This window comes from Psychroserpens luteus (assembly GCF_015319355.1).
Classification (GTDB): domain Bacteria; phylum Bacteroidota; class Bacteroidia; order Flavobacteriales; family Flavobacteriaceae; genus Psychroserpens; species Psychroserpens luteus.
On the sequence record NZ_JADILU010000001.1, the window covers coordinates 1 to 115,343 of the forward strand.

The 115,343-nt window shown below is 31.6% G+C and carries 108 protein-coding genes and 2 tRNA genes (1 of these 110 running past the window's edge); 68 read left to right on the forward strand and 42 right to left on the reverse strand.

Annotation, left to right across the window (positions count from 1 at the left end):
• The first annotated feature begins 237 nt into the window (after positions 1–237).
• The gene (locus tag IM744_RS00005) at positions 238–1,104 is read left to right on the forward strand and encodes a lipase family protein (protein ID WP_194506036.1); all 867 of its coding nucleotides are present in this window, start codon (positions 238–240) and stop codon (positions 1,102–1,104) included.
• A 292-nt stretch (positions 1,105–1,396) separates the two neighbouring features.
• On the opposite strand, the gene IM744_RS00010 is transcribed toward IM744_RS00005, so the two are convergent.
• Positions 1,397–1,470 (reverse strand) — tRNA-Ile (locus IM744_RS00010).
• Positions 1,471–1,555: 85 nt separating this feature from the next.
• Positions 1,556–1,960, reverse strand: a complete 405-nt coding sequence (gene mce, locus IM744_RS00015; RefSeq protein WP_194506037.1) for a methylmalonyl-CoA epimerase — start codon at positions 1,958–1,960, stop codon at positions 1,556–1,558.
• Positions 1,961–2,145: 185 nt separating this feature from the next.
• Here mce and rbfA point away from each other — a divergent pair, with 185 nt between their 5' ends.
• Together rbfA and IM744_RS00025 are read left to right on the forward strand one after the other, a co-directional pair.
• Positions 2,146–2,544, forward strand: coding sequence for a 30S ribosome-binding factor RbfA (gene rbfA / locus IM744_RS00020; RefSeq protein WP_194506038.1), 399 nt, complete (start codon positions 2,146–2,148; stop codon positions 2,542–2,544).
• A gap of 67 nt (positions 2,545–2,611) precedes the next feature.
• A complete protein-coding gene (locus IM744_RS00025; RefSeq protein WP_194506039.1) occupies positions 2,612–3,814 on the forward strand; it encodes an ABC transporter permease in 1,203 nt (400 codons plus the stop codon).
• Positions 3,815–3,822: 8 nt separating this feature from the next.
• On the opposite strand, the gene dusB is transcribed toward IM744_RS00025, so the two are convergent.
• Positions 3,823–4,815, reverse strand: a complete 993-nt coding sequence (dusB, locus tag IM744_RS00030; protein ID WP_194506708.1) for a tRNA dihydrouridine synthase DusB — start codon at positions 4,813–4,815, stop codon at positions 3,823–3,825.
• A 114-nt stretch (positions 4,816–4,929) separates the two neighbouring features.
• Positions 4,930–5,610 (reverse strand): hypothetical protein, encoded by a 681-nt coding sequence (locus IM744_RS00035; protein WP_194506040.1) that lies wholly within the window; start codon positions 5,608–5,610, stop codon positions 4,930–4,932.
• Positions 5,611–5,696: 86 nt separating this feature from the next.
• On the opposite strand from IM744_RS00035, the gene IM744_RS00040 reads away from it, so the two are divergent.
• From IM744_RS00040 to IM744_RS00055, 4 genes are all read left to right on the forward strand, one after another.
• Positions 5,697–6,446 carry a prolipoprotein diacylglyceryl transferase gene (locus IM744_RS00040; RefSeq protein WP_194506041.1) on the forward strand — a complete coding sequence of 250 codons (750 nt, stop codon included), beginning with the start codon at positions 5,697–5,699 and terminating at the stop codon, positions 6,444–6,446.
• Positions 6,447–6,598: 152 nt separating this feature from the next.
• Positions 6,599–7,993, forward strand: coding sequence for a radical SAM protein (locus IM744_RS00045; RefSeq protein ID WP_194506042.1), 1,395 nt, complete (start codon positions 6,599–6,601; stop codon positions 7,991–7,993).
• Entirely contained in the window at positions 7,990–8,199 is a 210-nt protein-coding gene (locus IM744_RS00050) for a hypothetical protein (RefSeq protein WP_194506043.1), read from the forward strand. The genes IM744_RS00045 and IM744_RS00050 overlap by 4 nt, the downstream gene beginning before the upstream one ends.
• A gap of 12 nt (positions 8,200–8,211) precedes the next feature.
• On the forward strand, positions 8,212–8,412 hold the full coding sequence (locus IM744_RS00055; protein ID WP_194506044.1) for a hypothetical protein: 201 nt from the start codon (positions 8,212–8,214) through the stop codon (positions 8,410–8,412).
• Here IM744_RS00055 and IM744_RS00060 read toward each other — a convergent pair.
• On the reverse strand, positions 8,399–8,791 hold the full coding sequence (locus IM744_RS00060) for a DUF4345 domain-containing protein (protein ID WP_194506045.1): 393 nt from the start codon (positions 8,789–8,791) through the stop codon (positions 8,399–8,401). The two genes, IM744_RS00055 and IM744_RS00060, sit on opposite strands and share 14 nt — an antisense overlap.
• A gap of 9 nt (positions 8,792–8,800) precedes the next feature.
• Positions 8,801–10,042: a M28 family peptidase gene (locus IM744_RS00065; RefSeq protein WP_194506046.1), complete on the reverse strand. Its 1,242-nt coding sequence runs from the start codon at positions 10,040–10,042 to the stop codon at positions 8,801–8,803.
• An 83-nt stretch (positions 10,043–10,125) separates the two neighbouring features.
• Between IM744_RS00065 and IM744_RS00070 the strand changes: the two genes are divergently transcribed.
• Positions 10,126–11,241 (forward strand): TolB family protein, encoded by a 1,116-nt coding sequence (locus tag IM744_RS00070; RefSeq protein ID WP_194506047.1) that lies wholly within the window; start codon positions 10,126–10,128, stop codon positions 11,239–11,241.
• An 84-nt stretch (positions 11,242–11,325) separates the two neighbouring features.
• Here IM744_RS00070 and IM744_RS00075 read toward each other — a convergent pair whose 3' ends face one another.
• The gene (locus tag IM744_RS00075) at positions 11,326–13,743 is read right to left on the reverse strand and encodes a TonB-dependent receptor domain-containing protein (protein WP_194506048.1); all 2,418 of its coding nucleotides are present in this window, start codon (positions 13,741–13,743) and stop codon (positions 11,326–11,328) included.
• Positions 13,744–13,897: 154 nt separating this feature from the next.
• Here IM744_RS00075 and lepA point away from each other — a divergent pair, with 154 nt between their 5' ends.
• Positions 13,898–15,694: a translation elongation factor 4 gene (gene lepA / locus IM744_RS00080; RefSeq protein ID WP_194506709.1), complete on the forward strand. Its 1,797-nt coding sequence runs from the start codon at positions 13,898–13,900 to the stop codon at positions 15,692–15,694.
• Positions 15,695–15,811: 117 nt separating this feature from the next.
• Here the strand turns inward: lepA and IM744_RS00085 are convergent, their stop codons facing one another.
• Complete coding sequence (locus tag IM744_RS00085; RefSeq protein WP_194506049.1) at positions 15,812–17,659, reverse strand: cation:proton antiporter; 1,848 nt, start codon at positions 17,657–17,659, stop codon at positions 15,812–15,814.
• A gap of 139 nt (positions 17,660–17,798) precedes the next feature.
• Here IM744_RS00085 and IM744_RS00090 point away from each other — a divergent pair, with 139 nt between their 5' ends.
• Positions 17,799–18,647 (forward strand): universal stress protein, encoded by an 849-nt coding sequence (locus IM744_RS00090; RefSeq protein ID WP_194506050.1) that lies wholly within the window; start codon positions 17,799–17,801, stop codon positions 18,645–18,647.
• Positions 18,644–20,848, forward strand: coding sequence for a SulP family inorganic anion transporter (locus IM744_RS00095; protein ID WP_194506051.1), 2,205 nt, complete (start codon positions 18,644–18,646; stop codon positions 20,846–20,848). The genes IM744_RS00090 and IM744_RS00095 overlap by 4 nt, the downstream gene beginning before the upstream one ends.
• Here the strand turns inward: IM744_RS00095 and IM744_RS00100 are convergent.
• Both IM744_RS00100 and IM744_RS00105 read right to left on the reverse strand, forming a co-directional pair.
• A complete protein-coding gene (locus IM744_RS00100; RefSeq protein WP_194506052.1) occupies positions 20,845–22,623 on the reverse strand; it encodes an SLC13 family permease in 1,779 nt (592 codons plus the stop codon). The genes IM744_RS00095 and IM744_RS00100 overlap by 4 nt on opposite strands.
• Positions 22,624–22,656: 33 nt before the next feature.
• A complete protein-coding gene (locus IM744_RS00105) occupies positions 22,657–22,965 on the reverse strand; it encodes a DUF202 domain-containing protein (RefSeq protein ID WP_194506710.1) in 309 nt (102 codons plus the stop codon).
• Positions 22,966–23,141: 176 nt separating this feature from the next.
• On the opposite strand from IM744_RS00105, the gene IM744_RS00110 reads away from it, so the two are divergent.
• The 3 genes from IM744_RS00110 (at position 23,142) to IM744_RS00120 (ending at position 27,596) form a co-directional block, all read left to right on the forward strand.
• Positions 23,142–24,017, forward strand: coding sequence for an MBL fold metallo-hydrolase (locus tag IM744_RS00110; protein ID WP_194506053.1), 876 nt, complete (start codon positions 23,142–23,144; stop codon positions 24,015–24,017).
• Positions 24,018–24,078: 61 nt separating this feature from the next.
• Positions 24,079–25,698, forward strand: coding sequence for a S8 family peptidase (locus IM744_RS00115; protein ID WP_194506054.1), 1,620 nt, complete (start codon positions 24,079–24,081; stop codon positions 25,696–25,698).
• Positions 25,699–25,718: 20 nt separating this feature from the next.
• Positions 25,719–27,596, forward strand: coding sequence for a M1 family metallopeptidase (locus tag IM744_RS00120; protein ID WP_194506055.1), 1,878 nt, complete (start codon positions 25,719–25,721; stop codon positions 27,594–27,596).
• A gap of 49 nt (positions 27,597–27,645) precedes the next feature.
• Here the strand turns inward: IM744_RS00120 and IM744_RS00125 are convergent, their stop codons facing one another.
• The 20 genes from IM744_RS00125 to IM744_RS00220 form a co-directional block, all read right to left on the reverse strand.
• Complete coding sequence (locus tag IM744_RS00125) at positions 27,646–28,257, reverse strand: hypothetical protein (protein WP_194506056.1); 612 nt, start codon at positions 28,255–28,257, stop codon at positions 27,646–27,648.
• Positions 28,258–28,387: 130 nt separating this feature from the next.
• On the reverse strand, positions 28,388–28,816 hold the full coding sequence (locus tag IM744_RS00130; protein ID WP_194506057.1) for a phage holin family protein: 429 nt from the start codon (positions 28,814–28,816) through the stop codon (positions 28,388–28,390).
• 178 nt (positions 28,817–28,994) lie between these two features.
• Complete coding sequence (locus tag IM744_RS00135) at positions 28,995–29,423, reverse strand: TIGR02594 family protein (protein ID WP_194506058.1); 429 nt, start codon at positions 29,421–29,423, stop codon at positions 28,995–28,997.
• A 263-nt stretch (positions 29,424–29,686) separates the two neighbouring features.
• Positions 29,687–30,190: an endonuclease V gene (locus tag IM744_RS00140; RefSeq protein ID WP_194506059.1), complete on the reverse strand. Its 504-nt coding sequence runs from the start codon at positions 30,188–30,190 to the stop codon at positions 29,687–29,689.
• Positions 30,191–30,279: 89 nt separating this feature from the next.
• Positions 30,280–30,654, reverse strand: a complete 375-nt coding sequence (locus IM744_RS00145; protein WP_194506060.1) for a toxin-antitoxin system YwqK family antitoxin — start codon at positions 30,652–30,654, stop codon at positions 30,280–30,282.
• An 11-nt stretch (positions 30,655–30,665) separates the two neighbouring features.
• On the reverse strand, positions 30,666–30,842 hold the full coding sequence (locus IM744_RS00150) for a hypothetical protein (RefSeq protein ID WP_194506061.1): 177 nt from the start codon (positions 30,840–30,842) through the stop codon (positions 30,666–30,668).
• Between the two features lie 202 nt (positions 30,843–31,044).
• On the reverse strand, positions 31,045–31,455 hold the full coding sequence (locus IM744_RS00155; protein WP_194506062.1) for an SMI1/KNR4 family protein: 411 nt from the start codon (positions 31,453–31,455) through the stop codon (positions 31,045–31,047).
• A gap of 247 nt (positions 31,456–31,702) precedes the next feature.
• Positions 31,703–32,104 (reverse strand): SMI1/KNR4 family protein, encoded by a 402-nt coding sequence (locus IM744_RS00160; protein ID WP_194506063.1) that lies wholly within the window; start codon positions 32,102–32,104, stop codon positions 31,703–31,705.
• Positions 32,105–32,338: 234 nt separating this feature from the next.
• Positions 32,339–32,824 carry an SMI1/KNR4 family protein gene (locus tag IM744_RS00165; RefSeq protein WP_194506064.1) on the reverse strand — a complete coding sequence of 162 codons (486 nt, stop codon included), beginning with the start codon at positions 32,822–32,824 and terminating at the stop codon, positions 32,339–32,341.
• Between the two features lie 340 nt (positions 32,825–33,164).
• Entirely contained in the window at positions 33,165–33,461 is a 297-nt protein-coding gene (locus IM744_RS00170) for an SMI1/KNR4 family protein (protein WP_194506065.1), read from the reverse strand.
• A 49-nt stretch (positions 33,462–33,510) separates the two neighbouring features.
• Positions 33,511–33,753 carry a hypothetical protein gene (locus IM744_RS00175; RefSeq protein ID WP_194506066.1) on the reverse strand — a complete coding sequence of 81 codons (243 nt, stop codon included), beginning with the start codon at positions 33,751–33,753 and terminating at the stop codon, positions 33,511–33,513.
• A gap of 273 nt (positions 33,754–34,026) precedes the next feature.
• Positions 34,027–34,470 (reverse strand): hypothetical protein, encoded by a 444-nt coding sequence (locus IM744_RS00180; RefSeq protein WP_194506067.1) that lies wholly within the window; start codon positions 34,468–34,470, stop codon positions 34,027–34,029.
• Between the two features lie 208 nt (positions 34,471–34,678).
• Positions 34,679–34,987, reverse strand: a complete 309-nt coding sequence (locus IM744_RS00185; RefSeq protein WP_194506068.1) for a hypothetical protein — start codon at positions 34,985–34,987, stop codon at positions 34,679–34,681.
• Positions 34,984–35,163, reverse strand: coding sequence for a hypothetical protein (locus IM744_RS00190; protein ID WP_194506069.1), 180 nt, complete (start codon positions 35,161–35,163; stop codon positions 34,984–34,986). Before IM744_RS00190 ends, IM744_RS00185 begins: the two co-directional genes overlap by 4 nt.
• Before the next feature lie 47 nt (positions 35,164–35,210).
• Positions 35,211–35,621: an SMI1/KNR4 family protein gene (locus IM744_RS00195; RefSeq protein ID WP_194506070.1), complete on the reverse strand. Its 411-nt coding sequence runs from the start codon at positions 35,619–35,621 to the stop codon at positions 35,211–35,213.
• A gap of 303 nt (positions 35,622–35,924) precedes the next feature.
• Positions 35,925–36,278: an SUKH-3 domain-containing protein gene (locus IM744_RS00200; protein WP_194506071.1), complete on the reverse strand. Its 354-nt coding sequence runs from the start codon at positions 36,276–36,278 to the stop codon at positions 35,925–35,927.
• 116 nt (positions 36,279–36,394) lie between these two features.
• Positions 36,395–36,802 carry an SMI1/KNR4 family protein gene (locus tag IM744_RS00205; RefSeq protein ID WP_194506072.1) on the reverse strand — a complete coding sequence of 136 codons (408 nt, stop codon included), beginning with the start codon at positions 36,800–36,802 and terminating at the stop codon, positions 36,395–36,397.
• A 114-nt stretch (positions 36,803–36,916) separates the two neighbouring features.
• The gene (locus tag IM744_RS00210; RefSeq protein ID WP_194506073.1) at positions 36,917–37,294 is read right to left on the reverse strand and encodes a hypothetical protein; all 378 of its coding nucleotides are present in this window, start codon (positions 37,292–37,294) and stop codon (positions 36,917–36,919) included.
• Between the two features lie 3 nt (positions 37,295–37,297).
• On the reverse strand, positions 37,298–39,889 hold the full coding sequence (locus IM744_RS00215; protein WP_194506074.1) for a hypothetical protein: 2,592 nt from the start codon (positions 39,887–39,889) through the stop codon (positions 37,298–37,300).
• 142 nt (positions 39,890–40,031) lie between these two features.
• On the reverse strand, positions 40,032–43,748 hold the full coding sequence (locus tag IM744_RS00220; RefSeq protein ID WP_194506075.1) for a hypothetical protein: 3,717 nt from the start codon (positions 43,746–43,748) through the stop codon (positions 40,032–40,034).
• A gap of 363 nt (positions 43,749–44,111) precedes the next feature.
• Here IM744_RS00220 and IM744_RS00225 point away from each other — a divergent pair, with 363 nt between their 5' ends.
• The 4 genes from IM744_RS00225 to IM744_RS00240 all read left to right on the forward strand — a co-directional run bounded on the left by IM744_RS00225 (position 44,112) and on the right by IM744_RS00240 (position 47,878).
• Positions 44,112–44,921, forward strand: coding sequence for a LexA family transcriptional regulator (locus IM744_RS00225; protein WP_194506076.1), 810 nt, complete (start codon positions 44,112–44,114; stop codon positions 44,919–44,921).
• Positions 44,922–45,299 carry a ribonuclease P protein component gene (rnpA, locus tag IM744_RS00230; protein ID WP_194506077.1) on the forward strand — a complete coding sequence of 126 codons (378 nt, stop codon included), beginning with the start codon at positions 44,922–44,924 and terminating at the stop codon, positions 45,297–45,299. It abuts the gene before it with no gap.
• A gap of 14 nt (positions 45,300–45,313) precedes the next feature.
• Complete coding sequence (locus IM744_RS00235) at positions 45,314–46,948, forward strand: S41 family peptidase (RefSeq protein WP_194506078.1); 1,635 nt, start codon at positions 45,314–45,316, stop codon at positions 46,946–46,948.
• 66 nt (positions 46,949–47,014) lie between these two features.
• The gene (locus IM744_RS00240) at positions 47,015–47,878 is read left to right on the forward strand and encodes an OmpA family protein (protein ID WP_194506079.1); all 864 of its coding nucleotides are present in this window, start codon (positions 47,015–47,017) and stop codon (positions 47,876–47,878) included.
• Here IM744_RS00240 and IM744_RS00245 read toward each other — a convergent pair.
• From IM744_RS00245 to rpiB, 3 genes are all read right to left on the reverse strand, one after another.
• The gene (locus IM744_RS00245) at positions 47,875–48,318 is read right to left on the reverse strand and encodes a GNAT family N-acetyltransferase (protein ID WP_194506080.1); all 444 of its coding nucleotides are present in this window, start codon (positions 48,316–48,318) and stop codon (positions 47,875–47,877) included. The two genes, IM744_RS00240 and IM744_RS00245, sit on opposite strands and share 4 nt — an antisense overlap.
• A 96-nt stretch (positions 48,319–48,414) precedes the next feature.
• Positions 48,415–49,332, reverse strand: coding sequence for a cation diffusion facilitator family transporter (locus IM744_RS00250; RefSeq protein WP_194506081.1), 918 nt, complete (start codon positions 49,330–49,332; stop codon positions 48,415–48,417).
• 3 nt (positions 49,333–49,335) lie between these two features.
• Entirely contained in the window at positions 49,336–49,770 is a 435-nt protein-coding gene (rpiB, locus tag IM744_RS00255; protein ID WP_194506082.1) for a ribose 5-phosphate isomerase B, read from the reverse strand.
• A gap of 619 nt (positions 49,771–50,389) precedes the next feature.
• Between rpiB and IM744_RS00260 the strand changes: the two genes are divergently transcribed.
• The 6 genes from IM744_RS00260 (at position 50,390) to IM744_RS00285 (ending at position 56,812) form a co-directional block, all read left to right on the forward strand.
• A complete protein-coding gene (locus IM744_RS00260) occupies positions 50,390–52,024 on the forward strand; it encodes a T9SS type A sorting domain-containing protein (RefSeq protein WP_194506083.1) in 1,635 nt (544 codons plus the stop codon).
• Between the two features lie 239 nt (positions 52,025–52,263).
• Entirely contained in the window at positions 52,264–54,504 is a 2,241-nt protein-coding gene (locus tag IM744_RS00265) for a ribonuclease R family protein (protein WP_194506084.1), read from the forward strand.
• 144 nt (positions 54,505–54,648) lie between these two features.
• Positions 54,649–54,942 (forward strand): heavy metal-binding domain-containing protein, encoded by a 294-nt coding sequence (locus tag IM744_RS00270; protein WP_194506085.1) that lies wholly within the window; start codon positions 54,649–54,651, stop codon positions 54,940–54,942.
• Positions 54,943–55,033: 91 nt separating this feature from the next.
• Positions 55,034–55,708: a head GIN domain-containing protein gene (locus tag IM744_RS00275; RefSeq protein ID WP_194506086.1), complete on the forward strand. Its 675-nt coding sequence runs from the start codon at positions 55,034–55,036 to the stop codon at positions 55,706–55,708.
• 67 nt (positions 55,709–55,775) lie between these two features.
• Positions 55,776–56,450: a LysE family translocator gene (locus IM744_RS00280; protein WP_194506087.1), complete on the forward strand. Its 675-nt coding sequence runs from the start codon at positions 55,776–55,778 to the stop codon at positions 56,448–56,450.
• Between the two features lie 11 nt (positions 56,451–56,461).
• Positions 56,462–56,812 (forward strand): ribose-5-phosphate isomerase, encoded by a 351-nt coding sequence (locus tag IM744_RS00285; RefSeq protein WP_194506088.1) that lies wholly within the window; start codon positions 56,462–56,464, stop codon positions 56,810–56,812.
• A 287-nt stretch (positions 56,813–57,099) separates the two neighbouring features.
• Here the strand turns inward: IM744_RS00285 and IM744_RS00290 are convergent.
• A tRNA-Cys gene (locus IM744_RS00290) sits at positions 57,100–57,170 on the reverse strand.
• Positions 57,171–57,252: 82 nt separating this feature from the next.
• Positions 57,253–57,615, reverse strand: a complete 363-nt coding sequence (gene folB, locus IM744_RS00295; RefSeq protein WP_194506089.1) for a dihydroneopterin aldolase — start codon at positions 57,613–57,615, stop codon at positions 57,253–57,255.
• Positions 57,616–57,682: 67 nt separating this feature from the next.
• Here folB and IM744_RS00300 point away from each other — a divergent pair, with 67 nt between their 5' ends.
• From IM744_RS00300 to IM744_RS00315, 4 genes are all read left to right on the forward strand, one after another.
• Positions 57,683–59,689 carry a glutamine--tRNA ligase/YqeY domain fusion protein gene (locus IM744_RS00300; RefSeq protein ID WP_194506090.1) on the forward strand — a complete coding sequence of 669 codons (2,007 nt, stop codon included), beginning with the start codon at positions 57,683–57,685 and terminating at the stop codon, positions 59,687–59,689.
• A 54-nt stretch (positions 59,690–59,743) separates the two neighbouring features.
• Positions 59,744–60,223 (forward strand): DUF1761 domain-containing protein, encoded by a 480-nt coding sequence (locus IM744_RS00305; protein WP_194506091.1) that lies wholly within the window; start codon positions 59,744–59,746, stop codon positions 60,221–60,223.
• A 63-nt stretch (positions 60,224–60,286) separates the two neighbouring features.
• Positions 60,287–61,441 (forward strand): GNAT family N-acetyltransferase, encoded by a 1,155-nt coding sequence (locus IM744_RS00310; RefSeq protein WP_194506092.1) that lies wholly within the window; start codon positions 60,287–60,289, stop codon positions 61,439–61,441.
• An 86-nt stretch (positions 61,442–61,527) separates the two neighbouring features.
• Positions 61,528–61,743 (forward strand): hypothetical protein, encoded by a 216-nt coding sequence (locus tag IM744_RS00315; protein ID WP_194506093.1) that lies wholly within the window; start codon positions 61,528–61,530, stop codon positions 61,741–61,743.
• 44 nt (positions 61,744–61,787) lie between these two features.
• On the opposite strand, the gene IM744_RS00320 is transcribed toward IM744_RS00315, so the two are convergent.
• Positions 61,788–62,711, reverse strand: a complete 924-nt coding sequence (locus tag IM744_RS00320; protein ID WP_194506094.1) for an SPFH domain-containing protein — start codon at positions 62,709–62,711, stop codon at positions 61,788–61,790.
• Positions 62,712–62,789: 78 nt separating this feature from the next.
• Here IM744_RS00320 and IM744_RS00325 point away from each other — a divergent pair, with 78 nt between their 5' ends.
• Complete coding sequence (locus IM744_RS00325; RefSeq protein WP_194506095.1) at positions 62,790–63,470, forward strand: outer membrane beta-barrel protein; 681 nt, start codon at positions 62,790–62,792, stop codon at positions 63,468–63,470.
• Positions 63,471–63,581: 111 nt separating this feature from the next.
• Here the strand turns inward: IM744_RS00325 and IM744_RS00330 are convergent, their stop codons facing one another.
• The 3 genes from IM744_RS00330 to gltX form a co-directional block, all read right to left on the reverse strand.
• Positions 63,582–63,872 (reverse strand): DUF4325 domain-containing protein, encoded by a 291-nt coding sequence (locus tag IM744_RS00330; RefSeq protein ID WP_194506096.1) that lies wholly within the window; start codon positions 63,870–63,872, stop codon positions 63,582–63,584.
• 68 nt (positions 63,873–63,940) lie between these two features.
• On the reverse strand, positions 63,941–64,819 hold the full coding sequence (locus tag IM744_RS00335) for an ATP-binding protein (protein WP_194506097.1): 879 nt from the start codon (positions 64,817–64,819) through the stop codon (positions 63,941–63,943).
• A gap of 9 nt (positions 64,820–64,828) precedes the next feature.
• Positions 64,829–66,340 carry a glutamate--tRNA ligase gene (gltX, locus tag IM744_RS00340; protein ID WP_194506098.1) on the reverse strand — a complete coding sequence of 504 codons (1,512 nt, stop codon included), beginning with the start codon at positions 66,338–66,340 and terminating at the stop codon, positions 64,829–64,831.
• A 193-nt stretch (positions 66,341–66,533) separates the two neighbouring features.
• Between gltX and IM744_RS00345 the strand changes: the two genes are divergently transcribed.
• Positions 66,534–67,583: a T9SS type A sorting domain-containing protein gene (locus IM744_RS00345; protein ID WP_194506099.1), complete on the forward strand. Its 1,050-nt coding sequence runs from the start codon at positions 66,534–66,536 to the stop codon at positions 67,581–67,583.
• Positions 67,584–67,662: 79 nt separating this feature from the next.
• On the opposite strand, the gene IM744_RS00350 is transcribed toward IM744_RS00345, so the two are convergent.
• Complete coding sequence (locus tag IM744_RS00350) at positions 67,663–68,706, reverse strand: alkane 1-monooxygenase (RefSeq protein ID WP_194506100.1); 1,044 nt, start codon at positions 68,704–68,706, stop codon at positions 67,663–67,665.
• Positions 68,707–68,986: 280 nt separating this feature from the next.
• Between IM744_RS00350 and IM744_RS00355 the strand changes: the two genes are divergently transcribed.
• The 7 genes from IM744_RS00355 (at position 68,987) to IM744_RS00385 (ending at position 80,126) form a co-directional block, all read left to right on the forward strand.
• Entirely contained in the window at positions 68,987–72,490 is a 3,504-nt protein-coding gene (locus tag IM744_RS00355; RefSeq protein WP_194506101.1) for a DUF4175 family protein, read from the forward strand.
• Complete coding sequence (ybeY, locus tag IM744_RS00360; RefSeq protein ID WP_194506102.1) at positions 72,483–72,893, forward strand: rRNA maturation RNase YbeY; 411 nt, start codon at positions 72,483–72,485, stop codon at positions 72,891–72,893. Before IM744_RS00355 ends, ybeY begins: the two co-directional genes overlap by 8 nt.
• Before the next feature lie 170 nt (positions 72,894–73,063).
• Complete coding sequence (gene mnmG, locus IM744_RS00365) at positions 73,064–74,935, forward strand: tRNA uridine-5-carboxymethylaminomethyl(34) synthesis enzyme MnmG (protein WP_194506103.1); 1,872 nt, start codon at positions 73,064–73,066, stop codon at positions 74,933–74,935.
• A gap of 105 nt (positions 74,936–75,040) precedes the next feature.
• Positions 75,041–75,898 carry a class I SAM-dependent methyltransferase gene (locus tag IM744_RS00370; protein WP_194506711.1) on the forward strand — a complete coding sequence of 286 codons (858 nt, stop codon included), beginning with the start codon at positions 75,041–75,043 and terminating at the stop codon, positions 75,896–75,898.
• 216 nt (positions 75,899–76,114) lie between these two features.
• Positions 76,115–76,636, forward strand: coding sequence for an OmpH family outer membrane protein (locus tag IM744_RS00375; RefSeq protein WP_194506104.1), 522 nt, complete (start codon positions 76,115–76,117; stop codon positions 76,634–76,636).
• Between the two features lie 264 nt (positions 76,637–76,900).
• Complete coding sequence (locus IM744_RS00380) at positions 76,901–79,276, forward strand: TonB-dependent receptor (protein WP_194506105.1); 2,376 nt, start codon at positions 76,901–76,903, stop codon at positions 79,274–79,276.
• Between the two features lie 4 nt (positions 79,277–79,280).
• Positions 79,281–80,126: a DUF4249 domain-containing protein gene (locus IM744_RS00385; RefSeq protein WP_194506106.1), complete on the forward strand. Its 846-nt coding sequence runs from the start codon at positions 79,281–79,283 to the stop codon at positions 80,124–80,126.
• A 35-nt stretch (positions 80,127–80,161) separates the two neighbouring features.
• On the opposite strand, the gene IM744_RS00390 is transcribed toward IM744_RS00385, so the two are convergent.
• Entirely contained in the window at positions 80,162–81,313 is a 1,152-nt protein-coding gene (locus IM744_RS00390; RefSeq protein ID WP_194506107.1) for a DNA polymerase III subunit, read from the reverse strand.
• A 130-nt stretch (positions 81,314–81,443) separates the two neighbouring features.
• Here IM744_RS00390 and IM744_RS00395 point away from each other — a divergent pair, with 130 nt between their 5' ends.
• From IM744_RS00395 to IM744_RS00405, 3 genes are all read left to right on the forward strand, one after another.
• Positions 81,444–82,631, forward strand: a complete 1,188-nt coding sequence (locus IM744_RS00395) for a phosphoglycerate kinase (RefSeq protein ID WP_194506108.1) — start codon at positions 81,444–81,446, stop codon at positions 82,629–82,631.
• A 477-nt stretch (positions 82,632–83,108) separates the two neighbouring features.
• The gene (locus tag IM744_RS00400) at positions 83,109–84,710 is read left to right on the forward strand and encodes a LysM peptidoglycan-binding domain-containing protein (RefSeq protein WP_241738263.1); all 1,602 of its coding nucleotides are present in this window, start codon (positions 83,109–83,111) and stop codon (positions 84,708–84,710) included.
• Between the two features lie 23 nt (positions 84,711–84,733).
• Positions 84,734–85,708, forward strand: a complete 975-nt coding sequence (locus IM744_RS00405; RefSeq protein WP_206694451.1) for a DUF4837 family protein — start codon at positions 84,734–84,736, stop codon at positions 85,706–85,708.
• A gap of 77 nt (positions 85,709–85,785) precedes the next feature.
• Here the strand turns inward: IM744_RS00405 and tatA are convergent, their stop codons facing one another.
• Complete coding sequence (gene tatA, locus IM744_RS00410; protein WP_194506110.1) at positions 85,786–85,974, reverse strand: twin-arginine translocase TatA/TatE family subunit; 189 nt, start codon at positions 85,972–85,974, stop codon at positions 85,786–85,788.
• A 115-nt stretch (positions 85,975–86,089) separates the two neighbouring features.
• Here tatA and IM744_RS00415 point away from each other — a divergent pair, with 115 nt between their 5' ends.
• From IM744_RS00415 to IM744_RS00550, 28 genes are all read left to right on the forward strand, one after another.
• A complete protein-coding gene (locus IM744_RS00415) occupies positions 86,090–86,956 on the forward strand; it encodes a M23 family metallopeptidase (RefSeq protein ID WP_194506111.1) in 867 nt (288 codons plus the stop codon).
• Positions 86,956–88,458, forward strand: a complete 1,503-nt coding sequence (locus IM744_RS00420) for a GH3 auxin-responsive promoter family protein (RefSeq protein WP_194506112.1) — start codon at positions 86,956–86,958, stop codon at positions 88,456–88,458. Before IM744_RS00415 ends, IM744_RS00420 begins: the two co-directional genes overlap by 1 nt.
• Positions 88,459–88,488: 30 nt before the next feature.
• Positions 88,489–90,180, forward strand: a complete 1,692-nt coding sequence (locus tag IM744_RS00425; RefSeq protein ID WP_194506113.1) for a DUF6909 family protein — start codon at positions 88,489–88,491, stop codon at positions 90,178–90,180.
• A 9-nt stretch (positions 90,181–90,189) separates the two neighbouring features.
• On the forward strand, positions 90,190–91,245 hold the full coding sequence (locus tag IM744_RS00430) for a hypothetical protein (protein WP_194506114.1): 1,056 nt from the start codon (positions 90,190–90,192) through the stop codon (positions 91,243–91,245).
• Positions 91,235–92,251, forward strand: a complete 1,017-nt coding sequence (gene rfbB / locus IM744_RS00435) for a dTDP-glucose 4,6-dehydratase (RefSeq protein WP_194506115.1) — start codon at positions 91,235–91,237, stop codon at positions 92,249–92,251. The genes IM744_RS00430 and rfbB overlap by 11 nt, the downstream gene beginning before the upstream one ends.
• A 123-nt stretch (positions 92,252–92,374) precedes the next feature.
• Positions 92,375–93,235, forward strand: coding sequence for a dTDP-4-dehydrorhamnose reductase (gene rfbD / locus IM744_RS00440; protein WP_194506116.1), 861 nt, complete (start codon positions 92,375–92,377; stop codon positions 93,233–93,235).
• Between the two features lie 98 nt (positions 93,236–93,333).
• A complete protein-coding gene (gene gmd, locus IM744_RS00445) occupies positions 93,334–94,452 on the forward strand; it encodes a GDP-mannose 4,6-dehydratase (protein ID WP_194506117.1) in 1,119 nt (372 codons plus the stop codon).
• Positions 94,453–94,458: 6 nt separating this feature from the next.
• Positions 94,459–95,505: a GDP-L-fucose synthase family protein gene (locus IM744_RS00450; RefSeq protein ID WP_194506118.1), complete on the forward strand. Its 1,047-nt coding sequence runs from the start codon at positions 94,459–94,461 to the stop codon at positions 95,503–95,505.
• Positions 95,483–96,292 carry a 3'(2'),5'-bisphosphate nucleotidase CysQ gene (gene cysQ / locus IM744_RS00455; RefSeq protein WP_194506119.1) on the forward strand — a complete coding sequence of 270 codons (810 nt, stop codon included), beginning with the start codon at positions 95,483–95,485 and terminating at the stop codon, positions 96,290–96,292. Before IM744_RS00450 ends, cysQ begins: the two co-directional genes overlap by 23 nt.
• Positions 96,292–96,726 carry a DUF2061 domain-containing protein gene (locus tag IM744_RS00460; protein ID WP_194506120.1) on the forward strand — a complete coding sequence of 145 codons (435 nt, stop codon included), beginning with the start codon at positions 96,292–96,294 and terminating at the stop codon, positions 96,724–96,726. Before cysQ ends, IM744_RS00460 begins: the two co-directional genes overlap by 1 nt.
• 10 nt (positions 96,727–96,736) lie before the next feature.
• A complete protein-coding gene (gene cysC / locus IM744_RS00465; protein ID WP_194506121.1) occupies positions 96,737–97,339 on the forward strand; it encodes an adenylyl-sulfate kinase in 603 nt (200 codons plus the stop codon).
• Positions 97,332–98,237 (forward strand): sulfate adenylyltransferase subunit CysD, encoded by a 906-nt coding sequence (gene cysD / locus IM744_RS00470; RefSeq protein WP_194506122.1) that lies wholly within the window; start codon positions 97,332–97,334, stop codon positions 98,235–98,237. The genes cysC and cysD overlap by 8 nt, the downstream gene beginning before the upstream one ends.
• Positions 98,238–98,252: 15 nt before the next feature.
• On the forward strand, positions 98,253–99,725 hold the full coding sequence (locus tag IM744_RS00475; protein WP_194506123.1) for an MBOAT family O-acyltransferase: 1,473 nt from the start codon (positions 98,253–98,255) through the stop codon (positions 99,723–99,725).
• 80 nt (positions 99,726–99,805) lie between these two features.
• On the forward strand, positions 99,806–101,185 hold the full coding sequence (locus IM744_RS00480) for a hypothetical protein (RefSeq protein ID WP_194506124.1): 1,380 nt from the start codon (positions 99,806–99,808) through the stop codon (positions 101,183–101,185).
• 38 nt (positions 101,186–101,223) lie between these two features.
• Complete coding sequence (locus tag IM744_RS00485; RefSeq protein ID WP_194506125.1) at positions 101,224–102,396, forward strand: hypothetical protein; 1,173 nt, start codon at positions 101,224–101,226, stop codon at positions 102,394–102,396.
• Between the two features lie 12 nt (positions 102,397–102,408).
• On the forward strand, positions 102,409–102,606 hold the full coding sequence (locus IM744_RS00490; protein WP_194506126.1) for a hypothetical protein: 198 nt from the start codon (positions 102,409–102,411) through the stop codon (positions 102,604–102,606).
• A 93-nt stretch (positions 102,607–102,699) separates the two neighbouring features.
• A complete protein-coding gene (gene cysN, locus IM744_RS00495; RefSeq protein ID WP_194506127.1) occupies positions 102,700–103,956 on the forward strand; it encodes a sulfate adenylyltransferase subunit CysN in 1,257 nt (418 codons plus the stop codon).
• Positions 103,957–103,969: 13 nt separating this feature from the next.
• Complete coding sequence (locus IM744_RS00500) at positions 103,970–104,485, forward strand: hypothetical protein (RefSeq protein ID WP_194506128.1); 516 nt, start codon at positions 103,970–103,972, stop codon at positions 104,483–104,485.
• Positions 104,486–104,785: 300 nt separating this feature from the next.
• Positions 104,786–105,832, forward strand: coding sequence for an MATE family efflux transporter (locus IM744_RS00505; protein ID WP_394354969.1), 1,047 nt, complete (start codon positions 104,786–104,788; stop codon positions 105,830–105,832).
• A 15-nt stretch (positions 105,833–105,847) separates the two neighbouring features.
• Positions 105,848–106,756 (forward strand): sulfotransferase family protein, encoded by a 909-nt coding sequence (locus IM744_RS00510; RefSeq protein WP_194506130.1) that lies wholly within the window; start codon positions 105,848–105,850, stop codon positions 106,754–106,756.
• 6 nt (positions 106,757–106,762) lie between these two features.
• Positions 106,763–108,151: an O-antigen ligase family protein gene (locus IM744_RS00515; RefSeq protein ID WP_194506131.1), complete on the forward strand. Its 1,389-nt coding sequence runs from the start codon at positions 106,763–106,765 to the stop codon at positions 108,149–108,151.
• Entirely contained in the window at positions 108,138–108,941 is an 804-nt protein-coding gene (locus IM744_RS00520) for a glycosyltransferase (protein ID WP_194506132.1), read from the forward strand. Before IM744_RS00515 ends, IM744_RS00520 begins: the two co-directional genes overlap by 14 nt.
• Positions 108,938–110,140: an O-antigen ligase family protein gene (locus IM744_RS00525; RefSeq protein ID WP_194506133.1), complete on the forward strand. Its 1,203-nt coding sequence runs from the start codon at positions 108,938–108,940 to the stop codon at positions 110,138–110,140. Before IM744_RS00520 ends, IM744_RS00525 begins: the two co-directional genes overlap by 4 nt.
• Positions 110,133–111,263, forward strand: coding sequence for a glycosyltransferase (locus IM744_RS00530; protein WP_194506134.1), 1,131 nt, complete (start codon positions 110,133–110,135; stop codon positions 111,261–111,263). The genes IM744_RS00525 and IM744_RS00530 overlap by 8 nt, the downstream gene beginning before the upstream one ends.
• A gap of 157 nt (positions 111,264–111,420) precedes the next feature.
• A complete protein-coding gene (locus IM744_RS00535; protein ID WP_241738264.1) occupies positions 111,421–112,716 on the forward strand; it encodes an undecaprenyl-phosphate glucose phosphotransferase in 1,296 nt (431 codons plus the stop codon).
• A 16-nt stretch (positions 112,717–112,732) separates the two neighbouring features.
• Positions 112,733–114,031: a UDP-glucose dehydrogenase family protein gene (locus IM744_RS00540; protein WP_194506136.1), complete on the forward strand. Its 1,299-nt coding sequence runs from the start codon at positions 112,733–112,735 to the stop codon at positions 114,029–114,031.
• 4 nt (positions 114,032–114,035) lie between these two features.
• The gene (locus IM744_RS00545; RefSeq protein ID WP_194506137.1) at positions 114,036–115,019 is read left to right on the forward strand and encodes a UDP-glucuronic acid decarboxylase family protein; all 984 of its coding nucleotides are present in this window, start codon (positions 114,036–114,038) and stop codon (positions 115,017–115,019) included.
• Positions 115,020–115,023: 4 nt separating this feature from the next.
• Positions 115,024–115,343: the 5' portion of an exopolysaccharide biosynthesis polyprenyl glycosylphosphotransferase gene (locus tag IM744_RS00550; RefSeq protein WP_194506138.1), read on the forward strand. 1,087 nt of this gene lie beyond the right edge of the window; the window shows 320 of its 1,407 coding nt (coding positions 1–320); its start codon is at positions 115,024–115,026; its stop codon lies off the right edge, out of view.

Genomic DNA, 115,343 nt, shown 5'->3' on the forward strand with positions numbered 1-115,343 from the left:
TACGGTTTGGTGATGATTTAAGACCTCTTTTACACAACGAAGTTTAAATTCATAATTATACTTGACTTTTCTTTCCATAAAAATACCCTCAAATAGTGTCTAACTTTTTGGGGGCAGTCTATTTTCTATTCGGTTTTTATTTGCTAAATTACGTGCTAAACCACGCAACGTATCATATACAAAACCGTTGTGCGTAATTAGAGCAACCCAACCTTAATTCCAGTAAATTAGAAAATATTGAAAGAAAATCTATATAAATATATAAATAAAGCCGATTGGAAAAACACGGGTTTTTGTGAAAACAAGGCATATGTTTGTAGCCAATTTTCGAAACTAATTTATAATTACAAGCCTACTGACAAAAAAGACCGAACGAATTTTTTTGAAATTAACGAAGAAACTTTAAGCAAGAATCCAAACATCAGTGCTTTCAACACTTTTATTAATAATTTCGATTTTAGGGTTATTTTTATTTTTGAAAATAAAGATTCAGTAACTATAGGATTGTCAATAAATAGAGCAATTATTATTGCTTCAAGAGGAACAAGTTATTGGAAAGATTGGGGAATAAATTTAAACTTCTTTAAGGCTACAGTTTGTAATATCGAGAAGTTAAAATTTCATAGAGGTTTTAATAAAATAGCAACGAAAACAGTAGATAAAATTTATAAAAAAATATCAGCTGAAACTGCGCCTATTTATTTTACTGGTCACTCTTTAGGAGGAGCATTATCTGGAATATTCTACTATAATTTTACTACTAACTGTAATTGTATTAAAGATGTAAGATTAAAAAACAATAACAAAATATCTGGGTACACTTTTGGAATGCCAAGATTCAGCAATAAAACAGTAAATAAAACCGATAGTTTATTTAATTTATATAATCCTTTGGATATTGTTCCAATGACACCACCAAAGGCATTTGGTTACAAAAATCAAAAATCTGAATATGAGTTATCGGAACTTGGATTAGAATTACGTCAAGAACGCAAACGAATTAAAACACTTAAAAAATTGAGTGTTATTTTTAAAGGGAAAGCCACTAAAGAACATAATATTGACCGATATATATCTTTTTTACATCCATTAGTAAACAATTAACTACGCACAACACCGTGTATAATTAATGGCTGGTTCTCGCCTACTTACGAAAATCCTTGCGGATTTTCTATTCGGTATTTATTTGCTAAATTAGGTGCTTAAACACGCCACTAATCATACACAAACACGTTGCCAGTAATTTTGACTAGTCCTAAAATAAGGCTACATAATTCAAAACAGTGATCTATAAAAACCAAAATTTTATAAACAGTTATTTCGCTGAACTGAATTTCCTCTTCCGAAAAAATCAAAAAAAAGCCTTTCAATTTCTTGAAAGGCTTCTGTTTACTAGTGGTCCCACTTGGGCTCGAACCAAGGACCACCTGATTATGAGTCAGGTGCTCTAACCAACTGAGCTATGGGACCTATTGTTATGAATAACAATATTCTCTTTAAAAGAGTGTGCAATATTACTACATATTTTAAAACTCTACAAGAAATTTATGTCAATTTACTTTATAATGTCTTGACACAACTCAATCAAAACGCCATTTGTTGCTTTTGGGTGCAAAAAAGCAATGAGCTTATTATCTGCACCTTTCTTGGGTTTATCATGAATCATTTTAAAACCTTCACCTTTTAATCGTTCAATTTCTTTCTCTATATCTGCCACTGCAAAAGCAATGTGATGAATGCCTTCTCCCTTTTTTTCTATGAATTTTGCAATAGGACTATCTTCTGTTGTTGCTTGTAATAACTCTATTTTATTAGGTCCATTCTTAAAAAAAGACGTGATTACACCTTCGCTTTCTACAGCTTCAGTTTTGTAATGTTTTTTTCCGAAGAGAGATGCAAACAATTCATTTGATGCTTCAATATCTTTTACTGCAATACCTATATGTTCTATTTTTTTCATCAAAACTTATTTTAGTTACCACAAAAGTGGGAATCTATTTTATCATTTCCTCTTTCAAAAATAACATAATCCTTAATTATCGCCTATTTTTGCAGTTGGAAACCAAAACTTGGTTTCATTTTTGATAAAAGTCGTTATATTAGTAAGAACTGATGATGAAGTAACTACGACTTAAATTTAATACAATGGAAGAATTTACCCAAAGACAGAAAAAAATTGGCGGACTTTTACAAAAAGATCTCGCAGACATATTACAAAAAGCAGCTACAGATGGCGGAATGCGTGGAGTCATCATATCGGTAAGTAAAGTAAATGTAACCACAGATTTATCTGTAGCTAAAGTATACCTTAGTGTTTTCCCTAATGGAAAAGGAAAAGAATTGATTGAAGGCATTCGATCAAACACACCTTTAATTCGTCACGAAATGGCACAACGTACTAGAAACCAATTACGTCGTATGCCAAATTTAGAATTTTTTATAGACGACTCTTTAGAATATATTGACGGAATAGAAAGGTCTCTCAAAAGAGAAGATGACCCAATTAAAGAAGCAGATCTTTTATCTAAGCGTAAAAAGAAATAACCGGTTTTTTAAAACCTCCAGAAAATAGTTTTACCTTAAACTTGTTATTCCTTTTACAAATAAGAGCATGAACTTCTCGTTATATATAGCAAAGCGCTACCTGTTTTCTAAAAGCAGTAATAATTCTATTAATATAATGACCATTATTGCAGCTTCAGGTACTATAATTGCTGCAGCTGCTTTATTTATTGTGCTCTCTGGTTTTGCTGGATTAAAAAGCTTTAGCCTCGAATTCTCCTCCTTTGTTGATCCAGATTTAAAGGTCTTCCCCTTAGAAGGGAAGTCGTTTGTCATATCAAAAGAAGATGCTCTTAAAATTAATACTATTAACGGAATTCAAAGCTATTCTAAAACCATTGAAGAGCGTGTTATTTTAGAATTTGATGGTAAAAAGCAAATCGTTACCATGAAAGGTGTTGATGAAAATTTCACTAAGGTTACTGCTATTGACACTATGGTTTACTACGGAAATTGGCTCGAAAGAGGTACTAATCAAATTGTTTCAGGTGGAGGGATTTCTAACAAACTATCTTATGGAGTTCTTGATCTCACCAGGAATCAAAAAATATATGTTCCAAAACCAGGAAAAGGACAAATCACCTCTGTAAAAGGTGGATTTAATTCTGTATTAGCATACAATATTGGCATTTTTGATATAAATCCTGATTTAAACAACGAATACATCTTTTCTAATATAGAAACCACTAGACATCTATTAAACTACGATGAAAATCAAGTATCATCAATAGAATTAAAATTAGATGCAGAAGCTGACGAAGTTAAAGTTTCCGAAGCATTAAAAACCATTTTTGGAAACACTGTAGAAGTCAAAAATAGAGCTCAATTAAATGACGCACTCTACAAAATGCTTAATACCGAAAATATGGCTGTTTACCTCATTTTCACTTTGGTTATTATCATCGCACTTTTCAATGTTATTGGAGCATTAATCATGATGATATTAGATAAAAAGGCTTCCTTAAATACACTCTTTAATTTGGGAGCAACAACAAAAGAGATCAGACGTATTTTCTTTTTACAAGGTAGTTTAATGACTATTCTTGCTGGTACAATTGGTTTAATTTTAGGATTTGTGATTATATTTTTACAAAAGCAGTTTGCGCTAATTATGTTGACACCTTCATTGCCTTATCCTGTAGAAATTAAAGCAATTAACTTTGTCATTGTATTAATAACAATTACTGTTTTTGGAGTACTTGCTTCAAAACTAGCTTCGCAAAGGATTTCTAAGAATTTGGTGAAAAGCTAAATTAAGGATTAAGAAAACTGATAATCACCAAACAACTCCAATACCTCATCAAAAGCAGCAAAAACATCTTTTGAGTCGTCACTTGTGACCATTTTCATTCTGTGCTCTTTGAAATTTGGAATTCCTTTAAAATAGTTGGTGTAATGACGTCTGGTTTCAAAAACGCCTAATTTTTCACCTTTCCAATCAATAGACATTTGAAGATGACGTCTCGCTGCATCCACTCGTTCTGCCATTGAAATTGGATCTAAATGCTCACCTGTTTCAAAAAAGTGTTTCACTTGTTTAAAAAACCAAGGATTTCCAATTGATGCACGACCAATCATACAACCATCTAAACCGTAACTGTCACGCATTTCCATGGCACGTTCTGGTGTGGTGACATCGCCATTTCCAAATACAGGAATGTGCATTCTAGGATTATTTTTTACAGCTGCAATGGGTTTCCAATCTGCATCACCTTTATACATTTGCGCACGTGTTCGTCCGTGAATTGAAATGGCTTTACAACCAACATCTTGCAATCGCTCAGCAACCTCAACAATTTTTATAGAATCGTGATCCCAACCCAGACGCGTTTTTACGGTAATAGGCAAATTGGTGCGTTTTACCATTTCTGCAGTAAGTTGTTCCATCAAACAGATATCTTTTAGGATTCCTGCTCCTGCTCCTTTACTCACCACTTTTTTTACTGGACAACCAAAATTGATATCAATAATATCTGGATTTGAACGCTCTACAATATCAATGGTTTGAAGCATACTTTCCATATTAGCTCCAAAAATCTGAATGCCAACAGGTCGTTCTTTTTCGTAGATATCGAGTTTCATGACGCTTTTTGCTGCATCACGAATAAGGCCTTCGCTAGAGATAAATTCGGTGTATACAACGTCTGCACCTTGTTCCTTGCACAATGCTCGAAACGGTGGATCGCTAACATCTTCCATTGGTGCTAACAACAATGGGAAATCTGAAAGTTCTATATCGCCTATCTTTACCAAACTCAATTTATTTTGCGCAAAATTAGGGTTTTTATTCAGCATAAAAAAAGCCTCTACTTAAAGTAGAGGCTAATTATAAAATTGTTTTATACAATTTAATCACTTTATGATAAATTAATCAAAAGGTATTGGTAGTTTAAATTGACCATCTGTAATTTCAATTACGTCACTTGGATCATCTACGTTATATAATTTCATTGAAAAATTACCTTCTAACAATTGCTCTATCTGTAATGTTTGAGCTCCAATTGTAACATTATTGCTTACAGAACTTGTTATTTGAAAAGTACTTCCTGTTTGGTCTCCACCTAAAGAATTATAATATACGTCTCCTGTAGAATCAAATGTAAAATGTGCACTTACGTCTCCTGTTGAACCAGAAACAACATTATCACTAACTGCATAATCATAAAAACTTACAGGAAAAGCGTCGTTAAAGGTTTGAGAAGCACTCTCATCTGATCCACATAAATAAAAGCGAATGAAATCAAAAGACATATTAGGTCTATTCTCAGTTTCAAAGTCAGGATACACACCAATAGAATAATTTAAACCTCCAGTATCTGGGTAATAAGCGCAAGTTGTTGTAATAGAATTACCAGAAAGGGATAAATAATAATCTGCAGTTGTAGCTGTTTCTAATTGTCCATAAACAAATGGTTCGCCATTAACTTTTCCGGAGATAAAGTATAGATAATCATCTTGATTAACGCTAGGATCAGAAGAATCATCACTGCCACAAGCTGTCAAAAGAATAGCAAAACATAAAGTGCCAAGAAATTTTAATTTTTTCATAAATAGAGTTTTTATATATTAACAACTAGCAAATCTAGAATTTTTCTTACAAAAACCTATTTTCATGACTTTAAAATCATTTTAAATTGCAAATCCCATTTCAACCAGAGGTCTTCGGTATTACTCTAAATATTCACCTCATTTTAGAGTACCTCGCCTTTTTTATTGCCTTTAGATATTATGTGATTTTAAGGCGCAAAAGTGACGACCATATCAATTCTGGAAATCGGTTATCTATCATTCTTGGTGCAGCTTTAGGCGCATTGATTGGCTCTCGCTTCATTGGGATTCTTGAAAACCCTTTAGTTGATTTTTCCGAAGCAAATAGCATTCAACTCCTCAATACAAAAACCATAATGGGTGGATTATTTGGCGGATTGCTTGGTGTGGAGCTTGCTAAAAAAATTATTGGTGAGCAATCGTCTTCAGGAGATTTATTTGTGTTTCCTATTATTTTAGGCATTTTTATTGGTCGCGTTGGTTGCTTTCTTTCTGGTATCAATGAGTTCACCTACGGAAATGTAACCAACTCCATTTTTGGGATGGATTTAGGCGACGGATTGCTTCGTCACCCAACCTCTCTTTACGAGCTCGTTTTTCTGATACTTTTATTTATTGGATTACAATTTCTACGGAAACGTGCCAACCTGAAAAATGGTGAACTTTTTAAAATTTTTATGCTAGCTTACTTTGGATTTAGATTTATTATTGAGTTTTTAAAACCAAATGTTTTTCATGTGTTTGGGTTGAGCACAATTCAGCTTTTATGTGTAATTTGTTGGTTGTATTATAGTAGAACGATTGCCAAACTTTTACTTGGCTGGAAGTTGCGTTAGGGATTGAACGGTTTGTTTGAGCTCTCCAGGCTTTTTAGTCTGGAAGCGAGTAGTGAAAGCTCGACCTTTTGCGATCCTACAATCCCGATAGCCATCGGGATTGTAGGCATGAGTAAAAGGTAACGCCCAAATTAAAATTATAAAATTAAATTATGCCAGTTAGAAACTATACCTATTACGATTTTACATTAAGCTTGTGTCCGGAATGTTTAAGACGTGTAGACGCTAAAATCGTTTTTGAAAACGGAAACGTATATATGCTCAAACGTTGCAAAGAACATGGCAATTCTAAGGTTTTAATTGCAGATGATATTGAGTACTACAAAAACATGCGACACTACAACAAACCAAGCGAAACACCTTATACGTTTAATACAAAGACCGATTATGGTTGTCCGTATGATTGCGGACTATGTCCAGACCACGAGCAACATTCCTGTCTAACGGTTGTAGAGGTAACAGATCGTTGTAATTTAACGTGTCCAACCTGTTATGCTGGCTCTTCACCAACGTATGGTCGTCATCGCACGCTTGACGAAGTTAAAGCGATGCTCGACACGATCGTCAAAAACGAAAAGGAACCTGATGTGGTTCAAATTTCGGGAGGCGAACCAACGATTCATCCTCAGTTTTGGGAGATTATGGATTATGCAAAATCTCTTCCTATTCGACATTTAATGCTCAATACTAACGGAATTAAAATTGCAAAAGATTTCGCTTTCACTGAACGACTAAAAACGTATGCTCCAGATTTTGAAGTCTATCTTCAGTTTGATTCTTTCGAGAATAGCGTATTGCAAGAATTACGAGGTGCAGATTTAACTGATATTAGAAAACAAGCCATTGACAACCTTAACAAACTAAACCTATCAACCACTCTGGTTGTCGTGCTCCAAAAAGGATTAAATGATGGAGAAATAGGAAAAATTATAGAGTATGCTTTAAAGCAGAAATGTATTAGAGGTGTCACATTTCAGCCCACACAAATTGCTGGTCGTTTGGATAATTTTAATCCCGAAACAGATCGCATGACCTTAACAGAAGTACGTCGTAAAATCATGGAACAGACTACTATTTTTAATGGAGATGATTTATTGCCTGTACCTTGTAATCCTGATGCTTTAGTGATGGGTTATGCTTTAAAATTGGGTGATGAGGTCTTCCCATTAACGCGATATATTAACCCGAATGATTTATTAGACAATAGTAAAAACACCATTATTTATGAGCAAGATGAACAACTTCAAGGTAAAATGATTGAGTTGTTTAGTACTGGGAATTCCGTAGAAAAAGCAGAAGAGAATTTAAAGTCTATTATGTGTTGTTTACCAAATATTGATGCACCAGAGTTGGGTTATGACAATTTGTTTAGAGTCATCATTATGCAATTTATTGATGCTTACAATTTTGATGTGAGAGCAATTAAAAAATCGTGCGTTCATATTGTAGATAAAGACAATAAAATCATTCCTTTTGAAACTATGAATTTGTTTTATCGCGATGATAAAAAAGCAAAGTTAGAAGCACTTAGAAATGAAATTTTATGATCTCTTTATTGTTAGATAGAAGTGATGGTTATGCTTTAATTTTAATGATTATCGTTTTTATCTTTATTTTTATTCTGCCCTTTGCTATGTTTATCATTGGATTGGTTCAATATAAAGAGCACAAAAAAAGAAGTAAAATAATTTTAAGCATTGCCATAATCTATGCTATTATAAGTATTGGAATTTGTGGAGGCTATAATATTTAAATACGAGAAGACATGTTTTTATCACCTAATATGAATTTAGATGGACTTGTAGCCATGATTATCGCAATCATGTTTGGTCCTGCAATTCTATTAACTATTATTGGTTTAGCAGTTTATAAAAAAAACAAAAAAGCAGCTAAAGTTTTATTCATAATAGCAGCTGTATATGTCATTATAAGCTTAGGAATTTGTGGTGCACTTATAGCTGGATAATACGTTTATTTAAAATCCAAAGTCCGTAGAAACCTAAAAAGAGCTCTGCAATTGTTCCGAAGATATAACCAGAAGTTGGTGTGCCATCAATTAAAATACTCAAGACTCTACCAAACCCCAGACCTAACATAAAAATGATATTGGTTAGGATTGCAGGTTTTAAAAAATTGGATTTAAAAACACCTAATATCCAAAGCGTAGAAAAGCCCAAATACAATCCCATAATCGCCTTGTAGAAATTATGCTCATCAACAGTTTCTAAAAACATATCAAAGCTTAATTCTGGTTTAAAACCATAAACAAAAGCTACAGGAACAACAATACACACAGAAATAATTAGGTGTATCTTATTGATGATGTCTTGTTTGGTTTTTAGCACAAATAGGATTTAAAATTCAATATTAGCCTCAACCTCATCATCACCACGTTTCACAATAACTTTAGTTTTATCTCCAGTATCAAAAGTAGATAGTGCTAGCATATAACTCATCATATCTGTGACCAAACTATCTCCAAGTTTTATAACGATATCTCCTTTTTGAAGTCCTGCTTTTTGCGCTGGCTTATCTTCACTAATGCCATCAATTCTCATGCCTTTTCCGTCAAAAAGATAATCAGGTATTACACCTAAACCAACTTTAAATCTTGGCACATCTTCACTTTCATTTTTTGTCTTTCTGAAAGGTAACTTTCCGTTGTCATCTAAGTCTGAAATAATATCAAATATGTAAGACGAAATCGTTTCCATACCTTCATAATTCAACTTCTCAGTATCATCTCCTGGTTTGTGATAATCTTCATGCTGACCAGTGAAAAAGTGTAACACAGGAATATCACTATTATAAAAAGATGTGTGATCACTTGGTCCTACTCCAGATTCGTTTTGTATAATTTTAAATTTAGAATTGTTGGCTTTTACCACTTGCTTTAAAATTGGTGATGTTCCAACTCCATAAACCGCTAGTGTACTATCTTGTTTTAATCTACCAACCATATCCATATTAAGCATGTAATTTGCTTTGGTTAAATCTATCGTTGGGTTTTTAGTGAAATAATTAGAGCCTAAAAGTCCCATTTCTTCTCCAGAAAAAGCCATGAATAAATAGTTATTGCCTTTATTCGCAGATTTCAATTTTTTAGCTAAGTTGAGTAAAACTGCTACACCACTTGCATTATCATCTGCTCCATTATGAATTTCTTTTTTGTCGCCTCTAAATAAAGACCCTTCTGCACCATAACCTAAATGATCATAATGTGCACCAATAATAATCGTGTTTTCTGCTTTATTATCTAAAAATCCAATCACATTAGTTCCTGTAATTGTACTATCTCCATCTACAACTTTATAATTAACCTCTTGATGCGGATCTGTTTTTGGTTTGAACGTAAATGTTTGAAAATAACCGTCAGGTCCTCTAGTCTCTAGTCCTAAACTCTCAAAACGCTCTGCAATATAATCTGCAGCTGCAAGTTCACCATCAGTACCTGTTTGACGACCTTCTAGCTTATCATCTGCTAAAAAAGAGACGTCTTCTTTAATGGTAACATCTTTAATTTTTTCTTCGGAATTTGTCTTACAAGCGGTTAAAACCGTCAAAAAAAGAACAATAATTAGGTGATTGAAACGCATATATCTTAATTTTGCACAAAATTAAGTAAATAATTCAATCATACCTACAAGGTTTTAGAAACCTTGCAGGAGAAACAGAGTTTATGAAATACACATTCTTAGCACTAATAGCAATCGCATTTTTAAGTTGTAAAAACGAGCCTAAAACAGCTTCCGAAGAAAAAGAAATTCAACCAACAGAAACTATAGAAGCAGGAAAAGACTCACTAATCTATCCTGAAGAAAAACATTTTAAAGCCATTCGTCAAGTAACCTTTGGTGGTGACAATGCAGAAGCTTACTGGAGTTTTGATGATAAGCAATTAGTGTTTCAATCTAATAGTAAGGCATGGAATGTGAGTTGTGATCAAATGTTTTTGATGAATGCTAATGAGACGTTTACAGATAGTATTGCACCTCCTATGATTTCAACTGGGAAAGGACGAACAACATGTGCTTACTTTTTACCAGATAATAAACATATTATTTATGCATCTACGCATTTAGAGCAAGATGAATGTCCTGATACGCCTTTACGTAAAAACGGAAAATACATTTGGCCAATCTATGACAGCTACGATATTTTTATAGCAGATTTAGAAGGAAACATCGTTAAGCAATTGACTAACGAAATTGGGTACGACGCAGAGCCTACAGTATCTCCAAAAGGTGATAAAATTGTGTTTACCTCAACGAGAAGTGGCGATTTAGAATTATACACCATGAATATTGATGGAAGCGACGTAAAACAAATTACCAATGAATTAGGTTATGATGGAGGTGCTTTCTTTTCTCCTGACGGAACAAAACTCATCTTTAGATCATCTCGTCCTAAAACAGAGAAAGAGATCAAAGAATACAAAGATTTATTAGCTGAAGGCTTGGTTGAGCCAACAGAAATGGAATTGTACATCTGTAATGCAGATGGTAGTGATTTACGTCAATTAACCGATTTAGGAAACGCGAATTGGAGTCCGTTTTTTCATCCATCTGGTGAGAAGATTTTATTCTCTTCTAACTTTGAGGCAGTGCGTGGATTTCCATTTAATTTATATTTAATTGATCTTGACGGTAAAAACCTAGAGCGTGTCACTCATGGAGAAACGTTTGATGCGTTTCCTGTGTTTTCAAATGATGGTAAACATTTAGCGTTTTCTTCAAATAGAAATAATGGTGGTGGACGTGATACGAATTTGTTTATTGCAGAATGGCAGGATTAACTCTTCATGCGAAAGCAGGAGTCTTTAAGTAAAAAAAAGATTCTTCGCTACGCTCTGAATGACAAAACATTTCCGAAGAAAAAATTAATTACCACCTTTGTTTAAGCGATTCCGCTCATCTGTAGTAATTGTTCTTTCATTAGATTCTAGTCTAGTATTTCCAAATTTATAACGGAAACCCAATCTCACATACCGATCATCTACATCAACAAATTGCCTGTTAAACTGGTTTTGATATTGAGTGCCTGAATCAAAATCGTGCATGTTGAATAAGTCACTTACCGATAGAGAAATAATACCTTTTTTCTTTAAAATAGTTTTTGATATTGCTAATTCAGATATTAAACGATCTTCTATTAATTGAAATCCTTGTATGTTTTTACCAGACCAAGTCAATGACAAGCCTATGTTTAAACTTTGATCTTTTAACAAAGAAAGACTCGTATAAAGCTCAGAATAATTAGACCATTGATCTTGTGTAACAAACCCATTCCCAAAATCAGTTTGTTCTTCAATATTATAAAAAGAAGTTACAGCATATATGTACCAGCGATCGGTAGCATCAAAAGAAATACCAAAATCAAAACCAAACTCTACTGTTTTATCAAAATTCACCGATTGAAACTCAATAATATTAGTGACATTATTCTGTCTCGGAATTTCTGAAATAGCGCCATCATAATTTTGATAATAAGCTTCAATAAAAATCAATTCGTCAAATAAAGATGTTCCTACAACATAATGATCTAAAAATGTGGGTACTAAATTAGGATTACCTACAACAGCATAATTCTCATTTAAAAAGAAGCGAAACGGGTTTAAATCAGCATAACCAGGTCGTACAATACTTCGCTTGTAATTAGCGTATACATTATAACTGTCGCTTATATTATATTGCACACTCGCATTAGGAAATAGCTCTAAATAGTCTTGAGTATTAATTTGACTTGTAGATAAAGAGATACCCTCTATATTGGTTTGTTCTGCTCGTAATCCTGCATTGATACTCCACTTTTCGGTATTTAATGCATAATTGGCATAAGCTGCGTAAATGCGCTCATCGTAATCAAAAACATCTGAATTTAAATTGTCAATAGTTTCGATTCCTGTATTTAAATCAACATCAAACTGAAAAATATCACTTTCAGTTTCTATACTTGATGTTTTTACACCAGCCTCAAACTCTGAGCTATCATTGATAGGTAAGTTATAGTCTATTTGCGCTGCAAAAATTTGAGTGTCTTGATTCGCATTTGTATTAAATGCAGACGTATTTTGAAAATCATTATTGCCATCAAAAAAGTTACTCAAAACACCTTGATTTCTTTCGTAATTGTAAGTTGTAAAATGACCGTTAAATACTAAAGCGCCTTTGGTAAGATTATGTCTAAAATTAAGGTCAAAACCAACGTTATACTTGTTGTCACGCGATAAATTATCTGCTGTAAAACGTGATAAGAAATCATTATTAACATCTGTAATTGTTGTATTGTTGTTGATGCTATACTTAAAATAAGGGATATAAACAGTATTTGAAGACAGGCTTACGATATTATTGTCATTAATAAAATAATCAAAATTTGCATTGAAATTATGAGTTTCAGACCAAGTATTTCGATTTGTTACTGATCGCCAAGATTCATCTACTGTATTTGAGTTATTCAAAAAATTAATTGTATCGTCACCACCTCTATTAATTTTGTCCTTTGAATAATTATAATTTACATTGAAGCTAATATCCTTATTCTTAAAAAAATGACTAGTTCCTATATCATATCTTGGGAAGACACCTTGCGTAAAATTCGTATTTACACTGCCTCGGTAACCTGTAATAAGATTTTTACTCATTACAATATTTAAAACCACACCACTCTCTGCATCATATCTTGCAGAAGGATTTGTAATTACCTCAATAGATTTTATTGAATTTGCTGAAGAACCTTCTAAAAGCTGATTTAAATCTTCTGAAGACAAATGTACTTTCCTATCATTAATATAAACCGTTGGATTTGAGTTTTTAACCGTAATCTCGTCACCTAAAACCAAAACTCCTGGTGTGCTTTTTAAAACTTGAAGCATACTGCCTTCTACCAAAGCTGTGTTTTCTATGTTGAAAATAAGTCGGTCTGCTTCTCTAGTTAGTGTTGGTTTTTTAGCAGTAATAGTAACTTGGTCTAAGCTTTCTACATCGTCTTCTAAGGTAATCGTTTTTAAATCTAAGCTTCCGTTGAGTACAATTTTTTGCTCATAGCCTTGATAACCAATAAAGCTTACTTTAAGAACATATGTGTTAGGTTCGAGATTATTAAGAATAAAAAAACCGTTTTCATCTGTAGATGTTCCTTTCAAAACTTCACTTTGGTCGTCATTAAAAATAATAATGCTAGCAAACTCAATAGCACTGTCATTAGCATCTAAAATTTTTCCAGAAACAGAATAGTCCTGTGCATAGCCAAAATATGAGGACAAGAAAAAGAGTGAGATTAAGTGTAGAAATTTCAAATTGTTTTGGGTTTGATATTGCAATATACTATTTGTTTTTGAATCTTATTTACGGTTTTTCCTCAGTAATTCAGCTTTTTGTAAAAATTTATAATATTGTATGCATAATAATTCGATTATATTTGCAAATCTTTACGGAGACGAATTAGAGTATATGAAGAACATTAGGAATTTTTGCATAATTGCACACATTGACCACGGTAAAAGTACACTTGCAGATCGTTTACTCGATTTTACGGGTACTGTGACTGCTCGTGAAAAACAAGATCAACTATTAGATAGTATGGATTTGGAGCGTGAGCGTGGTATTACTATAAAATCACATGCCATCCAAATGGATTATACGTATGAGGGTGAACAATATGTACTCAACCTTATTGATACTCCTGGTCACGTTGATTTCTCTTATGAAGTCTCTCGATCAATTGCTGCATGTGAAGGTGCTCTATTGATTGTTGATGCTGCTCAAAGTATCCAAGCTCAAACCATTTCTAACTTGTATTTAGCTTTAGAAAATGATTTAGAAATTATTCCGGTACTTAATAAAGTGGATTTACCAAGTGCTAATCCAGAGGAAGTTACAGATGATATTGTAGAACTTCTAGGATGTGATCCAGAGGAAGTTATTCATGCAAGTGGAAAAACAGGTTTTGGAGTTGAAAACATTTTAAAAGCAATTATAGAGCGTGTTCCTGCACCTAAAGGAGATGTAGATGCACCATTGCAAGCATTGATTTTTGACTCAGTATACAACACCTTTAGAGGTATTGAAACTTATTTTAGAGTTTTTAATGGCGAAATAAAAAAAGGACAAAAGATTAAATTTGTCGCTACAGATAAAGAATACTTTGCAGACGAAGTTGGTACTTTAAAATTAACTCAAGTCGCAAAGAAAAGTGTAAAAGCTGGTGATGTTGGTTATTTAATTACAGGTATTAAAACAGCAAAAGAAGTCAAAGTTGGAGATACTATCACAGATTTCGCAAACCCAACTACTAATATTGTTGAAGGGTTTGAAGATGTAAAACCAATGGTTTTTGCTGGTATCTATCCTGTAGATACTGAGGATTACGAAGAGCTTCGTAATTCTATGGAAAAATTACAACTTAATGATGCGTCGTTAGTCTTTCAACCAGAAAGTTCTGCAGCTTTAGGATTTGGTTTTCGTTGTGGTTTTTTAGGAATGCTTCACATGGAAATCATTCAAGAACGTCTAGAACGTGAGTTTGATATGACTGTTATTACAACAGTTCCCAATGTATCATATAATGCATACACTAACAAAAATCCAGATGTACCTTTTATTGTAAATAACCCTTCTGACTTACCAGAACCAACAACAGTAAATCGTGTTGAAGAACCTTATATTAAAGCTACTATTATTACAAAATCTGATTTCGTCGGAAATGTGATGTCGCTTTGTATTGAGAAACGTGGTATGGTTTTAAATCAAACCTATTTAACACCTGAACGTGTCGAATTAACTTTTGAAATGCCTCTTGCTGAAATTGTCTTCGATTTTTATGATCGTCTTAAAACAGTTTCTAAAGGTTACGCCTCTTTTGATTATTCTCCTATAGGAATGAAAGTTTCAAAATTGGTTCGTTTAGATATTTTATTAAACGGTCAAACTGTAGATGCACTTTCAGCCTTAATTCATACTGATAATGCACAAAACATTGGTAAGAAAATGTGTGAGAAATTGAAAGAATTAATCCCAAGACAACAGTTTGATATTCCTATTCAAGCTGCAATTGGTGCAAAAATTATTTCTCGTGAAACCATTAAAGCCTTACGTAAAGATGTAACAGCTAAATGTTATGGTGGAGATATTTCACGTAAACGTAAGTTATTAGAAAAGCAGAAAAAAGGTAAGAAACGTATGCGTCAAGTAGGTAATGTAGAAATACCTCAGCAAGCGTTTATGGCTGTTTTGAAGTTGAATGACTAATAAATAAAACAAGAATAACTGAGTAAACAAGGCGTTTTTTACTTCCGAAGAAAAAGTTTATTTCATTTATTTTATCGCACTTTATAAAAATAGATTCCTGCCTTCGCAGGAATTTTTTTATTCCTCTTGTGCAACAACCTCAACATCAAAAGGCTTACCTAAATAAACCAAATGCCAGTTTTCACCTATCTCTTCAATATCCTTATTATAAGAAGATATAATTTTGATTTCTGAGTCTTCATTTTTAATAAATAACGGAATAATCTCCTTATCGTTATCTGACAGTTCAATTAAGCTTTCGTAATGCGACTTATCTTTTAACTCAATTTCTTGGATACTCGGGAATTTTCTAACAACATTACTAAGTGTCGTATAATCATCTGTGTGAGAAAATAAACCTTCTTTAGGATTATTGTCACTATCATGCATTTCATCTATACTAACCAATCTAAATGAGCCATTTTCTCCAAATTGCTCACTAAATTTATTTATAGCATATTTATTTATATCATTACTTCCAGTTAATGCCATTAAATAACCAACATCATTCAATTCTATATTATCCATCAAAGTATCAGAATAAATATTAGTGTTTATTGCTTCTAACCCTAATTCTTGAGCCTTATTAATGTTACTTTGATTACTATCAATTAAAACCACATGTCTTCCGTTAGATTCTAAATAATGACCAATAAGTCTTGATACTTTAGAGGCTCCAACGATTAATATTCCATCAGATTTTTCTAAAAACACACCAACCATCTTAGCAAATAATCGAGCTGTTGTAGCATTTAACAATACGGTTCCTAAAACAATCATAAATACTAAAGGTGTTATATATTCTGCTCCAGGAACACCTTCCTTTGCTAGTTTTAATCCAAATAGTGATGCAATACCAGCTGCTACAATTCCTCGTGGTCCAACCCAACTAATAAAAACTTTTTCTTTTAGCTTTAAAGTAGAGCCATATGTACTCAAAAATACACCTACAGGTCTAATAATAAAAACAACCGCAGCAAATAATACTGCTGTTTTCCATGTGTAAATTAAATATAAATCACTCATATTTATATTTGCAGCAAGAAGAATAAACAAGATAGAAATTAACAAAACACTCAATGATTCCTTAAAGTAAAGTAACTCTTTTAAGTACGGAGAGTTTGAGTTCCCTAAGACCATTCCCATCACAACTACTGCAAGTAATCCAGATTCATGTGCAAACGTGTCAGACAATACAAAAACACCTAAAACTGCTGCTAAAGCAAATACATTTAATAAGTAGTGTGGTACCCATTTTTTATTGATAATAAAATTCATAGCGTGAGCGAATGTGAATCCAAAAGTTGCTCCAAATAATACAATTTTTCCAAATTCTATTAACGCAGTCTTTGTAAATTCTCCGCCTCCATCAACAGTAATAAACTCAAATACTAAAACCGCTACCAATGCTCCAATAGGATCTATTAAAATCCCTTCCCATTTTAAAACTGCCGAGATATCTTTTTTTAATGGAACGTTTCTTAAAATTGGAGTAATCACTGTGGGACCTGTTACAATTATAAGTCCTGAGAATAAAAACGAAATCTCCCAACTTAAGTCAAATGCAAAATGAGCAGCTACTGCTGCGCCAAAAAATGTAACTATAGATCCTAAAGAAATTAACTTTGTTATTACAGGACCTACATTTTTTACTTCACTCATTTTAAGAGTTAATCCACCTTCAAAAAGTATAATACTAATGGCTAGAGACACAAAATAAAATAAACTTTCGCCAGGAAACAACCCTTTTTCACCGTTCCAAATAGGCTCAATCCATTTGCTGCCATCCTCAGATAAGTATTCTGCTGCAATTGGTCCAACTAATAGTCCAATTAAAATCAATGGAAGTATCGCTGGGATTTTAAATTTCCAAGCGAACCATTGTGCCAATATACCTAAGATGATAATTCCTGCTAATTCTAACATGTATCTTTTTTTGAAGGCTAAATATAATTGAAACTATTATAACAGCTCTAAAAAAGGGTTTAAAAACTATGAGAAGTCCAAATATTTCAGAAGCCACAAAAAAAATATTAACTTACCCTCAAAATTGATTTTATAGCATTTGACCAACAAAAATTTTAAAACCATAGGTATTGGCGTCGCATTTTCTCCAAACCTAAAAGCTAACCTTTACGAAGCTGCACGATTATCTCTCTTTTTTGAGAGTAAATTGGTGCTCATTCATGTTGGAGAAAAGTCTGATGAAAAAGAACAACAGATCCTAGAGATCATAAAACCTTTCATACAAGACAACCTCAACTACGACCTTGTTTTTAAAACAGGTAATCCGGTTGATGTGATTTTATCAGTTTCCGAAGAAAAAAAGGTGGATCTATTAATTTTAGGAGCACTCCAAAAGGAAAATTTTGTACAATATTATTTGGGAACTATTGCTAGAAAAATTACAAGACAGGCAAATTGTTCTATTTTACTACTCATAAAACCATCTGTAGAACGCATCCCTTGTAAGCATATTGTTGTTAACGGTTTAGACAATCCTAAGACAAAACAGGCCATTACCACAGCATATTATATGTCTCATAAGTTACAATCTAAAAAAATTACGATTGTTGAAGAAATCACAAAACAAGAAGTCGCTGTTAGTGTAGATGATGATAAATCTCTTCGGAAATCTGACATCATTAAAGCTCGTCTAAAAATGCGAGAAGATTCTAGGGTACATCAAATTATTTCTGAAATCCCTGAAGACTATAAAGCTCAAATTATCACAAAAACGCAATCTATTTTTGGTAAACGAGGTTATAGTATTGGTCACTATGCTCAATTTGTTAGAGCAGATTTATTAGTGATGAATGCTCCAAGCAAAACCAGTTTTTGGGATCGTCTTTTCCCACATGATATTGAATATATTTTATCTGAACTACCAACTGATGTTTTAATCATTCAATGACACCAAAAAAGAACAACATAGCGCTCTTTTTTAAGCAACTCCCTAAAAATATATTTTCGGGATTTGTGGTAAGTTTAATTGCGCTACCATTAGGTTTAGGTCTTGCTATGGCAAGTGATGCGCCAGCAATTGCTGGAGTTATTACCGCAATCGTTGGTGGTGTAATCGTATCTATATTAGGCGGAAGTCATGTGACCATAACAGGTCCAGGAAATGGATTAGTAGGTGTTACTTTGGTAGCTATTACAGCACTTGGTTTAGAAGGTGCTTTTGCTGCCATTATTTGCTCTGGTGTATTAATCATGTTACTCGGTTTTTTACGAATGGGTAATCTCGCTGACTTTTTTCCCTCCTCTGCCATCCAAGGAATGCTTGCAGCAATCGGACTTATAATTCTAGGAAAGCAGTTTCACATTATGTTTGGTCATAAAATCACTCGAGATAATACTATTGATTACTTGGTTGAAATTCCATTTACTATAAATGATGCGTTACATTACGAAAATACAGGTCTCATTTATGCTGCTATTGCTGGACTAATAAGTTTGGCAATTATGATATTTTACCCAAAACTTAGAAATAAATATTGGCATTTAATTCCAGCTCCAATGTGGATAGTTGTTCTATCAATTGGCTTTAGTTACTATTTTGAATTAGCTCTACATCAAGACAATCCAATTGCAAAGGAGTATATGATACCTGCAATTCCTACGTTTGCTGAAATTACCACTCAATTACCAAAAATTTCATTTGCAAAAATTGGTAGTTTAGCATTTTGGGGAAGTGTATTATCACTAACATTAATCGCAAGTATTGAATCCCTTTTAAGTATTAAGGCTGTAGATAAATTAGATCCCGAAAGACGTCGTTCTAATGTAAATAGAGATTTAAAAGCGTTAGGACTAGCAACAATTGGAAGTGGTTTTGTTGGTGGATTAAATGTTGTAACTGTAATTGCAAGAAGTTCTGTAAACGTAAATAATGGAGGAAGTAATAGATCTTCAAACTTTTCTCATGCATTCTTTCTTGTCATTTTTATTGTCGTGTTTAGTTCTCAGTTAACTCGCATTCCGTTGCCTGCTCTTATGGCTATTTTAGTATATACAGGTTATAAATTAGCATCTCCAGATTTAATAAAGAAAATATTTTCCGTAGGAAAAGAACAACTCATAATCTTTTTTGTGACACTTCTTATCACTCTAAAATTTGGATTGATTCTAGGAATTACTGCTGGTGTAATCACGACTATAATAATACATTTTATCATCAATAAAAACGTCACTCTATTTTTGAGACATTGGATAAAACCAAACGTATTGATGTTTAAAGAAGATGATGACAAATCTAACTACTACGTTAGTGTTAAGCATTTTTGCACATTCGCTAATTTTTACAGATTAAAACAAAAACTCAACGCTATCTCTACAGATAATGATGTTATTGTAGATTTTTCTATGTGCGACTTTGTAGATCATACCGTTATGGAAAACCTTAACAACTATCAAAGCGCATTCACAAAAAGTGGAGGTCATTTTGATATTGTAGGATTAGATATGCACGATGCAGATTCTAAGCATCCTTTTGCATTACGAAAAATCGTTGCTGTACCTACATTATTTGGATACAACCTTACAAAAAGACAAGAAAACCTTGAAACTATTGCAAAAGATTATAATCTTATCTACAGTGCAGATAAAAATAAAAACACGGTATTTCTAGATCCGTTTTTGTTCTTTAAAACAAAACAACCAAACTATATTTATAATGAATTAGAGGACGTTAATGCGAACTTTAAGTTATTTGATATTGAGTTTTCTGAAGGTGAATTTATAGCCAAAGAGGTTGTAAGAACTTCTATGCTACATATCGATTTAAACGAAACGATTCCTGTATTCTCATTAGATAGAGAAACCATAATGGATAAAGTGTATGCGATTGCTGGATTTACAGACATCAATTTTGATGATCACCAAGATTTCTCAAAACGATTTCATTTAGTAGGTGAAAATATTGTAGACATAAAAGCGTTTTTTACTAATGAATTAATTCACTTTTTTGAGTGTAATCCATATTACCATATAGAATCAAATGGAAGTAGTTTACTTATTTTTAGCAAGCAACGTTTAGCAAGCACAAAGGAAATTAAAGCACTATTAGATTTTGGAAAACGTTTAAAAGTTGTGATTCCGAAGACCCATTAATTAGTATTAAAAGGAAAAAAGTATGGGATTATGAATGAGGCTGAAATCCAAATTATCAAATTAAGTGGTGTTCCTACTTTTAAAAAGTCTTTAAATTTATAATTTCCAGGTGCATAAACCATTGTATTTGTTGGGTAGCTCATAGGCGTCATAAACGTGAGTGAACACGCAAACATAACCGCAATAAGAAATGGTCTCTCACTAATACTCATGGCATTAGAAAGTGTGATTACGATTGGTGCCATCAATGCAGCTGTAGCTTTACTAGAAATTAAATTAGTACTAATAAAGGTTACCAAATAAATTAAGCTCAATGTAATTTGAGCATCATATTGACCTAAAGATTCTTTAATAAAATCTGCAATTAAGCTTGCTCCACCAACTTTTTCTAAAGCTGTTCCCATTGACAATACTCCTGCCATCATAAATATCACTTTCCATTCTACCGATTTATAAGCTTCAATTGGTTTTAAAATCCCTGTCAAAACCATTAGTAATGCTCCAACCATGGCACTTACTAAAATAGATGTAATATTTAATGATGCAGCTAGAATAACTCCAATACCTATTAATACTGCTGGAATAGCTTTTCTATAATTGGTTTTCTTTTTCTCGTATTCTGACAGTCTAACAATTAAACTATTGGATTCTAAGTTGTTAATTTCTTCTGCTTGACCAAGAATTAGCATCATGTCACCTTCTCTAAGCTTGATATTTGTTAATTTATCAAACTTATTTTGTCCTCGATGTCTTATTGCAATAACAGAAGAGTTGTATTGCCTTCTAAAATTAATTTCCTTTAAAGACGCTCCAGATAAGCTAGAGCCAAAAGGGATGATAACCTCATAAAGGTTAAAAGATTTAAACTTCTCTTCGGCTACTTTCATTCGGTTATTGCCCTTAACTGTATAACCATCAAAATTTAATAACTGAGATAGAGTTTCTGGAGGAACTATGATTTTTAAAATATCACCTTTTAAGATTCTTGTATCTAAACCAAAACTATGTTTTAAAACTCCATTCCTTAAAATTGAAAGCACATTTACATGAAAATCATTTACAAGTTGAGATTTTCCTAAAACTTTATTTAAATCTTTACAATCATCTTCTATAAAAAGCTCTGTAATGTAAGATTCTGCTTTTTTAGTAAAATCATCATTTTCATCTCTGTTTTTTGGTAATAAAAAAGGTGCTATTATAAAAATGTAAGCGAAACCAATCAATAAAAGACATAAAGCAGCTCCACTAAATTCAAACATTCCAAACTCCTCAACATTATATTTTTTTGCGTAACTGCTTATTAAAATATTTGTTGATGTGCCAATTAAAGTACACGTTCCTCCAAATAATGCAGCAAATGAGATTGGCATTAATAACTTACTAGGTTTAATATTTGTCTCTCTACAAACTTTTAAAGCTATTGGAAGTAATAGTGCAACTACAGCTGTATCATTTATAAACGCTGAAAAAAAGCCAGAAATACAGCAAAAAACGATAAGTGCAATTAGATAATTTGTTTTGGCTATTTTAACGATTTTGGTACTTAACCCTTCTAAAATTCCAGAGTGAAATACACCTCCACTTACAACAAATATACAGCCCAAAGTAATAGTTGCAGGATTATTAAAACCAGAAAAACCTTCTTCGGGACTTAAAACACCTGCGACGATAAACATCGCCATTATTAATATTGAAGTTGTATCAATAGAAAAGTAATCTCTCACAAAAAGAAAAACACCAAATAGAATTATAGAAAATGTAATAATCAAATCCATAACATATACAGTATTTAAAACCCATTAACCCAACTAATTTGTTTGCTCCTCAGATTTATAATAAACTTGTTTTAAACTCTTTTTTAACAATGTAAATCTATAAACTCCTATTATGAAAAATATACCACTAAAAATTAAAGATAATAATGCTAAATACTTAAAATTAGAGAATTCTTTAAGTTGAAAAAAAGCTATTCCTCCTAATAACAAGTAAAGTGATGACCTAATATACGAGAGCAAGGTGCGCTCATTTGCTAATCGAGTTCTTTCTATTGCTAAGTAATCTCTCAATATTACTTTTTGATCTGGCTCAAAATCACGACCAAATCGCAATAGTTTCATTTTTTTGACTTTGGATTTGCGTTTCATAGAAAAGGGTTTATAGTATAAAATTAAATCTTTTTAATTTTAAAAAAGATAAAGAAGCTTTAAAAATGTTAAAAATACCTCAATAATTGCCTCCAAATTCAAGCAATGTTTATTGCTTTTAGTAATTTGCATTTCAATTATTTACTCTTATGAAATTATACCCTATAAATGCTGGTAATTTTAAATTAGATGGAGGAGCAATGTTTGGCGTGGTTCCTAAATCTTTATGGACCAGAACCAATCCTGCAGACGCCAATAATATGATAGACATTGCAGCTCGCTGTTTACTCATTGAAGATGGCGACAGGTTGATTTTAATCGATACTGGAATGGGAAATAAACAGAGTGATAAGTTTTTTGGTTACTATCACCTTTGGGGAAACGACTCCATTGATAAGTCCTTAAAAACTCAAGGTTTTCATCGTGATGATATTACAGAGGTTTTCATGACCCATTTACATTTTGACCATTGTGGCGGAAGCGTGCAATGGAACAAAGACAAAACGGGTTACGAAACCGCTTTTAAAAATGCACATTTTTGGAGCAATGAAAACCATTGGGATTGGGCAACAAAACCAAATAAAAGAGAAGTAGCATCTTTTTTAAAAGAGAATATTTTACCTATGGAAGAGAGTGGTCAATTGAAATTCACCAACCTTCCGCTTCCCGATAGTCATACGGGAGATATATTAAAGAATTCTCAATTAGGATTCGATATCTTTTTTGCCAATGGTCATACCGAAAAACAAATGATCCCAATGATTAACTACAACGGAAAAACCATTTGCTTTATGGCAGATTTATTGCCAACAGTTGGTCATTTACCATTGCCTTTTGTAATGGGTTATGACACAAGGCCTCTATTAACATTAGATGAAAAAGAGCGCTTTCTAAATCTAGCTGCAGATAACAATTACTACTTATTTCTTGAGCATGATGCTCACAATGAAATTATAACCGTACAACATACCGAAAAAGGTGTACGACTCAAAGATACATTTACAACAAACGATATATTTAATTAAAAACACATTGAAACGATTTTAATAAACGCTATCGCTTTCAAAAAAACATATATAAAAGCCCATGAAAAACCTATTTAGACCATTTTTATATACCCTATTATTATCAACCGCTTTATTTGGTTGTGGCGCAACAACAGGTGTGCTTTCTACACCAATTGAAAACATTGACACCTCACCTCTTAAAGAGTCTGCACTTACTGAAAGCCAAAAAAAGGCGTGGTCACATTTAGATTTGGTTCAAGACACCATTCCAGGAATGAGTGTCAACAAAGCTTACAGTGAAATTATTAAAAACAGAAAAGGAAAAACGGTTATTGTTGCTGTTATTGATGGAGGTACAGATATAGATCATGAAGATTTAGATGGTGTGATTTGGACTAACAAAAAGGAAATTCCGAACAACGGAAAAGACGATGATAACAATGGTTACATTGATGATATTCACGGTTGGAATTTTGTTGGTGATGGCTATGATGAGCAATTAGAATATGTGAGATTATTAGCCTCTGGAGATAAAAATGCTCCTAGATATGCAGAAGCAGAAGCTTTATATAATACAGAATATCAAAAATACTTAGGCTATAAAACAAGTTACGAGCAAAACCTTCAGTATATGACTTTCGCAGATGATGAGTTGACAAAACATTTTGGAAAAGCAGATTATACCAAAGCAGAAATTCTCGCAATTAAAACTGAAGACGAAAAATTAAGTCAAGCCATACAAGTTGCTCAATTTGTATATGCTAATGATCTAGAGTCTGTACCAAATGCTAAGAAAGTGTTTAAAGAAGGCTTAGAAGAAATTAATGATAGACTTAACGTCAACCTTAATAAAAACTTACAAGGTCGTAAAACAGGTGATGATCCTAATGACTTAAATGACAAACCAGGTTATGGAAATAACAACCCAAGACCTTCTAAAAAAGCCGAAAGTCATGGTACACACGTGTCTGGAATTATAGCTGCAGAACGTAACAATAATAAAGGAATAAATGGTGTTGCTAATAATGTTCAAATTATGGCAATTCGCTCTACACCAAATGGAGATGAGTATGATAAAGATGTGGCATTAGCAATTCGTTATGCTGCAGATAATGGTGCACAAATCATCAACGCGAGTTTTGGTAAATCATTCTCACCTCACAGTGATTGGGTTCGTGATGCACTTAAATATGCTGCAGAAAAGGATGTCCTTTTTGTTCATGCAGCAGGTAATGATAGTGAAGACATTGATGTAGCTCACAATTATCCTAACGATGCAGTTGGTACTGGACCAGAAGTTTCAGATAATATGATTACTGTTGGATCGATAACTTATAAATATGGCTCAACGATGGTATCTGATTTTTCTAACTTCGGAAAAGTGAATGTTGACGTTTTTGCTCCAGGTAGTGATATTTACTCTGCCATGCCAGAAAACGAATATGAATATCAAGGCGGAACCTCTATGGCAGCTCCAAATGTTGCAGGAGTTGCAGCATTGATTCGCTCACAATATCCAAATTTAACTGCTGCTCAAGTAAAGAAAATTTTAATGGACTCAGGCTTACCTATCAAAGCAAAAGTAACTGTAGGTACAAATAAACAAGTAAAATCACTTAGTGAAATCTCAACATCTGGAAGAATCGTTAACGCCTATAATGCGTTGATTATAGCGTCACAAATGGCAAATGCCAACTAATTTACGTAGAAAAAACAATTATGATATATAAATTTAGCACACTCTTACTGTTATGCGTCACCTTTTTTTCTTCGGAAATGAATGCGCAAAACACCAAAATAGAATACAAAACAGACCATTATTGGCAACAACAAGCTGATTACAAAATGGATATTGATATGGACGTAGAAACCTATCAATTTACTGGAAAACAAAACATAGAATATACTAACAATTCACCAGATGATTTAAATCGTGTGTACTACCATTTGTTCTTTAATGCTTTTCAACCTGGTAGTGAAATGGATGCAAGATTACAAAGTATCAAAGATCCAGATGGTAGAATGGTCACCAATCTTGGTACTAAAGAAAACCCTATTTACGAAAGTCGCATTTCAAAATTAAAAGACAATGAAATCGGATTTATAAAAGTATCCTCTTTTAAACTTAATGGAAAAAAACTAAACTACGAGATTGAAGGTACTGTGATGATTGTAGATTTAGAGACTCCTATTAAAGCAGGAGAAACTGTAGATTTTGATATGAAATTTGTTGGTCAAGTACCTGAGCAAATTCGTCGTTCTGGTAGAAATAATAAAGAAGGTGTTGCGCTTTCAATGACACAATGGTACCCAAAATTAGCAGAATATGATACCGAAGGTTGGCACGCAGATCCTTACATAGGACGTGAATTTTATGGTGTTTGGGGAAATTTTGATGTGAAAATCACAATTGATAAAGACTACATTATTGGTGGTACTGGTAATTTGCAAAATGCAGACAAGATTGGTTACGGTTACATTTCCGAAGAAAAAGTAAAAAAGAAAAGAGGAAAAACAAATACCTGGCATTTTGTTGCGCCTAATGTTCATGATTTCACTTGGGCTGCAGATAAAGATTATATTCATGATACGATGCAAGTTCCTAATGGACCGATGCTTCACTTTTTATATAAAAAAGACCTACCAAAAGAGAACCTAGAAAGCTGGAAAAAAATGCAACCAAAAACGGTTGAATTGATGCAGTATTTTAGTGAGCATATTGGGAAATATCCTTACGATCAATACTCGGTAATTCAAGGTGGTGATGGCGGAATGGAATATGCCATGTCAACACTTATCACAGGAAAACGTAGTTACGGAAGCCTAGTTGGTGTCACAGCTCACGAGTTGGCACACACTTGGTTTCAGTTTTTATTAGCTACTAATGAATCAAAACACGAGTGGATGGACGAAGGTTTTACGAGTTATATTTCTGCTTTGGCCATGGGTGAGGTTATGGATTACAAAAAAGACAATCCGTTAGCTGGTTCTTATAATGGTTATATTAGATTAGCAAATTCTGGTTATGAGCAACCCTTGACCACACATGCAGATCGTTATAATATTAACCGAGCTTATGGATCTTCGGCATATAGTAAAGGTGCTGTTTTCATTTCTCAATTAGGTTATATTATTGGTGATGATAATTTGAAGGCGACTATCAAAAAGTATTACGATGATTGGGCTTTTAAGCATCCAAAACCAATGGATTTTGTAAGAACTGCAGAACGTGTTTCTGGATTAGAATTAGATTGGTACCTCATCGATTTTGGGCAAACAACCAATACTATAGATTATGCTGTGACAATGGCACAAGGTAACCTAGTAACTTTAGAGCGAATTGGTTTAATGCCAATGCCATTAGACTTGACAGTAACTTATATAGATGGTTCTACAGAGGATTTTCACATCCCTTTACGTATGATGCGTGGTGTAAAACCAACATCAGCGACTGTAAAAGAAGATTGGGCTTGGGCATATCCAATTTACACTTTAGAAGCGTCTAAAAAAGCTATAAAATCTGTGCAAATTGATCCTAAGGGATTGATGGCAGATGTAAATAAGGATAATAATGTGTATCCTGCAGCAACGAACTAATATGACATTACAATAAACTAAAAAGCCACAACAATTGTTGTGGCTTTTTTTATTTAAACAACCTAACACCAAATCCAACATTGTGTGTAGGTTGTTGTACTTGATTGAGATTTACTCTGTAACTTACAAACCATTTTCCTTTTCTGTTGTATTGTAAGCCTAAGCTTAAATTGTCAAAACGGGTTTGGTTGCCTCCAATTTCAGAAAATAAAAAAAAGGCACTTCTATAGGTTTTTGGGTGTTCTATCGTTTTGGTGACTGTGATTTCTCGTGGTACTTTGAGTTTATAGGAGATTTCACTGTTTAATAAATTACCTTCTACGAGGTTGTAACTAAAAATATCGATGTCGTCGTGGCGCAGTGTGTCTTTATAGACTTTTGCTTTAACAATTGTGGATGTTGACTCTGTTTTCTCAGGGAGCGTTTCACTTAGTGTCGATACGTCATCTCTATTCACATAGACCGTTTTGTATCTTAAGGTTTGTACTTTAAACGTATCTATTTTAGTTTGCCAAATGGTATCCCTAACGATGGTGACAGTTGGTGTTTTTGTGTCTTCGGAAATTGGCTTACTACATTGTCTCGCTAGCAAATTGAATACTACAATTGCTAGAATAATGAGTAGGAGCAATCTTTCCGCAGAAAAATATGTTGTTTTCATGGGTTTTGTGTTTATGATGTTGTTTTATTCTGAAAATAAAAGCCTCCAATCTTGATCTGTTTCGCTTCCTGAAACTAGACCAAGATCATCATTGGCTTTAGATACCATAAATGGTAATGTGTTTTGTTACTTACTCTGCATCTTTATCTTTTGATGCATTGTCGTCTGTAATAATATCTATAGTATCTTTTAAAGACGTGAGCTTAATTAAATTAGTCAAGGCTTTAAATGGATTGATACCATAAATTGCATTGTAGTTTTCTAATATAGATTTGATCTCAGTAATAGCGATAAATCCAGCAATAATCTTTAAAAATGGTACTTCATTGACAATATGCTCTTCTAAAAAAAAGGCTGCCAGAATGACCAAATTGTAGATAAAAAACTTAGAAATGGTATGACCAATTCTAGAACTACGAATGGGAACTCGATTTTTTATTGAGGCATAGGAGCCAGTAATAAAATCGACAATGATTAAAAAAACCATCGTTACCATAACTGCGTTGACAGGAGACAGGAGCGCAAGCAACCAAAACGCGAGTTTGATTACTTTTTCCATATCATTTGTTTTTTATGGGTTATTCAATTTATACTCAATACACTTAGTTTTTTGAATTTTTATCTTTTTCTTTTTCCTTTAATCTGCGTTAAATTTTAAAACATAGCCAGCTATGCTTGAAAATTTATGCCTTGCTAAAAGAAAAAATAAAGTCGCTAAATTCTACGAAAACCTAAGCCTATTGAATATGTGCTAGTTGTCTATAATCTAACACTTTTGGTTTTGGATATGCTTTGATGCATACCATGTTGCGTTGATTTCCGCCAAGGACGTACACATAGTTTTTTGTTTCTTTAATGAAAAATCCAACATGACCTTTCCAGCTTTGTGGAGATTCTCGCCAAAAGACGACTATATCACCAACTTTAGGTGTTGCGGTTGAGTTACCAATACGTAACCAGCTTCTTGCTGTGAGTTGTCCTGAATATTCATATCCAGCAGTTTTTGCAACCCAATTAGCATAAGCACTACACCAAGCGGTTTCATCTTTAAGTTTTGTACCATCAAAACCTGTTTCATTAAAGTATTTTAAAATTCTAAGGTTGTCTTTGGAGCCAACGGTTTCTTTAACGCCATACTCTGATAGCGCTTTTGATAATAGATTCATACATATGTTTGAATTAATTTTAAGTAGACCAAACTCTTAACCAAAGATTACTTTGAGTCCCAATAGTATGGGAGATTTCTTAACCAGAACAGGATTAACCTAGGTTGTATGAGTTTCCACTTAACACGAATTGTTTAATTGCTATTTTAAAAATAGCATTCTAACGGTAAACGTTGTTAGAAAAGCGAATACAAATATAATCATATTACACAATACAAACAAACATTTTACAAACAAAATATGTTAAATTTTGTAATTTGTTACTATTCGGTTTTAGTAAATGTATCTAATGTTTTGAGAAGTGTTGGATGCCTATGATCGCCATGCATTTCTTTGATAAATTGTGCTGCAGTATTTAAATCTATCCCAATTGAAGACACATGTAAAGGATTATTGCTGGTGCCTCTAAGAACCTCTATAACAGTATCTTTATTAGCGTGAAAAGTACGTTTAGCAACGCCTATTATTGGAATCTTATCATCTAAAGCTTGATATAAATAACCGCCTAAACCATAATTACCAGCATTATCAATATAGACATGACCATCTACTATAATAGCATCTATACTATTGAGATCTACTTTTGCAATTACCTGCAATAAACATGGCAATTCTCGTTTGTAGAACTCACCTGGTTGGTAAGGCTCAATATCTTTTAAAGTCTCTATAATGATATCTTGTGGCACTTCATCATCTTTGGTTAAAAATGTGACGCCTACGCTTTTTGCGTAGTTGGTTTTGTAGTGAACGTCTAGGGCTAGGTACATGAGGTTTAATTTGAAGGTGTAAAATATAAAAGCTACAATAATTAAATTGTAGCTTTTGAAAAGTTTACTTTAATAATAGAAAATGCTAACTACTCGTTTAAAGGTTCCATCCCTGTTTCTTTAGCAACTTCATTATAACTTTTTTTGTCTGGCCAATACTCTCTAGTTTTGTTTCCATCTTCGTCAAAATATCTAAAAACAACTGTAGAGTCTCCGTAATTTAAGCGCTCGTATTTAATTTTTCCGTTTTCATAATATTCAACATGCCAACCCATTGTTTGCCCATTAGCATGCTCTACTTCTAGTGCTATATTTCCATTTTCATAATAACTTGCAACAGCAAAACCAGTAAAAGGTTTGTTATTCTGCCAATATTCAGCACCTGTATAAATACCATGTCCTTTGTCCTCAAGTTTATCTTCATTAACCCTAATTACATTGGGTCTTTTTAATTCATTTGTCATAATCATCTGTTTTAAAAAATTTGTTCAATAAATCCTACATCATAAGTTAGAAAGTTACAATCAAGACAACGAACCATTACATCTCCATTCTTATTAAACCGCTTATTGTAACCGATCATTTCAGAAAACACATCTTCTGTCATCTTAATCTTTTTAGTTTTTAAAACACCTTCAATTTTATGAAGCATTTCATTGATTGATAAAATTTCCTCGCTGGCGCTCGTTTGTAACGAGTGCACTCAACAATGGTTAATTTAATTAAACACTTCTCTAAAATACAAAAGCCACAGTAATTAAACTGTGGCTTTTAGCAATTTTACCAATCTTTACCGTCACTCGTCACAGACGAGCGCTAGCAGGAGCGTTATCAAACTTATACCGTTAAATAAACTATTCTTCATTTACAACCTTTATCGATTGTAAAAACTCAGAAAACGAATTAGCGACTTTTTGAGGTGCCTCATCTGAAAAGTAAACAAATATTTGTCCATAATTTTCTTCTTGATAACCCATTGCTAAATAACCTCCTTCAATGTCTCCAATCGAAAAATATTTAGGATATAGTATTGGGTTTTTAGACTCAAAAAACTCTTTTACCTTATCGAGTTCTTTAAAGCCTCCTAATTCATATTCACTTCCGTTATACTCCAAAATATAGCTTTTGGTCCAAGAAACTCTACCTCCATTATACTTTAACATATGTGTCTTGTAGTCTTCTGGCAATATAGCTCCTAGAGCACTTTCTAAATTTTGTAAATCAGATAAGCTGATCAACTCTTTTGTTGTATTAAATTCTAACATAATTAATGTTTTTTTAATTGATTATTACTTCCCAGTGACGAAAACACAGACTAAGAAAATCATCTTAAAATTCATGAGCTTACTATTAAACTTGTATTTTTTACTTATATCTATAAAATACAAAACCTACAATGAATACATTGTAGGTTTTGATTACTTAATCTTACCGTCACTCGTCACAGACGAGCGCTAGCAGGAGCTATCGGAATATTTATAAAGCAATTTCAATAAAACTTTTATAAATAAATTAATATTCTTCTTCACTTAAACCATCCATAAATGTATTAAATGAACTAGACAAAAGTTCTGGTTCACCATCTGAAAAAATGATGTAAACTTTACCATGGTTTTTTTCATTTAAAGATATGTAGAAGTATCCACTAGTACTAAAACCGAATGGTAGAACTTTTTCAGGCAAAAAACCTTTTAAAGACTCTATTGTGTGTTCAACTGTCCGTTTACCATATTTTATAGGTCTAAAACTATCAATCGGGTGATTTTTAAAATATAAATCTTCTTCAGGAAATCCTCCATTGAATCTCAATATATGTAATTTATAAGATTCAGGTAGTTTTAAATCAAAAGTATTTTCAAAATCAAGTATGTCTTGAATTATTAATCTTGTTTCTGTGTTTTTAAATGTAGTCATTATAAGTATTTTTCTATTATATTAAATAAATTTTGAAATTGAGATGCTGAACCTAAATGTTTGTAAGTAGCCCTCGCTGGCGCTCGTTTGTAACGAGTGCACTCACAATGAGTAATTTAACTAAACGCTTATCTAAAATACAAAAGCCACAGTAATTAAACTGTAGCTTTTGGTTTTTTTAAAAATCTTTACCGTCACTCGTGACAGACGAGCGCTAGCAGGGAATTTATAAGTCTATTTATTTAAATTTGAAAATGGAGATTGTCCAGCGTCTAAATACTTTTCATAAAACTCAACTAATGTGTCTGTCAATTTTGGAAAATTTCCACCATTAAAACCTTCTTTATAACCATAAACAGGAGGATTATCTCCTTCGTCTAGATTGAAAAAAGCAAAAATATAGCCTTGTGAACAGAAAAACACAAAATCATTTTCTGTTAATTCTAAATCGGTTCTACCGTCTTCTTCTAATTGCTCTTCCAAAGCTTCTTTATTATCAAATAAATCTTCATAAAACATAGATTCTCCCACAAAACCTCCTCTCATGTTTATCGATTTTCTATCCATATCAAGACCCATTTCTTCCAAAAATTCTACATAACAAGTAGGTAGATTATTTTCTGCTAGTTTTTCAATTTGCTTTATTTGCTCTTTAGAACATCCTTTATATACTGCCTCAAATTTATTTAATTCTGATACTATTTTGTTTAAATATTTCATTATAATATTACTTTAATTTTGTTCTTACCCATACTCTTGTTACATCAATATTAGGGAAATCTTTTTGAAATTTTGTAATCCCGATCGCGCGGACTTTCAGTCCGTGCCATAGACTGAAACATCAATACAGGTATGATATCTAATTCATTGTCCAAATCTGCATAATTTCTCGCTGAACTAAACACATAGTCCTCTGGGTTAGCTACTATTTTTTCTATAACAGGATTATTGTGAATGTAGTTTATCTTCTGTTTTATAAAAGTATTAGAATATACTTTCCCTCGCTGGCGCTCGTTTGTAACGAGTGCACTCACAATGAGTAATTTAACTAAACGCTTATCTAAAATACAAAAGCCACAGTAATTAAACTGTAGCTTTTGGTTTTTTTAATAATCTTTACCGTCACTCGTGACAGACGAGCGCTAGCAAGAGATAACATTTCTAATTGATCAGTTTCAAGCATATGTAGATTGCCAGAATAACTACCAGCTAGATACAAAAACTCTTTATATGCAAGAGGGAATTTAACATCTAACTTCTCCTCAGCTTCTAAAATATGTTCTTTAGATAGCCCCTTAATTATTTCTGAACCAATTTTTTTATTTTCTTTTAATTTTTGTAAATATTGTATTTCCATAATTAAGTAGATAACTCACAGCAAATACCGTGGGTTCTTAATTGATTAATTAATTCTCTTGAAAACTTACTTCGTACTCTTCTCCTATTTGAAAGTCATTACTATCAACTTCGTTCCACTCAAATTGATGAGTTACCATTTTTGCCCTTAATTTTTCTGTAATAGAATTAATGAAGGCTTGAGCATCTTCCAAAGACCCTTTAAGCTCTATCTCACATAAATATCCTTGATTTAAATCATCATATATGTAAATACCTTTACTTTCATCCTCATATTTTATTTCTCTATGCACATCTGCAGCATATCTATCTCTAATCTTAGAGGCATCTATAAGACTTTTAAATACACTAAGAAAGTATCATGGTTAGCTTCCATTTAACCTTTATAAATAAATATTTTTTCCATTTTTATTCAATTCTTAAATCTGTTTTAAGTTCTAATTTACCTATCATACAAAAGCTACAATATTTAAATTGTCGACACTCTAAATTACAAAAGCCATAGCATCTTTACTATGGCCTTTTGTTACTTTAAATAGAAAGCTATAAATCAATATACAATATAGTTATTCCTTGTATTTAAATTTCAATTCCTTATTTTTATTTAGGTGTGTTTCGACCACCTCTTTAAAACTATTGATACGCTTTAATAAATTATCAGTAGGAAAAATTTTAGGGTTTAAATAATATATTTTTCCTTTATAATTAAGAACTTGACTTTCATATTGTTCTGGAAATTCACGTCTTAGATCCTCTTTTAGTGGATCAAAACCGTCTGACCTAATCAATTCTTCCATTTTGTCTTTCAAATTTGATTTTAAATTTGCCAACTCAACTATATTGATTTCAAAGTCTTGTTTAGATTCTGTTTTCTCTGAGATTTTGTTTTTAAGATTGCTAGAGATGTTCAATGTTTTATATTCTTCTATTAAAAATTGTTTTACTATTGGTCCATAGTTTAAACCCTTTTGTAAGACAACTTGCATGTATGTTTCTTTTGAATGTTTCATTTTATTCCGTATTGAATGTTTATTTTTATCTGATTCACCTCGCTGGCGCTCGTCTGTAACGAGTGCACACGATATAAGCAATTTAAGTAAATCCTTATAAAAACAGAAAAGCCACAGTAACTAAACTGTAGCTTTCAAAAGTTTTACTAATCTTTACAGTCACTCGTCAAAGACGAGCGCTAGCAGGAGCTGTCAGAAGCCATTTAAATTAATCTTCTTTTTTTGAATAAACACCTTTATTATCTTTCTCTATTTCAAATAAAATCATATTGAAGTTATGATAGTATAATGGTTCTCCTGTTTCATCAGATAAAAACAACAAATCAATATTATCAAAAATAGCATTTATATGAACAGTCCAAATAGATTTCTGTTTTCCTTCGAACCTACCATAACCAACAGTTTCATTTTCTTTAAATAATATTCCATCAATGCACTCTTCAGTATAAAATTGACCATCTAAATCTTTCATTACCTGTTTTGCTTTGTTTGTAATTTGTTCTTCTGTATATTTCATAATTTTACTTTTATTGTTTCTATTCCTGCTTTTTCTCTTACGCTATTAACATACCTTAAACTATGTTCTAACTCCTTCTTAGTCCAATCGCGTTTTCTTGACCAAATTTGTTCCCAAACAAAGGTTTCTTTTTTCCATATTTCTAATGTATGATAGGTTTCACCGTCACTCGTCACAGACGAGCGCTAGCAGGAGCGTTATCGAACTTATACCGTTAAATAAACTATTCTTCATTTACAACCTTTATCGATTGTAAAAACTCAGAAAACGAATTAGCGACTTTTTGAGGTGCCTCATCTGAAAAATAAACAAATATCTGTCCATAGTTTTCTTCCTGATAACCCATTGCCAAGTAACCTCCCTCAATGTCTCCAAAAGAAAAGTATTTAGGATATAATATTGGGTTTTTAGACTCAAAAAAAAATTTTAACTTATCAAGTTCTTTAAAGCCTCCTAATTCATATTCACTTCCGTTATATTCCAAAATATAACTTTTAGTCCAAGAAACCCTACCTCCATTATATTTTAGCATATGTGTTTTGTAGTCTTCTGGCAATATAGCTCCTAGAGCACTTTCTAAATTTTGTAAATCAGATAAGCTGATCAAATCTTTTGTTGTATTAAATTCTAACATAATTAATGTTTTTTTAATTGATTATTACTTCCCAGTGACGAAAGCACAGACTAAGAAAATCATCTTAAAATTCATGAGCTTACTATTAAACTTGTATTTTCTACTTATATCTCTAAAATATAAAACCTACAATGAATACATTGTAGGTTTTGATTGCTTAATCTTACCGTCACTCGTCACAGACGAGCGCTAGCAGGAGGTTAGTTTGGGTTAATTTTTAACCATTTCTTCTCTATTGAGTCCCACTCCAAAGAATTAGTCCAATTATCTTCAATTATGTTTTCTATTCCTTCTTTTAATGAATTACCAATTATAAAATAATAATCTCAAATAAACTTTTTCATCGCTATCAATATATACAGAATAATGATCAGGATGAAAATAACCTAAAGGAAACAATTTTTTATTAAACTCATATTGAGCTTCATTTATAATTTCTTCTGCAGACACCTCTTCAATGTGCAGTTTATTAATAACATCAGAATCATAAGGCTTACAGTCCTCAATAACTAAATCCCCATATTCAAAAAGAAATTCTCTAGCTGTTTCTGGAAAATCACTAATTGTATTAACATTTAAATACTTAGAAGAGACATTTCTATCTGAGTACCATCCAGCATTTTTTAATTGTTCTTGTACTTTATTTTTAAATTTCATTTTGTTTGTTTTTAATTAAAATAAAAGCACACATTTATAAAGATGTGTGCTTTTTAAAAATAATTTATAGGTATGGATTACAAATCCGCGCAATCGGGTAATGGGTCTATTATATGCTAAAAATCATTTATGGAGCTAACACCTAAAAACTCCTCTAAAGAATTACTAATTAAAATTGGCTCTAAATCATCATGTCTGAATAAAAAAATCTTTCCACTACTGTCATCATCAGACAAACTAAAAGTAATTATATGCCCCACAGGACTGTTTGCGAAAGGTAAATATTCTTCAGGAATAATCTGTTCGACTACCTGTAAAGTATTTATCATGTCTTCCATTTTTAAATCGCCATATTTAATACTAAAAAAATCATATTCTTCTTCAGTTTTTTCTATAACTCCTCCATTATATTTTAAAAACAATTGTTTAAGGTTCTCAGGTAGAGATCTATTTGTTTGCTCTTCAAAATGAGTAATATCAGTTGTACTTATTGTTTTTTCAACTTCTGTTATTTTTGTTTTCATATTTCTAAAACACAAAAGCCACAGTAATTAAACTGTAGCTTTTTGGTTTGTTTTACCATCCATTACCGTCACTCGTCACAGACGAGCGCTAGCAGGAGAAAGCTAGCAAGAATATTAATTTGTAGGATTTTCAGTAATTGAAAATTCTATTTCTTTAATTTCAATTATTTTATTTAACATTATGCGAACGTTATTTGCTCGTTCAATATTTTCTTCTCCGCTTAATAAAGTAAAATTAATTTCAATAGCTAACGGACAGATTTTGTGATAATTATTTTCCCATTCATCTCCAACTCTAAATTGTTTACGAATACAAAGATAATCTATCAAATCATCTCCTTTACCAATAAAAACATATGGTCCTTCATCTTCTGAAAAATTATCATCTCTTGTTAACTCAATTGCTAATTCCTCTGAGATTAAACCTGCTAATTGTTCTGCATCAGAATTTATATACCCGTAAATTGAATATACCATTTTTTTTGTGCTCATAATTTAAAATTTTATAGTGTAACTTTTTCTAACCTTGTTATTCATTTCTGCAACAGTATTGTATACTCTAAAATTAACCTCTCTTGCGTATTTTTTTTGAAGAGATATTATTAATTTTTCAAAACCTAGTTTTTTCATTTCCTCAAGTTTTAAAGGTATAGAATAACCCCTATTTGATTTTGCTAAACCTAAATCTAGAGCTTTCTCTAATAATTCTTTACTTACTATCCCAACATCAAAATCACTTTTTCTTCCAGTATCAAATATTTTACCGGTTTCATAACTTTTTCCTGTTACTGAGCTTCCTTGCATGTAAACTTTTACATTTTTATAACCTTTGACCGTAAAAGTATTATAAATTTGAACTCCAAATTGTTTTAGTTCTTCAAAACTTTTAAACCCATAAATAGGGGAATTTCCCAATAACCTTGAATAAATACTACCTTCTGCAACTTCATCTAAATATTTTTGAGTATTCTTTGATGAATTCCCTCCTTTTTTACTAATATCTTCGATTTTATTTAAAAAACCTTCAATAGCTGATTTAGTGCCTTCAAAAACAGTTTTATCTCCTTGCTTTATAGCATAAATTGCGCCATCAACCCCTTGAACGATAACTTTTTCAGTATTTGGATCTAGCTTTTGAACAATAATAACTCCTAAATCTAAAAGTAAATCTAGAACCGCTTCAAAACCTTTAAATAATTGGTTTGCTGCTTTTGTTAAACTAGCCAACAACTCATCCATCCAAGCCATCAAACTCTTTAAGTGTTTTGGGATTTGTTTAGCAAAACCCTTTAAAGCTTCTATTGCCTTTAAAAAGGATTCAATTGAAAAACTTACAAATCTTTGAGCTTTATTTGCTGTTGCTTTTACTGTTCTTCCAATAGCTTTACCAAGTTCTACATACGATTTTACAGCACCTTGAATACCTTTTGCTAAAGTCCCAACACCTGCAGTTGCCATAAAAATAGCAACCTCTTGTGCTACAAAACCAATAATATAACCTGTATAATAACCAATGGCATCATAGGGCAAGGAGCTTTCTTCTTCTGGTATTTCTGGTTCAGCTTTACTTCCTTCTTCTGTAAAAAACTGAATTGCTTTTTGAATAGCAATAACACCCAATTTACCAACTGTTTTAATAATAAATAATTGAAAATTGATGAATGCTTTTAAGTTTTCTAATGTAAACACAGAAGCAACTAGAGAAATCAAGTTTTCAAATGATTCTAAAACTAAACCAAGATATGAGTTGGTTTTGTTTGCAACGTCTTCTGCTAATTCTGTTAAAGAATACAAGCCCTTACAAATCAATCCTAAAATTTCAAAAACAGACTTTAATAAATCAACTATACTATTAATAATACCAACTAAAAGAGCATTAAAAAACTCAAATGCATTTTTTAAAAACTCAAATATCGAGGATATTACGCCTTCTAAATAATTTGGAATTTCTTCTATAAAACGTAACAAACCATCTAGTCTATTTCCTATAAAATGTTTTGTTAGTTTATTGTTTTTTAGTTTTCTAATCAATTTTTTTATGGGCTTAGCCATAGGGTCAATAAACTTGTTATTAATTTTATTGGTCCATTTTTCTACATTACTTTCATTTGTTAACAATCCATAACCAGGTAAAATAGGGTCATATTTTGTGTTTAATTCGCCATCTATTGTAGCTTTCCAGCTGTTTTCATTTAATCTCAGCCCTTTATCAATTTCATCAGCAATATCATACATAATTTCACCAATAGGTTGTAATGTAAATCCTGCAACAACCTTAATAAATGAAGCGCCTAATCTTGGTAACCATAAAAAGATATTTTCATTATTTAAATCTTCATAATACTTAGAAATTAAATCACTTAAAGCAGCCATGTTTAATGATGGGTCACTTGTGTAAGCCCTCATGATATTGGCTAATTCTAATTTAGGGTAGATAGACGTACTATCTATTCTATTTCCTGATAGGACTCTAAACACAGATCCAAAAAGATTGGTGCTATCATCTTTTTCTGCAAAAATGACTAGCTCGCTACCTTTTACATTATTTATTTGTTGATAAGCACGTTCTAATTTTGCACCATCACTACTTACAAATACCGTAATAAATGCATCTGATCTTTCTGTTGGTATTATTCTTTCCTCTGGTGCAATTGTGTCTTCTATTTCTTGTGTTGATCCATTTGATGCTCCTGAAGCGGTAATCACAACTTCTTGTAGTTCAATAGTTGCATTTACTTGTAAATGTAATTTACCATCAATACGATAATAATCCATATCAAGATCGCCATATTGTACTTCTTGATCTAGTGTGAGAAAAAATGTTAATTGGTCTGCTTGAATGTTACCTTCTGGAGATAAATTATATGAATTAATCATAAAGTCTCCATATTCTCCACTTAGTCTATCTCTAGTTTTTGCTATCCATTGGCCAGTTTCTTCATTTTGATATATAGAAATGTATTGATTAGTACTACCGTATAACTCATCTTGAGGCACCAGCATTTTTTCTTCATCTGAGAACACTACAATTGATCCAAAATTGGTTTTATGCCTAAAATAAGCATCACCATATGTGTTTGTATTCATTGTCTATTGTTTTAATTGTTAAACTTTTTTTACATAAAAACAAACCTCATCCTGTTCCGCTTTCTAATTAAAGAAAGCGGAAGGATAATTGCACTGATTAATTAACCAGCTAATATTAAAAGGATAAGGATTGCTAATAGTATTACACGACGTCGTCTATAGCGTTTTTAAGTGCTTCAATAGAGATTTGTGCGACTATTTGTCTTGGGTTAGTATCTGTGTTTAATTGAAGATTACCATTCACAATATCGATGTTCTCAATGTGTCTTACTTCATCATCTTCTGATCCACCAATCTCTGCGTCATTAAGATCTAATTCTTGCGACTGTGGCACCTCATCTGGATTTTCAAAATCTGATAAATCCTCAATAGATGGTAATGCTTTTGTGACATTTAAACCAATACTTTGTGCTTGTAAGATGGTTAATGCTGTTGGTACTCGTGTTGGCCACGCTTTACCTAGCTTTTCACCTTCTGGTTGACGTAATTCGTCTATAAGAGACAAGTATAATTCATCTTCTATAACTGGGACTTCGCCACCATTCCAAATCTGACCCGTTTGCATGTAATAACGAACTGCTTCTTCAAAACCTGGTCTTACAGTGATGATAACTCTAGCCATACCTGCTTGCATGAAGTTTCTAAACAATGGATCGTTAGACTCATCAAACTGATATAAACTTGACCAATCTTGACGATTTCCCCAATAATAAGGGTACAGGTTGTAAGACATAATATCCCACTCAAAAGCTTGCTCCATAAACTTCACAAATGCTACGTAATTATCTAAAGCTTCATTTACATTTACTTCTAGATTACTAAAGTTTTGAGTACCTCCTCCATTTGTAGTAAACATATTAGATTTGCCATACGTGTTTTTTGCACTTGGATCTTGATCTATTAAATACGAAATACAGTTTTTACGTAAAATCTTATTCTCAAACTCACGATAGAACCCTGGGTTTGTCCCTTTTATTTGGATACCATTAACTTTTTCTACAGCTAATTTTTCATTGTAAGTTGCTAAAGCATCTTCATAAGCATCTATAATTGACTTAAAGGTTTCTTGCTTCCATATTTGTTTTGCTTCAGATGTTAAACTACACTCAGCAACAACGGTCATGCTAAAAGTACCACAGTCAAAAGCCTTATAAGCTACTGCTAACTCTTGTTGAATGCCTCCTAAATTATTAAAATCAATTCTTTCTTCATTAAAATGACTACTCCATTGTTTGTTGTAATATTTGTCTCCAATATTAATAGTTACTCCTGAAGCTTCTATACCACTAGGGTGAAAATCATATGAAAGACTTGCTTTTGCTTTATTTACTTCATAACCTTCTGGGATTCTTATTTCCCCTTTTCCTGATGTATAATAACCTGTGGTTGTGTTATTACCGTCGAACCCTTTAGAAACAGATAAATTAAGTTTACGCATTGGAGTGAACTCAACATTATACTTGCTAGACCAATACTTTAAATTAGTGTCTGTTAATTCAGAAAAGTCTTTTAATTTAAAACTTGTAGATTTTCTTGGATCTACTGGCTCCACCAACATATTATTGTCTTCATTATTGCCAATCATACCAAGTTTATGTAATTTTCCTGGTTGAGGTACCATAAATTCAAACATCAAACGTTTACCGTAGTTCACAATTTGATTCTTGAAGATTTTATCTACCCAACGGAATACACCAACCACATGTTTATCTCCTTTACGGTTATCAAAACCATGAGAGTTGTTCTCTTCAAATTCTTCAACGATTTTTTCAATACGTTCTTCTTTTACTTTAGACACAATTCTATCTAGTGCACGTTCTGTGATATCTTTAGAGTTTGTCACTGCTTGTCGCGTACTTTCTTCTTTTGAATTATGGGAAGCAAAACTAGCACCAGCATTTAGTATAAGTTTTCCTGCTAAACCTGTATATTGAACGTTTGCAGAAGCGCCAAAATCTGTACTATTAGCAATTACTTTAGACACTTCATTTTGCATTTCAAAACGTTCAGTAGATGTGGTGTCTGAAAGTTGTTCTCTTTCACTTTCCGAAGAACTTGTAAACGTTTCTTCTTTACTACGTAATCGTCTTGTGCTTCGCTCTTTAAACTCACGAGCCATGATGTTTTCAATATGAGCAACATCACCTTCAACATAACCTTGTGTAGATTGCTCTACTTTGTTATAATCTGCAATACCCAATTGTTTTACACCAAAACCGCTTGGCACAAAAGGTGTCTCGTTAGTTGTTCCTGGATTTAATGAATCATCACCATCATTTGGATCTACAATATCTCCAATTAACGTTCCTGAAGTACATGTTCTCAATATGAAATCTGGTGTACTAAATGTTTTAACAACACCATTGGTAAATGTTATGGTTCCAGAGAATGACTCTAATTGAGATTGTTCTGTAATGAAAGGCCAACCAATATTAATGTTTCTCAAGAAAATAGTATTCCCAAATCTAATAACTGAATAAGATGAAGCTCCATTATTACTGTAATCTTGATCTGTACGCTCTAAGGTATAATCAAAATTAGCCACTTGCCAAGAGGTATCAGGAACCACAATAGATAAATCGGCATTAAACTTTAGACCAAATGGAGGTTTTATTATAGATTTAGAACATAATTGATAACTAAAATTTGGTAATGAATTTGATGTGTCTACAGGAATTAAAACACCTCCAACACTTACTAAAGTATGTCCTTCTTCTTCTGTATTATCCACAATAGTGTCATCATTTCCTGAAATCACATCTTGAATAAAACCATCAACATCTGCAAAACCTTCATAATTTTCTGAGAATGTATCAAATTCTGGTTCTGCGAGTCTTGCAGATTTTTCTGAAACATTATTAGAATCTAATGCTACCAAACTTGATAACGTTTCAAAACTTTCAGCACTCAATTTAGCTTCTAAGAATTTAAAATCTAATTCTGGTCTAAAATCAAATACAAATTCTGGTAATTCTGGTTCAGAAACCATATTTGGTTGATTACAAGGATCATTTGGATCATAATCAACATTTGGATCTTTTATCTCACACCATTTTACTTTTTCTACTTCTACATCACTTGCATATTGATCTAAAATAGGTTTAATCTCTTTTTGATAATTTTTTTCTGCAGCTTCTAAAGCACTAGATTTTTCTTTTTGATAAGATTTTTCAGCACGCTTTAGCTCTTTAGAAAGTAAGCTCAATTGTTGATTGTGAAACTCTGCTTGAGCAATGCTTTGTTGTTTTGCCATCACAATTGTAGGAACAGAGCTAAACGCTTGTGTTTCTTTTGTAGAGGCTTTTTTTGCGTTAGCATTATCTGTTTCTCCTTCACCAAATAAAGGTTTAGGTAGCACGACTTTAGCATTAATTAAAGCTTTGATCTGTTCTTTATCTCCTTTAAAATTTGAAAGTAAATGGTTAGCAATTAAAAGCTGAATAATTGTTTCTTTAGCATAAAACTCTTTTTGGGTTACGGTTTGATAAAAAAGGTTATCCCATAATCTTCCTAAAACATCTTTATCTTCAATTGCTCCTATACCTTGTGCTCTTTCTAATAACTCTTCAGTTTTAAAAGAAAGACGGTTTTTAGCAATCCAAATAGATAATTCATATAATTTAGAATCTATCTTTTTAATGTTGTCAGCTGATAAAGCTGTAAATGAATTGGCTGCGGTTTTTAAAGCCTGCCATTTTGATGTTCCTGCTGTAAGATTAGTAATTGCAGCATCAAAATCTCCTTTTTTAACAGTATCATCTCTAAAAATAAATCCATCTTTTGACTTATTATCATCTGTTAATTCTGGTGCTCTCATCGATACAAATCGAAAGAGCGTGTTTTTAATTTCTGTACTCATTTTGTAATTGTTTATGTTATTAATATTAAGCGCAATTAAGCACTGTTATCGTTTCGCTTTTCTAACAGTTCACCTAATTTTGAAGCCATTTAAACTTCAATGCAAAACCTTAATAATTAAGGCATAAACGTTCATCGTAGTTCAACATAATGTTGAATCCGTAACCATCGTAGATTTTTAAAAGAACATCTCATGTTCTTCAAATCTTAATAAATGCTGTAATAATCACACAAATGTTTGATTTTTGAGTAATTTTCGTATCTTAGCATTAAATTAGAGTACAAATATAAAACATTTTACAAATTATACAAAACAAATTGCAAAATAATTTTGTAAAAAGTTTTAATTATTAACTTGAGTATTATGGAATCAATAGACGAAAAAATTACTGCCATTATTAATCACTTTCACCTTAATAATTATGCGTTTTCAAAACGTATTGGAGTGACAGGAACAACCATAGACAGTATAGTTAACGGGAGACCACAAGCAGATGGCTCTCGCAAAAAAACAAAACCTGGTTATGATGTACTTTCTGCAATTATTGATGAGTTTCATATCAATCCTGATTATCTCTTCGGAAAAAGTCCAGTCATGTTAAAGTCGGAAATTGTAAATACTCCAACATATTCTGGAATGCCAAAAGTGATTTCTACAACACCTGAAGGTGAAGAAAATGTAGTTTACGTTCCCGCAAAAGCAAGAGCTGGTTATTTAGATGGTTATGGAGATGCAGAATATATTGAAACCTTACCTGCGTTTCACATGCCTCAATTAACCAATGGGACTTTTAGATGCTTTGAGGTTCAAGGTAACTCTATGGTGCGTACTTTTTTTGATGGTGATATGGTTTTTGGTCGTTATGTTGAAGATTTTAAAGACATCAAAGATGGTCGTGTATATATTATTATTAGTAAAAATGATGGAGTCGTTTTAAAACGTGTAATTAACCGTATTGAAGAACGAGGTAAACTCATCTTAAAAAGTGATAATAAGGACGGAAACTATCCTACATTTACTATAAATGCTGAAGATATTATGGAGGTTTGGTACGTCACGATGTTTGCTTCTAAACAAATGCCAGAGCCTGTAGATGTATACGATAGGCTTCATGAGCTCGAAAGTAAAATTGTAGACCTAGAACAAATTGTATCGCTAAAATCTAAAAACTAGATGTCATTTTCTTACCCTAAAAAAGAAAAGCTTAAAAGCCAGAAATTGATCGAGCAGCTGTTTTCCGAAGGGAAATCGGTTAGCGCTTATCCGTTGCGTATGGTGTATCTAAAAACAGAATTTGAAGATGACACTCAGTTTAAAACTGGAGTCTCTGCAAGTAAGCGTAATTTCAAAAAAGCGGTGGATAGAAATCGCATCAAACGCTTGTTAAGAGAAGCTTACCGACTAAATAAAGCTACATATTTTAACAACATATCGTCATGTTATACGTTAATGATTTTGTACATTGGTAAAGATGGAACGGATTTTGCTTCCGTAGATAAAAAAATGAAACAACTTTTAGAGACATTTTCTAAAAAAGTGTCACCTGAATAAATAATAATATCCTAATGAAAAAACTACTACAAAAACGTGTTTTAGTTCCGCTTTTAGCACTCACTATATTTTTTGGTGGTACTGCTTTTAAAAGTGACTTTTTCGAAATTGCCAAGCAAATAGAAATTTTTACAACGCTTTTTAAAGAACTCAACATGAATTATGTTGATGACACCAATCCTGGAGACTTGATGGATACTGCAATTAAGAGTATGCTTGCAGATTTGGATCCTTATACAAATTACTATAACGAGCAAGATGTAGAGTCTGCAAGAATCAATAATGCAGGAGATTATACGGGTATTGGAGCTAATGTTTTAACGCTAAAAGACAGATTGGTTATTGTTGAGCCTTACAAAGATTATGCAGCAGATAAAGCGGGTTTAAAAGCTGGAGATGAGATTATCAAAGTAGATAATGTTACGGTTGCAGATTTTAAAGATGACGCAGGAAACTTATTACAAGGTGGAGCAGGTACCAGTGTTGAGGTCACTTACATTAGACAAGGTAAAACAGAAAATGCGACCATACAACGAGAGGCTGTAGATATTCATGCAGTACCTCATTACTCTATGGTGAATGAAAATACGGGTTATATTGTTCTTCGGAAATTTAACGAAAAAACATCAACTGAGACAAAAAGCGCACTTAGAGATTTAAAGAATCAAGGTGCTAAAAAACTGATTTTAGATTTACGTGGAAATCCAGGTGGATTATTAAGAGAAGCTGTTAATGTGACTAATATTTTTGTGCCTAAAAATCAATTGGTAGTTACCACGAAATCTAAAGTAGAAAAGTATAACAAAACCTACTACACAAAAAACGAACCTATGGATACAGAAATTCCTTTGGTTGTTTTAATTGATGGATCTAGTGCCTCTGCAAGTGAAATTGTATCTGGTGCTTTGCAAGATTTAGATCGTGCAGTGGTTATTGGAGCTCGTAGTTTTGGAAAAGGACTTGTACAACGTCCTAAAAAATTAACCTACGGAACGCAAATGAAAATTACAATCTCTAGATATTACACACCTTCTGGACGTTGTATTCAAGCACTTGATTACTGGAACCGTGATGAAAACGGAAAAGCAACACGTACCAAACAAGAAAATTATAATGCCTTTAAAACTAAAAAAGGAAGAACAGTTTATGATGGAGGAGGCGTTCAACCAGATTTAGAATTGGATGAAACTAAATTAAGTCCTATTACGAAAGCTATTATAGATGAAAACTTAATTTTTAAATATGGAACAGAATACTATTATAAGAATGCTGTAACAGATTTAAAGAATTTTAAATTAAATGATTCAGATTTTAAAAATTTTAAAAACTTCTTAAAAGCAAATAATTTTAGTTTTGAAACACAAACTGAAAAAGCTTTTGCAACTGCACTTTCTGTTGCTAAAGAAGAAGAATTGAATACTGAAATAAACACGGAATATTCTAACTTAATTTCATCTTTAAACGCTTATAAAAATAAAGCTATTGATGACAATAAAACACAATTACTGGCATTACTATCTGATGAGATTGTAAAAAGATATTTCTATCGTGAAGGTTTATACACTTATTATGTTGCTAATAATTTTGAAATTCAAAAAGGTGTAGAAATACTTAAAAATCCTTCTACTTATTTAGGATATTTAGATTAATAACAACACTCAATTTAACTAAAACATTAAAAAAACTCTATATTTATTTTTTGTTTTAATACTAATATGAAAAAACTACTACTTATAACGCTTCTGTTTTCACAACTTTTGATTGCTCAAAAGGAGATGACACATGAAGTGTATTTTGAAACAGATAAATTTGAAGTACCTCCAACTGAGCACAATAGACTATTGATGTTCCTATCTGAAATTGAAAGCATGGATATCGCCAAAATTTCTATCTACGGATTTACAGACGATAGAGGAACTGATACTTATAATTTAAAACTGTCACAAGATCGTGCTAATTCTATAAAAACTATTTTTTCTAATAATGAATTCGATGAATCTGTTATTACCAATGTTGATGGTAAAGGTGAAATTTTACTTAAACTCATTAAAGAAAATGATTTAAACAAAATACGTGGTCTTAATCGTAAAGTAGAGATTATTGTATCGTCTGTATTTCCTCCAAAGACAAAAGAATCTCCAGAAGTAGCAGAAGCTAAAAAAAGAGAAGCTACAGAGCTTTTAAAAGGCGAATTAAAAGCAGGAGATAAGTTTGAACTCAATAATATTTTATTTAAAACGGGTTACAGTAAATTATTACCTGAATCTAAAGAAACACTCAAGGAATTAGCAGAAATTCTTGTAGAAAGAAAAGATCTTTATTTCACTATTCAAGGTCATGTATGTTGTACAAAAAATAGTAGAGATGCTATAGATCGTAAAACTAAAAAACGTAATCTCTCAGTTGCCAGAGCAAAATTCATCTACGATTATCTAGCAAAACAAGGTGTAAATAAACGACGTATGAAATATGTTGGGATGCGTAGAAAATTTCCGTTAGGAGGTGAACCTAAATTAGATCGTCGTGTGGAGATTTTGATTACTTATGTTGGTCAAACTACCAGCAGAAGCGATAATTAAGTTTTAATCATCCCAATATGTGGAATGCCATCTTCAAGGTACTCCTCACCTACTTCAAAAAATTCTAGATTGTTATAGAAACGTTTTAAATACGTTTGTGCAGAAATTTTAATTTTGGTTTCATTATAATGTGATTTTATAGCTTTAATAGAAGCGTACATAATATCATAACCATATTTATGTTCGCGTTCTTTATCACTAACCACTACTCTACCAATGCTTGCATATTTAAAATAATCACCTGGTTTAAATAGTCTTGTATAAGCGACAACTTTGTTATTTTTAAAACCAATAACATGTAAAGCTTTTTGATCTTTCCCATCTATATCTTGATAAACGCAATCTTGCTCAACAACAAAAACTTCACTTCGTAATTGGAGAAGATCATAGAGTTCTTGAGTTGTAAGTTCTTTAAAGGTTTTTACTTTTATGTCTATCATAGTTTTAGTTTGTCATTGCAGGGAGCGTGCGACGTGGTAATCTCATTTTCTTATTATGGATTCCGCATCATGTGCGGAATGACAGTTCTAGTTAAATTAGTCTTGCACAATCACATCTTTATCTCCACATTTTCCATATTCTGGTTGGATGTTTACATGGTTTATTCCGAAGTTATGAAACACCAACTCCTCTACCTCATGTAATATTTTATCAAATTGAGATAAGGTAATATCCTCTTCAAAATCGATATGCGCTTCTAAATGAATTTCATCTTCATTTAATTGCCAAATATGAACGTGATGCACATTTCTTATCGCTTTTATTTGCTGAATATCCATGACAATATCTTTCACAGCAATTTCATCTGGAGTAAATAACATTAATACTTTAAATGAGTCTTTCAATAGATCATAACCCATATAAATAAGATATAAAGCTATTGCAAAAGTTAACACACTATCCACCCAAAATAATTGGTAATATTTCATTAATAATCCGCCAATTAAAACTGCAACACTTGCCATCATATCTGTTAATAGATGGAGGTATGCACTTTTCATATTCATATTAGATTTACTATCCTTTTTAAGAAGAAGTACACTAAACCCATTACCTAAAATTGCAATAAATGATAACCAAATAACTAGATCAGATTCAACCTCTTGCGGATTCTTAAAACGCTTAACTGCTTCAATAATTAATAAAATAGCAACAATAATTAAGGTTGCAGCATTAATGAAAGCTGCTAATATTTCGGCACGTTTATAACCAAATGTTTTCTGAAAAGACGCTTCCCGTTTTGAAAGTCGGTTAGCAATATAACTAATGATTAAAGAGATAACATCGCTAAAATTATGAAGCGCATCACTTAATAGAGACAAACTTCCAGAGAGTAATCCACCAATAACTTGCGCAACAGTAATAACGATGTTTAAAAGAATAGAAATAATAAGATTTCTACCTTTTAAATCATCATGAGAATGTGAGTGATTATGAGAATGCGAGTTACTCATATATTAACAAGAAACTGGTATTTTATCTATACGGTTTTGATGACGACCACCTTCAAATTTTGTATTTAAAAATGTATCCACAATTTGAATAGCTTGTTGCAATGCAGTAAATCGTGCAGGAATACAACAAATGTTTGCGTTATTGTGTTGTCTGGTGAGCTCTGTAATTTCCTTAGTCCAACAAATACCAGCTCTTACGTTTTGGTGTTTGTTTGCGGTCATTGCAACTCCGTTACCACTTCCGCAGATTAAAATTCCGAAGTCAACTTTTTTATCTGCGACATCATTAGCAACAGGATGTACATAATCTGGATAATCTACACTGTCATTTGAGTTTGTACCGTAGTTATTAACAATATATCCTTTAGCCTCTAAATGTGCTACAATAGCTTGTTTATACTCAGTTCCTGCGTGATCGTTACCTATAGAAATAGTCATAATTTAAGTGTGTTGTTTAAAACCTTAAAGTTAATAATTGCTAATAACAATACCACATGATGATTCATATAGTTATTCATAACATTTAAGTTTGATGTAGAAGTCCTTTTCTTCGGAAATAGGCTCTGTTAACATCTATAGACATTTGCACTCATTACTTGTTAATAACTGTTCACAAGTCTTTAAAACTAAAATTAGGATTATCCAGTAATTTTCACAATCACAGACTTAAAGTTGATAACCTAAAAAGTTAGTCACTTTTTTTAGTGAAGTTATTAGCATTCATATTATGAGATACCAACACAAAGTTTATAAATACTTATTAAGTTTGAGTTGTCAACATAGGTTATTAACACCTGTTAATAGCTTTGTAAATTCTCTTTATAATGAGGACTTTAAATGTAAAGTTAATGTTAACTACATATTAAGTAATTATGATAAGTCATATATCAAAGCAAAGTTGAATAAAGTTATAGCCACTATTAACACACTATAATAACCACCATTTTATTTTTTAAATTTTAAAAGAAAAATGTTGTTATGTATATATATGTTGATAACTACAAATTTTAAAGCGAATTAAAAAGATTCTCTATATTTGAAAGAAACTACTACAGTTATGAAAAAAATTACTTTACTTTTTTTATTGCTACCTTTTTTAGGGTTGAGTCAGGTTCAGATTGGTCAGGGTATTTATGGTTTAGAAGAAGGTGATAGTTCAGGTAGATCTGTTAGTATTTCTTCTAATGGTAATATAGTGGCTATTGGTGCTTTAGGAGATGGTCTTGGAAATGATATAGGCTATGCTCGAGTATTTGAAAATCAATCAGGAAATTGGGTGCAACTTGGGAATACTATAGAGTCTGTTGATTTTAATGATTCATTTGGAGCATCATTAAGTCTATCATCTGATGGTACAATTTTAGTAGTAAATGCTCACAATAGTAATGAAAATGGATACGATACTGGTAAAGTTCAAATATTCCAATACGATGGAACTAATTGGAATCAATTAGGTCAGTCGATAATTGGACCTAATTCATTTGAAATTGGTTTTGATGTTGATATTTCAGATGATGGAGGTATAATAGCTATTAGTAGTAAAGAAAAAGATAGAGTTTATATTTATAGTTTTAATGGTAGTAGTTGGAATTTACTAGGTAATGTAATAAATGGAGAATTTTTAGATGATTGGGCAGGTTATTCTATTAGTTTATCATCAGATGGAAGTAAAATTGCTATAGGTGCAATTTTTAATGATGGTAATGGAAATAATTCTGGTCAAGTTCGAGTATACGAATATAATGGGATGGATTGGTTTCAATTAGGTAATGATATAGATGGAGAAGCTCCTTTAGATGGTTTTGGTGTAGATGTAAGTTTGTCGTCTTCTGGAAATACTCTTGCAGTAGGTGCTTCTGGAAATGAAAATGGTACTGGACACGTAAGAGTATTTCAGTATAATAATAGTAATTGGATACAGATAGGTAATGATATAGATGGTGAAGTTATTGATGAATTTTTTGGAAGTTCGGTAAGTTTATCTTCAGATGGTGGTATAGTTTCTATTGGAGCTCCTGGTAGTTATGGAAATAGTAGTAATACTGGCCATGTACGTGTGTATAAATATCAAGTTGATAACTGGCTGAAAGTAGGAGAAGATATAGATGGTGATGTTACACCTGATGTATTTGGAATTTCTGTAGGAATTTCAGATAATGGTGAAATAATAGCCATAGGGTCTAGCGTTGGAAATGATATGAATTTTGGTCAAGTCAGAGTCTACAGTATAGCTTCAGAACTAGCAATACTAGAAGTAGTCGAAGACATTCTAGGAAACACAAATGGTATCAATATTACAGCAGATCAACTAAATAGCATCAACGGAGTTTCTGGAGCAATTGAAGGAGTTAATTATACAACAGCTTTAAGTAACGGAACATTTGTAGATGAAAACAATCCAACAGCTGCAGAGATACAAGCTATTATTAATCAAGTAAATGATGCTTTAAGTGTAAATGAAATAGATTTATTTAACTTCAAACTCTACCCAAACCCAACAAAAAATCAATTCACAATTCAACTAGATATTTCATTAGAATTACAAAAAGTAACGATCTATAATATTTTAGCTCAAGCAGTTTTAATTTCCGAAGAAAAAATAATAAATACCTCAAAATTATCAAGTGGTTCTTATATTGTAGAGATATTAACAAACAAAGGGAAATCTTCTAAAAAGCTAATTATAGAATAGATTAAAAACTAATAGTAATACTAAAAGAGCTTTTAATTTAACAGCTCTTTTTCATTAATTTAACGGTTTAGAAACATGATTAAAAAATTAAACCGTAGATTTGCAGAAACTTAATACTTCTATTAATAAATTCACAATGCAAATTCAAAGTGAAAATATTAACTTCTTCACTATAAGAATTAAGTTATTAAAAACGATAAAATTCCTTATTTCAAAAGGAATAAATGATTACAAATTAAATGAGTAAAAAGAAACAAAGGAAACCTTCACATAACAAGATTTCCAACCTTACAAATACAATTCTAAGTATTTTAAAAAAAGATAGAAACTCCACTTTTAACTATAAACAAATTGCTGCTAAACTAGGTGTTAATGATGCCAGTAGTAGAAATCAAATTATAAAGAAACTCCAAGAACTCAAAGCTAAGCAAGAGATTGAAGAGGTAGATCGTGGTAAATTTAAAGCGATAGTAAATACAGAATATCATATAGGTCGTGTAGACATGGCATCTAGAGGTTCTGGATATATCATTTGTGACGATTTTGAAGATGATGTTTACATTGCTTCAAATAATATGAACAAAGCCCTTCATGGTGATGAGGTTGAGTTTTATGCGTACAAACGTAGAAAAAAAGGAAAGCTAGAAGGCGAAGTCACTAATATTATAAAACGTGCAAAAAGTGAATATGTTGGAGTAATCCAAATTCACGAGAAAAAGAATTTTGCTTTCGTCGTAGTTGATGGTAATAAAATGCACACAGATATTTTTGTACCTATCAATAAAATTAATAAAGCCGAAGATGGTGACAAAGTACTAGTATCTTTAGAAGAATGGCCAGAAAAAGCCGATTCTCCTTCTGGTAAAGTTCTTAAAGTTCTCGGTAAACCAGGTGAACATAATACAGAAATTCACGCTATTCTTGCTGAATACGGATTGCCATTAGAATTCCCACCAGAAGTAGAAGAGTTTGCTAATAAAATAGATTTAGAAATTAAACCTGAAGAAATAGCAAAACGTCGTGACATGCGTAAAGATTTAACCTTTACTATAGATCCAAAAGATGCTAAAGATTTTGATGATGCACTTTCATTTAAAGTATTAGATGATGGTTTATTTGAAATAGGAATTCACATTGCAGATGTTTCACACTATTTACAAGAAGGTACCATTTTAGATGATGAAGCTTACGAGCGTGCAACATCTGTGTATTTAGTAGATCGTGTTGTACCAATGCTTCCAGAAGTTTTATCAAATGGTGCGTGTTCATTAAGACCACATGAAGAGAAATACACATTCTCTGCAGTGTTTAAAATGAATGATAAAGCCGAAATTAAAGACCAATGGTTTGGTAGAACAGTGACCTATTCTGATGCACGTTTTGCATACGAAGAAGCACAAGCTATAATAGAAAATAATGTTGCATTATCTGGAGTTGATGTACTTAAAAATCCAAATAAAATAGATTTAACTATTCCTAAAGAGGTAGCTCTAACAGGAAAAGAATACAAAACATCTCAAGAGGTTGCTCAAGCAACATTAAAACTAGATGAACTTGCTAAAATCATGCGTGGTAAACGTATGAGTACAGGAGCTATTTCTTTTGATAAAGTTGAAGTAAAATTCAATTTAGATGAAGAAGCTAATCCGGTAGGAGTCTACTTTAAAACCAGTGAAGATGCTAATAAACTCATTGAAGAGTTTATGTTATTAGCTAACAAAAAAGTTGGAGAGTTTGTAGGTAAACAAAAGAAAACATTTATCTATCGTGTACACGATGAGCCAGATGATAGTAAACTTGCTGCATTACAAAATGTAGTTGGACGTTTTGGATATAAACTTAATTTTAAAGACAGAAAAAGTGTTGCATCATCATTAAATAATTTATTGAAAGATGTACACGGTAAAAAGGAACAAAACCTTGTAGATACCTTAACAATTCGTACAATGAGTAAGGCAGAATATTCTACTCATAATATAGGTCATTACGGTTTAGCATTTGATTATTACAGTCACTTTACCTCACCAATTCGTCGTTATCCAGATGTGATGGCACATCGTTTATTACAACTTTATTTGGATGGTGCACAATCTGCAAGCCAAGACGCTTATGAGGATAAATGTAACCACTGTTCTAGTATGGAATATCTAGCTACAAAAGCTGAAAGAGATTCTATCAAATACATGCAAATTCGTTTTATGGAAGATCATAAAAACGAAAACTTTGTAGGTGTAATTTCTGGTGTGACAGATTGGGGAATTTACATAGAAATCATAGAGAATAAATGTGAAGGTATGGTAAGTGTTCGTGATATGAAAGATGACCATTATACCTTTGATGAAGATCATTACGCACTCATTGGTAAAAAGTCAAAAACCATGTATCAACTAGGTGATGAAGTCGTTGTAAAGGTTAAAAACACAGATTTAGTTAAAAAACATCTTGATTTCACCTTGATTTGTAAACATATAGAAGATTAGAATTTTCACTTCGGAAATTTTAAAACATTACAATAATTGTGCTATTACATTAGATATTTATAACAGAATATTTAATTTAGTAGCACTTCTTTTTTGGTTGTAACATTTCCGAAGAAAAGAATACTAATATAAAAAAACAAACACATGATTTTAACGACTACAAATTCTATTGAAGGATTCAAAATAATTGAATATAAAGGGATTGTATCAGGTACTTCTTCAGAAATAAAAACAAAGTTTTCGTTTAAAACCGAAAAAAATATGCAAATGTTTGATGATCTCATAAGCGAGGCAAAAGAGAAAGCCTTTCAAAAAATGCAAACAAACGCAAGTCATCTTAAAGCAAATGCAGTAGTTGGGATTAGCTTAGATATAGAAACAGAAGCTGGTTCGTACTTTTTTGTAGTCGTTACTGGAACTGCTGTAACTGTTGCTTAATTTATATTTTATATTCATAACTGTAACAATTTGCATTCCATCTCATCTTTAATACACAATACAAACGTAAATACACTAAAATACAATTAAGATGAAAACTTTTATAACTGCTACATTAATATTTTTTACTGCTATTTTATCAGCTCAAAATCCTAAAGAAAAAGGAGTTGGAGACTTCAATGAAGTTAAAGTATATGACTTAATTGTTGTTAATCTTATTAAATCAGATGAAGCCAAAGTTGAAATTACTGGAGATGACATAGAAGATGTTGAGGTCATTAATAAAGGCGGAAAACTTAAAATCCGTATGAAATTAGACAAAACCTTCAATGGTACACATACTTTTGTTGCTGTATATTATACAACGTTAGACGTCATTGATGGAAATGAAGGTGCTTACATTACTTCAAATGAGCTTATAGAGCAAAACCAAATAGAACTTCGTGCACAAGAAGGTGCGCAGTTAAAAATAGGTTTAGATGTAGATCAAGTTAGTATTAAAGCAGTTTCTGGTGGAATTGTTGAAACCAGAGGTAAAGCAATCTCTCAAAATATTACACTTAATACAGGAGGTGTTTACGAAGGTAAAGCCTTTGAAACTAAAAATACAACAGTACAAATTGGAGCAGCTGGAGAAGCAGATGTTAACGCTTCAAAAACTGTTGACGCTAAAGTAACTGCAGGTGGCGATGTTTACATCTACGGAAACCCAGAGCACGTTAAAGAGAAAACCACATTTGGAGGTAGAATTAGTCGTGTTAACTAAACTACCAATCTAACGTAGTGAGTACGAGAGTTTTTTCTTAGCTTTGTAGGAAAGCTATTTTTTAACTATGTTCGATGATATTTTAGCAGCTATTCCTTTTGGAATAATCCTTGCGTTCACCATTGGTCCAGTATTCTTCGTACTACTTGAGACTAGTGCTACAAAAGGGTTTAAGAGCGCACTAATTTTTGATTTTGGAGTCATTTTTGCAGATATTATTTTTATTCTTCTTGCATTTTACAGTACAAATAAACTGGTAGATAAAATAAAGGACGATCCTAATTTTATTGTTTTTGGAGGTATTTTATTAGTAACCTACGGAACAATTTCCTTTGTAAAAACATCCAAATCATTTAAATCAATTGTTAGAGAATATCATAAAGTTGAAATTCAGAAAAATGCCTTCGGTAAACTATTTATAAAAGGATTTCTACTTAACTTTATTAACATAGGTGTCTTAATTGGCTGGCTTGGATTTATCGTTATTGGAAGCACTATTACAGAGTCTAAATATGGTGTAGAAGTTTTCATAGCTACAATGTTAACGGTCTATTTTCTAACCGATTTACTAAAAATTGCTGCAGCAAAACGTTTAAGAAACAAACTCACACCACGACTCATATTTAAAACCAAGAAAATTGTTGCTTTAGCAATTCTTGGATTTGGAGTGTTATTATTGGTACAAGGCTTTTTTCCGAAGGGAAAAGAAAGACTTCAAGAGGAAATAGAACATCGTTTATAACCATATAGCTTATGGCAAAAAACGAATATCGCATCTACGTCGTAGAATTATCCAAACGAGTATTTACAGAAAACCGAAAGTTTAGAGAAGCTAATCCGCAATTTAATGGTGTGTTAGAATGTCTCTATGTTGGGATGACCAGTAAAACACCTAAAGAGCGATTTTTACAACACAAAACAGGACATCGTAATAAGAAAGGCTACAAGATTTCTGCTAACATCGTAGAAAAATACGGTTCCTATTTAAGACCAAGTCTCTACAATCATATTGATCCAATTTCTACTAGAGCAGAAGCGCTTAAAATGGAAGAAACCTTAGCTTTAGAGTTGAGAAGACAACGTTATGCGGTTTGGTTTAATTGACAAATTCCTGCGAGCACAGAAATCTATAAAATTTAAAAAATAAAGAACCTTCAACCTAAGTTAAAGGCTTATTGAGGTGTCAATCCATGTTTTTTAATCGTTGTATTGGACCGCTGTATTATCTTAATCTAAATTTTCTTAAAATTTAAGAATAAAAAAACCTTCAACGGAAGTTGAAGGTTTTTTGAGGTATAAGATATTTTCATTTGAACCGCTAAAATACTTTAATACAAATTTTCTCAAAATTTGATAAAAAAAAAGAGCTACTTAAAAGTAACTCTTTCTTGAGGTGTCGAGCGGATTCGAACCGCTGTAGTTGGTGTTGCAGACCAAAGCCTAGCCACTCGGCCACGACACCTTTTATAATTTTAAAAAGGTATCTCGTTATTTCTAGCGAGAGAGCAAATTTATAAAAAATTACCGTTTAACAATACAAACGTTTACTTTTTTCGTCTTTCGGTCATTTTAATCGTTACACTTTCAACATCTCCACCAATTGGAGGATTCAATTTACTAACGCTAACCGTTGCTTTTTTTATTAGTTTTTCTTCAGCAAATATTCGTGTCAACATACGTTTTACAACTGTTTCTAGTAGTTTAGAGGGTTTTTGCATTTCCTCTTTTGCTATTCTATTAAGCAATACATAATCAACAGTATCACTCAATTCATCTGTTTTTGATGATTTTTGAAGATTTGCCTTAATTTCTATATCTACACGATAGTTACTACCAATTTTAGTTTCTTCTTTTAAGCAACCATGGTTTGCAAAAACTCTTATATTTTCAACTTTTATTATTCCCAAAGCATTCTATTTTAAAACAAATATATGACGCAAATATTTAATAACTTTGCCTTATATTTTTAAAAAAATGTCTGAAGAAACAAAATCGCTCAATTTTATAGAGCACATCATAGAGGAAGATTTAAAAAACGGGCTATCAAAAGACAAGTTACGTTTTCGTTTTCCGCCAGAGCCTAATGGTTATTTACACATTGGTCACACTAAAGCTATTGGTATTAGCTTTGGTTTAGGTGAAAAATACAAAGCACCAGTAAACCTTCGTTTTGACGATACCAATCCAGCAAAAGAAGAGCAAGAATATGTTGATGCTATCAAGCGTGATATTGAATGGCTTGGTTATGAATGGGCAAATGAGTTATACTCTTCAGATTATTTTCAAACACTTTATGATTGGGCAGTTCAACTTATCAAAGATGGTAAGGCTTATATAGATTCACAATCGAGTGAAGCAATGGCAACTCAAAAAGGCACACCAACAAAGCCAGGAATTGATGGACCATATCGCAATAGATCTGTAGAGGAAAATTTGGATTTATTCCAAAGAATGAAAGCGGGAGAGTTTGATGAAGGATCTCATGTTTTAAGAGCAAAAATAGATATGCAACATGTAAACATGCACATGCGTGATCCATTGATGTATCGTATTTTAAAGAAACATCACCACAGAACAGCTAATGATTGGTGTATTTACCCAATGTATGACTGGACACATGGCGAAAGTGATTATATAGAGCAAATTTCTCACAGTTTATGTTCTCTTGAATTTAAGCCTCATAGAGAGCTTTATGATTGGTTTAAGGAGCATGTGTATGGTTACGCAGCAAATGAGTTACCAATGCAACCAAAACAACGTGAATTTGCACGTTTAAACTTAAGTTACACAATTATGAGTAAGCGAAAGTTACTCAAATTGGTTCAAGATAATGTTGTTTCTGGTTGGGATGATCCTAGAATGCCTACCATTTCTGGTTTGAGACGTCGTGGTTATACACCAAATTCTATTCGCACATTTATTGATAAAGTAGGGGTTGCAAAGCGAGAAAATGTCATTGATGTATCATTATTAGAATTCTGTATTCGTGAAGATTTAAACTATGCTGCTCCAAGAGTGATGGCTGTTTTAGATCCAGTAAAAGTGATCATAACCAATTATTCAAATGATAAAGTAGAATGGTTAGAGGCAGAAAACAACCAAGAAGATGAAACCGCAGGTTTTAGAAAAGTTCCTTTCTCTAAAGAAATTTATATTGAAAAAGCAGATTTCAAAGAAGAAGCAAGTAGTAACTTTTTTAGACTGAAATTAGGAGGTGAAGTACGACTTAAAAACGCTTATATAATAAAAGCAGAAAGTGTTGTTAAAGATGCTGAAGGAAACATCACAGAAATCCACTGTACATATACAACAGATACCGAAAAGAAAGTCAAAGGAACCTTACATTGGGTCTCTATCCAACATGCTATAAAAGCTAAGGTTAGAGAATACGATCGTTTGTTTATGGACGAAGCTCCAGACAGTCACCAAGACAAAGATTTTATGGAGTTTATTAATCCAAACTCGCTTAAAACTATTGAAGCTTTTGTAGAACCTAGTTTAGCAGATGTAAATATTGGTGATCGTTTTCAATTTCAACGTTTAGGGTATTTTAACGTAGATGATGACTCTAAAGCAGATCATTTGGTGTTTAATAAAATTGTAGGTTTAAGAGATTCTTGGGCAAAACAAAAACCTAAGCCTCAACAACAGAATCAAAACAATAACTCACAGCAACAAAATAAACGTCCAGCGATAGAGCAGATAAAATCATACGGTAAAAAGTATGATAGAATGAAAGACGACCAAAGAGCAAAAGCTAAAGCTGAAATTCAGGAATTAGCCAAAAATGTGTCTTATGAAGATGTTGAAGCTCTCTTTGGAACTTCAGCTAAAAAAGTAGGAACGAGAATAATAACAATGATAAGTTTAGGTGTTTTACTAGACAACGGATTAGAAAAAAACGATGCTATCAACGATTTTATTTCTAAAGCGCTGGATGATAAAAATGAACTTTTAGTAGCTGAGGCAAAGGCAATCTAAAAGCCTCTAATCGTTTTTTCGTAAATTACAAGCACTAACTATAACCAATTTATCATGGGATTTAATTATTTAGCAATACTTGTTACAGCATTAGTGCCTATTGTTTTAGGTTTTATTTGGTACAACCCAAAAGTATTTGGTGCTGCCTGGATGCAAGCAGCAGAAATGACAGAAGCCAAAATGAAAGGTGGAAACATGGCAATCATCTTTGGTGTGTCAATTCTTTTATCACTTATACTAGCGTTTTTTACAAACTTCTTAGTGATTCATGAATTTGGAGTTTACGGTTTAACCGAAGGTCAACTGGATGGAGCAACAACTCAAGCATTTCTTGAAGAGTTTGAAGGTAAATGGCGTACTTACAGACATGGAGCATTGCATGGAGCGATGTCAGGTGTAATGTTTGCGCTCCCAATCATTGCAATTAATGCTTTATTTGAACGTAAAAGTTTTAAATACATAAGTATAAATGCAGGTTATTGGATTGTTTGCTTGACAATTATGGGAAGTATTATTTCTGGATGGACTGCATAAATTTTAATCATTTAATACATACAAAAGGCTTTAAATCATATTTTCAGCCTTTATTTTTTTGCATTGATAGACTTTAAATTATACAACTCAGTTAAAGATTTACCTCAAGCTTGGGACGAACTTCTGGTTGATGATGTTTTCTTAAAAACACCTTTTTTAAAAGCCTTAGAACATTCGAGTCCAAGTAATATTTCTACATATTTTCTTGGTATTTTTTCTTCGGAAATTTTAGTTGGCATTGCTATTATTCAACGTGTTGAAATGTATTTTGATGACGTCTTTAGAAAAACTTCAAACCAATTTTTTAAACGCTTCGGAAAAGTGCTCATCTCAAATATTGTTAAAGGAAATGCACTCATAGTTGGTAATTTAATGCACACAGGCCAACATGGATTGTATTTTAATCCAGAACACATAACTCAAGATCAATATCTAAATACGATTTCAGAGGCTTTAAAAGCATTGTCAAAACAAATTAAAATCACTCATAAAAAGAAGATAAGAATCATTGCTTATAAAGACTATTTTGAAGAGGATGCGATTCATAGGAGTGAGGCCTATTTCCGAAGAGAAAAATTGTACAAAGCACAAGTGCAACCTAACATGATTTTTGATGTAAAGACAGAGTGGCAATCACCTCAAGATTATATCGCAGCTTTTAATAAAAAGTATCGTAGTCGTTATAGAACTGCTTTAAAAAAGAGTAATAGTATTGAGAAGAAAGAGCTATCTCTGGATGATGTACTCTCGCTTGGTGATCAATTATATCAATTGTATGAGAACGTGTCTGATAACGCAGGAGTCAACTCATTTAAGCTGCATGAAAAGCATTTCTATAATTTAAAATTGGAGCTTAAAAATGATTTTAAAGTATTCGGTTATTTCATTGATGATAAACTTATAGGATTCTATACGTTGATTTTAAATCACAGTAAGTTAGAAACTTATTTTTTGGGTTATGATCAAGAGTTTCAGCATCAACATCAAATGTATCTAAATATGTTATTTGATATGGCTTCTTTTGGGATTGAACACCAATTTAAACAGGTGATTTTTGCAAGAACTGCAATGGAAATTAAAAGTTCGGTTGGTGCTAAACCTCACAATATGTATTTGTATTTAAAACACACCAATAATGTCATTGCGAATACGGTTTTAAAATTGGTGGTAAAGTATGCAAATCCAATAAGAGATTGGGAAGAACGACATCCTTTTTAAATGTGAAATTAGAGTTAAATATGTATTCTAATTTTGTATTCTAATTTTGAATTTGTAGGTTATATATTCATCAATACCGATATATTATGAACGATACAACAAGACAGATACTAACAGATATTTCAAAAGTTACAAGTGATATTGAAGCGAATTACCCTGAATTACAAAAATATCTAAGTGAGACTCAAAGCACATTACCAAAAGGTAATAACCAAAGTGCTACTACAATCAATGAAAAAGAATTAAATTCTTATTTAGAAGAGCTAAAAAAAATGGTTTCAGAATATAAGGATAAGCATTAGAAATAAAAATGCCCTTCACTTGATTATGAAGGGCATTTTAAGATTTACTTTTCTTTATTTTTTGCATTCTTCATAGCCTCGCCAATTTGATTACTAGCAGTAAAACTTGCAACCATATCATTAAGCATTTGACTTCCTGCTTGAGGAGAATTTGGTAATAATATCAAATTACTATTGGTTTCCTGACCCAAAGATTGTAATGTGTCATAATGCTGTGTAACGACTATTAATGCAGAGGCTTCTTGAGAATTAATCCCAACTTTATTTAAGACTTCTACAGATTCTTCAAGACCACGAGCAATCTCACGACGTTGATCTGCAATACCTTGACCTTGTAAACGCTTACTTTCTGCTTCGGCTTTTGCTTTCTCTACGATAAGAATACGAGCAGCATCACCCTCAAATTGTGCAGCAGTTTTTTCTCTATCTGCAGCATTAATTCTGTTCATCGCAGCTTTTACTTGTGCATCTGGATCAATATCTGTAACTAAAGTTTTTATGATGTCAAATCCATAATCTGACATTGCATCATTTAATTCTGCTTTTACAGCCAATGCAATATCATCTTTTTTTACAAAAACATCATCTAGTTTCATTTTAGGTACTTCTGCACGAACCACATCAAATACATAAGATGTAATTTGATCATGTGGATAATCCAATTTATAAAAGGCATCATAAACTTTGGACTTTATTACTCGATATTGAACAGAAACCTTTAAACGTACAAATACATCATCTAAAGTTTTGGTCTCAATAATAACATCCAATTGCTGAATTTTTAAACTTAATTTACCAGCAATTTTATCAACTAAAGGGATTTTAAATTGAGGACCAGATTGCCTAATACTTTGAAACCTACCAAAACGCTCTACGATTGTAGCAGTTTGTTGTTTAACGATAAAGAAAGAAGAAATTAGTATAATTAAGCCTAAAATGGCAATTGGTATGTAATAAAAATTTTCCATGGGAGTTTTTTTTAATAGTTAGATAAAATAATCAGTTACTAAATTAAGTTATATTTGTTCAACTCACACATTGAAATCATGCAAAAAAAGCAGTTTATACTTTTAATAGCGTTTTGTTTAGGTTTTGTTACAGTTTCTGTAGCTCAACACAAAACATATAAGATAAAAAACGGAATTGGATTAATAGGAGGAATCACCCAATACGATATCAAAACAGATAATTTTGTAACCAAAAGTGGTGAGGGTTTTATTGGTGGAATGATTGCTACAGTAGATATACCACACAAATGGTACACAGTTAGTTATGGTTTCCAGTTTTCTCAAAATTCACTTGAAATTATGGGAAGACCAAGTTTAACTACCATAACTCAAACACCTATAGAATATGATATTAAAATGGCACAAGTAGCATTTTTGTTGCATGTAAAATTAATATCAGATTATGTGACTCTAGATTTAGGTCCGCAATTACAATTCAATAGCGGGTTAGAATTAAAAGAGGACAGTCAAGAGAATTTTATCATAGAAGGATACGATAATTTGTTTGCCGAAGACCTTAGTGATATTTCAAAATTCAACGCTAATGGAGTTATTGGTGCTTCTGCTGGTATTGGAAATTTTAAATTACGTGCTGCTTACAGTTACGGATTTACAAATATCTTCGGAAAGTTGAACGACAACGATTTTAATCTAAGCAATGCAGATCGTTTTGAAGGAAATCAAACCATGTTGTCTTTTGCTTTAATGATTACATTCTAAAATTTTTAGCTATCATTTTTAATTCTGAAATCCATCTAAAACGGTTTATAATATTAGTCATCATGAGGCAAAAAAAAATCTCTTAAATTTTTAAGAGATTTTTGATGGTTTCTATGCTGTATATAATTCGCGATATTTAACAATATAGGAATTTAATCTATCGAATTGGAGTTTTGAACCCTTAATCTGAACAGTTTCTTTAAATTTTAAGAAACCATATTGATCTAAGAATTCACCTATTGATGTATTGAGGAATGATGAAGACATGGAAATATCCGAACCAATTTCTAAAAGAATTTTGTTGTGATTAATACAGGCTTCTTGTAAAATGTTGAAAAGCACAATTCCTTCTTCATTTGAGCTAGAATTTTTAACTATATCTTTCAATATCAAATTTTTCATAATAAAAGATTTTTAACTATAACGTACAAAATGTGTGCAAAAGTATACATAAATATAACAATATTTTGTTAAAAATCAAATATATGTTGTGATTCATCCTTTTCTTCGAAAGTATTTAAGTCAACTTCAACTTTTATCAAAGTCCCTTTGAAGTCATATCCCATATTACCAGCTCTATAGACTTCTCCTGCTCTTTTTAGAACAACACCCTTGTTGGAAATAATATTTAAAACACCATTAGAGCTTTCTGTTAGCTCTAAAATATTATTTAATCCAAAACCTCTGTTTCTAGGTGTTGATTGAATCGAAAACCCCTTTTCTAATGACTTTAAAATAGCTTTCCAATCTTCAATATTATCTGTACCATCAATGTCCGAGTTTTTTATTGCATGAGGAATTCCTTGACCAAAGTCGCAAACAGAAAAAGAGATTTTATTGTTTTTTGGATAATATTGAGTAATAATATATCCTGAAACTGAAGATTGAGAATGGTCAAAAATATTATTAAACACTTCATCTATATTTGAAGCTAAAGGAACTAAATCTTTGTTGTTTGTAAATTTTTCAAAATAAACTTTGGCATAATCAGAATAAGAATAAATCATATTTTTACAGATTTTCCAGAGACATAAGGTCGTTTCGTTATGTGATATGGTAAATTTTTCCCTATCAAACCCTTCTTTCCAATATTCCTTAAATTTAATATTAAATAGATGATTATTAAAACCGTCTGTACCTCTGGTAAAAGAAACTTTACAACCAGTAACATGAAAGCTTTCAATTAAACAAGCTAAAATTACAAAGTGATCAGTTTCCATGAATCGAACACTGTTAAAGTCAACTATAAGGTGATCAAGTTCTCCAATTTCACTTAAACTTTCACTTACAAATTTAAACCAATCTTTAGCTCTTTGGCTTGAAGGAACGCTTAGTGTATATTCTTTCATTTGATTCAATTAATTAAGTGTTATTAAATGATCAATACGTTTCAAGGTTTCTGCTTTTCCAATCATATAAATAATATCAAATACGTCTGGACCTTGAAGTGCTCCAACAAGCGCTAAACGTAATGGCATCATCACTTTTCCGAAGCCAATCTCATTAGAAGTAATCCAACCTTTTACAGTGGTTTGTAAGTTGTCTACTGTGAAATCTTCAACACCATTTATTAGCTCTTTTACTTTAGATAAAATATCTGCTGTATCTTCTTTAATTGCTTTTTTAGAAGCCTTTTCATCAAATTCTTTAGGTGTAACAAAGAAGAAATGACTTAAGTCCCAAAAATCACTTACAAACGTTGCACGCTCTTTAATTAAAGCAATGACCATTTCTATATATTGAGCATCAATCTCTTTTAATTCTGCTCTTAAATCTTGAAATGAAATAGCTAAATCATGATTATCCTGCTCTTGCATGTAGTGATGATTAAACCACTTAATTTTATCTGGATCAAATTGCGCACCCGATTTACTAACTCGTTCTAAACTAAACGCATTAATCAATTCATCCAGATTAAAAATTTCTTGCTCTGTTCCTGGATTCCATCCTAAAAACGATAAGAAATTAATCATAGCGTCTGCAAAATATCCGTCTTCTTTATAACCTCTAGACACATCTCCAGTTTTTGGATCTGTCCACTCTAAAGGAAACACAGGGAATCCTAATTTATCACCATCACGCTTGCTTAATTTTCCTTTACCTGTTGGTTTTAGGATTAATGGAAGGTGAGCAAATTCTGGAGCATCCCAACCAAAAGCATCATACAATTGATAATGTAATGCTAATGATGGTAACCATTCTTCACCACGAATGACATGAGAGATTTCCATTAAGTGGTCATCCACAATATTGGCTAGGTGATAGGTTGGCATTCCGTCACTTTTAAATAATACTTTATCATCTAAAACATTGGTGTCAATTTTTATATCACCACGAATAATATCTTTTAAATGCAACGTTTCATCTTGAGGTGATTTAAACCTTATCACATAATCTTCACCAGCATCTAATTTCGCTTTCGTTTCTTCTGCGGAAAGCGATAAAGAATTACTCAATTTGAGTCTGTTGTGCCAATTATAGATAAATGTTTTTCCTTTAGCTTCGTGATCTTTTCTATGGAAATCTAAAGTTTCTGAAGTATCAAAAGCATAATAAGCATGACCTTTTTCTATCAACTCATCTGCATATTGTTTATACAAATGCTTACGCTCACTTTGACGGTAAGGTCCAAACTTTTCGTTTTTTCCAACACCTTCATCAAATGGGATTCCACACCAATTTAGAGATTCTACGATATAATCTTCTGCACCTTCCACATAACGGTTTTGGTCTGTATCTTCTATACGAAGAACAAATGTTCCCTTATGTTTTTTAGCGAATAGATAATTAAAAAGCGCTGTTCTAACGCCTCCAATATGTAAAGGTCCTGTTGGGCTTGGTGCAAAACGCACTCTAACGGGTTTGTTCATGATTTTTATTTTGAAGGCACAAAGATATATTGATATGACTAGAGAACAAAGAAAATATAGTAGAGACTAAATTTTACTTTGAAAACTTTTAATTAGCTGTAATTTTTTCTATCATTGATAATTAATCAAATAAGCAAACGCTTGACGGTCTGTGAAAAAACTAGCAACAAAATAAAAATTAGAAAAGAATACTATGAAAAAAATCTACACCTCACTAATTATTTTTGCGCTAAGCATAGCCTCTGTTTTTTCTCAAGTTACTGATGTAGTGCTGCTACCTGGGTCAAATCAACCTAAAAGATTATTTTTAGTTGATAATATTTTATATTTTTCTCAAGCAACTAAAATATCTTATATCGACATTACTGAAACTGACCCTGTACATACAGTATTAATTTCAAACTTAAATAGTCCTGGTGGAATGGAGATTAAAGATAACTTTCTATATATCGCCCATTTTGGAGATGGTGATGTTATTAAAGTCGATCTTGATGATCCTACACCAAGCATTATTGATGTCACATTTTTTGGCAATACACCAAATATGCTCAAATTTAACGGCAATGATTTATACTTTACAGATAATAATGGTAACAGGATATATAAGTATGATATCACTAGTAGTTCTCCAACTGCTGAAACGTTTGTTAATACTCCAAATAACAGTTCTCCAATTGGTATAGATATTAAAGATGGGATTTTATATTACAGCCAAGCAAATATGGGAAACATACTTAAACTTGACCTTAACAATCCTAATGGAACGCCTATAGAAGTTGTCTCAGGCCTAATTCGTCCAATAGGTATAGAGTTTAAAGGCAACGATTTATATGTAGCAGATGTAGATGGAGATAAAATCGTAAAAATAGATGTTACCCAATCACCAACTATCGCTGAAGATGTTGTGACAAATTTAAATTTACCTACGGACATTACCTTTGATGGAGATATTATGTATATATCTCAACTCAACAAAATATCAAAAATAGATTTATCATTAAGTGTTGATGAATTTTCTACAAATAATATTGTTTTATATCCTAACCCAACAAAAGATTACCTTACAATATCTAACCTTCAAAGCGATTTAAATTTTGATATAAGTGATGTAAATGGTAGAGTCTTAAAAAAAGGTGTTGTTTCTCCAAATACCAATATAGATGTATCATCGCTATCACATGGGTATTATTTTATAACTTTTGATGGTGTTTCTAGTATTACTAAAAAGTTTATAAAGAACTAAACTGAACAAAACGATAGATTTATGCAGTAGCGGAAAGTGCAATACAGAAGCCACACAAAACTGTGACTGCGACTGAAAACTAATCCAAAACCATCTCTTTAGGCACACGTTTATTCATAATACTAAACCATAAAGGAGGCACCATTGCCAAAACCACAGAGGTTGGATAGCCAAAAGGCATTTGCGGACTCTCATCATGGCAATCCAAGACTTGATATTTCTTTGAAGATTTAAAATGATGATCACTATGACGAGTGAGTTCATAGAGTACAATTCTACCAATAACATGGTTAGAATTCCAGGAATGCATTTCTTTAACACGTTCGTATCTGCCAGATTTTGTTTTAAGGCGTAACAATCCGTAATGTTCTATGTAATTGACAGATTCTAAGAGTAGAATCCCTACAATTGCTGCGGAAATTGAAAACAACAACCCAATACTTCCGAAGAACAACAACACAGTCATTAAATATCCAATTTGGAGTAAAACATACCAAAACATGTCGTTTTTGACCGAAAAGAAACCCTTTTTGTTGGTTTTTAATAGTTTTATTTGAATTTTCCATGCTTTCAAATATTGTCTAAAAACGGACGTAAACCAAAAAGAATAGACAGATTGATTATATCTTGCTGTTGCTGGATCTTCTGGAGTTGCTGCATGTAAATGATGTCCAAAATTGTGCTCAATATAGAAATGCATATATAAAGCAGGTAACAATAATGCTTTGCCTAAAAAACGTTCATTTGTAGATTTTCTGTGACCTAGTTCGTGAGCAACATTAATTCCGTTGACGCCTAAAACAATACCTACTGAAAAGATGATACCAATCAATTCATAAGTTTCAATTGGAGTGTTTACAGCTTCGTATATTCCGAAGAAAACCAATCCATAAACGATTGGTAAATTAAGATAGAGTAACCAGTCAAAGATCTTTTTTTTGAGTTTATGATCAACGTCTTCCGAAGATAAATTTTCAGTTTCTATAGGGAAAATAAGTTCCAGTATTGGAATGATTACAAAAGAAAAAATTACAGTAAGAAAAGCGAATGATCCTTTAAAATAGATACTAATAAAAGCAACTATTGGAATTGAAAAAGCAGCAAGATATTTGAGGTCTTTCATGGAGAAACTAGTTTTGAGTTGGTCTTCATTTTAACACAGCTCCTCGAAATTAACAGAATCTTACCAATTTTAGGCAATTACACATAAAAATAAATTCTATATTGTGAAGTAGTTTGAACTTTTTCCATTCACTAAAAAATTGTTCTTTTTAGTCCATTTTTGACTTTTTTCAATTCCGTAGCGATGCTATGCAAGTAAAAAAGCCTTCAAATGATCAAAAAATTACTAATTTTCGTTTAAATGTTAAAATTTAAACTACTTCATTGAGTTATTTAACTGTATGGCAGGAAATTTTAAAAATATTCAAGGCAAATTAGAGCAATTTATCAAACGTTATTACACGAATGAATTGCTTAAAGGCGCCATTTTATTTTTTGCCATAGGTTTACTGTATCTCATAGGAACTTTACTTATTGAGTATTTTTTATGGCTGAGTCCAATGGCAAGAACGATTTTGTTCTGGGTATTTATAGCGGTAGAAATTTCCTTGTTTGCTAAGTTCATTTTATTCCCAATTGCGAAATTATTTAAGCTTCAAAAAGGAATTGATTATAAAGAGGCATCGCAAATTATAGGAAACCATTTCCCAGAGGTGAATGATAAGTTGCTTAATGTGCTTCAACTTAATCAAGACAGTTCACAATCTGAATTGCTAGAAGCTAGTATTGAGCAGAAATCTGCCGAATTGAACCCAATTCCGTTCAAATTGGCTGTAAACTTCAATAAAAACACCAAATATTTAAAATATGCTGCAATTCCGATAGCTATTTTACTATTGTCTTTTGTAACAGGAAAAATCAATTGGTTTAGTGATAGCTATGAACGTGTTGTGAATTACAATACTGCTTATGAGCCACCTGCACCTTTTCAGTTTTTTGTAGTTAATGAGAATTTGAAAGCCATAGAAAATAAAGATTTTAAGGTTACCGTAAATACTGCAGGAGAGATCATACCCGAGAATACACAAATCCATTTTAATGGTCAGTCGTTTTTTATGCAACAAACTGCTCCAGGACAATTTGAGTATGTGTTTGCTCAACCCAAAGAAGGATTGTCTTTCAGTTTGTCTGCAAATGATGTCTTGTCAAAGAATTACACTTTAGATATTATAAAAGTACCAACATTAGTGAATTTTGAAATGGTATTGGATTATCCTGCGTACACCAAAAAGACAGATGAGGTATTGAAGAGTACGGGAAATTCTACAATTCCGGAAGGGACAAATGTCACTTGGAAAGTGAATACCAAATCTACAGAAGAGGTGGTATTTTATTCTAAAGATACGGTTGCTTTTGAGCCTATTTCCGAAGGAAAATTTGAAGCATCAAAACGCATTTACAATAATACAGATTATAGTATTAGCACGAGTAACAAGGAATTAAAAGACTACGAGAATTTGGCGTTTTCAATCAATGTGATTAAGGATAATTATCCTGAAATGAACGTCAAAATGGAAAAGGATTCTTTAGACAATCAAACCTTGTATTTCCTCGGGCAAGTGAGTGATGATTATGGGTTGAGTAAGCTTCAAATGGTCTATTATCCAAGTAAAAACCCAGAAAATAAGTCGTACGAAGTGATGAACGTCTCAAAATCTAATTTTGATGAGTTTGTAAGTGCGTTTCCTAATCAATTAAACCTTGAGGAAGGAGTGGATTATGAGTTATATTTTCAGGTGTTTGATAATGATGTGCTTCATAAATATAAAAGCTCCAAAAGTTCGGTTTTTAGTTATAGAAAGTTGACTAAAGATGAAGAAGAACAAAAACAATTAAATGAGCAAAACGAAACGATTAAAGATATCAGTAAAACGTTTGATAAACTAAAAGACCAGGATAAAGAGCTTAAAGAAATTTCTAAAACTCAAAAGGAAAAAGAAGAGCTTAATTTTAATGATAAAAAGAAGTTTGAAAATTTTATCAAGAGACAGAAAGCTCAGGAGCAATTGATGAAAACTTTCAATAAGAAATTAAAAGAGAACATTGAGGAATTTCAGAATGAAGATAAAGAGAAGGATAAATTTAAAGAAGATTTACAAAAGCGTTTAGAGGAGAATGAAGAGCAACTTAAAAAGGATGAAAAACTTTTGGATGAGTTGGAGAAGATGAAGGATAAAATCAATAAGGAAGAGTTTACTCAAAAATTAGAAGAGTTAGCAAAGCAGAATAAAAACAAGGAGAAAAGTTTAAAGCAGCTTCTGGAATTGACAAAACGTTTTTATGTGGCTAAGAAGGCAGAAAAATTGATGAAAGATTTGGAGAATTTAGCTGAAGAGCAGGAGAAGCTTTCCGAAGAAAATAAAGAAAAGAACACCAAAGAAGAACAAGAGAAACTGAATGAGAAGTTTGAAGATTTCCAGAAGCAAATGGAAGATCTTGAAAAAGAAAATAAGGAGCTTAAAAAGCCAATGGATTTACCTAAGGACAAACCAACTGAGGAATCTATAAAGCAAGATCAAAAAGAAGCAACAGAAGCTTTAGAAGAGCAAAAAGAGCAAGACAAACAAGAGGAAGCAGAACCACAAGATCCTCAAGAAAAGAAAGAGGAACAAGAAAAGCCAGAAGGTGAACCTCAAGAAAGTCCTGAGGGACCACAGCAAAAAGCTAAGAAAAAGCAAAAGCAAGCTGCTAAGAAAATGAAAGAAATGACTCAGCAGATGGCTCAAGCGATGTCAATGGGTGGAGGAGAACAAATGCAGGAAGATATTGATGTGTTACGTCAAATTCTAGATAACCTCGTGTTGTTTTCTTTTGATCAGGAAAACCTAATGAATGATTTTAAAAGCATAGAAGTCAACCATAATGAATATGGTAAGTTTTTAAGAAAACAAAATGACTTACGAGAGCATTTCGAGCATATTGACGATAGCTTATTTTCATTATCATTAAGACAACCTGCTATTTCTGAGCGTGTGAATTCTCAAATAACAGATGTATTTTATAATATAGATAAAACTTTGGGTCAACTATCTGAAAATCAGTTATATCAAGGTGTTTCGTCACAACAATATACGATTACAGCTACCAATGAATTAGCGAGTTTCTTGAGTGATGTGCTTGATAATATGAATCAAGAAATGAATCCATCAATGGGTCAGGGACAAGGGCAAGGTGAGCAACTTCCAGATATTATTATGAGTCAAGAAGAACTCAATAAAAAGATGGAAGAAGGGATGAAGAAAGGTGAAAAAGGAAAGAAGCCTAAGGAAGGTGAGAATGGTGAAAGTGGGGAAGGAAAAGAAGGTGAAAAAGAAGGCGAAGATGGAAAACCTAAAGGCGGTAAAGATGGCAAGAGCGGAAAAGATGGTGAGAAAAAAGGCGAAGGTGAAGGAAAAGGTGGAGAAGGTGAGGGAGAAGGCGATAGTGAATTTCAAAATGGAGAATTGTATCAGATTTACCAAAAACAACAACAACTACGTCAGGCTTTAGAAAAACGCTTAGAAAAAGATGGTATCAAAGGAGGTCCTGGCGGACAATTATTAAAAGACATGGAGGAGATTGAATTAGATCTCATTAATAAAGGATTTACAAATCAAACGCTTCAAAAAATGATGGAATTACAACATCAACTTCTGAAATTGGAAAATGCCACATTTATGCAAGGACAAGATAATAAGCGTAAATCTGAAACAAATAATAAGACTTACGATAATACGGTTCCTAACCAAATCCCAAAAGCTAAAGAATATTTTAATACTACTGAAATTTTAAACCGCCAAGCATTACCTTTGCAGCAAGTTTATAAAAAGAAAGTTCAAGAGTATTTTAAGAAAGTCAATGATTAGTTTTAACTACGAAACCAATTTTAAATTGGATGATGAAACAAAAGTTTCTGAATGGATATCCAATACCATTTCAAATGAAAAATGTAATGAAGGAGAAATCAATTACATCTTTTGTGATGATGATTATTTGCATCAATTGAATGTTCAATTTCTAGAACATGATACCTTAACAGACATTATTAGTTTTGATTATTCCATCGGAAAAGAGCTACATGGAGATATTTATGTTTCTATTGAAAGAGTTGCTGATAACGCTAAAGATTTCAAGGTAGATGTTTCCGAAGAATTGAAACGTGTTATTATTCATGGTGTACTTCATTATTGTGGATATAAAGATAAAACAGATGATGATGCTAAACTTATGAGAGAGAAGGAAGATTACTATCTAAATGCTCTTAATTAGTGTATTAGTATTTCAACGTATATTTGCAAAAATTCTTGTCGACGCAGGAATCTTATTGTTAGAAAATCACATCAATTTATTTGTGAAATTCGCGATGAAAAGAATTTAAAAAAATAGATTTCTGCTTTGGTAGAAATTAATATGTTCCACGTGGAACAATACATAAAATTATGTTCAACGAAGTTTATGATGTTATAGTTGTTGGAGCAGGTCACGCAGGAAGTGAAGCTGCTGCATCTGCTGCAAACATGGGAAGCAAAACATTGCTAATTACCATGAATTTACAAAACATTGCTCAAATGTCTTGTAATCCTGCAATGGGTGGAATTGCTAAAGGGCAAATAGTAAGAGAGATTGATGCGCTTGGTGGTTATAGCGGAATTGTAAGTGATACTTCTGCGATTCAATTTAAGATGTTGAACAAATCTAAAGGACCTGCAATGTGGAGTCCAAGAGTTCAAAGTGACAGAATGCGCTTTGCAGAAGATTGGAGATTATTACTTGAGCAGACTAAAAATTTAGATTTCTATCAAGAAATGGTCTCTGGATTATTAGTAGAAAATCATAAAGTGATTGGTGTAAAAACATCATTAGGTTTAGAGATAAAAGCTAAAACTGTTGTCTTAACAAATGGAACATTTCTCAATGGATTGATCCATATTGGAGATAAAAACTTTGGTGGTGGAAGAGCAGGAGAAAGAGCAGCAACAGGAATAACAGAACAACTTATTGATTTAGGTTTTGAGTCTGGTAGAATGAAAACAGGAACACCTCCAAGAGTTGATGGACGCTCTTTAGATTATTCTAAAATGGAAGAACAGCCTGGAGATGTACAACCTGAAAAGTTCTCATATTTAGAATCTATCAAACCATTAAAAGAACAACGGTCTTGTCATATGACGTATACGAGTCCTGAGGTTCATAATTTGCTTCGCGAAGGTTTTGATCGTTCGCCAATGTTTAATGGTAGAATTCAAAGTACTGGTCCTAGATATTGTCCGTCAATAGAAGATAAAATAAATAGGTTTGCAGATAAGGATAGACATCAATTATTTGTTGAGCCAGAAGGTTGGAATACTTGTGAGGTTTATGTGAATGGATTCTCTACATCGTTACCAGAGGATGTTCAATTTAAAGCATTACGATCTGTCGTTGGATTTGAAAAAGTGAAATTTTTTAGACCAGGTTATGCAATAGAGTATGATTATTTTCCGCCAACACAATTAAAGCATACACTAGAAACTAAGTTGGTTGATGGTTTGTTTTTTGCTGGTCAAATTAATGGAACCACAGGTTATGAAGAAGCAGCTTCTCAAGGTTTAATGGCAGGAATAAATGCTGCTCTTAAAGTTCAGGAAAAAGAAGAGTTTATATTAAAACGTAATGAAGCTTACATTGGTGTTTTGGTTGATGATTTGATAACTAAAGGAACAGAAGAGCCTTATAGAATGTTTACTTCTCGTGCAGAATATAGAACGTTATTACGTCAGGATAATGCAGATTTTAGATTAACTCCAAAAGGTTACGATTTAGGTTTAGCTAGCGAAACGCGTTTACGTAGAATGGAAAAGAAGCAATCTCAATCTGATAATTTAATAAACTTTTTTAGAGATACTAGTGTGAAACCTGAGGATGCTAATCCGGTTTTAGAATCTAAAAATTCGGCTTTGGTTAAGCAATCTGATAAGATGTTTAAGTTGTATTCTCGACCTAATATTACTTCGGAAGATATGCGACGTTTTGATGTTGTAGAACAATACATCCAAGAACATGATTTAGATAGAGAAGTAATTGAGCAAGCAGAAGTACAAATCAAATATTCTGGTTATATAGAAAAGGAAAAGAATAATGCAGATAAGTTGAGTAGGCTAGAGGATGTGAAAATACCATCTAACTTTGATTATACAAAGTTGAAATCTATGAGTACTGAAGCCATCCAAAAGTTAACTAAAATTCAACCAGTAACGATTTCTCAAGCATCAAGAATTAGTGGAGTTTCTCCTGCGGATGTTTCTGTATTGTTGGTTTATATGGGACGCTAGTTTTATTAGATTCTACTATCTAAATATTACTTGAAATTTAAATAAATATAAAATGTTTCACGTGGAACATAGTATACATAACACAAAATAAATCTTCTATTTGTGATTAACTCAACTGAAAATAAAGCGTATTTAAGTGTCAAAGATCATTCCGTTTCCGGAGAAGAATTTGAGTTGATTTATAATAAAGAATTTGATTTCCTTGAAACGTACCCTCAACCTTCCGAAGAGAAATTAGGAGATTATTACGAGAGTGAAGATTACATCTCTCATACAGATGCCCAACGAAATCTGTTTGAAAAAGTGTATCATTTTATAAAGGGAATTGCACTAAAACGAAAACTGAAACTTATTAATTCTTTTAATTCCGAAGAAAAAAAACTCCTAGATGTTGGATGCGGAACAGGTGATTTTTTAAAAGTTGCTAAAGATAATAATTGGACAGTTTCAGGAATTGAGCCAAACGAAAATGCGAGAGCAATTGCAAATAAAAAAACAAGTGATTCGGTTTATGACATAGATCACTTATTAAAATTTGAGACTAAGAGTTTTGATGTTATTACGCTTTGGCATGTACTTGAACATTTACCAAACTTAGAATCTCAGATAGCGGTTTTTGAATCACTCTTAAAACCAAATGGTAGATTAGTGATTGCTGTGCCAAATTATAAAAGCTACGATGCTAATTATTATAAAAACTTTTGGGCAGCCTTTGATGTGCCAAGACATTTATGGCATTTTTCTCAAACTTCAATTTCAAGATTAGTTGCAATAAAAAACATGGAAGTTGTAAAAACTGCTCCTATGATTTTTGATGCGTATTATGTATCGCTACTTTCTGAAAAATATAAAAATGGATCTATGAATCCTTTCAAGGCATTTTGGATAGGGTGGAAGTCGAATAGTAAAGCGAAACGCTCTAGCGAGCATTCCTCTATGATTTACATCATTAAAAAGAGCTAAAACGCATTTTTAAGCGATTTAAGCGACTTTCTCTTATAGATTTAAACAAGTATATTGGATTTAATAGTTATGAATCTCAATACGTATTTAAATGGATCGATATTGATTGATTATAATTATATACTTGAGTATTTCTATTAATAATTTTAATAGTTAGTTTTTAATAAAAATTCATCCACTTTATTACATTTGCAGAAAATAAATAAAAAACATAAAATGAAAAAAATATTAGGAGCACTTTCAATAGTACTTGTTTTAGCATCTTGCCAAGAACAGAAAAAAATGGCATTCGTTAATAGAACAGATGTGATTAATGACTATCAAGAAAAAATTGATGTTGAGGCTAAATTTAAAGCTAGAGAAGATCGTTTTAATAAAAGATCAGATAGTATCGGTAAAGCGTTTCAATTAGAATACAGACAATTTGAAGTTGCAGCAGCAAAAATGTCTCCGGCAAAACAACAAGAACAAGGTCAGGCATTCAATCAAAAGAGTCAAATATTGCAACAGCAATTGCAATTTGAGCAGCAGCAATTACAACAAGCTTATGCTACAGAAATGGATTCAGTAATGACAACCATGAAAACATTCGTAGAAGATTACGGTAAGAAAAACGGTTACAGCTTTATTTTTGGTACAAGTGATGTGACAACTACAGTGATGTATGGTGAAGATGTTAGTAATATCTCTGATGTTGTTTTAAAAGGACTTAATGATTCTTATAAGAAAGAAGAATAATCTTTATATCTCATAAAATTTAAAAAGCCGACTTATTTTAGTCGGCTTTTTTATGCAATAAAACCAGCTATTTTTATGTTAGCTATTTTATGTCTTAATGAATTGAATACATTCTATTTAGTAAAAATGGGTAAATCACTATGAAACAGTTAAATAAAGTTAATTAGAATAATATTAACTTTTACTTTAGTTCTTATTTATGTAACAAATTTAACTTAGATGCGTCCTTAAGGCACAATCAAATCACAAAACCAATCAATCAAAATGAAATATCTAATTTTAGGCTTTTGTCTATTATGCAGTTCTTTAATTCAAGCTCAAGAAAAGTACAGTGTTAGAGGTACAATTAAAGATTTTAGTAATGGAGAAACCTTGCTTGGAGCAACTGTGTTTTTAAAAGGAACCTCAAATGGAGCAGTAACTAATGAGTACGGTTTTTTCTCTTTAACAGCTCCAAAAGGAAGTTATACTCTAATCATTTCTTATATAGGTTATGAAAGCATCAGTCAAGACATTGAATTAAATGCAGATCAAACCTTAAATTTTGAACTTAAAGAATCTGCGACAAGTTTAAACGAAGTCGTTATTGTTGCAGATGAGCCAGAGCAAGTAAGCATTAAGAAACCACAAATGAGTGTTTCTAAACTTAATGCAGGCACAATTAAGCAAATGCCAGCTGTTCTTGGAGAGGTAGATGTCATAAAGTCCATTCAAATGCTTCCTGGTGTTACTAATAATGGTGAAGGTTCTTCGGGATTTAATGTAAGAGGAGGAGCTGTAGATCAAAATTTAGTACTTCTAGACGAAGCAATTATTTATAACACTTCACACTTTTTTGGGTTTTTCTCAGTATTTAATGCAGATGCCATCAAGGATATTAAGCTTTATAAAGGCGATATTCCTGCAAAGTTTGGAGGACGCGTATCGTCGGTTTTAGATGTCAGGCAAAAAGATGGAAACAATAAGGATTTTAATATAAATGGAGGTATTGGTTTGATTTCTAGTAGATTAGCTGTTGAAGGACCAATAGTTAAGGAAAAGGGTTCTTTTTTAATTGCTGGAAGAACATCTTATGCACATTTTATCATGAAAGGTATAGACGAGTTAAAAGATGATAAAATTTCCTTCTACGATTTGAACTTAAAAACCAACTACGAAATCAATAAAAACAACAGAGTTTATTTGTCTGGTTACTTCGGAAGAGATGTTTTTAACATCTCAAAAATTCTAAAAAATAATTACGGAAACGCAACAGCAAACCTTCGATGGAACCACATTTTTAATGATAAATTATTTTCAAACTTATCTTTAATTTATAGTAAATATGACTATCAAATTGTTCTTGATTTTATTGAGTTAGATTGGATTTCAGACATTAAAAACTACAATATAAAGTACGATTTTAAATATTATTTAAGTGATAAAGTAAAACTCGATTTTGGAGTTAGTGGTATTTCATATAATCTCAATCCTGGTGAAGTAAGACCAACCTCAGATTCATCACCAGTTAACTATTTAAAACTAGATGAAAAACGTGCTTTTGAAGGTGGATTATATGTAAGTGCAGAACATCAAATTACAGACAAGCTTACAGCGCAATATGGTTTAAGATACAGCGCATTTTCTAGATTAGGAGGTCAAAATATGACAAACTATATCAATAATCAACCAGTGGTTTATAATAGTCAACTAGGTATCTATGAACGAGGAGAAGAAGCGTCTGAAACCTACTTTGGTAAAAGTGAAAGTATTCAAAACTATGATGGTTTTGAACCACGACTAGGATTATCATACCAATTAAATGAGGTGTCTTCAATAAAAGCAAGTTTTACAAAGTCTACTCAATATTTACATTTATTATCTAATACGTCATCTGTGACACCTTTAGACGTTTGGACGCCTAGCGGAAAATACATCAAGCCACAGCGTTCAACACAATATGCTATTGGTTACTATAAAAACTTTAAGGATAATACCTACGCATTAGAGTTAGAAACGTATTACAAAACAATTGATAACAGAATTGATTACATCGACGGGTCAGATTTAATAGGAAATAATAACATTGAAACTGAAATTTTAAACGGAGAAGCCAGAGCATACGGTTTAGAGGTTTTACTTCGGAAAAATAAAGGGAAATTCACAGGTTGGCTAGCTTATACATTATCAAAATCTGAACAACGCACATTAGGAGGTCAAGCTGGAGGTCCAGGAATTAATAAAGGAAACTGGTATAACACACCTTATGATAGAACACATGATATTTCACTAACAGGAATTTATAAACTCAATGATAAATGGAGTTTAAGTTCTAATCTCGTGTTTCAAACAGGTAGACCAGTAACCTATCCAAATGGGCAATATAACTATGAAGGATTTTCTGTAGCAACCTATTCTAGTAGAAACGAAGATCGTTTAGCTGCCTATCACAGATTAGATGTTTCGGCAACATATACACCAAATAATAAACCAGACAATAGGTGGAAAGGCGAATGGGTGTTTGGTATTTATAATCTTTATAATAGACAAAATGCAGCTTCAGTAACGTTTACTCAAAATGATCAAACAGGTTTAAACGAAGCTACAAGACTTTCAATTTTTGGTTTGATTCCATCAGTAACCTATAATTTTAAATTTTAATAACATGAAAACATATATAAAAGGCATCGCATTAATAATAGGATTTTCATTTGCATCCTGTGAGGATGTTATTGATGTTGATGTTCCAACAGGACAAATCAGACTCGTTATTGAAGCATCTTTAGATTGGGAAAAAGGGACTTTAGGTAATAATCAAACTATTAAATTAAGTACGTCAACACCTTACTTTGAAACTGAAGTAATTCCTGTAGTGACTGGAGCGTCTGTGAAAGTTGTCGATATGGATACCAATCAAGAATATGTGTTTATAGACCAAAATGATGGTAGATATACAATTTCAAACTTTGTCCCAATCATAGGTAATACCTACAATTTAGAAGTCATTTACGATAACGAAACCTTTACTGCCACAGAAACATTAATCGCTGTTCCAGATTTTAATAGCATTACTCAATCGACAGAAGGTGGATTTGATGACGAACTGTTAGAAGTCAATGTGTACTTTGATGATCCAGCAGATGAAGACAATTATTACCTTTTTAGCTTTTATGAGCCAGGCGATTTATTTGCTAATGTAGACAACTTTTCAGATGAGTTTTTAAACGGAAATGAAATTTATAACTTTTTTGAAAAAGAAGATGATGATGATAACGATCAAGCTGCTTTTCAGCCAGGAGATACAGTAGAAATCTCTTTTTATGGTATTTCAGAACAATTTTATAATTTCTCAAGTATAATAATAGAGCAATACTATGGAGGAGGCGATCCTTTTTCTTCAACTGCAGCAGAGGCAAGAGGAAATTGTATCAATGAAACCAACAGTGACAATTATGCCTACGGATATTTTAGAGTAACAGAAGTTGTTAAAGCATCATACACATTTCAATAAATAAAAAGATATAATGTAGTTGAAAGCCAGTTAATTTAGCTGGCTTTTTTGTGTAATAATCTGGTGAGTTTTATAGATAAATCGGTAAGTATAATCTTAGAATTCCCATTACGCTCAATGTGATAAATGGCGTTTTGAAGTTCTTCGGAAATTTCCATAATATTATTACCGTGAACAAAAGGAGCAAACTTTTCGAGTTTAAACGACGATTTTGGTTCCATAAAAACCAAACTATCTGCATTATAATTCAAAAGTAATGCTTGACGGAAAAAATCTAAACAAAAGTTCAAAAACTGCTTCTGTGTTTCACGACCAGTTTTTGCAATAGTTTCACTCCATGAAATTAAATCGTGAATGGCACTTTTGTTTCCTTTCGCTTTAAAAGCAGAACGAATCCAGAACACAAACCAATCTTCAAACTGAGTGTCTTCACTATCGCTATATACAGTATCACAAGCTTTATTATAGTTTCCGTTGGCTTGATGTGCAATTTTGATAGCATCAGGCTCAGGAATTTGATAATTTTTTAGCAAAGCCTCCTTAATAACACCTTCTGCTAAAGGCGGAAAATGTAAAACCTGACAACGCGATCTAATCGTATTTATAATTTGCTCTTCATCTTCAGCAATTAAGATAAAGACGGTTTTATTTGGCGGTTCTTCAATGAGTTTTAAAAGCTTATTCGCAGCAGCAGTATTCATTTTCTCTGCCATCCAAATCAGCATTACTTTATAACCACCTTCATAAGATTTTAGTGATAATGCTTTAACAATATCGAGCGCTTCATCAACACCAATTTGACCTTGTTTATTATCAATTCCTAAGATTTTATACCAATCAAATAAGTTTCCGTAAGGTTGTTTGTCAACGAGCTGTCTCCATTCTTCCATAAAATGTTTAGAAACAGGATGCTTTTTTACTTTATCTGTTGTTGCTACAGGGAACACAAAATGAAGATCAGGATGTGATATGTTTTTAAACTTGAGGTTACAGCTTTCATTACCATTAGAATTCTCGCCTTCAGTATTTTTACACAACAAATATTGCGCGTAGGCAATTGCCATTGGTAAGGTTCCAGAACCTTCTGGACCAACGAATAATTGCGCATGAGGTGTGCGTCCAAAATCAGCACTTTTGGTAAGGTGATTTTTAATGTGTTCTTGTCCTAAAATTTCAGAAAATAGCATAAAGCAAATATACTTTTTTATTTAAATCTTTAAATAACTAATCACTGCAAACGTTTTCGTTAAAAAACAACTTTTATCAGTTGGTTTTATTGGTTACATTTGTGAAACAATTTTTTAATAAAGGCAATAGATGAAGACTTTAAATGATTTCAATTTCAAAGATAAAAAAGCATTAATTCGTGTAGATTTTAATGTACCACTAAATGAAAAATTTGAAGTTACAGACGCAACGCGTATTGTCTCTGCTAAACCAACAATTATTAAGGTTTTAGAAGATGGTGGTAGTTGTATTTTGATGTCACATCTAGGGAGACCAAAAGGTGTAGAAGAGAAATATTCTTTAAAACATATTGTCAATAAAATTGAAGATATTTTAGGTGTTGAAGTTAAATTTGTTGAGGATTGTGTTGGACCAAAAGCAGAAGAAGCTGCTGCGAATTTACAGCCTGGAGAAATATTATTACTAGAAAATTTACGTTTTCATCCAGAAGAAACTGCAGGTGATAAAGCGTTTGCAGAGCAACTATCAAAACTAGGTGATATTTATGTAAATGATGCCTTTGGTACTGCACACAGAGCACACGCTTCTACAACGATTATCGCACAATTTTTCCCAGATCATAAATGCTTCGGAAAATTGCTAGCTCAAGAAATTGAAAGTATCAATAAAGTGATGCAAACTGGAGAAAAACCAGTTTTAGCAGTTCTTGGGGGCGCAAAAGTATCTTCAAAAATTACAATCATCGAGAATATTTTAGATAAAGTAGATCACCTAATTATTGGAGGTGGTATGACATATACGTTTGTAAAAGCTCAAGGCGGAAGCGTTGGAGATTCTATCTGTGAAGATGATAAAATGGAATTAGCGCTTGAGATCTTAAAACAAGCTAAAGCTAAAAACGTACAAATCCATTTACCTGTAGATGTTATTGCTGCAAATGATTTTGCTAACGATGCAGATACCAAGATTGTTGATGTAAACGCTATACCAGACGGTTGGCAAGGTCTCGATTGCGGACCAAAATCTAACGCCATTTTTCACGATGTGGTCATGCAATGCAAAACTATTTTATGGAATGGTCCTTTAGGTGTTTTTGAAATGGAGAATTTTGCTGGCGGAACTATCGCTCTTGGAAATTCTATTGCAGAAGCAACTAAGAATGGTGCATTTTCACTTGTAGGTGGAGGAGACTCTGTTGCTGCTGTAAAACAATTTGGTTTTGAAAACAAAGTGAGCTATGTAAGTACAGGTGGAGGAGCCATGTTAGAAAGTCTGGAAGGTAAAACCTTACCAGGAATTGCTGCTATTTTAGATTAATACCAAATTAACCTCAAAATAGTCAATTAAATTCGTTTCTATTTTCTACATATTTCAATATAAAATAGAACCGTAACTAAGGCTATGCTTATATTTTCTATTTCTTATTAAAAAAATATAACTCAAATTTATTATTAACCATTTTAAGGTTAATTTGGTATAAGAGCTAATCATTGTTTTTACTTCGGAAGAATCTTACATGCATTGTTAAATTGTGTCGTTAAACTTTCATTTTAGCTAAAAAAGTACGATTTTAGCTCACGAACTCATTTAAACTTTTTCAATTTGCTAAAAAATTAATCTTTTGCACCATGTTTTTGCCATTTTAAATTTCCGTAGCAAGGCTATGCAAATTTAAAATAACTTCAACATAGCACAAAATCTTTAATTTTCGCTATAACTTAAAAAGCTTAAACGAGTTCGACTTGTCGTTAAACTATATCCAGATATAGTTAACGATTAATACAAATGAAACCAATGAACTATAAACATATTACTCTAACTATTGGCATTTTATTGTGCGCTTTAGTTTCTTTTGGACAGGATTCAATTCCGAATAAAAAAGAAATAAAAAGACTCACAGAAGCTGATTTTGTTGAAGGAGAAACCTACGTGGTTGATACTATTATTGATGGCAAAAACTTTTTTAAAAAGAGCATCAATATTAAGCCACAAATAGATTCTATCCAAAACCAAAAACTAAAAGATCATCCGCTTGCTGCAGAAATTGATGAAAAATGGCTAGAAGAATTATACAGCAATGTATTGTTTGATAGTATTTATGAATCTGTTACAAACCTCAAATATGATCCAGTTGATTATCCAGAGTTAACTACAGATACGCTAAAAGCAAGATTAAAACGCCTTAATGCAAGAACACCTTTTAATGTTGAGTATAACGAATCTCTTGAAAGTGTTATCAAATCTTATTTAAAGCATAGACGTCATTCTATGTCGCGATTAATGTCTTTAAGTCATTACTATTTTCCACTGTTTGAAGAGTCTTTAGATAATAATGACATTCCGTTAGAAGTAAAATATTTAGCGATTGTAGAATCTGCATTAAAGCCAAAAGCACGATCTAGAGTTGGTGCAACTGGTTTGTGGCAATTTATGTATGGAACTGGAAAAGAATATGGACTTAATGTAAGTAGTTATGTTGATGAACGTAGCGATCCAATAAAATCAAGTAAGGCAGCTAGTGAATATTTAGCACGATTATATAGAATATTTGGTGATTGGGATTTAGCGTTAGCAGCATATAATTCTGGTCCTGGAAATGTATCTAAAGCGATTCGTCGTTCAGGAGGTTATAAAAATTATTGGAATATTAGAAAACACCTTCCACGTGAAACAGCAGGATATTTGCCAGCTTTTTTAGCAACGATGTATATTTTTGAATATGCCGAAGAGCATGGTTTTAAAGTACAGCCACCTCAATATCATTATGTAGAAACAGATACGATTCATGTAAAACAGATGATTTCTTTAGATCAAGTTTCAGAGTTGGTCGAGGTGCCAATTGAGGAACTTCAGTTTTTGAATCCGTCTTATAAGTTAGACATCATTCCGTATGTAAAAGGAGAAGATTATACATTGCGATTACCACGTGAAGCTATAGGTCGATTTGTAACTAATGAAACCGAGATTTATGCTCATGTTACTGCCGAAATGAACAAGCGGGAAAAACCGCTTCCGCAGTTATTTGATGCAAAGAGTAAAACAACGTATCGGGTAAGATCTGGAGATTACCTTGGTAAGGTTGCTAGAAAATTTGGAGTTAGAGTGAGTCAACTTAAACAATGGAATGGTTTACGAAGCAATAATTTAAAAATTGGGCAACGATTAACCATTTATCCTAGGAATCCAAATACATCTTCTAGCAATAAAGTAAGTTCTACTAAACCTAAAAAAGTCATAAATACTGCAGGTAAGTCGACCTATAAAGTTAGAGAAGGGGATTCACTTTGGAGTATCTCTCAAAAATTTCCAGGAATTTCTGTTCAAAATATTAAAGAATGGAATGATATTAGTAGTAATAAATTGAAAATAGGGATGACTTTAGTGGTCTCAAAATAAAAGAACTCAATAAACAAGAAAAAATGATCAAGAACGTATTAGGGATTTTGTTAATTGCTGCTGTATTTTTTGGATGTGGTGATGGTGAAGAAAAGAGATATGTCTCTGCTTCTTCTGGAGACATTAATAGTATTGTAGTGGTTTCAGATAATTTACTATGGGAAAACAATGTTGGTGAGGCGATACGAGATATTCTTGCAGCATCTGTTGAAGGGTTGTCTAAAGATGAGCCACAATTCTCAATGAGCCAGATGCCTACAGAGGTGTTTACTGGTTTTGCGAAAAAAAACAGAACGGTTTTAAAAATAGAAAAAGGTAAAGAAGCTGCAACTCAAATTGCACGAGATGCTTATGCAAAACCACAAACTTTAGTGGTTATTTCTGGACAAACTAATGATGAGATTATTGAACAGATAAAAGAGAATTCGGCAAAAATAATTAACGCATTTAAAAAAACTGAAATTACTGAACGTCAACGTAGAACAAGTAAGTCATTATTCGACGATTCTCAAATTAGAGAAAACTTGGGTGTGTCTTTACAATTCCCGACAGCTTATAGAATTGCAAAATCTGAAGATAATTTCTTTTGGATTAGAAGAGATATTGAAACTGGAAATGTTGATTTATTAGTTTATGAAGTACCATTATCAGCAATAAGAAAAGGGGATAGCGCAGTTGTTGATGTGGTTAGAGTAAGAGATTCTATTGGTAAAATTCATATTGAAGGCGCAATAGAAAATAGTTATATGGCTACAGAACCAGCATTTACTCCTTTTATTAGTGATGCTATTATTGATAATAAACCAGCTTATGAAACTAGAGGACTTTGGGATTTAAAAAATGCGTTTATGTCTGGACCTTTTATAAATTATGCTATTGAAGATAAAGTTAATAATCGTTATATCATTGCCGAAGGTTATGTATTTGCACCATCTATTGCAAAACGTGATTATGTGTTTGAGCTAGAATCGATTATTAAATCCATAGCTATTAAATAAAATATTAAGAAAATATACAGTAAAAAAGAAAGCCAACGATTTATCGTTGGCTTTCTTTTTATGGGTTTGAAATTTACCTATTTTTCTTTTTCAGTTGAGGTTGTTCCCTCTTCTTCTTTGCTGGCATCTTTAAATTCTTTGATACCACTTCCAAGACCTCTCATGAGTTCAGGGATTTTCTTTCCTCCAAACAATAATAAGACCACAACAACGATTAAAATTATTTGCCATGCTCCAGGTGCTAAAAATATGCTTGATGCTATCATAATATTCTATTTTGAACTGCAAATTTAATAATTATACTTCAAATTAAACGTTTATTGTGAAACTTTAAGATTGGCAAATCAAACTTGGACTTATTTTATTTAATTTTGTAGAACAATGGCAAAAAAAGAGAAAGAAAAAAAATTCAAGAAAAAACTACTTCATAAGTATCGTTTAGTCGTACTTAATGAGGATACTTTTGAGGAGCGATTCGCTATAAAATTAACGCGTCTTAATGTATTTGTTATTGTATCTTTAGGAACAATTCTATTGATAGCAGGTACGATTTTCCTTATCGCTTTTACATCTTTAAAAGAATATATTCCAGGCTATTCTTCTACTGCTTTAAAGAAACAAGCTACAGTTTTAAATTATAAAACAGATTCTTTACAACAAGTCATAAATCTAAATGAACAATATTATTCTTCAATTAAAAAAGTGTTGACAGGTGATGTAGCTTCGGTTGAGTTTAATCGAGATTCTATTATTGATGCAGCAAGTATAGATGCAAGTCAATTAGACTTAAAGCCTACTAAAGAAGATTCTTTACTAAGAGACTTGGTAGATAAAGAAGATAAGTATAATGTGTTTGAATCTACTATTTCATCCACAAACTTTGTGTTGTTTCCTCCTGTAAACGGAACAATCTCTGAAGGTTATAATATCAAAGAGAAACATTTTGCAGTTGACATTGCTGTAGCAAAAGATACGCCTGTAAAAGCAACTGCAGATGGCACTGTTATTTTTGCAGAGTGGACTGCAGACACAGGTTATGTTGTTATTATTGAGCACAGTTACGAACTCATTTCTGTATATAAACACAATGCGTCAATTACTAAGGAGCAAGGTGATTTAGTAAAGTCTGGAGAGGTTATTGCCATGGCAGGAAATGCAGGAGAATTGACGACAGGACCGCATTTACATTTTGAACTTTGGAATAGAGGTTATCCTGTTAATCCAACCAACTTTATAGACTTTAATTAATGATTTCTCTTAAATCTACATTAGCAAAACTCTTCGCAAAAAACGTTAGAAAATCTGTATTAAGGTGGTCTAACAAGCCTGTTGAAACTCAAAACAAGGTTTTTAAAACATTAATTAAAGAAGCGTCACATACTCAATTTGGTAAAGACCATGATTTTAAGTCTATAAAAACGCATCAAGATTTCATTGAGCGCGTTCCTATAAGAGATTATGAGGATTTAAAACCTTACGTTGATAAAGTGGTTGCAGGAGAAGAAGATATTCTCTGGAAAGGCAAGCCATTATATTTCGCAAAAACATCTGGTACGACTTCTGGTGCAAAATACATTCCGTTAACAAAAGAGAGTATGCCAACACATGTTGAAGCTGCTCGAAATGCGATCTTAATGTATATTGCTGAAACCGGAAATAGCAAATTTGTGGATGGAAAAATGATTTTCTTGCAAGGAAGTCCGATTCTCGAAGAAAAAAATGGAATTCAACTTGGGAGATTGTCAGGAATTGTAGCACATTTTGTTCCTAAATACCTTCAAAAAAATAGAATGCCATCTTGGGAAACTAATTGTATAGACGATTGGGAAACTAAGGTTGAGGCTATTGTAGAAGAAACGCTTCCTGAAGATATGTCTGTTATTTCTGGAATTCCTTCTTGGGTTCAAATGTATTTTGAGAAGATCAATGCTAAGACAGGTAAAAAGGTAGGCGATGTGTTCAAAAACTTCAATCTTTTCATTTTTGGAGGTGTTAACTATGAACCTTATCGCGCTAAATTTGAAAACCTAATTGGTAGAAAAGTAGATAGTATAGAATTGTATCCTGCGAGTGAAGGTTTTTTTGCATTTCAAGATCAACAGAACAAGAAAGGAATGTTACTTCAGTTAAATTCTGGAATGTTTTATGAGTTTGTTGAGGCTAATCATTTTTTTGACGAGAATCCTAAACGTCTAACGATTTCCGAAGTAAAAATTGGTGTCAACTATGTGATGATAATTTCTACTAATGCAGGTCTATGGGCTTATAATATTGGAGACACAGTGGAGTTTACATCTACAAAACCTTATAGAGTCATAGTTTCTGGGAGAATTAAGCATTTTATTTCTGCTTTTGGTGAGCATGTGATTGGTAAAGAAGTTGAACATGCTTTACAGGAAGCAACGAGTGATTTAGGGATTAGTGTTTCTGAGTTTACGGTAGCTCCACAGATTAATCCTGAGTCTGGTTTACCATTTCATGAATGGTTCATAGAGTTTGATAATGAACCTCAAGATGTGAAAGAATTGGCTACAAGAATAGAAGCTTCGATGCAGAAACAGAATAGTTATTACTATGATTTGATCTTCGGAAATGTGCTACAACCATTAAAAATCTCAACAATTAAGAAAAATGGGTTTCAAGATTACATGAAATCTATTGGGAAATTGGGTGGACAGAACAAGATCCCAAGGCTTTCTAATGACAGAAAAATAGCAGATGCTTTATACAGTCAAAAATTAATCAAATAATACTATATTTGTCCGCAAAGACTAGCACTAATGCATAAGAGAAAAATTCACGAAAGAACGAGAGCCCAAGAGAGCTCAAATGCCATTGAGAGAATGTACATAACGATGCGACATTTATTTAATCGCGGGTTTTATAAGCCAATGGGAGTTTCAGGTGAGACACTTAGAGAATCTTTATTGTTATTACGACCAGAAATTTACGGTTCCATTTCCGAAGAAAAAGCAGAATTAGAAGGGTTACTATATGTGATTGATCGTTTACCAGAAGGTATTGAGGAATGCACATTCATTAATCTTACTAGTGATGAAGGGTATGGTAATTCACATTTCAAGCCTATAATTCCACCAAAAAGACGTCGTAACTGTTATCGTATTGATGCAGAGCAGATGAATATCGAAATTACACGAGGACGCTCAGAAATCTACGATATCCTAACACACCTCACTTTTTTATTTATTGAGTCTCACAAAATAAGTAAACGCGTTTTAATAGACGAAGAGGGAAGAACAACACGAGATTGGATTAAATTAGAGAAAGCGGTACTTTCTAAAAAGAAATTAACGCAGCCAGAACGAGAAATAGCAATTACACATACTGCAAATATTTTAGGTAGAACATTTGAAGAGCTTACTAATGCTCATACAAAATTTGCTACTAAAGCACAACCAGAACGTTTACTTCATATAGTCTATTGGTTAGGTAAGCTTGCTATTGAAGAAGTTGTTAATAATAACAAGAGAACAGTTACTTTTAGCCCAGTTTTAAGAGAACGATTAGGACATCATATTCATGGAGAAATTTGGGCAGATAATATTAAGGAAGTACTTCAAAAGAATAACTTATTAGGTCGTCCAATACATGTTATAAGTGCCAATATGCACAGTGTAATGAATTCTATTTTTGCTCCAATTGCATTAAAAACAATGACAGCAAAAAAAGATATTTTTGATGTTTATGAAGCAATAAGCCAAAAGGATAATGAAACTTTACGCAATAAAATTACAAAAGAGGCGTTGCAGAGTGGAATGACTTACATAAAAGATGCATCTGGAACCAATATAGATGTTCAAATATTTGATACCGATAAAATTGATTTTTCTAAAACAGATTTAGAGATTGAAAGTTCATTTAAAAATGTTGAAAAGCCAGTCATAGTTGTTATGGATTATGCTTTTGGAGAGCAGGCTTATGAAACCATTGATGAACTATTAAAACCTTATACGGTTGACGGTGAAAAAGTGCATTTAAATGTGGAGTCGGTTTCTATCATGGGTAAAGCAGGTATTTTAGAAGGAGGTAAAGGTGATATTATGATCCCTTCTGCACATATTTTTGAAGGTACAGCAGATAATTATCCTTTTGACAATGAGCTCAGTAAAGCAGATTTAGAAGGTCAAGGTGTAAAAGTCTATGAAGGTGCAATGATTAGTGTTTTGGGAACATCACTTCAAAACAAAGAAATACTAAAGTTCTTTTATAATTCAACATGGAATGTGATTGGATTAGAAATGGAAGGCGCACATTATCAAAAAGCAATACAAGCAGCATCAAAAGTTAGAGGTAGTATAAACCCTAATGTAAAAGTGCGTTACGCTTATTATGCAAGTGATAATCCATTAGAAACAGGAAGTACTTTAGCGTCTGGAGGTTTAGGCACCTCTGGTGTTAAACCAACTTACTTAATAACAAGAAAAATATTGCAACAGATATTTAATAAATAATATATAGACATGAGTGAAAATTTACCGAAAAAACAAGATTCAGAAGAAATTGACTTAGGTCAATTGTTTAATGCAATCGGTAACCTTTTTGAAAGGTTTTATAGATTTATAAAATCCATATTTAAAGGTGTTTTATCATTAATTGTTTATGTAATTAAAGCTATAGTTGATAACTTTAAGGTTATTAGTGTTGTGTTATTGTCCTCTTTTGCATTAGGTGTTGCAATAGAAAAATTCAGAGAGCCAGTTTATTATTCTGAAATGCTAGTTAGACCTTATTTTGAGTCTAAATATCAATTAGTTTCAAATATTGCTTACTTTAACTCTTTACTAGAAAACAAAAACACTGAGGCACTAGTTTCAATTTTTCAGATTAAAAGTGAAGATGTAGACGCTATTAATGAGTTTGAAATCAGTATTGGTCCAGAAACAGAGAACAGTTTGTTACAAGATTATGATAAATACATCAAATCAATAGATAGTATTCGAGCGCAAGAAGTAAGTTTTGATGATTTTGTGGAGAATAGAGATTTATATTCAAGTGATATATTTAGTATTAGAGTAGAATCAAGTAAAAATGATATTTTTAAGAGTTTGTCTCAAGGTATAAAGAACACTTTTTCTAATGAATATTCAAAAAAATTAATGCGAGTAAGAGATTCCACTATCTCCATAAGAAAAGCAGCATATATTAAAGACTTAAATAAGATAGATACACTTCAACTAATGTATTTAAAGATTTTAGAAAAAGAATCTGAAAAAGGATCTTATGGTATTGGAGTAGAAGGAATGTTCCCTTTAACTCAAGAGCGAACAACTACTAGGGAGTTTGAATTATTTCAAAATGAAATTAGATTAAGGGATTCAATTCGTGTTTTAGATCAGAAAAAAATAGAAGAAAATGTTTATTTCGATGTTTTAACAGATTTTTCTGAAATTGGGCAAAAATCAAATAACATTGAGAAGAAATATTCGCTAATCTTCCCTATTTTAGCTTTATTACTTTTGTCCTTAATGTATGTTTTAACTAAAATAGTAAAATTTACTAAAGAGTATGAGGCATAAAACTATTTTAATAACAGGTGGAGCAGGTTTTATTGGATCAAATTTTATAACTTATTTTTTAAAACAAAATCCTAATACTAAGATTGTAAATTTAGATAAGCTCACTTATGCAGGTGAGCTCTCTAATTTAAAGGAAGTCTCTTCTAATAATTACAAGTTTGTAAAAGGTGATATTTGTAATATAAATTTAATAATAAGTCTATTCATAGAGCATGATTTTGATGCGGTAATACATTTTGCTGCGGAATCCCATGTAGACAATTCTATAGAGAAACCTGATGAGTTTATTAAAACTAATATTGTTGGTACGTTTAATCTTTTAGATGTATCTAAAAACTATTGGATGGATGCGCCAAATCAATATAAAATAGGCTATGAATCTAGTAGGTTTCATCATATTTCAACAGATGAAGTTTATGGTGCATTAGGAGATACAGGACTGTTTACTGAGCAAACACCATATGCACCAAATAGTCCATACAGCGCGTCTAAGGCCTCATCAGACTTTATTGTTAGAAGTTACTTTCATACTTATGGAATGAATGTCGTAACGACAAACTGTTCTAATAATTATGGACCAAAACAACATGATGAAAAGTTGATTCCTACTATAATTAGAAAAGCAATCAATGGAGAGCAAATTCCTATTTATGGAAACGGAAAAAACATAAGAGACTGGTTATATGTATTAGATCATTGTAAAGGCATAGATTTAGTTTTTAATAATGGTGCCTCAGGAGAAACATATAATATTGGTGGACATAATGAAAGAGATAATCTATATATCGCCAATAAAATATGTGAAATATTAGATGAAAAATATCCCAAAGCAGAATCTTATAAAAAACAAATATCCTTTGTCAAAGACAGGGTTGGTCATGATTTTAGATATGCAATAGATGCCTCTAAAATAGAAAATGAGCTCGGTTGGAAAGCAGATGAAAATTTTGAAACGGGAATAAAAAAAACAATTGATTGGTATATAGACAAATATAAAAATGTATGAAGGGAATTATTTTAGCAGGAGGCTTAGATACTAGACTAAATTAATTAACAACCTTAATGTCTGAAGATGAAATCATTTTTTTAGATAAAGACAAAGAATTATCAACGCTTTCAAAATATTTAAATGAAAAGTAGAATTTTAGTTACAGGAGCAAATGGACAATTAGGTAAAACTATTAAAGAAATTTCGAGCGATTTTATCAATTCAATTGATTTTGTTTTTGTAGAAAAATCAGAATTAGACATTACCAATAGTGAGAGTTTAGAGCTTTACTTTCAATCAAACAAATTTGATTACTGTATTAATTGTGCTGCATATACAAATGTTGATTTAGCTGAAACTGAAATCAAAAAGGCTTTTGATGTTAATGCTAACGCAGTAAAAAATTTAGCTGTCAATTGCAACACTTATAATACAGTTCTCATTCATGTGTCAACAGACTATGTTTTTGATGGTACAAAACAGTCACCTTATATAGAAACCGACATAACAAACCCTATAAACGTTTATGGTGAGTCTAAGTTATTAGGGGAAGAACATATTAGAAAACATCTTGACAATTATTTTATTATAAGAGTCTCCTGGCTATATTCAAAGTTTGATAAAAACTTTGTAAAAACAATTTTCAATAGACTTAAAGAGGACGAGAAATTAACGATAATTACCTCTCAAAGAGGTACTCCTACAAGCTGTCATGATTTATCTTATTTCATTCTTTTTTTAATTACTAATGCGATTAAAAATTTTGGGACTTATCATTTTTCTGCTAAAGGAGAGACTACATGGTATGGATTAGCACAATATATATCAAAGTACTTAAACAAAAGTACAAATGTCACACCAATAAAAGATTATCCTACTAAAGCTAAACGACCATTTTATAGTGTAATGAACAACAGCAAGGTAGAGCAGCTTTATGGTAAGCCACTGACAAAATGGGAAGAATGTGTTGATGAAGTTCTTGAAAATTTACCTCAAGAGTAAGAAAGTCTTATTAACTAGGAAATAGGAACAAAAATCATACATTTGCAAATCATTAAATCCATCCTAAAAGGATTGTTTAATATTTTAAACTTTAAGAAATGCAAAAGAAAATAGCCCTAATTACAGGAGTTACAGGACAAGATGGAGCCTATTTAAGTGAGTTTTTGTTAAAAAAAGGATATATCGTTCATGGTGTAAAGAGAAGATCATCTCTTTTTAATACCGATAGAATAGATCATTTGTATCAAGATCCTCATGTGGAAAATCAGAATTTTATTTTACACTATGGCGACCTAACAGATAGTACTAATCTTATTAGAATTCTTAAAGAAGTACAACCTGACGAGATTTACAACCTTGCTGCAATGAGTCATGTACATGTTTCTTTTGAAATGCCAGAGTATACAGCTAATGCAGATGGTATTGGGACATTACGTCTGTTAGAAGCTATTAGAATTCTAGGATTAGAAAAAAAGACAAGAATTTATCAAGCATCTACGTCAGAACTATACGGTAAAGTGCAAGAAGTACCTCAAACAGAAACGACACCTTTCTATCCAAGAAGCCCATATGCGGTTGCTAAAATGTATGCTTACTGGATAACTGTAAATTACCGTGAAGCTTATGGTATGTATGCTTGTAATGGAATATTGTTTAATCATGAATCACCAATAAGAGGAGAAACGTTTGTTACAAGAAAAATTACAAGAGCAACCTCAAAAATAGCTTTAGGATTACAAGATAAAATCTACTTAGGTAATTTAGATGCTCAAAGAGATTGGGGACATGCTAAAGATTACATTAGAATGATGTGGATGATTCTTCAAGCTGATGAAGCTGAAGATTGGGTAATCGCTACCGGTAAAACTACAACAGTGAGGGATTTTATTAAAATGTGTTTTAATCACGTAGGAATTGAACTTGAATTTAAAGGAGAAGGCTCAAACGAAAGAGGTTATATTAAGTCATGTAGTCAGCCAGAATATCAAATTGAGATTGGTAAAGAAGTTATTTCAGTAGATGAAAAATATTTTAGACCAACCGAAGTAGAATTACTTATTGGTGATGCGACAAAGGCCAGAGAAAAATTAGGTTGGATTCCTAAATATGATTTACCAGCATTAGTAGAAGATATGATGTCTAGTGATGTTAGATTGATGCAGAAGCAACAATACCTAAAAGATGGAGGTTACAGAATCAAAAATTACTTTGAGTAGTACTTTATGAATAAAGAATCTAAAATTTATATAGCTGGTCACCGTGGTTTAGTAGGAAGTGCATTATTAGAGAACCTTAAACAAAAAGAGTTTAATAATATTATTACTAAAACTCACAAAGAACTTGATCTTACAAATCAAAATGAGGTTTCAGAATTTTTTTCTTCGGAAAAACCTGAATTTGTATTTCTTGCTGCTGCAAAAGTTGGAGGTATCATTGCGAACAATGTTTACAGAGCAGATTTTATATACGCTAACTTGATGATTCAAAATAATGTGATTCATCAAAGTTATAAGCATGGTGTGAAGAAGTTACTTTTCTTAGGAAGCACATGCATATACCCTAAGAATGCACCTCAACCAATGAAAGAAGATTATCTTCTTACAGATACTTTAGAATATACAAATGAGCCTTATGCAATAGCTAAGATTGCAGGTATAAAAATGTGTGAAAGTTATAATTTACAATATGGGACCAATTTCATCTCAGTAATGCCAACTAATCTTTATGGACCAAATGATAATTTCGATTTAGAAAAATCTCATGTTTTACCTGCGCTCATAAGAAAGATACATTTAGCTAAGTTACTTAATGAAAATAATATTGAGGCTGTTTTAAAGGATCTTGATCTATCAAATATTGAAGATGCAAAAGCGTATTTATCTTCATTTGGAGTTTCCGAAAACAGTGTAGAAATTTGGGGTTCTGGAAAGCCAAAACGAGAATTTTTGTGGTCAAAAGATATGGCAGATGCATGTGTGTTTATTATGGAAAACAGAGATTTTAAGGATACGTTTTCCGAAGAAAAAAAAGAAATTAGAAACACGCATATAAATATTGGTACTGGAGAAGATATTTCTATAAAGGAATTAGCAGAAAAAATAAAGAGCATTGTTGGTTTTAAGGGAGAGCTAATTTATAATACAGAAAAACCTGACGGTACACTCAGAAAACTCACAGATGTATCAAAGCTCAATGCCTTAGGCTGGAAGCATAAAATGGAGTTAAAAGACGGAATAAATAAAATGTATGAGTGGTATAGAAATAAATAACAATTTAAAAGTTGCTATTGAAGCTTCTTTAAAGGCAGGAGAAGTTATTATGCAAGTGTATGACACTGCTTTTGATGTAGAAATTAAAGATGATAAATCTCCTCTAACTGAGGCAGATAAAAGAGCTAATGATATCATTAACTCTTTTTTAATTACTACACCAATTCCAATTATTAGTGAAGAAAACAAACAAACCGATTATACTATAAGAAAAAATTGGAGCACATGTTGGGTGGTTGATCCTGTTGATGGCACTAAAGAATTTATCAAGAGAAATGGTGAGTTTACAGTAAATATTGCATTAATAACCAATCAAAAACCTGTTTTAGGAGTTATTTATGTCCCTGCTTCTAAGACTCTTTATTTTGCTGACAATGTTAAAAATAAGGCTTATAAAATTGAATTAACTTCACACGATACTTCAATATCACATATTTTAGAAGGTTCAAAAGAACTTAAACCTAAAAACAATAAGAGTAATTTGGTTGAAGTTGTTGGCAGTCGTTCTCACATGAGTCAAGAGACTTTAGATTATGTAGATGATCTAAAAGCTAATGGTAAAAATGTAGAAATAGTTTCTAAAGGAAGTTCTTTAAAGTTTTGTTTAGTTGCAGAAGGTAGCGCTGATGTTTATCCTAGATTTGCTCCTACGATGGAGTGGGATACTGCTGCAGGACAAGCGATATGTAATGCAGTAGGTGTTAAGGTTATTTCAAAAGAAACAAATCAATCATTGTTGTACAATAAGCAAAACCTGTTAAACCCGTGGTTTATTGTAACTAAATAATGAAAGACCAGTCGCGTAAAAGACATATTGCTAAAACCATTACTTGGCGAATTGTAGGTACAATTGATACCATAATTCTCTCATGGATAATATCTGGTGACCCAATGATTGGTTTAAAAATTGGATCTGCCGAAGTTGTTACAAAAATGCTATTATACTACTTTCATGAAAGAGCTTGGTTTAAAATAAATCTTTCTAAAGAAGGAGAGGTGCTTGAAAGCAGAAAAAGACATATAGCTAAAACGTTTACTTGGAGACTAATAGGTACCGTTGATACAATGCTTATTGCTTGGATAATTTCTGGAGATCCATTAACAGGATTAAAAATAGGATTTGCTGAGGTTATTACAAAAATGTTATTGTATTATTTCCATGAACGTTTTTGGTATAAGTTAAACTATGGGCTTTCTAAAAGGAATAAAGAAGATATATAATTTGTTAGTTATGAAAGAGAATATAATACCACATACTTATCAAGTTTCAAAAGAACAGAGAATTGTATCTAACAATCATAACTCATTGTTATTATGGTTCACTGGTTTATCTGGATCTGGCAAATCAACAATTGCAAACTTGGTTGAGAAAGAATTATTTGATTTAGGAATAAAAACGTATTCTCTTGATGGTGATAACATTAGAAAAGGTATAAATAATGACCTTTCATTCGCTCCAGAAGACAGAACAGAAAATATAAGACGTATTGCTGAAGTTTCTCACTTGATGGTAGACGCAGGTTTGGTTGTTTTAGCAGCATTTGTTTCTCCGTACAAAAAAGATAGAGAGAATATTAGAACTATCGTTAAAGATGTTAACTTTGTTGAAGTTTATATTAACACAAGTGTGGAAGAATGTGAACGTCGTGATGTCAAGGGCTTATATAAAAAAGCTAGAGCAGGAGAAATCAAAAATATGACAGGAATCTCTGCTCCTTACGAGACTCCTGAGAGTCCAGATATTGAAATAAAAACCGAAAACGAATCTATAGAAGATTCTGTAAATAGAATTGTAGATTTTATTAAACCTAAATTACAACTCAACCATGAGTAAATATTATTTAAATTATTTAGACGAATTAGAGAGCGAGGCCATTTTTATTTTACGTGAAGTTTGGGCTCAATTCGAAAACCCTGTTATATTATTTTCAGGAGGAAAAGATTCTATATTAGTAACACATTTAGCTAAAAAAGCATTTTATCCAGCAAAAATCCCATTTCCTTTGATGCATGTAGATACAGGACATAATTTCCCTGAAACTATTCAATTTAGAGATGATATTATCAAGGAATTAGGTGTTGATTTAATCGTAGGTTCTGTTCAAGAATCTATTGATGATGGACGCGTAGCTGAAGAAAAAGGAAAAAATGCAACACGTAATGCACTACAAATTACAACGCTTTTAGACGCTATTGAAACCAATAAAGTAGATTGCGCTATAGGTGGAGGGCGACGTGACGAAGAAAAAGCAAGAGCTAAAGAGCGTTTCTTTTCACATCGTGACGATTTTGGTCAATGGGATCCTAAAAACCAACGACCAGAACTTTGGAATATCTTTAATGGTAAACATTTTGAAGGCGAACATTTTAGAGCTTTTCCTATAAGTAACTGGACAGAAATGGATGTTTGGAATTACATCAAGAGAGAGAATATTGCAATTCCATCATTATATTTTGCACATGAAAGAGAAGTGGTTTGGAGACAGGACACTTGGATTCCAAATTCTGAGTTTTTAATATTAGAAGATCATGAAGAGGTAGTAACAAAAAAGATTAGATTTAGAACTCTGGGTGATATTACAATTACTGGCGGTGATGAGTCTGAAGCTGATACATTAGAAAAAATAGCTATAGAGGTTGCTGGTATGAGAAATACCGAAAGAGGAAATAGAAGTGATGATAAGCGCTCAGAATCTGCAATGGAAGATAGAAAACGTCAAGGATATTTTTAAAATTAAGGAGCCTAAATGCTATTCAATTCACTTGATTTTGCGATTTTCTTTCCAGTTATATTCGTTCTTTATTGGTTAGTAACCAGTAATTTAACTCTTAGAAATATTTTGATTTTGGCAGCCAGCTATGTTTTTTATGGTTGGTGGGATTGGCGATTTTTATTCTTAATAGCAATAAGCACCTTAGTTGACTTCTATGTAGGGAAGCAAATCTATAATACAGAAAATGCGACCAAACGAAAACAGTTGCTTTTTGTAAGCTTATTTGTCAATTTAGGATTTCTTGTTTATTTTAAGTACACTAATTTTTTTATTGAAACATTTGTAGATTCATTCAGATTATTTGGAAGAGAGCTTGAAGTTTCAACATTAAATATAATATTACCTGTAGGTATTAGTTTTTATACGTTTCAAACATTAAGCTATACCATTGATATTTATAGAAAACAGTTAAAACCAACTAATGATCTTCTAGCATTTGGAGCTTTTGTATCGTTTTTTCCACAATTGGTTGCTGGCCCAATTGAAAGAGCATCTCATTTATTACCTCAATTCTATAAAACATATAAGTTTAATTATAAACTTGTAAAGTCTGGCCTTTTGCTAATGGCTTTTGGCTTATTTAAAAAAATGGTGATTGCAGATAGAGCGGCTCTATATGTAAATGAAGTTTATAATAATGTAGATGATTATGGAGGTGTAGGGTATCTCTATGCTACGGTTTTATTTGCATTTCAAATTTACTGTGATTTTTCTGCATATTCAGATATTGCAATAGGTTTAGGAAGAACGATGGGATTTGACTTAATGAAAAATTTTGATAGTCCGTATATTTCTAAATCCCTAACAGAATTTTGGAGGAGATGGCATATTTCTTTATCAACATGGTTTAGAGACTATTTATATATTCCTTTAGGAGGTAGCAAAAAAGGGAAGTATAGAACTTATGCTAATATATTTATTGTTTTCGTGGTTAGTGGTTTTTGGCATGGTGCTGCAATGACATTCATTATTTGGGGAGCTATACACGGTGTGATTTTGATGATAGAAAAAGGAAGTTTTAAGATTAGAAAAAGAGTGTTTAAAAAACTAGGTCTGCAAAAAAACAATTTTTCTAACCATCTTTTCTTCAGTTTAATCATATTTACTATTGTTTGTTTTGCTTGGGTGTTTTTTAGAGCAAATTCTTTAAATGATTCCTATCAAATAATACATGGTCTTTTTAATGACATTAATTTAGGTGAAATATTTAAAAAGGAAACTTATTTGGTTGGTTTTAAGCCTAATGAGTTTAGAGTAGTTAGTATTGCAATTTTATTATTGTTTATATTTGAGCATTTTCATAGAAAACTCAATGTAGTGAAAATGTTAAATAATGAAGCTACAATATTTAGATGGTCTTGTTATCTAACTATTGTATTATCAATTGTTGTTTTTGGTATTTATGGTGATAGAAATATTCAAGAGTTTATTTATTTTCAATTTTAATGATGAGGTCATTAGTTATTAAATGTTTGGTTTTTAGTCTTTTTTTAGTCTTTATTCTTTTAAAGATTGACCCTTTCTTTGTGAATAACAAGAGTTGGGATGTAAGCACGTTTAATTCATTTTATGAATCGGACAAAAATACATTAGATATCATTTTTATTGGTAGTTCGCATTTAAATAAAGGTGTAGATACTTATATCATTGATGCTAATTGTAAAACAAATTCGGTTAAGATTAGTGGAGGAGGAATGACGATTGCTCAAATGTATTATAATTTGAAAGAAGTCTTGAATAGTCAAAATCCAAATCTTGTTGTAATGGAAACATACACACTTATCGAACCTAAAGACACTTACAATAAGTTAATTGACGATAATGACAAATTGTTAGTGAAACCATATAATGCTGAATATTATAAGAGATTTGGTTTGGTAAAATATGAAGAAATAAGTAAAACATATCCTGATAGTAAGCTTTACAATATGTTTAATAGTTTTAGGTTTAATGATGTTTGGACTGATGGGGAACGACTTTCAGCTTCGACTCAGGCGAAGCTATCCTTAGATCCTAAAAAAATTAATCAAGACTATAATAAAAAACTATCATTTATTAGTGATGCTGTAATCGAACAGTATAATAATAAAGAGTTTTCAACTAAAAAGTTCTTTCTATCGGAAAACGAAAAATTATATCTGAATAAAATAATTGAGTTATCAAAAATCGAGAACTTCGAACTTCTGTTTTTTACAACACCAATTTTGGATGCCTATTATAAAAATACAGAAGTGGGTATCAATAAAGTGTCAAGCCAATTAAATAAACTTTTTAAAAGTCATGATAACGTAAAGTATTATGATATTAATCAAGAGGTTAAAGGATATGATAAAACACGTTTCTTACCAGGCACAATGAATCATAACCAACACCTTAATTACAAAGGAATTATAAACAATAGTAATTTGTTGTCAAAATTCATAAAAAATAATTATAAGTTTGATACAGATTCTGGAAATAGAACTCAAACTATCGAAGATATTTTATACAACAACAGAAAGATAGAAAAAGACTCTACTTTTTTTGGTAATATTATTGGTATTAATAACTTTAAATACCGTATTGGAGACAGTTTAACAAACACCATATCAGTTCCTAGACACCAAAAAAACATATCTATTAAAGGCTGGATGTTCAAGGAAGACTTAAATTTGAAGAGAACAACTAGAAAGCTCGCATTAAAGAAGAAAAATAATTTTATAGTTATATCTGAAGGCAACTTAAAAAACAGAGAAAATAAGTCAATATCAGAACGTTTTAGAGACAATTACAAAATGTCTGGTTTTCAATTTAACTTCAATAGACAATCAATAGAAAAAGGTAAATATAAAATTTACAACATTATAGAGTCTGATAAGGGAGAAATTTTTGTTAAAGATATGTGGAAATGGTTAATCATAGAATAAGAAAGATAATGATTGTGGAGAACTATCAATTTTAAAACATGAAGAGTTTAATTATAAAAACCATACTATTTTTTAGCCTAGTTTGTTTTATTGGCTATAGTCTTGACCCTTACTTTGTCGAGGATAAGATTGATTTTAGGAATTACTTCGCTTTTTATAAAAAACCTAAAAACTCCCTTAATACGATTACAATTGGTAATTCACATGAGCATTGTGGGTTAAATTCTAGAATTATTTCAGGAAAATGTCAGATAAATGCATACAATCTAAGTATGGCTGGAACAAATTTAAATGAAATGTTCAGTACATTAAAGGAAGCTCTAAGAACTCAGAAATCAGAACTCGTAATTATAGAAAATTTTGCATTGCTTGCTCCTGGACAACCGCAGGAACTTTTAAATAAAGAAGGAGAATTAATTGTAAACAATCCTAACTTCTTTTATGCTAAAAAAACCAGTTTTGATAAATTGAAAGAAGCAAACATTATCTTTAATGATAATGTTTATTATAAATCATTTAATATATTTAGAAATCACGAAACATGGTCAGATACTGAAACCGCATCAAATGTATTAAGTAAATATTTATCGAGTCAAAAAATCAATAATCATTATGATAATGCTTTAGGCACAACACAAATAAATAAATCTCGAGCAAAGAAGTATAGCGATACACCTTTTGTTGATTCAATAACTATTTCAAAAGACCAAAAAAGAATTATCAAAGAGATTATTAGCTTATCTAAAGAGAATAATTTTCAATTGATTTTCACTACTGTTCCTTTTTTTAATTTATATTATGAAAAAACAAAAAAAGAATATAACGTTGCATATAAACAACTAAAAGACCTAATAGGTAATCATGAAAATGTAAAATTTTTAGATATAAATAAAATTAAGAACTTAGATGAAAGCTATATTCTAGATGAGAAAAGCAAGGTTCTTGGAAACCAACATTTAAATTATAAAGGAAAGATTATTGCGAGTAATATATTAGCAAATTATATAAATAATAATCTTAATATTAAAGATGTTAACTACATTAAGAGCTTAACACTTGAGAGATTAATATATAATGTAAATAATAAAGAGAAAGATTCAAGTTTTTTGGGTTCTGTAAACAAAGTAAATGGTATTCTAAATAGTGGTATAAAGAAGAACTTACCTAAAGAGATTATCATACCTAAACAAAATAATTTTATAGAAATTTAGGTATGAATGCACATGAAAGGTATAGTGAATTCTGAGACACAAAAAATCATTGCACTTAAAAAAAATGAAACGTTCACTTATGTCAGTATCAAAAATCAAGTTCAAGAAAGGAAAGCACCATTATTGGAGGAAAGGTATGGAGAGGATTACAAGACTGGTGGATATAAATTCAAAATTTCAAAACGATTACTAGAAAAAAGAGAGTTATAGCATTTATCATATTTTGAAAGATGAAGATGGGAAATGTTATATCTCAAACACATATAAAAATTAAAATTAGAATAAAATTAAAACCAAAATCTAATGGCATTAAATAACAATCAACTACTAAGATTTACAACTGCAGGAAGTGTAGATGACGGAAAAAGCACATTAATAGGGAGATTACTCTATGATTCAAAATCTATTTTTGAAGATCAATTAGAAGCCATTACAAACACTAGTAAAAAGAGAGGTCATGACGGTGTCGATCTAGCACTTTTTACAGATGGACTTAAAGATGAAAGAGAACAAGGTATTACTATTGATGTTGCCTATAGATATTTTACAACACCAAAACGTAAGTTCATCATCGCAGATACACCAGGTCATATCCAGTACACTAGAAACATGGTTACTGGAGCTTCTACAGCAAATGCAGCAATAATTTTGGTTGATGCAAGACATGGAGTTATTGAGCAAACTAAAAGGCATTCATTTATCGCGTCATTATTACAAATACCACATGTAATTGTATGTATTAATAAAATGGATTTAGTAGATTATTCTGAAGAAACTTACACTAAGGTTATTAATCAATTTGAAGAGTTCTCATCTAAATTGTTGGTTCAGGATATTCAATTTATTCCAATTAGTGCGCTTAATGGCGATAATGTAGTGAATAGATCAAAGCACATGGATTGGTATCAAGGTGCGCCATTGCTTCATACTTTAGAGACGATGCATATTAGTAGCGATATTAATAAAGTTGATGCTAGGTTCCCTGTTCAAACTGTTCTAAGACCACAAAATGATACACATCGTGATTACAGAGGCTACGCAGGAAGATTAGCGAGTGGTGTTTTTAGAGTTGGTGATGAAATTACTGTAATGCCATCTGGGTTTACATCAAAAATTAAAACTATTGATACTTTAGATAAAGAACTAGATGAGGCCTACGCTCCAATGTCTGTTTCTATAACCTTAGAGGATGATATTGATATAAGTAGAGGTGATATGATTGTAAGGTCTAATAACAAACCAGAGCCTGTTCAAGATATTGAAGTGATGTTATGTTGGTTAAATAACAATCCAGCAAAACCAAGAGCAAAATACAGTATAAGACATACTAGTAATGAGCAAAAAGCGATGATTCAAGAAGTGGTATACAAAATAAACATCGAAAATTTAGGTCGTAATACTGAAGATAAAGATCTTAAAATGAACGATATTTCTAAAGTTAAAATACGAACTACTAAACCATTAATGGTTGATTCTTATAGAGAAAACAGAACAACAGGAAGTATCATTCTTATTGATGATGCAACAAATGAAACTGTTGCGGCAGGTATGATTGTTTAAAAGAAAAGTATTGATGAAACAATTTATATTACTTTCTTGTCTAATAGCTTTATTAAGTTCGTGTAATCAAAAGAAATCTCCAATCAATGATTCCATAGAAACAAAAAAAGAGGTGCTTTCAGTAAAAATGGATTTAAAAACCTCAGCGAAAGATGAATTTAAAATCATGCTAAACCAAATAGAAATTGATGAGTTTCAGAAAATCAATATTCATGTGAGTGAATTTATTCCTGTAACAAGTAACTATGAGAGTATGACTGTAAATTTTTTTGAAAATGTATTTTCAAAAAAGTTAGTAATAAGTTTAGGTAATAAATCTCAAAAGAAAGTTGAAATACAAAGTATATCGATTTCTAAAGGGTCAAACAGTATAGATATTCCTAAAGCTCAAATTAAAGATTACTTTATAGCTAGCAAGTTTGTTACATTTGATGATGAGTTAAATATTATCACAAAAAAAATAGACGGAAAGCACGCACCATTTTTATATGCTAATAATAAACTAATTAATTTACTTACAAAGAAATAGTTGTTTCTTAATATGAAATTTAAAAATTAATTTGGTTTGAGTATGAATTTTAATAGTATCGTTGCGAAATTTTTAAAATCTGATCTCATGGGCAGAAGTTTAAAAGTGCTGACTATTAAAATCTCAGGTGTATTTTTATTGTTTATATTATCTCTTTTTTTAACAAATTATTTTTCACCGAAACTTGTTGGACAGTTTGATTTCGTAAGGTCTATATTAATGATTATTGGAGGCCTTTCAATATTAGGGACCAATCAATCTATAATTTATTATTCAGGACTGTTTAAGTCTCAAAATTCAATGGGTTCATTGAAAAATGTTTATTATAAAATGTTAGGATTGATTCTTTTAACATGCACTATCTTATTAATAGTGAGTTTTTTAATACCTGAAAGTGTAATTAATAATATTTTTGATAAAAAAGAAGCTTCGTACCTCATTAACAAGGTTGTATTTTCTTTATCTCTATATGCAATTACTTTTTTAAATGTAGATATGCTTAGAGCACTTGGTAAAACTATTTTATCAGAGTTGTTTCGAAATGTTTTTAGATACTTACCCTTTTTAATCTTAGCTATTTATTTGGTGTATAGTTCTAATGAATTATATCTTATAGATGCGTACCTATTGAGTTTTTTATGTCTAGCTCTTGGATCATTTATTGTCATATATAGAATAATTTTAAAATCAGAATTAGAGGATATAACATCCCACTTAAGTTATAGGCATATTTTTTTGAAGTCGTACCCTATGGCTATTAGTGCGTTGTCCTACTTTTTAATGCAGAGTGTAGATATCTTATTATTAACAAAATATAGTACTTTTGAACAAGTTGCTTATTATGCAGTAGCTGTTAAACTATCAACAATAACATCGCTAGCGTTACTATCTGTTAATATAATTATAGCGCCAAAAATAGCCGAAATATATGCGAACAAAGATAATAATCAATTAAAAACGTTGCTTAAAAATAGTAACAGGCTTATTTTAATTTTAAGCTTTCCAGTAATTGTACTATTAGCCTTTTTTTCAGAATGGATTCTCAGTTTATTTGGAGATGAATACGTTGTTGCTCAAAATGCGCTTTTAATATTATTGTTAGGCCAATTATTTAATTCATTATGTGGTCCTGTTGGAGTTTATATGAATATGACAGGAAAGCAGAATAAGCTACAGAGAATGCTTATTTTTGGATTATTGCTTAATGTAATACTAAATATTATTTATATTCCAAAATATGGAATGATAGGAGCTGCATCATCAACAGCTTTTAGCATGATACTATGGAAAACTATAGCAGCAATAACAACCTTTAAACAAGATAAAGTAAAAACATTTATATCTTAAAAATTAAACCAAAAAATGAGTTTACCTAATTTTATTGTTTCAGGCTTCCCTAAATGTGGATCTACAGCACTTCATTATTATTTGAATGAGCACCCTGAAATATTTATGCCTAAGCAAAAAGAATTACATTTTTTTACAAGCCATATTTTAGGATTACAAAATCAAGGCAAAGGAGATAAAGAAATAAAAAAAACTCAAATAAAAACTCAGGAAGATTATAATAAATGTTATAATAACGTTAAAGATGAGATAGCTATTGGAGATGCTTCACCATCTTATATTAATTATCCTTCGGAATTTAAAAATATAAAGACAAAGCTAAACAATCCTAAGGTTATTATTTTATTAAGAGACCCTATTAAAAGGGCGCACTCTAATTATTTACACTTGGTCAGAGCTCACCGTGAGACTTTGAGTTTTTATGATGCCTTAATTAAAGAGGAGAAACGAAAAGAATTAAGCTATTCAGATTTCTGGTATTATACCTTTAATTCGTTATATTTTGATAAGATAAAAGAAGCTAAGAATGTTTTTGACGAAGTATTAATTATTACTCAAGAAGAACTTTCTAAAAACACTGAAATTACAATAAAGAAAGTATTTCAATTTTTAGAAGTAGATAGTGATTTTAAACCATCTAATCTAGATAAGAGGTATAACCCTGGGGGAACTTACAAAAGTAATTTTATTACTAAAATTATATTCAAAGACAATAGTTTTAAAACAGCTATTAAAAAAAGTTTTCCAATTCCAGTGTGGCTTAAGCATTTGAAACAAAGAATAATTAAAAAATTTAAAGTAGAAACACCTGAAATTGACATCAAAACAGAAACGTATCTGTCAGAGGTTTTTAAGGATGATGTGAACAAAATAAAAACATTAAATGTAGATGTTTCTAAATGGAACTCTAAATATTTTCAATAAACTAAAATGAAATTTACAACCGATTTAAAAAGCATAACAGTCTTGGTGTTTTTATTAGGAATATTTTTTATTCCTTTTAATTCATTTGAAGGTTATAGCTTTTTAGGAGAATACAGTAGAGATTCTTGTGTGTTATTTTTTTTACTTTCATCAGTATTAGTTTTTTTTTCAGGAAAAATCAAACTCCCTTTAAGGGATCCAATTTTCCATTTATTATTAGTACTCTTAATATGGTTTGTGTTTTCAATAGTATTTAATAGTTATGACTTATTTAATTATTATTTTAAACATACTTCAGGCGTTTCACGTTTTTTAAGACAATTTCTGTCATTAGTTATTTCATCATTAGTCTTATTAATAACATTTTATAATATTCTAGTAAAATATGAATTGAAAACTATTATTTATAAAATTAGAAAAACATTTCTTTATTCATTAATCGTTGTTGTTATTTATGGCAGTATTGAATTTATGATTCTTAAGTTTCAAATGAATAATTTAATTGAGACATTATATCTCTTTGACTATTTCCCTTTCACCTCTGTAAATATTGATAAATGGACTCATAGAATTTCTTCTGTGACATTTGAGCCTCCTGCCTTAGCTACTTACTTACTGAGTATTTCTGGTTGGATGTTTAGTTATATTCTTACTAATAAGGGTTTTAAGCGTTTTTTGCCAGGGTTATTTGTTATACTTTTTTCTTTTTTATCAGAATCTAGAGCAGTATTTTTTATAATAATTGTTCAGGCTTTTGTATTTGCACTTTATTTAATGAAGGATAAAAAATTTAATAAGTTATTTGTTAAAATATTTCTCATATCTGTGTTCACAGGTTCTGCTTTTTTTATATTTTTCATGAGAACGACAGTAGAATATGTTTATGATGAATTTGCATCCTTTAAAATTGATGATGATATACATTCTACATCAAATAAAACTCGATTTGGGATACAAGCTGCTATGTTCGAGGTTTTTCTAGAAAACCCTGTTGTTGGCACAGGCTATGGTCTTCAAGCATTTGAATCTAAAGAAAAATACCCTAAATGGGCTACTGAAAATAATTGGGAGTTTAGAAGAAAACATTTAAATGAAGACCACGCACCTTTTCCTCCTGGTTTTAATTTATATTTAAGAATTTTAGCTGAAACAGGAATTATTGGTTTTTTAATTTTAATTATATTTATCAGCAGTATTTTATTATGGTGTTATAATAAAACATTTAGAAGGCAAAATGACGAAACCATAATTGCACTTATTATAACAATTTCTATGGTAGGTTTTGTATTTAATTGGCTAAAAGCAGATACCTTTAGAATATATGGTTTTTGGTTATGCCTTGCAATCATTATGGGAATAAAACAACAACAGAATAAAATTAATGGAGCAAAGTAGACTTGTTATTGTAATGGCACATTATAATAATCCAAAAGGTTTAGAAGAATCAATAACTTCAATAGATGAACAAATTAATGTTGATGTTATTGTTGTTGATGATGGAAGTAACTCTAAACCAAACGAGCAATTACTCAATCAAATTTATAAATTAGGACAAATTCATTTTGAATATTTAGATCAAAATAGTGGTGTAGGTATTGCTGCAAACTTGGGTTTAGCATTGGCATTAAAAAAGGGCTATGAATTAATTGGTCGATTTGATTGTGGAGATCTTTTTATGAAGGATAAATGCCTAAAACAATTAAATTATTTGGATAAAAATAAAGATGTTAAATTATTAGGAACTTGGGCAAATGTCATAGATAATCATGGGGAATTTTTACACGAACTCAAGCACCCAACAGACTATGAAAGTATCAAGAAAAAAATGTACTTAAATAGTATGTTTTTAAACCCATCTGTTATATTTTATTCTGAAATTATAAATACAGTTGGTAATTACCCGTTGAAATATAAAAGAGCATCTCAAGACTATGCGTTCTTTTTTAAAGTTATAAAAAAGTTTAAGTCAGAAAATTATCCTGAAGTACTTATGGATTATATATCGGATCCCAATTCTATTTCAACTAAGAAAAGAAGACTCCAAGTATTTAATAGAATTAGAGTGATTTTTGATAATTTCTATTTTGGCCTTTATCCAATATATGGGCTAATTAGAAACACTGCATTACTATTTGTATCAAGAAGCTTTACTACAGCAATAAAGAAAAGGTTCAAATTAAGTTGAAAGTAATAGAAAAAGTATATCACTATTTATTCTACGCATTGGTATTTACCATTCCGTTTGAAGATAATATAAGAATAGTCCCCAATATATTAATGGGAGTCTTATTTGTGTTACTTCCATTTGTTGAAAAAAGCTTTAAGCACAAACTTATTTCAAATAAAACGTATTTAATAGCAATTGTATTCACATTGTTTATTGGCTTAACATCGTTAGTTTTTGGAACGTTTTCAGATGATTTTAATATTTTAAAAAAACTGTTAATACTTATAGCAGTAATAATATTGTCTATCCCAATTCAAAGACACACAAATGTGCTTTTGTTATTTATACTATCAGTAGCATTAGGAAACCTTATTTCAATTTTCAACATAGGTCTTTACGTATGGGAAGTTGGAGGTTTTGAAATAGCATCTGGTGAGAAAATTAATGAAATCTTGTTTATAGAGCGGTTATATTTTGGCTTTATCAATTGTTTAAGTATTGCTTTTTCTTTAAGGCTTTGGTCAAAATCAAGCAAAATACTTAAAAGAGGTTTTATTGTAAGCATTTTATTTAGTGTATTCATGATATTACTGGTTGCATCTCGAATGGCTATCTTAACAAGTTTGGTCATTTGTTTCCTTAAGATTCTTCATCATACTAATGTTAAAAAAACACTTATAGCTTTAGGCTTAGGACTTTGTGTAATCGTAGCTATGTTCTTTTTAAATGATAACCTTGCTAAACGATTTATGTATGTAGATAAACAAAAAGACTTATTACATAAAATAAGAGAGTGGGAGCCTAGATTTGTAATATGGAAATGTGGCTTTTCTAATGTTGCTAGTTCCAATCATGAATTATTTTTAGGAGACGGTTTTTATCAAACACAACAGCGTCTAAATGATTGCTACATCAATTCTATTTCTAAAGAAAAACGCTTGAAATACTTTCTCGAAACACGTTTTAATACACACAATCAATATTTAGATTTATTATTAAGCAAAGGGATTTTTGGTTTATGCTTTTTATTACTATTAATTTATTGGCTTATTCATAAAAATAAGAGAGATATCAATCAATTAAACATTCTAATAGTCTTAGTCTTATTTGGTCTAGTTGAGAATTTCTTACATCGTCAAATAGGTGTATATTTGTTCGCGTTAGTTCTAGTAGTTTTAACAGTAAAAAATTCAGAAGATAATATACTAGATGAGTAGAAAAAAAATAGTTCATATTCTTCATTCAATTGGTGGTGTTGATACATCTTTGAGAATGATTTTAGATAATATAGACGCTTCAAAATTTGAAAGCATCATTATTCATGGCAAAAAAGACAATTCAAACTTTTACGATAGTTCTAATAATCGGTTAAAAGAATATTTTTTACCAATTGAAAGAGATATCAGTCCAATTAAAGATATCAAATCGATATTTCAAGCTAGAAAGATAATCTTCCAAGAAAAACCAGATTTAATTCATGCACACAGTGCCAAAGGTGGTGTGATTGGTAATATTTTAGGCAAGCTTTTTAAGTCTATAACAGTTTTTCATACGCCACAAGCATATTCTTTTTTAAGCGCAGAGAGCCCTTTAAAACGTAAAATTTATGTTTTAATAGAAAGACTTGTTAAAAGTAAAAATTCAGTTTTATTGGCTTCTTCTAATTCTGAATTAGAAAGAGGAATTAAAGAAATCAAGTACAAAAAAGAAGAGACTTTATTATTTGATAACTGTATTGCTCCAATAAAGCTCAACCCAGAATTTAGTGACATTTCTAATTATAATCTTCCAGAGAATTATATATGTACTGTAGGTAGACCTTCCTATCAAAAGAATATTGAAATGATGATCGAGGTTTTAAGGAATGTAAAAGATGAAATACCCGATATTCATTTGGTCATTATGGGTATTGGTGTTGTAAGTCCCAATACAGAGAGCGTTAAAAGTCTTATAAAGAAGTATAAATTAGAAGCAAACACAACGTTGATTGAGTGGACAGAGCGCGAGAGAATTTTTCACATAGTCTCTGGTTCGAAATTTTACCTTTCAACCGCAAGATATGAGGGGTTACCGTATGCTATAATAGAGGGCTTGTCCTTGTCTAAAGCTACAGTTGCAACTAATTGCGATGGTAATAAAGATTTGATTATAGATGATTATAATGGTTATTTGGTAGGTCAAGAAGATGTAGAGACATTTGCTAATAGAGTTATTACCTTATACAATTCTGATACTTTAAAAGACAAGTTTGAAAAAAACGCATTACAATTATTTCAAAACAAGTTTAATTTAGAGAATAACATTAAGAACTTAGAGCAAATATATTTAGATTTTTGCTAAACTGCTACAAATTCCATAACCACAGTATGCTAATAGTTTTAAGGTATTTACTTCTATTTTTGAGATAAAAAATTATCTTTGACCTTTCTTAAATTTTAGAAAAGAAATGATATATAATAAACGCTACTCCAAATGGATAAGACCAGTGTTATTTATTATGGATTTATTCATAATTTTGGCAGTATCGTATACCCTTTTATCTAATTCGCTGCTAGATTTATTTTTCTTTGGTTTATTTTGGATTTGCCTGTCTTTTTTCTTTTCGTTCTATAAGGTGTATAGATTCACTACAATAATTAGGATTATTTCTTTACTGTCTAAACAAATTTCAGTTTTTACGCTCCTTATATTCACGTATTATTACATCAAAGGAGCCTTTATTGATTTTAAGGTTATTTTTCTGTTTTATGTACTTCTACTTATTATTTTCAACCTTTGGAGAATTGTATTACACAGTCTTTTTAGAAAATATAGAGTAGTAATAGGAGGAGACTACAATAGAGTTGTTATTTTAGGAAAAAATAGCTCTACTAAAAGATTAGAGTTGTTCTTTAATAATGAGCCAAGTTATGGGTATAAGTACTCGGGGTTTTTTACAGACAAAAATGAAAACAATAAGCTTGGGAGTATAAGTGAAAGTTTTGATTATGTGCTAGAAAAAAACATAGATGAAATTTACTGTTCAATAAAAGAATTAACTAATGATCAAATAACTAAACTTATTTTTTTTGCAGATAATAACTTAAAGACATTAAAATTTATTCCAGACAACAAGTATATTTTTTCAAAAAAACTTAAGTTTGAGAATTATAATATAATACCAATACTTTCTTTAAGTGAAATACCACTTAAAACAGGTATCAACAAGTTTACAAAAAGAGCATTTGATATTATCTTTTCTCTTTTGGTAATTATTGGTATATTATCATGGTTTACACCGTTAATTGCTTTATTGATAAGGCTAGAATCAAAAGGGCCAGTGTTTTTTAAACAATTACGATATGGTGCAGATTTTAATCTTTTCGCATGTTATAAATTTAGGTCTATGATGGCTAATAAAGATTCTGACTCAGTTCAAGCAGCAAAAAATGACATGAGAATTACTAAAATGGGTAAGTTTATTAGACGAACAAGTATTGACGAATTGCCTCAATTTTTTAATGTATTGTTTGGAAGTATGTCTGTTGTAGGTCCTAGACCTTTATTATTAAGTCATACTAATGATTACAAAAACAAGATTAATAAGTTTATGGTTCGTCATACAGTAAAACCTGGAATAACAGGATTAGCACAAGTTAGTGGTTACAGGGGTAATATAGAAACAGATATGGATATGCAGAATAGAGTTAAATATGATATTTTTTATGTCGAAAATTGGTCTTGGACCTTAGACTTTAAAATAATCATTAAAACTATTTCGAACGTACTAAAAGGAGAAGAAAAAGCATATTAATAATACAAAATAAAGAATGAGAGTATCAGTGATTGGCACAGGTTATGTAGGGTTAGTAACCGGAACATGTTTGGCAGAAACAGGTAATGAAGTCATCTGTGTTGACATCGATGAAAGCAAGGTTGAGAAGATGAAAAATGGTGAAGTTCCTATTTATGAACCTCATTTAGATGTAATATTTGAACGAAATATCAAAGCTAATAGATTGCGATTCACAACATCGTTAGAAGAGGGATTAAATCATGGAGACATCATCTTTTTAGCACTTCCAACACCTGAAGGAGAAGATGGTTCTGCAGATTTAAAATATATTTTAGGTGTTGCAGATGATATCGGTAAATTGATTAAAGATTATAAAGTAATTGTTGACAAAAGTACAGTTCCAGTTGGGACCTCAGAAAAAGTAAGAGAAGCTATTGCAAAAAACACATCTGTAGATTTTGATGTGGTATCAAACCCTGAATTTTTAAGAGAAGGATTTGCTGTTGATGATTTTTTAAAACCTGAGAGAATTGTTATTGGAACAGAATCTGATCGTGCAATTCAATTAATGAAGAAGCTCTATCAACCTTATGTGAGATCTGGAAACCCGATTATAGTTATGGATGAAAAATCTGCTGAGTTAACTAAATATGCAGCAAATTCATTCTTGGCTACAAAAATTACATTCATGAATGAAATTGCTAATTTTTGTGAAAAAGTAGGTGCTGATGTGGATAAAGTAAGAATAGGAATGGGTACAGATTCTAGAATAGGTAAACGATTCCTTTTTCCAGGAATTGGTTATGGAGGATCTTGCTTTCCTAAAGATGTTAAAGCATTACAAAAATCTGGTTTGGATTTAAATTACGACTTTAAAATTTTAAATGCTGTCATTGAAACTAACACAACTCAAAAAACTATATTAATCCCAAAAATAAAAAACTATTTTAATAATAACCTAAAAGGGAAAAATATTGCTATTTGGGGACTGGCATTCAAGCCTGAAACCGATGATATTAGAGAAGCACCAGCATTATTCGTCATAAATGAACTTTTAAAAGAAGGAGTCAATATTACCGCTTTTGATCCTGAGGCAATGCCAAATGTAGAAAGGCAATTAGGTTCTAAAATAAAATTTGTTGATGATATGTATAGTGCACTTGATGGAGTTGATGCACTAGTGATATGTACAGAATGGAGCATTTTTAGAACACCTAATTATAATAAAGTCAGAGATAGAATGAAAGAAACTGTCATTTTTGATGGAAGAAATCTTTATGAACTGAATGAAATACACAAAGAAGTTAAATTTTATAGTTCAATAGGAAGATAGTATTATGAAAAAAGTATTAATTACTGGAGCAGCTGGTTTTTTAGGGTCTCATCTTTGTGATCGATTTATAAAAGAAGGTTACAAAGTCATAGGTATGGATAATTTCATAACTGGTGATTCAAAAAATGTGAAGCATTTGATGAACCACTCAAATTTTGAATTTATAGAACATGATGTGACTAATTTTATTAGTATAGATGGAGAGTTGGATTACATCCTTCATTTTGCATCACCAGCAAGTCCAATAGACTATTTAAAAATCCCTATACAAACACTTAAAGTTGGTTCATTAGGTACTCATAACTTATTGGGAGTAGCAAAAGAAAAAAATGCTAGAATGTTAATAGCATCTACATCCGAAATTTATGGAGACCCATTAGTTCATCCTCAAACAGAAGATTATTATGGGAATGTGAACACTATTGGCCCAAGAGGTGTTTATGATGAAGCTAAAAGGTTTCAAGAGTCAATAACAATGGCTTATCATAGGTTTCATGGAGTAGAGACTAGAATCGTTCGTATTTTTAATACTTATGGCCCAAGAATGAGATTAAACGATGGGCGAGTAATTCCTGCTTTTATGGGACAAGCCTTAAGAGGAGAAGATTTAACCATCTTTGGAGATGGTTCTCAAACACGCTCATTTTGTTATATTGATGACCAAGTTGAAGGGATATATAGATTATTGTTAAGCGATTATGTTTACCCTGTCAATATTGGTAATCCTCACGAAATATCAATTAGTGATTTTGCTGAAGAAATAATCAAATTAACAAATACCACTCAAAAAGTGATTTATAAGGATCTTCCTGTGAATGATCCAATGCAACGTCAGCCAGACATCTCATTGGCGAGAAAACTGTTGGGTTGGGAACCTAAAGTGCAAAGAGAAGAAGGAATGAAAATAACGTTTGAATACTTTAAAAACTTAACTAAAGAAGATTTGCATAAAAGTGAACACAAAGACTTCACTGATTATATAAAATAATTTAATGGAGTTTAAACGTGGAAGATATTCATGGATTTTAAGGCCCATACTTATTACCTACGACTTGTTCGTATTGAATATTTTCGCATACTATTTATTGAATTTTAACGATGAAAACTTACGTTTCTTTTCCTTAAAAATTTTTAACAATAAATACTTACTTTATTTTATTTACTCTGTAATACTATGGTTAGTCTCTACATACTTTCTCAAATTTTATAAAGTATATAGGTATACCTCTTTATTAAATATTATATCGCTAATTTTTAGACAATTTTTTGTTTATGGATTTATCACTTTTGCTTTTGTAGGTGTTTTTAGGAG

What these genes read in the sequence shown, in the direction of transcription:
- IM744_RS00275 (WP_194506086.1), top strand. Translation starts at nt 55,034, where the DNA reads ATGAAAACTTTTATAACTGCTACATTAATATTTTTTACTGCTATTTTA.
- tatA (WP_194506110.1), bottom strand. Translation starts at nt 85,974, where the DNA reads ATGATAGCATCAAGCATATTTTTAGCACCTGGAGCATGGCAAATAATT.
- mce (WP_194506037.1), bottom strand. Translation starts at nt 1,960, where the DNA reads ATGAAAAAAATAGAACATATAGGTATTGCAGTAAAAGATATTGAAGCA.
- rfbD (WP_194506116.1), top strand. Translation starts at nt 92,375, where the DNA reads ATGAAAAGTAGAATTTTAGTTACAGGAGCAAATGGACAATTAGGTAAA.
- IM744_RS00375 (WP_194506104.1), top strand. Translation starts at nt 76,115, where the DNA reads ATGAAAAAAATATTAGGAGCACTTTCAATAGTACTTGTTTTAGCATCT.
- IM744_RS00140 (WP_194506059.1), bottom strand. Translation starts at nt 30,190, where the DNA reads ATGTACCTAGCCCTAGACGTTCACTACAAAACCAACTACGCAAAAAGC.
- IM744_RS00165 (WP_194506064.1), bottom strand. Translation starts at nt 32,824, where the DNA reads ATGAAATATTTAAACAAAATAGTATCAGAATTAAATAAATTTGAGGCA.
- IM744_RS00380 (WP_194506105.1), top strand. Translation starts at nt 76,901, where the DNA reads ATGAAATATCTAATTTTAGGCTTTTGTCTATTATGCAGTTCTTTAATT.
- IM744_RS00160 (WP_194506063.1), bottom strand. Translation starts at nt 32,104, where the DNA reads ATGACTACATTTAAAAACACAGAAACAAGATTAATAATTCAAGACATA.
- IM744_RS00490 (WP_194506126.1), top strand. Translation starts at nt 102,409, where the DNA reads ATGAAAGGTATAGTGAATTCTGAGACACAAAAAATCATTGCACTTAAA.
- IM744_RS00205 (WP_194506072.1), bottom strand. Translation starts at nt 36,802, where the DNA reads ATGAAAACAAAAATAACAGAAGTTGAAAAAACAATAAGTACAACTGAT.
- rpiB (WP_194506082.1), bottom strand. Translation starts at nt 49,770, where the DNA reads ATGACTATTTCTATAGGTAACGATCACGCAGGAACTGAGTATAAACAA.
- IM744_RS00515 (WP_194506131.1), top strand. Translation starts at nt 106,763, where the DNA reads ATGAAATTTACAACCGATTTAAAAAGCATAACAGTCTTGGTGTTTTTA.
- IM744_RS00200 (WP_194506071.1), bottom strand. Translation starts at nt 36,278, where the DNA reads ATGAAATTTAAAAATAAAGTACAAGAACAATTAAAAAATGCTGGATGG.
- IM744_RS00045 (WP_194506042.1), top strand. Translation starts at nt 6,599, where the DNA reads ATGCCAGTTAGAAACTATACCTATTACGATTTTACATTAAGCTTGTGT.
- IM744_RS00130 (WP_194506057.1), bottom strand. Translation starts at nt 28,816, where the DNA reads ATGGAAAAAGTAATCAAACTCGCGTTTTGGTTGCTTGCGCTCCTGTCT.
- IM744_RS00265 (WP_194506084.1), top strand. Translation starts at nt 52,264, where the DNA reads ATGAGTAAAAAGAAACAAAGGAAACCTTCACATAACAAGATTTCCAAC.
- ybeY (WP_194506102.1), top strand. Translation starts at nt 72,483, where the DNA reads ATGATTAGTTTTAACTACGAAACCAATTTTAAATTGGATGATGAAACA.
- IM744_RS00250 (WP_194506081.1), bottom strand. Translation starts at nt 49,332, where the DNA reads ATGAGTAACTCGCATTCTCATAATCACTCACATTCTCATGATGATTTA.
- IM744_RS00420 (WP_194506112.1), top strand. Translation starts at nt 86,956, where the DNA reads ATGATTTCTCTTAAATCTACATTAGCAAAACTCTTCGCAAAAAACGTT.
- IM744_RS00450 (WP_194506118.1), top strand. Translation starts at nt 94,459, where the DNA reads ATGAATAAAGAATCTAAAATTTATATAGCTGGTCACCGTGGTTTAGTA.
- gltX (WP_194506098.1), bottom strand. Translation starts at nt 66,340, where the DNA reads ATGAACAAACCCGTTAGAGTGCGTTTTGCACCAAGCCCAACAGGACCT.
- IM744_RS00320 (WP_194506094.1), bottom strand. Translation starts at nt 62,711, where the DNA reads ATGGAAAATTTTTATTACATACCAATTGCCATTTTAGGCTTAATTATA.
- IM744_RS00115 (WP_194506054.1), top strand. Translation starts at nt 24,079, where the DNA reads ATGAAAAACCTATTTAGACCATTTTTATATACCCTATTATTATCAACC.
- IM744_RS00180 (WP_194506067.1), bottom strand. Translation starts at nt 34,470, where the DNA reads ATGAAACATTCAAAAGAAACATACATGCAAGTTGTCTTACAAAAGGGT.
- cysD (WP_194506122.1), top strand. Translation starts at nt 97,332, where the DNA reads ATGAGTAAATATTATTTAAATTATTTAGACGAATTAGAGAGCGAGGCC.
- IM744_RS00035 (WP_194506040.1), bottom strand. Translation starts at nt 5,610, where the DNA reads ATGAAAAAATTAAAATTTCTTGGCACTTTATGTTTTGCTATTCTTTTG.
- rbfA (WP_194506038.1), top strand. Translation starts at nt 2,146, where the DNA reads ATGGAAGAATTTACCCAAAGACAGAAAAAAATTGGCGGACTTTTACAA.
- cysQ (WP_194506119.1), top strand. Translation starts at nt 95,483, where the DNA reads ATGAGTGGTATAGAAATAAATAACAATTTAAAAGTTGCTATTGAAGCT.
- IM744_RS00185 (WP_194506068.1), bottom strand. Translation starts at nt 34,987, where the DNA reads ATGAAATATACAGAAGAACAAATTACAAACAAAGCAAAACAGGTAATG.
- IM744_RS00155 (WP_194506062.1), bottom strand. Translation starts at nt 31,455, where the DNA reads ATGTTAGAATTTAATACAACAAAAGAGTTGATCAGCTTATCTGATTTA.
- IM744_RS00050 (WP_194506043.1), top strand. Translation starts at nt 7,990, where the DNA reads ATGATCTCTTTATTGTTAGATAGAAGTGATGGTTATGCTTTAATTTTA.
- IM744_RS00145 (WP_194506060.1), bottom strand. Translation starts at nt 30,654, where the DNA reads ATGACAAATGAATTAAAAAGACCCAATGTAATTAGGGTTAATGAAGAT.
- IM744_RS00415 (WP_194506111.1), top strand. Translation starts at nt 86,090, where the DNA reads ATGGCAAAAAAAGAGAAAGAAAAAAAATTCAAGAAAAAACTACTTCAT.
- IM744_RS00335 (WP_194506097.1), bottom strand. Translation starts at nt 64,819, where the DNA reads ATGAAAGAATATACACTAAGCGTTCCTTCAAGCCAAAGAGCTAAAGAT.
- IM744_RS00395 (WP_194506108.1), top strand. Translation starts at nt 81,444, where the DNA reads ATGAAGACTTTAAATGATTTCAATTTCAAAGATAAAAAAGCATTAATT.
- IM744_RS00520 (WP_194506132.1), top strand. Translation starts at nt 108,138, where the DNA reads ATGGAGCAAAGTAGACTTGTTATTGTAATGGCACATTATAATAATCCA.
- IM744_RS00170 (WP_194506065.1), bottom strand. Translation starts at nt 33,461, where the DNA reads ATGGAAATACAATATTTACAAAAATTAAAAGAAAATAAAAAAATTGGT.
- IM744_RS00405 (WP_206694451.1), top strand. Translation starts at nt 84,734, where the DNA reads ATGATCAAGAACGTATTAGGGATTTTGTTAATTGCTGCTGTATTTTTT.
- IM744_RS00500 (WP_194506128.1), top strand. Translation starts at nt 103,970, where the DNA reads ATGAAACAATTTATATTACTTTCTTGTCTAATAGCTTTATTAAGTTCG.
- gmd (WP_194506117.1), top strand. Translation starts at nt 93,334, where the DNA reads ATGCAAAAGAAAATAGCCCTAATTACAGGAGTTACAGGACAAGATGGA.
- IM744_RS00150 (WP_194506061.1), bottom strand. Translation starts at nt 30,842, where the DNA reads ATGCTTCATAAAATTGAAGGTGTTTTAAAAACTAAAAAGATTAAGATG.
- IM744_RS00285 (WP_194506088.1), top strand. Translation starts at nt 56,462, where the DNA reads ATGGCAAAAAACGAATATCGCATCTACGTCGTAGAATTATCCAAACGA.
- IM744_RS00125 (WP_194506056.1), bottom strand. Translation starts at nt 28,257, where the DNA reads ATGAAAACAACATATTTTTCTGCGGAAAGATTGCTCCTACTCATTATT.
- IM744_RS00215 (WP_194506074.1), bottom strand. Translation starts at nt 39,889, where the DNA reads ATGAATACAAACACATATGGTGATGCTTATTTTAGGCATAAAACCAAT.
- IM744_RS00350 (WP_194506100.1), bottom strand. Translation starts at nt 68,706, where the DNA reads ATGAAAGACCTCAAATATCTTGCTGCTTTTTCAATTCCAATAGTTGCT.
- IM744_RS00485 (WP_194506125.1), top strand. Translation starts at nt 101,224, where the DNA reads ATGAAGAGTTTAATTATAAAAACCATACTATTTTTTAGCCTAGTTTGT.
- IM744_RS00505 (WP_394354969.1), top strand. Translation starts at nt 104,786, where the DNA reads ATGGGTTCATTGAAAAATGTTTATTATAAAATGTTAGGATTGATTCTT.
- IM744_RS00210 (WP_194506073.1), bottom strand. Translation starts at nt 37,294, where the DNA reads ATGAGCACAAAAAAAATGGTATATTCAATTTACGGGTATATAAATTCT.
- IM744_RS00430 (WP_194506114.1), top strand. Translation starts at nt 90,190, where the DNA reads ATGAGTGAAAATTTACCGAAAAAACAAGATTCAGAAGAAATTGACTTA.
- IM744_RS00055 (WP_194506044.1), top strand. Translation starts at nt 8,212, where the DNA reads ATGTTTTTATCACCTAATATGAATTTAGATGGACTTGTAGCCATGATT.
- IM744_RS00475 (WP_194506123.1), top strand. Translation starts at nt 98,253, where the DNA reads ATGCTATTCAATTCACTTGATTTTGCGATTTTCTTTCCAGTTATATTC.
- rfbB (WP_194506115.1), top strand. Translation starts at nt 91,235, where the DNA reads ATGAGGCATAAAACTATTTTAATAACAGGTGGAGCAGGTTTTATTGGA.
- IM744_RS00315 (WP_194506093.1), top strand. Translation starts at nt 61,528, where the DNA reads ATGAACGATACAACAAGACAGATACTAACAGATATTTCAAAAGTTACA.
- IM744_RS00425 (WP_194506113.1), top strand. Translation starts at nt 88,489, where the DNA reads ATGCATAAGAGAAAAATTCACGAAAGAACGAGAGCCCAAGAGAGCTCA.
- IM744_RS00530 (WP_194506134.1), top strand. Translation starts at nt 110,133, where the DNA reads ATGAGTAGAAAAAAAATAGTTCATATTCTTCATTCAATTGGTGGTGTT.
- cysC (WP_194506121.1), top strand. Translation starts at nt 96,737, where the DNA reads ATGAAAGAGAATATAATACCACATACTTATCAAGTTTCAAAAGAACAG.
- IM744_RS00460 (WP_194506120.1), top strand. Translation starts at nt 96,292, where the DNA reads ATGAAAGACCAGTCGCGTAAAAGACATATTGCTAAAACCATTACTTGG.
- IM744_RS00220 (WP_194506075.1), bottom strand. Translation starts at nt 43,748, where the DNA reads ATGAGTACAGAAATTAAAAACACGCTCTTTCGATTTGTATCGATGAGA.
- IM744_RS00305 (WP_194506091.1), top strand. Translation starts at nt 59,744, where the DNA reads ATGGGATTTAATTATTTAGCAATACTTGTTACAGCATTAGTGCCTATT.
- IM744_RS00225 (WP_194506076.1), top strand. Translation starts at nt 44,112, where the DNA reads ATGGAATCAATAGACGAAAAAATTACTGCCATTATTAATCACTTTCAC.
- IM744_RS00300 (WP_194506090.1), top strand. Translation starts at nt 57,683, where the DNA reads ATGTCTGAAGAAACAAAATCGCTCAATTTTATAGAGCACATCATAGAG.
- IM744_RS00270 (WP_194506085.1), top strand. Translation starts at nt 54,649, where the DNA reads ATGATTTTAACGACTACAAATTCTATTGAAGGATTCAAAATAATTGAA.
- IM744_RS00390 (WP_194506107.1), bottom strand. Translation starts at nt 81,313, where the DNA reads ATGCTATTTTCTGAAATTTTAGGACAAGAACACATTAAAAATCACCTT.
- lepA (WP_194506709.1), top strand. Translation starts at nt 13,898, where the DNA reads ATGAAGAACATTAGGAATTTTTGCATAATTGCACACATTGACCACGGT.
- IM744_RS00345 (WP_194506099.1), top strand. Translation starts at nt 66,534, where the DNA reads ATGAAAAAAATCTACACCTCACTAATTATTTTTGCGCTAAGCATAGCC.
- IM744_RS00085 (WP_194506049.1), bottom strand. Translation starts at nt 17,659, where the DNA reads ATGTTAGAATTAGCAGGAATTATCATCTTAGGTATATTGGCACAATGG.
- IM744_RS00135 (WP_194506058.1), bottom strand. Translation starts at nt 29,423, where the DNA reads ATGAATCTATTATCAAAAGCGCTATCAGAGTATGGCGTTAAAGAAACC.
- IM744_RS00110 (WP_194506053.1), top strand. Translation starts at nt 23,142, where the DNA reads ATGAAATTATACCCTATAAATGCTGGTAATTTTAAATTAGATGGAGGA.
- IM744_RS00280 (WP_194506087.1), top strand. Translation starts at nt 55,776, where the DNA reads ATGTTCGATGATATTTTAGCAGCTATTCCTTTTGGAATAATCCTTGCG.
- IM744_RS00245 (WP_194506080.1), bottom strand. Translation starts at nt 48,318, where the DNA reads ATGATAGACATAAAAGTAAAAACCTTTAAAGAACTTACAACTCAAGAA.
- IM744_RS00535 (WP_241738264.1), top strand. Translation starts at nt 111,421, where the DNA reads ATGGATTTATTCATAATTTTGGCAGTATCGTATACCCTTTTATCTAAT.
- IM744_RS00120 (WP_194506055.1), top strand. Translation starts at nt 25,719, where the DNA reads ATGATATATAAATTTAGCACACTCTTACTGTTATGCGTCACCTTTTTT.
- IM744_RS00025 (WP_194506039.1), top strand. Translation starts at nt 2,612, where the DNA reads ATGAACTTCTCGTTATATATAGCAAAGCGCTACCTGTTTTCTAAAAGC.
- IM744_RS00325 (WP_194506095.1), top strand. Translation starts at nt 62,790, where the DNA reads ATGCAAAAAAAGCAGTTTATACTTTTAATAGCGTTTTGTTTAGGTTTT.
- IM744_RS00545 (WP_194506137.1), top strand. Translation starts at nt 114,036, where the DNA reads ATGAAAAAAGTATTAATTACTGGAGCAGCTGGTTTTTTAGGGTCTCAT.
- IM744_RS00070 (WP_194506047.1), top strand. Translation starts at nt 10,126, where the DNA reads ATGAAATACACATTCTTAGCACTAATAGCAATCGCATTTTTAAGTTGT.
- IM744_RS00105 (WP_194506710.1), bottom strand. Translation starts at nt 22,965, where the DNA reads ATGAAACTATTGCGATTTGGTCGTGATTTTGAGCCAGATCAAAAAGTA.
- IM744_RS00235 (WP_194506078.1), top strand. Translation starts at nt 45,314, where the DNA reads ATGAAAAAACTACTACAAAAACGTGTTTTAGTTCCGCTTTTAGCACTC.
- IM744_RS00195 (WP_194506070.1), bottom strand. Translation starts at nt 35,621, where the DNA reads ATGTTAGAATTTAATACAACAAAAGATTTGATCAGCTTATCTGATTTA.
- IM744_RS00540 (WP_194506136.1), top strand. Translation starts at nt 112,733, where the DNA reads ATGAGAGTATCAGTGATTGGCACAGGTTATGTAGGGTTAGTAACCGGA.
- IM744_RS00330 (WP_194506096.1), bottom strand. Translation starts at nt 63,872, where the DNA reads ATGAAAAATTTGATATTGAAAGATATAGTTAAAAATTCTAGCTCAAAT.
- IM744_RS00100 (WP_194506052.1), bottom strand. Translation starts at nt 22,623, where the DNA reads ATGGATTTGATTATTACATTTTCTATAATTCTATTTGGTGTTTTTCTT.
- cysN (WP_194506127.1), top strand. Translation starts at nt 102,700, where the DNA reads ATGGCATTAAATAACAATCAACTACTAAGATTTACAACTGCAGGAAGT.
- IM744_RS00095 (WP_194506051.1), top strand. Translation starts at nt 18,644, where the DNA reads ATGACACCAAAAAAGAACAACATAGCGCTCTTTTTTAAGCAACTCCCT.
- IM744_RS00385 (WP_194506106.1), top strand. Translation starts at nt 79,281, where the DNA reads ATGAAAACATATATAAAAGGCATCGCATTAATAATAGGATTTTCATTT.
- IM744_RS00510 (WP_194506130.1), top strand. Translation starts at nt 105,848, where the DNA reads ATGAGTTTACCTAATTTTATTGTTTCAGGCTTCCCTAAATGTGGATCT.
- IM744_RS00400 (WP_241738263.1), top strand. Translation starts at nt 83,109, where the DNA reads ATGAACTATAAACATATTACTCTAACTATTGGCATTTTATTGTGCGCT.
- IM744_RS00355 (WP_194506101.1), top strand. Translation starts at nt 68,987, where the DNA reads ATGGCAGGAAATTTTAAAAATATTCAAGGCAAATTAGAGCAATTTATC.
- IM744_RS00240 (WP_194506079.1), top strand. Translation starts at nt 47,015, where the DNA reads ATGAAAAAACTACTACTTATAACGCTTCTGTTTTCACAACTTTTGATT.
- rnpA (WP_194506077.1), top strand. Translation starts at nt 44,922, where the DNA reads ATGTCATTTTCTTACCCTAAAAAAGAAAAGCTTAAAAGCCAGAAATTG.
- IM744_RS00260 (WP_194506083.1), top strand. Translation starts at nt 50,390, where the DNA reads ATGAAAAAAATTACTTTACTTTTTTTATTGCTACCTTTTTTAGGGTTG.
- IM744_RS00065 (WP_194506046.1), bottom strand. Translation starts at nt 10,042, where the DNA reads ATGCGTTTCAATCACCTAATTATTGTTCTTTTTTTGACGGTTTTAACC.
- mnmG (WP_194506103.1), top strand. Translation starts at nt 73,064, where the DNA reads ATGTTCAACGAAGTTTATGATGTTATAGTTGTTGGAGCAGGTCACGCA.